A 113896-nucleotide genomic window follows, 5' to 3' on the forward strand; every position below is an offset into this window, starting at 1 on the left:
GCTTACTTTTGCGCTTTTCAAAAGTGAGTCGCTGTCAGAGCGGAACCCTAAGTGGCCGTTACCGCAGGAATGGATATGTACTCGGTATAACTGTGTTGATTGTCAGGCCGCCTTCGCGAGCAAGCCCGCTCCCACATTGGGACCGAGGGGCGCCAGGTAGATAGCCGCCGGCTGGCAGGCCGCTATCGCAGGCAAGCCAGCTCCCACAGTGTTTTGTGATGGGTGGTAGGTGTGGGTATTCAGCCCTTGCCCTTGGTCCGAGTCATATTCGGTCCGCCATTCTTCTCCAGATGCTGAATGATGATCCCCGCCACATCCTTACCGGTGGTGGTTTCGATCCCTTCCAGGCCTGGCGATGAGTTTACTTCCATCACCAACGGGCCATGGTTGGAGCGCAGGATGTCCACACCCGCCACGCTCAGCCCCATCACCTTGGCCGCCCGTAGCGCGGTCATGCGTTCTTCAGGGGTGATCTTGATCAGGCTGGCGCTGCCGCCACGGTGCAGGTTGGAGCGGAACTCACCGGGCTTGGCCTGGCGCTTCATGGCCGCAATCACCTTGTCGCCCACCACGAAGCAGCGAATGTCCGCGCCGCCAGCTTCCTTGATGTATTCCTGCACCATGATGTTCTGCTTGAGGCCCATGAACGCTTCAATCACCGACTCCGCTGCCGTTGCTGTTTCACACAGCACCACACCGATGCCCTGGGTGCCTTCCAGCACCTTGATCACCAACGGTGCGCCGTTGACCATCTCGATCAGGTCGGGAATATCATCCGGGGAGTGGGCAAAACCGGTGACCGGGAGGCCGATGCCCCGACGCGACAGCAGTTGCAGGGAGCGCAGCTTGTCCCGCGAGCGCGCAATGGCCACGGATTCATTCAGCGGAAACACGCCCATCATTTCAAACTGGCGCAATACCGCGCAGCCATAGAACGTCACCGAAGCGCCGATACGCGGGATCACCGCATCAAAGCCTTCCAGGGGCTTGCCCCGGTAGTGGATCTGCGGCTTGTGGCTGGCGATGTTCATGTAGGCACGCAACGTGTCGATCACCACCATTTCATGGCCACGTTCAGTGCCGGCCTCGACCAGGCGGCGGGTGGAATACAGACGCGGGTTTCGCGACAGCACAGCGATCTTCATGCAGCACCTGGGGCAGAAATAGTGGAGACCGGGAACACCGGCTTGTCTTGAACGTACTTGAGGCCCGGATTGACCACCAACTGGCCGTCAATCAACGCCTTGGAGCCCAGCAGCAGGCGGTAACGCATGGCTTTGCGACAGGCGAGGGTGAACTCTACCCGCCATACCCGATCACCCAGGGCCAGGGTGGTGCTGATCACGTAGCGCACCTGTGCATGGCCGTTGGAGCTCTTGATGGTTTTCATCGTCACCAGGGGCGCTTCACAGCGCCGGTGACGTAATTGCACCACGCTGCCCAGGTGCGCGGTAAATCGCACCCACTTTTCACCGTCGCGCTCAAAGGGTTCGATATCGGTGGCGTGCAGGCTTGAGGTGCTGGCGCCGGTGTCGATCTTCGCGCGCAGGCCCGCCACTCCCAGGTCGGGAAGTGCCACCCACTCACGCAGACCTACAACGGTCAAATGGTCAAATGTCTTCAATAGGGTTAACCGGTCAATTTGCCCAGGCTTGAGGAGATACCTCAGCCAACGCTTTGAATGCAGGCTTGGCGAACCAGAAACCCTGCATCAGAAATATTCCGCAGTCGGATAGGAAGTCGCGCTCGCCGGCACTTTCGATGCCTTCGGCGATGACAGTAACCCCCAACTGCTCACAGATTGTGACAATCCCCCGGACGATCACTTGACGGACACGATCCTGGTCGACATCGCGAATCAGCGCCATGTCGAGCTTGATCAAGTCAGGTTGGAAATCGGCCAGCAGGTTCAGCCCCGAATAGCCCGCACCGAAGTCGTCGATGGCGGTCTTGAAGCCGAATTCGCGGTATTCACGCAGAATATTCGTCAAATGGCGATAGTTATCTACGTGTTCGCTTTCCAGGGTCTCGAAAATCAGCCGGTCCAGTGGGAAATTGTGCGCCCGGGCGGCCTCCAGCGTGCTGCGGATACACAGCTCCGGGCGATATACGGCATTGGGCATGAAGTTGATGGAAAGATGAGTCTGCATACCCAGGGCGGCGGCACCCGCGATGGCCTTGGTCCGGCAGCGCTGGTCGAAGCGGTAGCGATTGGTTTCGTTGACCTGAGCCAGCACCGACAGAGCGCCTTCTCCCTGGGTACCGCGCACCAAGGCTTCGTGGGCGAATATCGAATGGTCACGCAGGTCTACGATAGGCTGATAGGCAAACGCAAAATCGAACCCCAGCGGCTCGCTTTGCTGGCAACCCACGCACCGCTGGTTGGGCGAGGTGAGTGAAACGGGAAAGTCGGTCACGGCGTATCCTCGCGAAAACAGGGTGCTACCTGGCGTATCTTAGGTGAGCCTTGGGGTTTATGCGTCGAAGGGTTTCAACGGTAAAGTTGCGACATTTTTCAGAGCGAGGAATTCAAGTGGCTCAAAAGCAGGAAGAGCAAGAGAAGGTCCGGTTGGACAAGTGGTTGTGGGCAGCCCGGTTCTACAAGACCCGCGCCCTGGCCAAGGCGGCTATAGAGAGCGGCAAGGTGCACCATCGCGGCGAGCGCTGCAAACCGGGCAAGGAGCCGCGCGTCGGCGACGAGTTTCAGATTCGTACAGGGTTTGATGAAAAAACCATTGTGGTGCAGGCGCTTTCCATTGTGCGCCGCGGCGCGCCTGAAGCGCAGGCACTGTATGTCGAGACCGAAGCCAGCATCGCCAAGCGCGAAAACGCTGCGGCCATGCGCAAGGCGGGCGCTTCAGGCTTGACCACCGATGGCAAGCCGAGCAAGAAGCAGCGCCGCGATCTGTTCAAATTCCGCGGCAGCGGCAATGACGATTGATTACACGAGTCGCCCATGCAAACTCGACCAAATGTGGGAGCAAGCAAGCCCTAATGCCAGCCAGTTAAGGCTTTTTTGTAGGAGCGAGCTTGCTCGCGAAAAACTTACAGGCGCCGCGTTCATTCAGCAACACGCGTTATCGTTGACGTTTTTCGCGAGCAAGCTCGCTCCTACAGAAGGCGATGACCGCTTAACTGACTGGCATTAGGGCAAGCCCACTTTTAGCCTTGGGGGGTTAAAGAGTTGTGCGCATGACACTCAACCGCCCAAGAACGGGCAACTTGCTCAGTAGCCCGAAAAGCGGCGCCGTCATGCGCAACAAAGCGCCCGATACCTTCGCCGCAAACGGCGTGTAATACCCCCACCCCAACGCCAACAGCGCCAGCAGTACGCCACCGATGTAATCGTCCTGGCCCCAGTGCGCGCCGGCCACCAGCCGCGGCATCATGAACAGCAGCGCCAGGCCCCAGATCACCAGCACCTGGCCGATGCGCCGGGCGAAGACGCTCATGAACATCGCCCAGATCAACAGCACCGAAGCATGGTCGCCGGGGAAGCTCTGGCTCGAGCGGTCCTTCAGCTCCCAGGTTTTCTCCAGCCCTGGGAAAAAGTCGCTCATTTGAATCGCGCCGCTGATGACCATCGACGGGCTACTGTGCTGCCAGCCCATGTGCGCCGCGAGTTTGGAGAACAGCATGCGGATAAATAGCAACAACAGCAGAATGCCGAGAAAGCCAAAAAACGCCTGGCGCACCTGCACGGCCTTGAACACCCAGTCGCCGCGAATCAGCAGCGCCAGCAAAATCACGCCGACCACTGCATCAAACGGCCGCAGGCTCGCCACGGCCCATACATGCAACCAGGTCGAGTTCGTGGCCAGTGGGCCATTGAGCAGATGAAACAGCCATTCGTCGAAAATTACACAGAGCATCTGGCCCGTGGGCCACAGCCAAAAACACAGCAGCCCGATAGCGAGTAGATTGCAAAGAGCCCATCGCCGGAGGTTCCAGTTGGCTTGGAACAAACCCGGATTGTTCATAAACTGTCCCTCATCGCTCTATTGTGCTCCTTGAATTCAGGAGAAGTCGCACCAAGATGGTGCTAAAGCGTTTAATTTTATAAACCTTGTAATCATTTTGTCATCACTTCAGATACCCAGACCTATGACTGATCTACCGGATACCGACTTCACCCAACGCTTCATCTTCGATGAGAGCGATGCCCGCGGCGAGATGGTTTCGTTGGAGCTCAGCTATGCCGAAGTCCTTGCCAAACACGCCTATCCGGAGCCGGTCGCGCAATTGCTCGGCGAGTTGATGGCCGCCGCGGCGCTGTTGGTGGGCACCATGAAGTTCGACGGTTTGCTGATCTTGCAGGCTCGCTCCGAAGGGCCGGTGCCCATGTTGATGATCGAGTGCTCCAGCGAGCGCGAGATCCGTGGCCTGGCCCGTTACGACGCTGAGCAGATTGCTGCAGACGCTACCCTGGCCGACCTGATGCCCAACGGCGTCCTGGCACTGACTGTCGACCCGACCGAAGGCCAGCGCTACCAGGGTATTGTCGACCTCGACGGCCAGACCCTGTCGGAATGCTTCACCAACTACTTCGTCATGTCCCAGCAAGTGGGCACCAAGTTCTGGCTTAACGCCGACGGCAAGCGCGCTCGCGGTTTGCTGGTGCAACAACTGCCGGCCGATCGCATCAAGGATGAGGATGACCGTGCCGAAAGCTGGCGGCATATCATCGCCCTGGCCGACACCTTGAAGGCCGAAGAACTGCTGGGCCTGGACAACGAAACCATCCTGCACCGCCTCTACCACGAAGAAGCCGTGCGCCTGTTCGACGCACAAGGCCTGCGCTTCAATTGCAGCTGCTCGCGCGAGCGTTCCGGCAACGCGCTGGTCAGTCTGGGCCTGGAAGATGCGCAAAATCTGGTGGTGGAACATGGCGGCCATATCGAGATCGACTGCCAGTTCTGCAACCAGCGCTACCTGTTCGATGCGGCTGATGTAGCGCAATTGTTCGCTGGCGCAGGCAGCGACACCCCTTCCGACACCCGCCACTAAAACGTTTAAGCACAGGTAAATCACCTGACAAACGCCGGATTAGAGGTGTTCTGACGGGAGGGCCCTACTCTTTTTGGGCTTTTCTGGCATAATCCGGCCCACTTTTTTCGCGGTAGTAGTGCGCAACTTTCTACTACAAAACGTTTGGAGCACTCGGCCATAGGCCGACGGGGAACCTCATGACGCAAGCCAATAACGCCGTATACACCGATCTGAGTGTTGACGATCTGGTCAAAGAAGCCCTGCAGCGCGGTGAAGGCGTGCTTGCCGATACTGGCGCGCTGGTCGTAGAAACCGGTCACCGCACCGGTCGTTCGCCGGTTGACCGTTTCATCGTTGAAGAGCCTTCCACCCAGGACGCCATTGCCTGGGGCCCGATCAACCGCAAGTTCCCAGCCGACAAGTTCGATGCTCTGTGGGCTCGCGTCGAGGCCTTCAACAACGCGCAAGAGCATTTCGTTTCCCATGTTCACGTAGGGGCTGCAGAAGACCACTACCTGGCCGTGAAAATGACCACCCAGACTGCCTGGCAGAACCTGTTCGGTCGTTGCCTGTTCATCAACCCGGCCCAGTACAACCCGGCCGGTCGTGAAGAGTGGCAAGTGCTCAACGTGGCCAACTTCGAGTGCGTGCCAGAGCGTGACGGCACTAACTCCGACGGTTGCGTGATCCTCAACTTCGCCCAGAAAAAAGTACTGATTGCCGGCATGCGTTACGCCGGTGAAATGAAAAAAGCCATGTTCTCGGTGCAGAACTTCCTGCTGCCGGCTGCCGACGTGCTGCCAATGCACTGCGCCGCCAACATCGGCGAAGCAGGCGACGTGACCCTGTTCTTCGGCCTGTCCGGCACTGGCAAGACCACCCTGTCGGCCGACGAAAGCCGTTACCTGATCGGTGACGACGAGCACGGCTGGGGCGAAGGCGTGGTGTTCAACATCGAAGGCGGTTGCTATGCCAAGTGCATCGACCTGTCCGAGAAGAACGAGCCGGTGATCTGGAAAGCCATCAAGCATGGCGCGGTGCTGGAAAACGTCGTGATCGACGAGGCCAAGCACGCCGACTACGCCGACGTCAGCCTGACCCAGAACAGCCGTGCCGCCTACCCGCTGGAGCACGTTGCCAAGCGTTCCGAAAAGAACCTGGGCGGCGAGCCAAACGCGGTGATCTTCCTGACCTGCGACCTGACCGGCGTACTGCCGCCTGTGTCGATCCTCAGCGAAGAACAAGCGGCCTACCACTTCCTGTCCGGCTACACCGCTCTGGTGGGTTCCACCGAAATGGGTTCGGGCAGCGGCATCAAGTCGACGTTCTCCACCTGCTTCGGCGCGCCGTTCTTCCCTCGTCCGGCTGGCGAATACGCAGAGCTTCTGATCAAGCGCATCCGTGGTTTCGGCTCCAAGGTCTACCTGGTCAACACCGGCTGGACCGGCGGCGGCTACGGCGTGGGTAAACGCTTCAACATCCCGACCACTCGCGGCGTGATTGCAGCCATCCAGAGCGGCGCGTTGATCGGTGCGCAAACCGAACACCTGGATACTATCAACCTCGACGTGCCATTGGCCGTACCCGGCGTTGAAACCGGCCTGTTGAACCCACGCAACACCTGGGCTGACAAGGCTGCCTACGACGAAGCGGCGAAGGCGCTGGCTGGCCTGTTCATCGAAAACTTCAAGAAGTTTGAAGTGAGTGATGCGATCAAGGCGGCGGGTCCTAAGTTGTAAGATTCTCTGGTTGTAAAAAAGCCGCCTCTTAAGTAGGCGGCTTTTTTATGCGCGAACGATTAGTCGGCGATGTGCAGTACCACTGCACCGACCAGCACCAGCACGACGCCTGCCACCTGCACCGCTGACAATCGTTCCTTGAAAAACACGAACCCCAGAATCGCCGCAATGCCTCCCGACAGCGTACTGATCACGGTCACCACCGACACCGAGCCGGCCATCGCGCCCCACGAAAACGCCGAGAACCCGCCGAGATTCATCAAGCTCGCCCCGGTCAACGTCGCGCAGTTTTTTAGCGGCGGGATCTTCAGGCCATCCTTGATCTTCAGCACCATCACCACCAGCACGCACAGGCCCACCAGGTAACCCAGCCACAACATGCTGATCGGCCCCAACGCCGGCAGTGTGTAGCGGCCTTGCAGCCAGAAACTGGTGCCGTACAAGGTTGCGGCGAACATGGCGTAGGTAATCGACAGGCGCGGGTTGTTGTGGGGCGTACCGTTGTCCTTGTGAATGCTGGACAGCACAACGCCGATCACGCATAAAGCGATGCAGCCCAGTTGTACCAGGCTGATGTGCTCACCGCTGGCCCAGGACAGCAGGGTGGTCACCACTCCATAGGACGTCACCAGCGGCGCGACGATGGCCGCTTTGCCCAAGGCAAAGGCTTTGGACAGTGCAAGGGCGCCGGACACCGTCAGCAGGGCGGCGGCGATACCCAAAAGCCAGACGCTGAATGGCGTATCAAGGGATTTGAAAAGGAAGGCCGGGAAAATGACCAGCAGGAGGGTCATGATCAAAAAGCCGAGGGCTTGGCCGAAATACACCGCGCGTTTAACGCCAACGGCGCGGGCGTTGAGGCCCACCAGAAAGTCCGTGCCACCCCAGAGCAGGGCGGCCAGCAGGCCCATTGTTACGTCCATGTAAGGTCCTTGTTTGTATACCGATCGCCAGCTTGGCGCAGTCTCAATGTGGGAGCGGGCTTGCTCGCGAATGCAATGTATCTGTAACGCAAATATTGGCTGACACGCCGCATTCGCGAGCAAGCCCGCTCCCACATTGTGTGCTCAGTGTTGCTCAGGTCAGCTCAGGTTTTCCAGCGTTTGCGTGTCCCACCTGTGGGTCTTGATCGCCAGGTAGAGCATGCCGATGGTCAACGGTATTTTGTCACCACGGCCCTTGGCGCGCCGTTTCAGAAACACGTCGAACACCGGCGGTTGGAAGTAACGATAAGCGTCGTAGTCGCTTAGGTCGACCCCAAAATCCTGTTCCAGCGCCTCCATGAATTGCTTGGCCTCAACGCCATCGCAAGCAAGGTCGAAGTTGAGCGAGGTTTGCAGGCTAATGGTCTTGTGTTTCGGCAGACCGATTTCTTCATGCAGCAATTGCAGGAGTTGCTGCATGACAGGGTCTTCGGGGAGGTTGGGGGCCAGGTTCATGGTGGGGGTGCGTAGGAGTGGGTGAGGGGGCCTTTTACGTTGCTGGCGGTATTTGTTTCGCGTGATGAAGAGAGCCAAGCCTATCAAAAACAAGGCCAGGGGAAGAAGTTGAATATTCAGGACAATGGCGATGTAGGGTAGCCAGAACAAAAGAAGCAGCCCCGTTACGATGAAGGTAACGGCGAAACGCGCTCTTAACGTGCAGTCAGTGATTTTGTAATACAGCAGCAGATGGAGAGCGAATAATAGCGCTGTTTGTAGGTAAAGCCATTGACTAAAATTCATCTGGAGTACACATGCATTGAGACGCTTGAGCGCTGCGGGCCTATGCCACCGCTGACCTGAGCATCCAGGCCAATGACGATGTCTGCGCTGTGAAAGTTGCAGATCCTGCGAGAAATCAAATCGCTGATAGCGTTCTCGACTATCGACTCTGCTTTGCTGGATATGATCCCGACAGGGGCTGCAACTGCGCCAGAAATGATTTCTTTTATGAGGTTGTTCCGATTGTTCAAGCTATTTGCCTGCTTCCTGGTCAGTGGCTTTGAGACGACCACTGTCATGACGCAGGGTAGATCTAGGGCGAGCATCTTTTCGTACAACTTCTAAAGCCGCAAGCGGACCTCTATCGCTGAAGCTTTTGCTTCCAGCAAGCAAAGTGTGGCTAGCTCTTTTCGATTGTTTGGCATCACGGTGAGTCGAATTACCGTGAAAGTGATGCCATAGTGGCCGATATATTGAGTCCTTTCGATGTTCACGGTTTTTTCCGAGACAGTTGATAGGAGGTTATTTTCAGTCGGCTACGCGTAACTGGTATAGAGGGTTGAACGGGTATTTAAAGCAGTTTGGGAAACGGACGACGCGCCGTTTTTTGGTTTCTTACACTGCCTTCCTGCATTTTTGACTGGATGCCGATTTTGCAGGCTGAACCGAGCAAATGTGGGAGCCGGGCAAGCCCTAAGGCTTTTTGTAGGAGCGAGCTTGCTCGCGAAAAACGTCAACGGTAACGCGTGCTTCCTGGATAAACGCGGTGCCTGTGAGTTTTTCGCGAGCAAGCTCGCTCCTACGGGTATTAGGGCTTGCCCGCGATGGCGGTGTGTCAGGTTTGGAAACGTAGTCCGATACGCCGCCATCGCAGGCAAGCCAGCTCCCACAGGTTTAGCTGTGTAGCGGATTGCTGTGTGGTGGCTGATCGGTCGCTGGTGGCAGTTGTACGTGTTGAGTAGCTTCCAGCAAATCACAGCCGTCCTGAACGAGCAGGTACAGCGCATTGATGATGTGGGATATGTCTTTGAGGTCGGCGTGTTCGAAGGTCAGGCAGGAGAAGGTTTCCAGTAAGTCGCTGGCGGCGCGGATGCGCTGGTGGGCGGCAGATTGGATGTCTTCGGCTGATGCTTGAGTGTCGATGAGAAGCGGGTGAGTGTCGGTGAAGTTGGTGCGTAGCTGACGATAGCGATTGGTGGGAAGGTTCGGCTTTGTCATCACAGTGTTCCAATACAGATTCAAAGAAATACGCCAGAAGAGCTGGCACGTTGTCTCTGCTGTTTTTCGGGTGACCAAGCCCGGTCGCTGAATTGGTAGCGACGAGCCCAACCTTAAAAGTGAGTTTGTTCTCGAGCAATAAACAGATGGTTTAGGCGTTCGAAGTTCGATCAGACACTGAGAGGCCTGCCGATACACCGCTCAAAAATCGCTTCCAATCCCCGATAGTCACACGCCACCGCATCAATATTCGCGGGTATCCAGGCCGCATGTTTTACCAGCCACCAATTCACCGAAAACCCCGCATTCACGATGATCTGTTCAAACAGGATCCGCTGCGCCCGGCCATTTCCCTCGCGGAAGGGATGAATGACATTCAGGTCGCCATAAGCTTCAGCGATTTGACGCACAAGGTCAGCCTGAGTCGCGCCAACATACCAATTGGCGTCTTGCATATGCCGGACGATTTTCGCCGCTTCTGGTGGAATTCGCTCCGGGGTGCAAAACAGCGTGTCGCCTTTCTGGATGTTGACGCTGCGCAGTTCGCCGGCCCAGTCATAAATGTCACCGAACAGGATGCGGTGAATGTGTTGCAGACGATCAAGGTCGTAGGGCGGCGGAAAGAGTGGAAGGTTGCCTACGGCGATTTCGGATAATTCCCGCTCGGCCTGGTGCAGGCGTGCTTCATCGAGCAAATCGAGGCGGTTGCGCAGGATGCTGCTACCGGGATAGCAGTACGGGTCCTGGCCCACCCCGTATTTGTCGAGCATCAGCGTGAGGTGTTGCGGTACTTGGCAAGGACGGCTTCGCGTGTCGGCAGGGGTTTGTCGACGTCGGTCGGTTGGGTATCGAACCCTTCCAGGCGCAGGCTGGCCAGGTAATTGGAACGGCGGATCTTGTGATAGTGATCCTGTTTTTGCTCAAACGTCAGTTCGCTCATCGCTGCGTCCTCTTGGAAAGCAAGGCTTGATTGTAGCGCAATGCGTAGCTAGGTAGGCGGGATAAAAACCCCGTCACAATCTGTATAAAAAATCTGCCAGCGAGCTCATTTCAGCGTATGTTTCACCGCAAAATCTTGTAGGGCGATTCCGCCCACTACTTAAAGGGAGTTAAGCATGGGTTTGCTTCGTGTCGCCTCGGCGATGTCTTTGTGTGCGGTGGCGTTTTCTGTCCAGGCCGAGCAGTTGCCGATTGAGGTGCTGAGTGCGGTGGTCAAGGACCAGAAAATCGCCGATGCCGAAGTGCTGCTGCAACGTAATGGCGCGCAGAACGTGGTGGGCCGTACCAACGCGCAAGGCCAGGTCACGCTGACCAGTGAGGCGGCTGACGATGCCAGCAACCTGCTGATCATCAAGAAGCCTGGCTATTCCAACCTGGTGGTGAAGTGCCCGTGCAAAGGCATGACCTATGCCATCAGCCCGGTGATGGAAAACCTCGACGGCCTGCGTGTGGTGTTGACCTGGGGCAAGGCTCCGCGTGACCTCGATTCCCATATGATCTTCCCCGGCAATAACATCTTCTTCAACAATAAAAAGGGCACCGACGCCGAACTGGACGTGGATGACACCGATAGCTATGGCCCGGAGACCATCACCCTGCAGAAAAAGCACTACGGCGAAAGCTACGTCTATGCCGTGCACGACTATTCCAACAGCGGCTCTCCCACCTCCAGCGAGTTGTCCAACAGTGAGGCCAAGGTGTTCGTGTACATGGGGCAATCCCTGGTACGCACCTACTATGTGCCGCAGAACCGCACCGGCAACCTGTGGACCGTGTTCCGCATGACCGGCAGTGGCGACTTCCAGGACATCAACACCTTCACCGGCGTGAGAGTCGGCGCCGAAGATGTGCTCAACGAGGTCAAGCCGTTGCTGGATGACAGCGTGGCCGTCACCGCCGTGACGGTGAGCTCGTCGGTACAGGCCGATGCGAAAAAGCTGAACCTCAAGGGCGAAGCGGCCTACCAGGCCGGTAACCTGGACCAGGCCATCGACTTTTTCCGCCAAGCCATCGAGCTGGATAACGGGTTCGGCAAGGCTTACGGCAACCTGGGCCTGGCGTATCAGAAAGCCGGTAATACCGCGGAGTCGATCTGGGCCAACCGCAAGGCTATCGCCCTGGCGACCGGTACCAATGCCGCGACCGTGCGTGCCGGTGCTTACTACAACATTGCACGCATCTATGAAGCCGCCGGCCAGTTCCCGGATGCGTTGCGTCATTACCAGTTGGCCAAAGAGCAAAAGGCCAACCCGGTGTACGACACGGCGATTGAGCGGGTGCAGAACCGCTGATTCAGCTGTAGCTCGGTTGTGAAATGTGGGGGAGGGCTCGCCAGCCCCCCACATTTTTAATCTGCTGCTTCCTGTTACGTTCTCAGAAAACTCCCACTTCGGCCCTGGGCCATCCCTCCCCCTGTGTATCATCCTGTCTCTTTTTTCTTTGCGACCTTTCTCGATTCGCCGAACTTACTGGGCTACGTTTTTAAGCCACGTTCAGCGGTCAATGGAGTGACAGCCTTATGCACGACACCCTCCAGCAGGTCTTTGGTTACCCTCACTTTCGCTTGGGCCAGGAAGAGACGGTCAGCGCCGTTCTGGCCGGGCGATCTGCCGCCGCCATTTTCCCTACGGGCTCGGGCAAATCCTTGTGCTATCAGCTGTCGGCCGTGTTGCTGCCGCACCTCACGCTGGTGGTATCGCCTTTGCTGGCGTTGATGCAGGACCAGTTGGGTTTTCTGCAGCGCCATGGCATTTCGGCGGGCAGTATCGATTCGGCCCAGAGCCGTGATGAGGCCAATGATGTCATGGCCCGTGCGCGATCGGGCGAACTCAAGATCCTGATGATTTCCGTGGAGCGTTTGAAGAACGAGCGTTTCCGTAATTTCCTGAACAGCGTGCAGATCTCGTTGCTGGTGGTGGACGAGGCGCACTGTATTTCCGAGTGGGGCCACAACTTCCGTCCGGATTATTTGAAGCTGCCGGACTACCAGCGCCAGTTCAACATCCCGCAGGCGCTGTTGCTGACGGCCACGGCCACACCCAAGGTGATCGCCGACATGCAGGCCAAGTTCGCCATTGCTGCCGGGGATGTAGTGACCACGGGCTTCTATCGGCCCAACCTCAACCTGCTGGTGGAACCGGTCAGCGGCCACGACAAACGCCGCAGGCTGGTGGAGTGGATGAAAGCGCGGGCCAACCAGCCGAGTATCGTCTACGTCACCTTGCAGAAAACCGCCGAACAGATTGCGGAGCATCTGAACCGCCAAGGCATTCAGGCCGAGGCTTATCACGCGGGGCTGCCCCATGAAAAGCGCGAGGGTATCCAGCAGCGTTTCATGGGCGGGCGCTCCAATTGTATTGTCGCAACCATCGCGTTTGGCATGGGCATCGACAAGAGTGATATCCGCAATGTCGTGCACTTCGACTTGCCCAAGTCCATCGAGAACTACAGCCAGGAGATCGGCCGCGCCGGGCGTGACGGGCAGCCATCGGATTGCCTGGTGTTGGCCAACCGCGACAGTCTCAATGTGCTGGAAAACTTCGTGTACGGTGACACGCCGGAGCAGGAAGGCATTCGTCGTGTGCTGGAGGAGTTGCAGGCGGCGCGCAGCGAAGGGCAGTGGGAGTTCTTGCTCAGGTCGCTGTCGGACCACAGCAATATTCGCGAGCTGCCGCTCAAGACGCTCTTGGTGCAGTTGGAGCTCAAGGGCGTGATTGCACCGCGCTATGCGTTTTATGCGGAATACCGTTTCAAATACGTGATCGAACCCGAGGCCTTGTTGGCGCGTTTTTCCGGCGAGCGGCAGCAGTTTGTCGCGGCGATCATCCAGGTATGCAAGCGCGCTAAAACCTGGGCGACGGTGGATTTCGACGCGCTTTATCAACAGCACAATGCCGAACGTAGCCGGGTGGTGAAGGCGCTGGATTATTTTCAGGAGCAGGGCCTGATCGAACTCGAAAGCAAGCAGATGACTGAGGTCTACAGTTTGCTCGACACCGATTTTGACCCGCAGGCGCTAAGCGCCGAGTTATACACAGGCTTCAAGCAGCATGAGGTGACGGAGGTCGCGCGGATCCACACTATGCTCGACCTGTTCGCCACTGAGCACTGCCTGGGGCAACGCCTGGCGCGCTACTTTGGTGATGAAAATGCGCCCCAGCGTTGCGGGCATTGTTCGGTGTGCCACGGCCAGGTTGCCCATCTGCCGGCACCGCCGAGCCTGCCGCCGCTTGTGGATAAAAACTTCATGGGGCTGTGCGGTGATTTTATCCACAGGCATCATGAGTACACGGGGCACTTGCCGAATGCGGAGCGTTTGACGCGTTTTCTTGGCGGTATCAGCGTACCGTTGTTTACCAAGTTGAAGGCGCGGGGCATTCCCGGTTTTGCTGCGCTGGAAGACTACCCCTACGCTGAGGTGCGCGACTGGGCCCATGCTCAATTGGATCAACTTTGACGAGACTTGCCGATGCCTGACTCAACGCCTGTGCGCGACGATTACCGCCACTTCCAGCCGATCACCACGCGTTGGCATGACAACGATGCCTACGGCCATGTGAATAACGTCACTTACTACAGCTTCTTCGACACCGCCGTTAATACCTACCTGATCGAACAGGGCGGGTTGGATATTCATGACGGTGAGGTGGTGGGGTTTGTGGTGAGTTCTGCCTGCGATTACTTTGCGTCGATTGCGTTTCCCGAGCGCATTGAAATCGGCCTGCGGGTGGGCAAGCTGGGCAATAGCTCGGTGCAGTATGAGCTGGCGGTTTTCAAGGTGGGTGAGCAGGAGGCGTGTGCGGCGGGGCGCTTTGTCCATGTGTTTGTGGACCGAACGTCGAACCAGCCAGTGCCGATTCCGGGGATGTTGCGCGAGGCGATGCAGCGCTTGGTGGTTTGAGGGCACCTGCAAGCGACCCATACCAAATGTGGGAGCCGGGCTTGCCCGCGATGGCGCAGTATCAGGCAATACGTCTAAACCTGATTCACTGCGATCGCGGGCAAGCCCGGCTCCCACACTGGATGTGCTCGTCAGAGCACGTATTTATCAGTCGCGATAACGATGCTTGTTCTTGCGATGCCCATAGGCATGGCCGCGGCCTGGGTGGCCATCGCGGTAGTAGCGACGATCGTCACGGTCACGATCGCGGTAATGGCGGCTGTCGCGATCACTTTCGTTACCCATGTAGTTGCCCAGCGCACCGCCCGCGCCACCGCCGGCTGCTGAGCCGACCAATGCACCGCTACTACCGCCGACGCTGCGCCCCAAGACGTTGCCGCCGGCTGCGCCGAGTGCGCCACCAATGGCTGCTTCGCCACGGCTACGCTTGTCTGCGCCGACCGCGCTACCGCCAGCGCCGCCCAGGGCCGCGCCGATGGTCGAACCGGTGTTGCCGCCCAGCTGCTGGCCGACAACGGAACCTAGAACCCCACCCAATGCGCCGCCGACACCGGCTTCGGTGGTGCCGCCTGCCATGGCTGCGCCACTGACCAGGCCAAGGGACAACAAGAGAATCGAGGAGAACTTCATTCAGGGAAACCTCAAGGGATGACGGCGCGATCCTGAGGTTGTATCGAGCCGCTGACAATCGAAATCCGACCGGCGGCAGAGGTTGTATACAATTTGCTAAGTTGCTGTTTTGTATAGGGAACTTAAGTCGTTTTTGCAGGTCTTTAGTTACTTCGGGAGGGCCGCTTTTATGCAAAAGCGGCCTTTTTTTGTGCCTGCAGAATGTGCGGTGCTTGTGCTGGCCTCTTCGCGGGCAAGCCCGCTCCCACACTTGGAATGCATTTCAAATGTGGGAGCGGGCTTGCTCGCGAAAGGGGTAGTTCAAACAACAAGATCCCGGGTCAGGCCGAGCGCGCCATGATTAACCCAGTATCACTCGCCGCCTCCAGACGAATCGCAACGAACTTCGATGTTGGCGTGTGGCTACCGTCGCCAGTGCTTTCCAATGGCACCAACGGGTTCACCTCCGGATAGTAAGCCGCCGCCTGCCCCGCCGGAATATCAAATGCCAGCAGCGTAAAGCCCTTCACGCGGCGCTCACGACCGTCTTCCCACAGCGACACGATGTCTGCCTTCTGCCCCGGCTTGAAGCCCAGGCGGATGATGTCGGCTTCGTTGACGAACAGCACATCCCGCTGGCCTTTGACCCCGCGATAACGGTCGTCCAGGCCATAGATGGTGGTGTTGTACTGATCATGGGAGCGCATCGACTGCATGATCAGGTCCGGCACCCGGCCCGTGGCGTGGGTGCGTTCGTGGATCAGGTCTTTGGGCAAGATGTTCGGGCGGAAGTTGGCGCGGCCCGACGGTGTGTTCCAGCGGCGTGCGCCGGCGGAGTTGCCCAGGTAGAAGCCACCTGGGTGTTTGATCTTCTCGTTGAAGTCCTTGAAGCCTGGGATGGTGTCGGCGATCAGGTCGCGGATGCGTCCGTAGTCGGCCACCAGCCAGTTCCAATCCACGGGCGTGCTGCCCAGGGTGGCGGCAGCAATGCCTGCCAGAATCGCCGGCTCGGACTTCATCAGTTTCGACAGCGGTTGCAGTTGGCCGTTGGAGCCGTGGACCATGCTGAACGAGTCTTCCACCGTCACCGCTTGCGGGCCGTCGGCCTGGATGTCGATGTCGGTGCGGCCCAGGCACGGCAGGATCAACGCATCTTTACCGTGCATCAGGTGGCTGCGGTTGAGCTTGGTGCTGATCTGCACGGTCAGGTCGCAATTGCGCAGTGCTTCAAAGGTGCGCGTGCTGTCTGGCGTGGCTTGGGCAAAGTTGCCGCCCAGGCCGATAAAGACTTTGGAGCGGCCTTCAAGCATGGCGTGAATCGCTTCCACCACGTTATGGCCATTGTCTCGCGGCACCTGGAACTGGAAACGACGCTCCAGTGCGTCCAGAAACGCCACCGGTGGGCGTTCGTTGATGCCCATGGTGCGGTCGCCCTGCACGTTACTGTGGCCGCGCACCGGGCACAGCCCGGCGCCTGGGCGGCCGATATTGCCGCGCAGCAGCATCAGGTTGGCGATTTCCTGGATGGTCGGCACCGAATGGCGGTGCTGGGTAATCCCCATCGCCCAGCACATGATCACATTCTTGCCTTTGGCGTACATGCGTGCCGCTTGTTCGATCTCCACCAGGGTCAGGCCGGACTGCTCGACGATCTCCTCCCACGAGGTGTCGTCGATCTGACCCAGGTATTCCAGGACGTTGGTGGTGTGTTCATTGAGGAAGTCGTGGTCGAACACCGCGTCCTTGCCTTCGGCCAGGGCTTGGCGTTCCCACAGCAACAGGAATTTGGCCATGCCGCGCAAGATAGCCATGTCGCCACCCAGCGCCGGGCGGAAGTAGGCGGTGTTGGTAGGCTTGTCACCGTTGGTGAGCATTTCCAGCGGATGTTGCGGGTGCTGGAAGCGCTCCAGGCCACGCTCTTTGAGTGGGTTGATACACACCACCTGCGCGCCGCGCTTCACTGCTTCGCGCAGCGGTTCAAGCATGCGTGGGTGGTTGGTGCCGGGGTTCTGGCCCCAGACGAAAATGGCATCGGCATGTTCGAAGTCATCGAAGGTCACGGTGCCTTTGCCCACGCCCACGCTCTGCGCCAGGGCTACGCCGCTGGCTTCGTGGCACATGTTCGAGCAGTCCGGGAAGTTGTTGGTGCCATAGGCGCGTACAAACAGCTGGTACAGGTAGGCGGCTTCGTTGCTGGCGCGGCCCGAGGTGTAGAACTCGGCCATGTTCGGGCTTGGCAATGCGTTGAGATGCTTGCCGACCAGGTCGAAGGCGGCTTCCCAACTGATGGGCGCGTAGCGATCGGTCTGGGCGTCATAGCGCATCGGCTCGGTCAGGCGGCCCTGGTATTCCAGCCAATAGTCGCTTTGCTCCAGCAACGCTGTGACGCTGTGCTTGGCGAAGAAGGCCGCATCGACGCGGCGCTTGGTGGCTTCCCAGTTGACTGCCTTGGCGCCGTTTTCGCAGAACTTGACCATGCCGCTTTCCGGCGAGTCGCCCCAGGCGCAGCCCGGGCAGTCGAAGCCGCCGTTCTGGTTGGTCTTGAGCATCATGCGCAGGTTTTTCAGGGCGTTGTCGCTGGTCAGCCAGGCTTGCGCCACGCTGATCAGGGCGCCCCAGCCACCGGCTGGGCCCTTGTAGGGCTTGTAGCGTGGGGTTGGGGTCTGGTCGGCTTGGTGGTGAAGGCTCATGGCTGGTGCTCCATCGCAGGGCTATAGACCCGTGGCGCGCTTTTTTGCGGCAGGTGGATGAGGTTGAGGTTGTGCCGGCGCGCCCATTGCAGGGCCAGGCCGGTGGGCGACGACAGGCTGACCAGGGTCTGGATGCCCGCGCGCAAAACTTTCTGAATCAATTCCAGGCTGCAGCGGCTGGTAACAATCGCCAGGCCGCCGTCGGTCGGAATCTTTTGGCGGATCAACGCGCCAATCAATTTATCCAGAGCGTTATGCCGACCGATGTCTTCGCGACCCATCAGCAATTCGCCCTGGCTATTCATAAACACTGCCGCATGCACGGCACCGCTGTGTTGGCCCAGGGGTTGGAATGCGCTGATACGTTGGCGCAGGCCATCGAGCCACTGCGCCGGCGGCAAGGGCGCGCCGGGCAGTATCTGGAGGTCGGGCAATGCTTGCTCCACCGCTTCCACGCCACAGAGGCCGCAGCCGCTGGTGCCCGCCAATTGGCGGCGTTGCTGCTTGAGGTTCCAGAACGCGCGGCTGGACACCTGTACCTGAGCATACTGGGCAGCCCCTGAACCGCTGATTTTCAGATCATAAATGTCGTTAACGTCGGTGATAATGCCGCTGCCGAGGCTGAAACCTACAATGAAGTCTTCCAGGTCCGTAGGCGTCACCAGCATCACCGCCTGGCTGATATCGTTATAGGCAATCGCCAACGCCACTTCTTCGGCCAGCGCAGTGCTGGCGACTTCTGTGTGTTCAAGATTGCAATAGTGATAGCTCTGGCTGGCGACGGGCGCGGTCGATTCAAGAGCGGGCGCCGCGCAGTGAGGGCGCTTGGCGTTCATGGGGCAGTACCACCGGCGGATTGATCAGTGTTTAGACTAGGCGCGACAAAGGGTCACGTCTAATCGCCAGTATTGATCTATTGATAGAGGGCGTCGATCAAGGTTCACCGGCGTTTTCGTCGGGCTTATTCCAGGCAGGGGTGATTGGGATACTTTTGAGTCTTTAGCCAGTCTGGAACCCAAGTCGGCAGGACTGGTCTAGTCTTGGGCATCTGGAAATTAAATCCCAAGGAGAGCGCACCATGAGTATTTTTAGCTTTATCAAAGAAGCCGGCGAAAAGATTGTCGACCTGTTGACGCCGGGTAATGCGAACGCCAGTGAGCAGTTGAAGGAGCATGTGAGCAAGGTGGGCCTGGGTAATCCAAACGTGCAGACCACGGTGGATGGCGACAAGGTCACAGTGACCGGTGAAGTGGCCACGCAGGAAGAGAAAGAAAAGATCCTTTTGGCGCTGGGCAACATTGCTGGCGTGGCAAGTGTGGATGACCAGATCACAGTATCCGGTCCAGTGGTTGTGGCTTCGCGCTTTGTTGTAGTGAAAAGCGGCGACACCCTGAGCGCAATCTCTAAAACGGTTTATGGCGACGCGAATAAGTACAACAAGATTTTCGAGGCTAACAAGCCACTGTTGTCGCACCCGGACAAGATCTACCCAGGCCAGACACTGCGTATCCCTGAGTAATACGCAGGATAAAATGAGCAAGCTCGCCCTTTTGTAGGAGCGAGCTTGCTCGCGAAAAACTCACAGGCACCGCGTTTATCCAGGAAGCACGCGTTATCGTTGACGTTTTTCGCGAGCAAGCTCGCTCCTACATAAGTCCGGCAATGAGTTCTCGATAGTCCCCGACCGCTAAAAATTCTGCAGTGTCCTTGGGTCCTTTCTTGCTATCAGGCTCTTTCACGGCCAGTAAATGCCCTACTCCGAAATCCCGGGCGCTGCGCAGGATCGGCAAGGTGTCGTCTATAAACAGGCTACGGGCCGGGTCAAAGTGGATATCCGCTTGCAGGGCTTGCCAGAATTGCGGGTTTTCCTTGGGAAAACCGTAGTCGTGAGAGCTGATCAATCGCTCGAAATACGGCGCCAGTTCAATGCGTTCCAACTTCAATGACAGCGAATCACGATGAGCGTTGGTGATCATGATCACGCGCTTGCAGGCCTGTTTGATCGCCGCCAGGAACGTATCGGCATCCGGGCGCAGGGCAATCAGGTGGGCGGTTTCCAGCTTGAGTTCGCGCACCGGGATCTTGAGTTCAGTGCTCCAGAAATCCAGGCAATACCATTGCAACTGTCCCGCGTTACGCTCAAACAGCGGTTGCAGCTCCATTTCGGCCATGGCCTGGCTCACACCGTGCAGTTCGGCGTAGCGCTGGGGCAGGTGCTCCATCCAGAAGTGGTTGTCGTAATGCAGGTCGAGCAGGGTGCCGTCCATGTCCAGCAGGACGGTGTCGATGGCGTGCCAGGGCAGAGAGGGCATGGTGGGGTCTCATGTAAGTAAAGATATCCGACACAGACAATCGGAAAAGCCACGGTATAGTAACCCGATCACGCCAAGGAGCCGTTTATGCGCCAGAAACCCACTGTCCTCGCCCGCGAAATAGTCGCCAGTAGCCGTTTGTTCCGCGTGGAGGAAGTGCAATTGCGCTTTTCCAATGGCGTTGAGCGCACCTACGAGCGTCTTGTCGGGCGTGGCACGGGCTACGGCGCCGTGATGATTGTAGCGATGATCGATGAAGATCATGCATTGCTGGTGGAAGAATACTGCGGCGGCACTGACGAATATGAATTGTCATTACCCAAAGGCTTGATCGAGCCCGGCGAAGACGTGCTGGCGGCGGCAGACCGCGAACTCAAGGAAGAGGCCGGCTATGGCGCACGGCAGTTGGAGCACATCACCGAGCTGTCATTGTCGCCTGGTTATATGAGCCAGAAAATCCAGGTGGTGCTGGCTACCGATCTTTATGAAGAGCGCCTTGAAGGTGATGAGCCCGAGCCGATGCGGGTAGACCGAGTCAACCTGCGTGAGCTATCGGCGTTGGCGCAAAACGAGCAATTCAGCGAAGGTCGCGCCCTGGCGGCGCTGTATCTGGTCAGAGACCTGTTGACCCAGCGTGGAGCGTTCAACGCATGAGCGAACTGTTTTTAGGCCACCCGTTTATCGCCCCGGTCATTGAGCTGGCGCGCCAGGCCGGTGAAGCCATCCTGCCGTACTGGCGTGCCGATGTAGCCGTGACCTCCAAAGCGGACGATTCCCCTGTGACGGCTGCCGACTTGGCTGCCCACCATCTGATTCTCGCAGGCCTCACCGCGCTGGACCCAAGCATTCCAGTGCTGTCTGAAGAGGACGCCGATATCGATCAGAGTGTGCGTGCCGGCTGGCAGCGCTGGTGGTTGGTGGACCCTTTGGATGGCACCAAGGAATTCATTTCCGGCAGTGAAGAATTCACAGTCAATATTGCCTTGATCGAACAGGGCCGCGTGGTGTTCGGCGTGGTGTCGATACCGACCACTGGCCGTTGCTACTTCGGCGGCGCGGGCCTGGGGGCTTGGCGGTCGGACGTCAATGCGGCGCCCAAGCAGATTCAGGTACGCCAGACCAGGGCGGCGGGCGAGGCCTTTACCGTGGTGGCCAGCCGCCGTCATACCAGCCCTGAGCAGGAGCGTCTGTTAGATGGTTTGAGCGAGGGCTTGGGCGAGTTGAAACTGGCCAATATCGGCAGTTCGTTGAAGTTTTGTTTGTTGGCCGAGGGCAGTGCCGATTGTTATCCGCGCCTGGCACCGACCTCGCAGTGGGATACCGCAGCGGCCCAGGGTGTATTGGAAGGGGCGGGGGGTGAAGTGCTGGAGTTGAATGGCAAGCCGTTCAGCTACCCGGCGCGGGAATCGCTGTTAAATCCGTTCTTTCTGGCGTTGCCAGCCAAGGCCGCGTGGCGTGAGCGGCTGTTGACCCTGGCCAGATCTTAAGGCCACTGCGGATTAAAACTGTGGGAGCGGGCTTGCTCGCGAATGCGCAGTGTCAGTCACCGAAGATATCGACTGATATACCGCATTCGCGAGCAAGCCCGCTCCCACATTTGTCTTGTGTAACGACTGCTAGCGATGCAGGACGTACTGGCCGGTAAAGACGACAGCACGCTCCTCACTGCCTTCATTCACAATCCACGTCTGTAGCGCCAATCGCGCCCGCCCATAGCGCTGATAGGTCGCCACAAAGCGTTTCCACACCTTCTCCTGCGGCGCCGCGCAAATGGCTGTCGCGTCTTGCGTCACCGGCAGTGGGTAGCTGATCTGCCCTTCCTGAATCACGATATGCCCGTCTTCAATCCCGGCTTCACGCAGCTTCAGGTGCAGCCAACCCCAACCCGCCAGCACCGCGCCGCAGTAGAGGCTGCCGCCAAACATAGTGCTCTTGTGGTTGATATTGGCCTGCAAGGGCAGGTGCAGTTGCAGTTGGTCGTGTTGCCAGTCGAGCACCTTGAGGCCCATTTCCCGGGTGAGTGGGATGTCATGGTGAAGGATGGATTCCAGGTAACGGCTATCGCGGCTCATGGCGGCCTCTTCGTGGGTAGACGATGTCATTCGTCGTCGGCGCTCTGGCTGGCACTGTCGGCGAAGTTCAGGCCGTGTTTGCGCAGTTTGTCATGCAAGGTTTTGCGCGGCACGCCCAGGGCTTCGGCGAGGCTGCGCACGGAGCTGTGGGGGCGGGTCAGTTCGGCGGCGATCAGGCTTTTTTCGAACTGTTCGACTTGCTCGCTCAGGCCTCCTGGCGTGGAGGTCAGCACGCCGGCGGCGGGATGGTCCTGGGTGTTGTCCAGGGCCAGCTCCAGGCCGAGGGCGAAACGCTCCGCGGCGTTTTGCAGTTCCCGCACATTGCCCGGCCAGCTGTGGCGCAGCAACAGCGCGCGCTGGCCCGGTTGCAGTTCGTGCAAGGGCAGGCCGTGACGGCTGCTGGCCTCATCGGCGAAGTGCTGGAACAGCATCAGCGCATCTTCACCCCGTTCACGTAGCGGTGGTATGCGCAGCGGCGCAACATTGAGGCGGTAATACAAGTCGGCACGGAAACGGCCCTGGTCAGCGGCCTGGCGCAGGTCTTCCTTGGTGGCGGCAATAATGCGGATGTCCAGCGGGATCAGCTGATTGCCACCCAGGCGTTCCACTACGCGCTCCTGTAAAAGGCGCAGCAACTTGACCTGTACATCCAGGCTCATGCTTTCAATTTCATCCAGAAACAGCGTGCCGCCATTGGCAAACTCGAACTTGCCGATGCGGCGCTTTTGCGCCCCGGTAAACGCGCCGGGTTCATGACCGAACAGTTCGCTTTCCACCACCGATTCCGCCAGGGCCCCGGCGTTGATCGCGACAAACGGGCCGCTGCGTCGGCTTGAGAGGTCGTGCAGGGCGCGGGCGACGACCTCCTTGCCCGCCCCGGTTTCGCCGAGGATCAGCACATCGGCCTTGGTCGCGGCCAGTGCACCGATTTGCTCGCGCAGGCGCAACATCTGTGGCGAGTGCCCTACCAGGCGCGTGCTCAGTTGCTGGCGGTCGCTGAGGGCCAGGCGCAGGCTGCGGTTGTCCAGCACCAGCCGGCGCAGGGCCAGGGCACGGCGCACGCTGTCGAGCAGCGCTTCACTGGCGAAGGGTTTTTCCAGGAAGTCATAGGCACCGGCACGCATGGCCTGCACCGCCAACGGTACATCGCCGTGGCCGGTGATCAGCAGCACCGGCAGGTCTGGGTCCTGGCCGTGCAATTCAGCTAGCAGTTCCAGGCCGTCCATGCCGGGCATGCGGATGTCGCTGACCACCACGCCCGGCCAGTCGCGGGACAGGCGTGCGGTGAGCCCGGTGGCTTCGCCCAGGGGCAGGACTTTCAGGCCGGCCAGGTCCAGGGTCTGGCACAGGGCCTGACGCAGGTGTGGATCGTCGTCGATCAAGACCACCTGAATCGAGTTGTCGATACTCATACACTGCGGTCCTCGGACGGTTGCAGACTGACGCCCGGCGAGCCGGCACGCAATTTCAAGGTTAACAGCGCGCCGCCTTCCTTGTGGTTGGCGAACAACAGTTCGCCGCCAAAGGCGCGCATCAGGGTGTCGCATATCGCCAGCCCTAGCCCCAGGCCTTGGGTGCGCGTCTTGGTGGTGTAGAACGGCTCGCTGGCACGGCCCAGGGCTTCCATGCAAAAGCCCGGGCCGTTGTCGCGAATATACAAGTTGACGCCTTGGGGCGTGGTTTCGGCACTCAGCCACAGTTTGCGTGGCGGGCCTTTTTCGGTGAGGGCGTCCAGAGCATTGGCCAGCAAGTTACCCAGCACCTGGCGCAGGCGGGTTTCACCGGCCTGCACCCACAGGGTCGCCTCGGGCAGGTCGCGGATCAATTCCACCTCCATCGAACGCCGACGCTTGGCCAGCAATGCCAGGGCGTCGTCGAGTGCCGGTTGCAGGGCCACGCTCTCCGGCGCATGCCGGTCGCGGCGGGCGAATGCGCGCAGGTGGGCGATGATCGAGGCCATGCGCCCGGTCAATTCGCTGATCAGCTTGAGGTTGCCGCGGGCATCGTTGGTGCGCTCATGGTCGAGCAGGATTTCGGCGTTTTCGGCATAGCTGCGAATCGCCGCCAGTGGCTGATTCAATTCATGGCTGATACTCGCCGACATGGTGCCCAGCGCCGAGAGTTTACCGGCCTGGACCAAGTCGTCCTGGGCGCGCACCAGTTCTTGCTGGGCATGCTCGCGCTCCAGCACTTCCTGTTTCAGGCGCCGGTTCAGGCCCTCCAGGTCGCTGGTACGCTCGGCCACGCGCATCTCCAACTCGCGGCGGGCCTTGGCTTCGAAGGCGATGCGTTCCAGGTAGTGCCGGCGGCGCTGCATCAGCAACCCCAGCAACAGCATCAGCACCAACAACGTGGCGCCGCCTACGGCGACGACCGTGCGCACCGGACGGTTGATCAGCGAGCGCGGCGCGAGGATTTCCACGTTCCAGCCGGTTTCGGCGATGGCCGTGGATTGGCGCAGCCAAGCGCTGCTGCTGAGGCTCAGTGGCTGCGGGTCGCGGGTGGGGTAGGGCTGGATAGCAATGATGGCCTGGCGTTCTTCGGCGGTCAGTGGCCGCGTGGCGCGGAATCGCCATTGCGGGCGCGAAGTGAGGATCACCACGCCGTTGTGGTCGGTGACCAACAGTTGTTCGGGGGTATTGCCCCACAGGCTTTCAGTGTGGTCCAGGTCGACCTTCACCACCAGCACCCCGATGATAGTATCGCCGTCACGTACCGCTGCTGCGAAGAAGTAGCCGCGCTTGGCCGAGGTGGTGCCCAGGCCGAAGAACCGGCCGAGGCGCCCGGCCATGGCTTCGCTGAAATACGGACGGAAGGAAAAGTTGCGCCCGACAAAGCTGTCTTGTTTGTCCCAGTTGGACGCGGCGAGGGTCTTGCCGGTGGTGTCCATCAAATACATCACCTCTACCCCGGCCTGGGCGGCGACGTCCTTGAGCAACTGGTTGGCACTGACCAGGTGGGTGCTGACGTGGGGCGCGTCCAATGCAGTGCGCAGGGCCGGCAAGTCACCGAGGATCTGCGGCAGTATTTCGTAGCGGTGCAGGGTACCCAACAAGTTGGCGACGTAGAGGTCGAGGGTCTGGCGGTTTTGCCCGGCCAGCTCGCTGCGGTAATAGCGCTCGGCCAAATGCTCCAGCGGCCACAACAGCGGCGCCAGGCACAGAGCCAGCAGAGCTAGGCTGCGCCAGCGGGGTCTTCGCGCAAGGGGTGGGGTCATGGAAGTCGCGCCTGTGGGTACAGGCGCATTATGCCTAGTGCTGCTGCGCAAGACACTCGTGCAATGCGTCCTGCCATTGTGGCTGGCTGACGTGCCATTGCTGTTGCAGGCGTGTGCAGTCCAGGCGCGAGTTCAGCGGGCGCTGGGCGGGGGTCGGGTAGGCGCTGGAAGGGATCGGTTCCAGCTCGGCGCAGGCCTTGCCTTCGGCGCGCAGTTGCTCGCCAATCGCCTCGGCAAAACCGAACCACGAGGTTTCACCCTGGGCAGTGAGGTGGTAAACACCCCAATCCCCAGCCTTACCGGCCTGCCACTGCTCGATCAGCACGCGGGTGCTGTTGGCGATGGTACCGGCCCAGGTCGGCGCACCGATCTGGTCGGCCACGATGCGCATCTGCGGTTTTTCCTGCAGCAGGCGCTGCATGGTCAGCAGGAAATTCTTGCCATGGCTCGAATAGACCCAGCTGGTGCGCAAGATCAGGTACTGGCCACCTACAGCCGCAATCGCCTGCTCACCCGCCAACTTGCTCTGGCCGTAGACGCCCAAGGGGTTTGGGGTGTCGTTTTCGGTGTACGGGCCAGGTTTGCTGCCGTCGAACACGTAGTCGGTCGAGTAATGGATCAGCGGGATACCCAGCGCCTTGGCTTCCTCGGCGAGGATGCCGGGGGCGATGGCATTGATGGCGAACGCAGCGTCCGGTTCGCTCTCGGCCAGATCGACGGCGGTGTGGGCCGCCGCGTTGATGATCAGGCCAGGGCGATGGGCGCGCACTTGCTGGCGGATGAGGTCTGCATCTGCCAGGTCAAGTTGCTTGCTGCCCAGGACGATAAGTTCGCCCAGGCCCTGGAGTCGCTGCTGCAGCTCCTGGGAGACTTGGCCGTGTTGGCCGGTGATGAGGATTTTCAGAGGCGCCATCACAGGAATAGATCCGCGTCTTTCAGGGTTTTACCGCTCTGGTCCTTGGCGGACAGCGTCGGGGTGCCATTGAGCTGCCAGTCGATGTTGAGATCCGGGTCATCCCAACGGATACAACGCTCCGCAGACGGCGTGTAGTAATCCGTGGTCTTGTAAAGGAATTCGGCGTAGTCGCTCAGCACGACGAATCCATGGGCAAAGCCTGGTGGAATCCATAACTGGCGGTTATTTTCTGCCGATAGGCGTACGCTGGCCCACTTGCCAAAATGCGGCGAGCTGCGGCGGATATCCACCGCCACGTCCAATACTTCGCCGACAGTCACACGCACGAGTTTTCCCTGAGCGTGTTCTACCTGGTAGTGAAGACCTCTCAGCACGCCTTTTTGCGAGCGCGAGTGATTATCCTGCACAAACTGCAGTTGTAACCCGCTGGCTTTTTCAAACGCGCGGGCATTGAAGCTCTCATAAAAAAAACCGCGCTCATCGCCAAAAACCTTCGGCTCGATGATCAATACACCGGGCAGCTCAGTGGCAATCACGTTCATTTAGTGTTTCCAGCGAGCATATACAGGTACTGACCATAGCCGGTCTTGCCAAAGTACTTGGCACGCTCCAGCAGATAATCACGATTGATCCAGCCATTTTCGTAGGCGATTTCTTCCAAGCAGGCCACTTTCAAGCCCTGGCGGTGCTCGATGGTCTGAACGTAAGTCGAGGCTTCCAGCAGGCTGTCATGAGTGCCGGTGTCGAGCCAGGCGAACCCACGGCCGAAGCGTTCAACGTGCAGATCGCCACGTTGGAGGTAGGCATTGTTGACATCAGTGATCTCCAGCTCGCCACGTGGCGAAGGCTTGACCGCCTTGGCGATCTTGATCACGTCGTTGTCGTAGAAGTACAGGCCGGTTACCGCGTAGTGGGACTTGGGTTTAGCCGGTTTTTCTTCGATGGACAGGGCGCGGCCTTCGCTATCGAAGTCAATCACACCGAAACGCTCAGGGTCTTTGACCCAGTAGCCGAACACCGTGGCGCCCGAAGGACGTTCGGCGGCGGTGCGCAGTTGCTCGCCGAAATGCTGGCCGTGGAAGATGTTGTCCCCCAGGATCAAGCACACAGGGTCATCGCCAATGAACTCTTCGCCGATGATAAATGCCTGGGCCAGGCCGTCCGGCGAAGGCTGCTCCGCGTAGGTGAAGCGCACGCCGAACTGGCTGCCATCGCCCAGCAGATTCTGGTATTGCGGCAAGTCCACTGGCGTGGAGATCACCAGAATATCCTTGATCCCGGCCAGCATCAGTACCGAGATCGGGTAGTAAATCATTGGCTTGTCATACACCGGCAACAACTGTTTGGACACGCCCAGGGTAATGGGGTGCAAACGCGTGCCGGAACCGCCGGCCAATACAATTCCCTTCATCATGCGATCAAATCCTTCACGTCAGTATTGCCCAGTCGTTCACCTTGATAACTGCCGTCCTGGACTCTGCGGCACCATTCCAGGTTATCGAGGTACCACTGCACGGTTTTGCGCAGGCCGGTCTCGAAGGTTTCTTCCGGGACCCAGCCCAGTTCGCGTTCGATTTTGCTGGCGTCGATGGCGTAGCGTTGGTCGTGGCCTGGGCGATCCTTGACGAAGGTGATCAGGTCAGTGAATTTCTCCACGCCGGCTGGGCGTTGTGGCGCCAATTCTTCCAACAGGGCGCAGATGCCACGTACCACGTCGATGTTCTTCTGCTCGTTGTGGCCGCCGATGTTGTAGGTTTCGCCCACAACCCCAGTCGTGACCACTGTGAGCAGCGCACGGGCGTGATCCTCAACGAACAGCCAGTCACGCACCTGCAGACCATCGCCATATACCGGCAGTGGCTTGCCCGCCAGGGCGTTGAGAATCACCAGCGGGATCAATTTTTCGGGGAAGTGGAACGGCCCGTAGTTGTTCGAGCAGTTGGTCAGCAGCACAGGCAGGCCATAGGTGCGCTGCCAGGCGCGTACCAGGTGGTCAGACGCTGCCTTGCTCGCGGAATAGGGCGAGCTCGGTGCGTAAGGCGTGGTCTCGGTGAAGAGATCGTCCACGCCGTGCAGGTCGCCATACACCTCGTCAGTAGAGATGTGGTGGAAACGGAATGCGCTTTTTGCCGGCTCCGCCAGCTTCTGCCAATAGGCGCGCGTGGCTTCTAGCAGGCTGTAGGTGCCGACGATATTGGTCTGGATAAAATCCGACGGACCGTCAATGGAGCGGTCGACGTGGGACTCGGCCGCCAGGTGCATGATCGCATCGGGTTCGAAGCGTGCGAGCACGGCGCTGACGGTGGCCTGGTCGATGATATCGGCCTGGACAAACTCATAGCGGCTGTTGGACGCGATGCTGGCCAGCGACTCGAGGTTGCCGGCGTAAGTCAGCTTGTCCAGGTTGAGCACTTCATGCTCAGTGTGTTGAATCAAGTGCCGGATCAGGGCCGAGCCAATAAATCCGGCACCGCCGGTGATGAGAATACGCATGTCGAGGGCCTTTTCCTTAGACGGACACTGGGCGAAAGTAGCATAGCTTGAGTTGTGAATCGGGCCGGCGCAAGTGCCGTGAGCAGAAGGGGTTGATTAACGCCACAGAACAATGGCGATATAGACGCCTGAAAAATCAAAGGTCGTCACAATGTCGTTAGCCACGTTGACCCACCGTGCCAGCTTGCCTTGCCCACAAGTAACCCCCGAGCAGGCCGCATGCCTGCTCGATCGACACTATGGACTGACGGGCAAATTACGCTCATTGGGCAGCCAACAAGACCTCAACTACAGAATTGACAGCACGCGGGGCCGTTTCGTTCTGAAAATCTGCCGGGGTGACTACGCCGCGGTTGAACTCCAGGCCCAGCATGCGGCCCTCAACAACCTGGGTACGCATGCCGGCTTGCGCGTGCCCAAGGTCATCCAGACCGTGAAAGGCGAGGAGTTGCTGACGGTCAACGTCGATGGCCAAACCCTGCATCTGCGGCTGTTGGACTACATCGACGGCCAGCCCCTGACGCATTTGCCCCACCTGAGCCGCACCGTGATCGAAGGCTTTGGTGAGCTGTGCGGGCAAATGAGTCACGCGCTGGCAGGTTTCGAGCACCCTGGCCTGGAGCGCACCCTGCAATGGGACCCGCGCCACGCACAGGCGTTGATCACCCACCTGCTGGCAACCTTGCCCGACCTGCCGCAACGTGCTGCTTTGGAGCAGGTGGCCAGGCAGGTCGAGGCGCATGTGCAGCCGTTGGCGGCACGCCTGCCCTGGCAAGCGGTGCACATGGACATCACCGATGACAACGTGGTGTGGCAGCGTGATGCCCAGCGGCACTGGCGTATTCAAGGCGTGATCGATTTTGGCGATCTGGTGCGCACCTGGCGGATTACCGACCTGTCGGTGACCTGCGCGTCGCTGTTGCACCATGCCGACGGTGATCCATTTGCCCTGTTGCCGGCGATCCAGGCCTGTCACGCGGTCACGCCGTTGCAGCGCGAAGAGTTACAGGTGCTGTGGCCGTTGATCGTCGCTCGCGCGGCGGTGTTGGTGCTCAGCAGTGAGCAGCAGCAACGCCTGGACCCGGATAACGCTTATCTAAAGAAAAACGCCGAACACGAGTGGGAAATCTTCCATATCGCCACGTCGGTGTCCTTTGAACTCATGCAAACGGCGATTCTTAGCAGCGTCGGCGAAACATTACCGCCCGTCGCCATCCAAGACTTCGCGCCTTTATTGCCAAGCTTGGTGGGGCGCGAGTTCGCCCTGATCGACCTGGGCGTACTCAGCCCGCATTTCGAGGCTGGCAATTGGGAGACTCCCGGCATAGATCGGCGCTTGCTGGATGAAGCGGCGACGGCGCATGGGCAGGCGGCCAGTCGTTATGGGCAATACCGCTTGTCGCGCACCCGTCCCGACAGTGCGGTGGAGCCCGAGACCTTCCCTCTGCATGTCGAGCTGCATCTGCCCCACGGCACGGTTTTGGAGGCGCCCTTTGCGGGAACGCTGCGCGAGGGCACCGACGGCTTACTGTGTTTGCATAGCAGTGGGCTGAGCCTGCGCCTGTGGGGCGTGCGCACATCACTCAAACCGGGCGCAACGCTGGTCAAAGGGCAGGTGCTGGGCGAGGTTCATGCGCCGTTGACCGTGCAGTTGTGCCGCGCCGACCTTGAGCCACCGCTGTTCTGCACACCTTCCCGGGCGTTGGCATGGCAGGCGTTGTGCCCGTCACCCTCGGCGCTGTTGGGTCTGGCCTGTGATGCGGAGCCGGAACTGGACCCAGAGGCCCTGCTGGCCCGGCGGGATGCCAGCTTTGCGCGCTCCCAGAAGCACTACTACGCCGACCCGCCGCGTATCGAGCGTGGCTGGCGTAACCACCTGATCGATATGCAGGGCCGATCCTACCTGGACATGCTCAACAACGTGGCCGTGCTGGGTCATGGCCACCCGCGCATGGCTGAAGTGGCAGCGCGGCAGTGGTCGTTGCTCAACACCAACTCGCGGTTTCACTATGCGGCAATTGCCGAGTTCTCCGAGCGCCTGCTGGCGTTGGCGCCGGAGGGCATGGACCGGGTGTTCCTGGTCAACAGCGGCACCGAGGCCAATGACCTGGCGATTCGCCTGGCCTGGGCCTACAGCGGCGGGCGCGACATGCTCAGCGTGCTGGAGGCCTATCACGGCTGGTCGGTGGCGGCGGATGCCGTGTCCACGTCGATTGCCGATAACCCCCAGGCGTTGAGCAGCCGCCCGGATTGGGTGCACCCGGTGACCGCGCCCAATACTTACCGTGGTGAGTTCCGCGGGCCGGACAGCGCGCCGGACTACGTACGAAGCGTGGAGCATAACCTGGCGAAAATCGCCGCGAGCCGGCGTCAATTGGCCGGGTTCATCTGTGAGCCGGTGTACGGCAATGCCGGCGGCATCTCCCTGCCAGCGGGTTACCTGCAACAGGTATATGGCTTGGTCCGTGCCCAGGGTGGCGTGTGCATCGCCGACGAAGTGCAGGTGGGTTACGGCCGCATGGGGCATTTCTTCTGGGGGTTTGAACAGCAGGGAGTGGTGCCCGACATCATCACGATGGCCAAAGGCATGGGCAACGGCCAGCCGTTGGGCGCAGTGATCACCCGACGAGAAATTGCCGAGGCGCTGGAGGCTGAGGGTTACTTCTTTTCCTCATCAGGAGGCAGCCCGGTCAGTTGCCGGATCGGCATGGCGGTGCTGGATGTGATGGAAGAGGAAAAGCTGTGGGAACACGCCCAAGTGGTAGGTGGGCATTTTAAGGCACGACTAGAGGAATTGATCGACCGCCATCCACTCGTCGGTGCTGTGCACGGTTCGGGATTCTATCTGGGCCTTGAACTGGTGCGTGATCGCCATACCCTCGAACCTGCGACGGCGGAAACCGCCTTGTTGTGTGATCGCCTGCGGGAGCTGGGGATTTTCATGCAGCCTACCGGGGATTACCTGAATATCCTCAAGATCAAGCCGCCGATGGTCACTTCCCGGCGCAGCGTGGATTTCTTTGTGGACATGCTGTCGAAAGTGCTGGATGAGCAACTGTGATTTATCGATGGTTATCGGCTATTTTTTGCAATAGAAAGCACCTATCCTTTTTTCAGGCTGTTAAAGCCGATTTTTATCCATTATAAAGTTGCCCTTCACCCCATTCGGAGCCCTGATCGCCATGACCACCTTGCACAGCACACCTCGCGCCGATGGCTTTCACATGCCTGCCGAATGGGCGCCCCAGACCCAGACCTGGATGATCTGGCCCGAGCGCCCAGACAACTGGCGCCTGGGCGGCAAGCCTGCGCAGGCGGCCCATGTGGCGGTGGCCAAGGCCATCGCGCGTTTTGAGCCGGTGACTGTCGCGGTTTCCGCCGGCCAGTATGAAAACGCCCGTGCCCGCCTGGATGTACCCAATATCCGCCTGGTGGAAATGTCCAATGACGACGCCTGGGTTCGCGACACCGGCCCCACTTTCGTGATCAACGGCAGTGGTGAAGTACGGGGTGTGAACTGGGACTTCAACGCCTGGGGTGGTTTTGACGGCGGCTTGTATTCGCCGTGGAACCGCGATTCCCAGGTGGGAGGCAAGATCCTCGAGATGGAGCGCGCGCCGCGTTACCGCACTGAAGGCTTCGTGCTTGAAGGTGGTTCGATCCATGTCGACGGCGAAGGCACCCTGATCACTACCGAAGAGTGCCTGTTGAACCGCAACCGCAACCCGCACCTTGATCGTGCGGCCATTGAGGCGGTGCTCAGCGATAACCTGGCTGTGGATAAGATCATCTGGTTGCCGGACGGCCTGTTCAACGACGAAACCGACGGCCATGTGGATAACTTCTGCTGCTACGTGCGCCCGGGCGAGGTGCTGTTGGCCTGGACCGATGACCCGCAAGACCCGAACTACACACGCTGCCACGCAGCCTTGGACGTGCTGCAAAGCAGCACCGATGCCCAGGGCCGCTCGTTCATCGTGCATAAAATGCCGATCCCGGGTCCGCTGTATGCCACCGAAGAGGAATGCGCCGGGGTAGACCTGGTTGACGGCAGCCAGGAGCGTAATCCGACCGTGCGGTTGGCCGGTTCCTACGTCAACTTCCTGATCGTCAACGGCGGCATCATCGCGCCGAGTTTCGATGACCCGTTGGACGGCCAGGCCAAGCAGATTCTGCAGAACCTCTTCCCACAGCATGAAGTGGTGATGGTGCCGGGCCGCGAACTGTTACTGGGTGGGGGCAATATCCATTGCCTGACCCAACAGCAGCCAGCCCCGCAGCGAAAGTGAGTGCAGTTGTAACAGCGCCTTGATGGCGTACGAGCACTGCGCCATTGCAGTGCTCCCCGCAAGCCCGCGACCCAGCCCGGTCGCGGGCTTTTTCATGCCTGTTTGCCAATGAACAGGGCACATTGGCATAGCTCTTGTATCGCTGTGGTTACAGTGGCCCAAGGGGGATGACCGCGCAGTTCTGTCACAAACCTTGAGTAAGTTAGCCGCTCACGCAGTAGGAGAGAGCGCTGAAATGAATGCCGATGTCCACCTGATGAACACGCGTACCTTCCACCCTTTGCGGGTCGACGGTGATGCGATCCATGCGTTGGCGCTTTGGTTGAAGGCAAACGGCTCGCGACAGGTCAGGCAAGCGCCTGACTTGCGTAGCGTGATGAGTGAGCGCTACCCGGTGGGGTTGTTCACGGAGGATGAGGTGCAGGCTTTGTGTGATCTGATGTGTAGTTAAGCCGCTCTTTGTAGGAGCGAGCTTGCTCGCGAAAAACTTCTAGGCGCCGCGTTGAGTCAGGAAACACGCGTTATCGTTGACGTTTTTCGCGAGCAAGCTCGCTCCTACACAGTGATTTACGCCTAACGGGCGTTAGAAGCTGTAGGTGCCAGTAACCACCAGACTTCGCGGCTCACCCGGTTGAATCTGCGCCGCACTGGTCGCCGAGGCGTAGTAGTTTTTGTCGGCGATATTGTTCAGTGCTGCCCGCACGTCCCATTCTTTCTGACGGAACCCGGCCAGCGCGTCCCAGCGGCCATAACCCGGCAACACCACAGTGTTGAGGTTGTCGGCATAACGATCACCCACCAGGGTCAAACCGGTTTCTGCGTACCAGCCCATCTCTGGTTTCCAGGTGATAAACAGGCTGGCGTTGCGCTTGGCCACATCGCTGATCCGTTTGCCTTCAAAGCCATTGTTGTCTTTCTCGACCTTGGCGTCCTGCAGGCCCACGCCGCCGCGCACATACCAGTTATCGACGATCTTGCCGGTGGCGGTCAGCTCCACGCCGCGTGAGCGTTGTTCGCCAGTAAGCAGGGTAACGGTACGGTCCAGCGGGTCGCTGGTGCGGCGGTTGTAGAGTTCCAACTCGTACACGGCCAGGGTGGTGCTCAGGCGCTCGTCGAACCAGTCGCTCTTCACGCCGATTTCCTTTTGCTTGGTCAGCTCCGGGCTCAGGTCGTTGACGCTCCCGGCGGCGTTCGGCGTGATGCCGATCAGGCCGCCGCCGGCTGGCGAGAAGGTCTTGCTCCACGAGGCATAGAACGAATGATGCGCCAGCGGCGTCCACACCACGCCGACGCGCGGGCTGGTGCTGTGGCTCTTCACGTTCTCCTGGGTGTTGAGTACCTTGCTGGTGGTGTCCACTTCAAAGCGGTCATAACGCAGCCCGCCCAAAAGTTGCCATTGTTCGTTCAGGCGCAGTTGATCCTGCACGTACAGCGCGCTGCTTTCGACTTCAGTGTGGTTGTAGCTCGACAGTCGCATGCTCCCGGTGTGGCTCAGGCGGCGATTGGGTTGGTTGAGGTCCAGGCTCGGCACTGTCTTGCCATCCCGAGCGGAGTACAGCTTCGGATCGCGGCGCTGGCTGCCCAGCTCGATACCAGTGAGCAGGCGGTGTTCCAGGCCAAAGGTGTCGAAACCGCCTTCCAGCTCCAGGTTGTTGAACACGTTGCGGGTGGTCAGGTCCTGCTGCCAGTGTTGGCGGGTGACGGTGTTGGTTTTCGGCTCATAGCCGGTCTGGTAGGTATTGTCGAAATCACTGTCGAGCTTGAACACGCCGAGGGTGTGGCGCAGTTGCCAGTCGGCGTTGAGCTCGTAGGCGAGTTTGGAGCGCAGGGACTGAGACTTATCGTCAATGTAATCGCCGTGATCAAAGTAAGTGGTGCTGCGGCTCACATCCGCCGGGCGCCCGTTGACGCCCGGAATGCCACGGTCTGGGGTGCGGTTGTAGCGGCTGTATTCGTATTGCACCAGCCAGTTCAGCGCTGGAGTGAGCTGCCAGCTCATCGACGGCGCGAACAACTGGCGGTTGCCGCTGACGCCATCGCGAAAGCTGTTGTTGTCCTGGTTGCCCATGTTCAGGCGCAGGCTGATGTTGTCGGTGGGGTCGGTGCTCAGGTCGGCATACAGGCTGCGCAAATCGTTGCTGCCGCCTTGGGCTTCGATACTGGACTTTTGCCCTGGGGTGGGCATTTTGCTCACCCGGTTGACGATCCCGCCCTGGCCGCCTCGCCCGTAAAGCACGGCGGCCGGCCCCTTGAGCACTTCGATACGCTCGATGTTATGCAGGTCGCGCACGTACTGGCTGTCGTCGCGAATACCGTCCAGATAGAAGTCATTGCTGGCGTCGAAGCCGCGTATGCGCAGGCTGTCGAAGCGTGTATCGGCGCCGCTGCTGACGTTGGGGATACCGCTCAAGGCCTGGCCCAGGTCGTTGGTGCCATAGGAACGCAGGCTTTCGGTTTTGACTGAGTCGATCGCCTGGGGCACATAGCGAACGGCCGTCGCGGTGCGTGTGGCGGTGCTGGTTTCCTTGACCCGGGGGTCGTCTTCGTCTGCTTCCACACTGATCGAGGTTTCGGGCAAGACCGTGGCCGCACCGGCAAAACCGGCAGACAGCAGAACAGAGAGCCCAAGGGAGAGGGGCGTCAGGCGAGGGGCAGGCATGGGAGTGTATCCAAATGATGTGGCAGGAAAATTGTGCGCGAATGGTAATGCTTTGCATTTGCGCGCGTTATCTATTCCCTGATGCCTACCCTGTCGGATTTGTTACTTAATGTGTTTCGAGGGGGATTCAAGGCGCTTTTCAGGCTTTCATCCCCGGGCTTCATCGCGCCGCTTAGACGAATATCGCCTAAATACAGACGATTCACGAAATTGACACATAGTTCAACGCCCGCATAGGATTGCGCCCAACGCCTGTGGCTCACCACCATGACTAATCCAATAAAAAAAGGCCCGCGGCAGTTCAGTCGTCCGCGGGCCTTCTTTTTGCCGGCAAAGTCGACACCAGAAAAAGCAATAGGAGCCTGGTGTCACAGCGCGTACTCAACCCGTAATAAGGAATATAAGAAAATGTTGAAGCAACGGATGAGTCTGATCGCTCTGGGGATTTTGAGCGCATCGACAGCAATGGCAAACGACCAGGAGCAATCCAAGGGTTTCGTTGAAGACAGCCACCTGAACATCGCAGCACGTAACGCCTACATCAGCCGTGACTACAAAAACGGCAAGCAGGACAAAGCTGAATGGGGCCAAGGCTTCATCGGCAAGTTCGAGTCCGGCTTCACCCAAGGCACTGTAGGTGTGGGTGTGGATGTGATTGGCCAATACGCTATCCGCCTGGACGGTGGTAAAGGTCGCGCTGGCGCCGGCGGTATCGACTTCTTCAAGCAGGGCAACGGCACTGTTGATGACAACGGCAAGCCAAACCCAGGCTCGGCACCACACGACCTGGCCAAAGGCGGCGCTGCCGTGAAGTTCCGCGTTTCCAACACTGTACTCAAGTACGGTGATCAGTTCCCGGCTGTGCCTGTGCTGCAGTACGACAACTCTCGCCTGTTGTCGGAAACCTACACCGGTACTTCGATCGTCTCTAAAGAGATCGCCGGTCTGCAACTGGACGCGGGTCATTTCACCAAAGAAGCGCGCAAGAGCATGGAAGGCACCGACAGCGGCCGCCTGAAAAGCATCGATTATATCGGTGGTAGCTACAAATTCACCGAAAGCCTATCGGCCGCGCTGTATGCCTCCGACATGCAGGACGTGTTGAAGAAGCAATACGTCAACGTCAACTACGTGCTGGCCTTGCCGCAGCAGCAGTCGCTGACGTTTGACTTCAATGGCTACAAGACCAAGCTGGATCGCAGCTTCGCCTTGGAAAACCAAAAAGACGCGGACGCTCGCGACAACAAAATCTGGAGCCTGGGCGCTACCTGGGCCGTTGGCCCGCACAGCTTCACCATCGCTCACCAGCGTAGCACCGGTGACACCGGCTACCTGTACGGCGGCTACCGCAACGCTGGCGGCATCGGCGACGGCGGCAATACCATCTTGCTGGCCAACTCCTACTGGTCCGACTTCAACGGCAAGGACGAGCGCTCCTGGCAAGCAGGTTACGGCATCGACTTCGCCACCTTCGGCGTACCGGGCCTGACCTACAACATTGCCTACGTGCGCGGTACCAACATCGACGACGGCACCAACCGTGGCGATGGCACCGAGCGTGAAATCTGGAACCAGTTCAAGTACGTGGTACAGAGCGGCCCAGCCAAAGACCTGAGCCTGCGTGCGCGCGCCTCGTGGTTGCGCGTTTCCAACAACGCCAGCGAGTACAACGTAGGCGGTAACGAAATCCGTCTGTTCGCCGACTACCCGATCAACGTTTTCTAATTGATCGAATGTCGTGCCTGATGCCAGGCAATAAAAAACCCCGACTGGTTCGGGGTTTTTTATTGCTCGCCGGCTAAGCGGGCGACCTGGAGGTGCACATACGCCACCCGCTTATTATTCGTTCACGGCGCTGTTAAATAGCTGACTGTGCATAAAGTCTATGAAGACTCGCAGCCTCAGTGAAAGGTGTTTGCTGGAAGGCCATACAAGCCGAAAGACTCCGGTATGAACCGTATAGTCCGTCAGCACTTGCACCAATTCGCCGTTCTTGATGGATTGGGTCGTCATGAAATCAGGCAGGCAGGCAACGCCCAAACCTGAACGAGCCACATCGACAATCACTTCAGTCGTGTTGCACACCATTGTTTGAGGCAGCTCGAAATCCGGCTCTCCAGCCGCAACGCGTAAAGGCCAAGGTTCCACTTTTCCCGTCGAAGGAAACTTGTGCAGCAGGCATGAATGCATGGCCAGATCCGCTGGGCGTTTGGGTACCCCATACGCTGCGAGATAGGCTGCAGACGCCACAATCTGCAGCTGGAAGCCCCCCAGCCGTTTAGAGATCAGCCGCGAGTCAGTGGGCTCGCCTGTGCGTAACACGGCGTCAAAACCTTCCTCGATAACGTCGACCATGCGATCAGAAAAGTCGATGTCGAGTTCTATTTCCGGGTAGGTGCGCATGAACTGAATGATTGCCGGCATGACGAGGCCGCTGACGAGAGGCAGGCTGATTCGCAATTTGCCCCTCGGTTTTTCACGCGCGTTGCTCAGCTCCATTTCTGCAGCTTCAAGCTCTGAAAGTATTCGTCGACAGCGTTCAAGAAACAGTGAGCCTTCCAGCGTCAGGGCGATGCTTCGCGTGTTGCGCTGGAAAAGACGTACCCCGAGCCTGTCTTCCAGCCGACCAATACTTTTACCGACACCCGACGAAGAGATGCCCAATCGTTTCCCTGCCTCGGTAAAGCTTCGAGTTTCAGCCACCAATACAAATAATGAAATGCTGCCAAGCGACTCCAACGGATGGCCCTCACTGCGGACACCAGAGTCCGATATGTTCGGATTATAGGCCTGTTTTTGTTTGGAGACGCAAGCCCTAACCTTTGGATGGGCCGATCACCGCAGACAACTGTGCGCGAAGGACCGACACCTGCGCATATCAATGAAGGAACCATTCAGATGAACTCAACACACAGCGCTCAGACGGCTCCCCCGTTATTGAAGTGGCTGCAGCTTTTCGCAGCTTGCCTCACAGGCGTACTCATTCCGCTTTGCTTTACCGGGCCAGCCGTAGTGCTTTCTTCCATCAGTGCTGCCATGGGTGGATCTGCTGTAGAGCTCAGTTGGGTGGTCAACGCTTATATCCTCACTTATGGCAGCGCCATGATGGCGGCGGGGAGCCTGACGGATATCTATGGACGCAAGCGGGTATGGCTGGTTGGCCTGGTCATCTTCGTGTTGTCTACCGTCGCTATTCCCTTTTCTTCGACTGTTTTGCAGATCGACATCCTGCGCCTTGTGCAGGGGTTGGGCGGAGCAGCGGCGTTCGCTGGCGCCATGTCGTCATTGGCCCAGGTGTTCCACGGCGCAGAGCGCACCAAAGTATTCAGTCTGCTCGGTACGACGTTCGGCATTGGGCTAGCCTTCGGCCCGCTGGCCGCGGGAGTATTAGTCGACTCGGCTGGTTGGAAGTGGACGTTCCATGCGACTGCATTGATAGGCATCGCGGGCTTCGTGCTCGTGTGCGTGAGTGCGACGGACTCTAAAGATCCGGCTAACAACGGTATGGATTGGCCGGGAGCTCTGAGCTTTACGGCCGCATTGACGTTGTTTACCTATGGCGTCCTTCTCGCGCCAGAGGATGGTTGGGCCAGCCCCATCGTGTTGGGCTGTGTCGCTGGCGCGATCATTCTGTTCATGATTTTCGTGGCGATTGAGCGTCGTGTCAGTAGCCCGATGCTCGACCTTTCATTGTTCAAACAAGCCAAATTCGTAGGCGTGCAGATTCTTGCAGCCAGCCCGGCGTTCTTTTTTGTCGTGCTTATTATCATGCTGCCGGCGCGATTTATCGGGGTCGATGGACTCAGTGCCCTGCAAACCGGAAAAATGATGATTGCGTTGGCTGCACCGTTGTTGTTTGTACCGTTTCTAGCGGCCCAGCTCGCGCGTCACTACACCTCAGGGATGCTCTCGGCAGTCGGGCTGGTGTTGGTGGCTGCCGGGCTATTCTGGCTGGGTGTTGTGCTCGATAGTGGTGCCAGCAATGCAGTGATGCCCATGGCGCTGATCGGTATCGGCATTGGCCTGCCTTGGGGGTTGATGGATGGGATGGCCGTCAGCGTGGTGGAGAAAGAACGTGCGGGAATGGCGACTGGCATTTTCAACGCAGTTCGTGTGTCCGCCGACGGAATAGCGATCGCCATCGCCGGTGCGTTGCTGGCGACGTTCATTCAATGGGGGCTGTTCGACGCCGCTACCCATTTTGCTGTGGATCAGATTATGGGAGCCTCCAGCCGGGCAGCGCTCGGCGATCTGCACAGCGCAGGTAATCAGCTGCCAGGGCAGTCGGAGCTGTTGCGCCTCGAGTATGCGAAAGGGTTTCGGCACCTGCTGTTCATCCTTGGGGCTGGTAGCGTACTGACGGCCATTGCTGTGTACGCAACACTGGGTCGAGTCAGCGCGCATGATCATCAACCGGCGGAAGCCGTCCGCCCGGTGATCGTGGGTGACGGCGAATGATTGGCCAGATGCAAACGAGCGACGATTCCAATCGAACTCACCCTGCGTTTTCACGTGTGTTTGCGCCTGGCCATCTTACGTTTGGGCTGATCGCGCCGCTGGAAGGGTATCCCGATCGCATGGCACCGACCATGCAGGATCATGTTGATCTGGCGCGCCAAGCCGACATCGCGGGTTTCTCCGCGATATGGCTGCGCGACGTGCCCTTGCTGGACCCGGAGTTCGGGGACGCGGGGCAGATGTTCGATCCGCTGGTGTACGCCGCTCACTTAGGCGTGGTTACTCAACGTATCTGCATCGGCACTGCCGGCGTGGTGTTGACGTTGCGCGATCCCTTGATGGTTGCCAAGCAAGCCGCGACCCTTGATGTGTTACTGCAGGGGCGCTTTCTGCTTGGGCTCTCAACGGGTGATCGGCCCAGCGAATACCCAGCGTTCAGCCGGGAGTTCGACAATCGTGCGCAGCGTTTCAGGGAGGGTTGCGAAGTCCTGCGTATAGCGACCCAACAGGCGTTTCCCACGTACGAGTTTTGCCACTATGGCAGGCTCGACGGCACCCTGGATTTGCTTCCAAAGCCCTGGTCTACGGCAATGCCGATGCTTGCCGTTGGCCGTTGTGGTCAAGACATGAAGTGGTTGGCGTCGAATATGGATGGATGGCTCTGGCACCAGAGTGACTTTGGCAGCCTGCCCAATTTGATTGAGCAGTGGCGGTCTTGTTCTGCGCCAGGAACGTTCAAGCCATATGGTTATGCGACATTCTTCAATCTGGAAGAAAATCCCGACGCTCCGTTGAAGGTGGGGCGAGGCATAAGCACCGGACGCAATGCGCTTATTGATTTGTGGGAGCGACAACAAGCGCAAGGTGTTTCACATGTCGCATTGAACCTGAAGCCGTTACGTCGTCCTGCCAAAGATGTCTTACAGGAGCTAGCAGAATATGTGCTGCCGCATTTTCCAGCCCAGGGAGCAAACCTTGTCTGAACAAAACGCGCCGTCAGCTCAGGACTTGTTGAATCAAAGCATGGTTGTCCCACGCAGTCCGCTACGTATGTGGCTGGCGGGTTGGATGGTGGTGTCGGTGTTTATTCTGTCCAATACCGCGACCCCGCTCTATGTCGTGTGGCAGGGGCAACTCGGGTTTGCATCTTCGACCCTCACGTTAATATTCGCGGCCTATATCCTGGGGCTATTGCTCAGTTTGCTGGTTGCCGGGCAAGTCTCTGACCGCTACGGGCGCAGGGTGGTACTCCTGCCGGGCCTGGTCTGCGCGATGTCGGCTGCATGGTTATTCAAGTCCGCCGAATCGGTGGAGAGTTTGCTGTTCGCAAGGCTGCTTACAGGTATTGCCGTAGGGATCATTGTCTCGGCGGGGATGGCAAGTGTGGTGGATCAAGGAGGTCTACCGCGGCGAAGGTTATCTTCGCTAGTGGCCTCGATGTCAATGGTGCTGGGAGCAGGTCTCGGGCCCTTGCTGGCTGGCAGCTTTGCCACGTTTGCAAGTCAGCCGATCGAAAAGGTGTTTACCTTGGAGCTAGGGATACTTGCACTCGCTTTCCTGATCGCCTGGACGATGCCAGACGAAGCCAATAAGGCCCAGCCAATAGGCCATGCAAAATGGAGGTTCCCTTCGGTCGAGCGACATCATCGCCTTCACATACTGTTAGGAATCGCGCTGTTCGGTCCTGGTATTACAGCGACCTCATTTGTCTTGTCGTTAGGGCCATCGCTATTGGCAAGTCTGCTTAACATCAAGACGCCGCTGATGGCAGGAGCCACTGCGTTTCTAATGTTCATCTCGGCTTTCGTCGTCCAGATGGCGCTGCGCCGACGCACTGTGGAACATATCTTCTATTTCAGTGCCACTGCGACCTTCTTCTCGATGCTGGGTATCTGCACTGCGATAGCAATTTCCTCTCCCGTCGTCCTGATTATCGCCGCCTTGTTAGCGGGTGCGGGTCAAGGGCTGGGGCAGTTGGGAGGATTGACGTTAATCGCGTTAAGGATATCGGACAGCAAGCGAGCGCAGGCTAACGCATTGCTCAATATGGGGGGCTATGTCCCTGCAGGTCTGCTGCCTGTAGCAACAGGTTTCCTGATCGATCGAACTGACTTGGCCTTCGGCGCTTATACGCTGGCGGGTCTGCTCGCTAGCTGTGCCCTGCTCGCCGCCTGGTTTGTTGCGAGAAATAAGCAAGAAGTTCACCACTACTGACGACCTGGGAGGTCATCATGCGCACGACAAAGTCCACCCCTGTAAAACCTAATCCAATGCGTGTCAGTCGTAACAAGATGCAACTAGGGGTATTTTCTACGAACACCGAGGGCGGCTGTACGGTGACGAATGCGCCCGAGCGGATTCGCGGGGATGACTGGGCGGGCAATCTGGAAATTGCAAAAGACGCGGACCGGGCAGGGTTTGAAGCGTTCATTCCGGTAGGCCGCTGGAAAGGCTTTGGTGGTGCCAACAACACCGGTGGCGTGTGTTACGAAACTTACACTTGGGCGGCGGGCATCGCCGCATTGACCGATCAGATCGCAGTGTTCACCACCTCGCACTTACCCACTGTGCACCCTCTGTTTGCCGCCAAACAGGCGGTTACGATTGACCACATCAGCGGCGGACGCTTTGGCCTGAATATTTTGTGTGGCTGGTACGGCGCTGAGATGAGGATGTTCAGCGGTCACATGATGGAACACGACAAGCGATATGACTACGCTGAGGAATGGTTGCACATCGCGCAGAACGCCTGGCAGCAGCAGACGCCTTTTGATTTCAAAGGTGAGTACTTCACGATCTGCGACGCGATCTCCCAGCCACAGCCACTCAACAAGCCTTACCTTATCAACGCTGGCGGCTCCCCACGTGGAAAAAGGTTTTGTGCAGAACATTGTGATGCGGCGTTCTTGATCATCAAGCATTTGGATGGCGAAGCGGCGGTGCGTGAACAGATCGCGTCCTACAAGGATCTGGCCAAAAATGAGTTCGGCAGAGACCTCAAGATCTGGTGCTATGGCTACGTTGTTCAAAAAGACACTCAGGAAGAGGCCGAGGCGTACCTGGATTATTACGCCAACCAAATGGGCGACGATGAAGGATGCGACATCATCACGACCGAGTTGGGCATTCAGACCGGGATTTTCACTCCCGAGGATGCGGTTCGGTTCCGTTTCCACTTCAAGGCCGGTTTTGCCGGCGTACCGTTAGTGGGCACGCCAGAACAGATTGTAGAGCTCTTCAAGAAATATTCAGACTGGGGCATTGATGGCATTGCGCTCACCTGGTTGGACTACCACCAAGGCATCAAGGACTTCGTAGCGGGCGTTCAACCGCTCATGGAAGCGGCAGGTTTGCGCGAGCCGTTCCTCAGTGATGCATCGCCCGTGCTCAACGAGGCGCGCGAAGCTGTGGAAATGGTGTGATCGCTGGCCCCCAGGCGAATGCACCTGGGGGCCCAACTCCCATTCAGAGCTCCAACATTTTCTGCGGATTGGCAAGGGTCACTTGCACGCGGCGAGCGTTATCCAGCTCAAACGTATCAAACCACCTCTGGCTTTGTTCGAGCCAGTCGTTGACGTCCATCTGGCTCGTTTGGCCCAAATCTGAGCTGTAGACAACATTGGGGACGGTCGATAGCACCTCGCGAAAGTCGTCTTCTTGTTGATAGCCTAAAAGATAGGTGAGGGCGGTCTGCTCAATGAATACGTTAGGAGCCGTGGCGATCTCCAAAAGCTCGGCAGCCTTCAAATCAGTCAATGGATTGGCCGGCTGGTTGAGCATCAGGCGTGGCACGCCCAATCGAACAGATTCATCTACCAGGGCACGTACCTCGCGAGCGTCAGCGTGGCCGGTAGAAATGACCAGGGGGTAATCACACGCCATCTTGAGTATGTCCAGGGCCTGGGGCGTCAAGCGCCCGGCGTCTGTTGTGACGCGCAGAGGCTTGATGGGTTTACTTACCAGCAATGGATGGCTGACATTTCGCGCGAGGGTGCTGGTGTGCTTTCGTCCTGTCACCGTCGGGAAGTGCACAATGAAGCGTCCCGGTTCGTCGCCGCGCATACATAGGCTTCGCTCCACCACCCTGAAGTCCACACCGCCTGCAATCTCATTCAAAACCAAGGAACCACTGACAGGGAAACCCTGTGAGCGCGCTTCCCAGGCCTGTGCGGCAGTGCAGCCCAAGTGGTTTTTCAATACCACCCGGCCGTTGGCCGCTGCGTACAGTTTTCCGGCATCTATTGCGCCGTGGCGGCGAACGAACGCGTCCGGGTTCGCGTGGTAGTGCAGGTCGATAAAGTTCGGGGAATGGCTGGTGTCTTTGAGCGCGTTCATGCCGCGTGTTCCGAGCGAGGTATAAGAAAAGTGTCGATAGCGTTCACAACCGAATCGAGATCGTCAGCCAACGGCCGCATGCCTCCCGCTCTTATGCACAGTGTGCGTTGGTGGGTTCCAGAGGTGCGTACCACGTGCGGTTGGTTGACAAGTTGGGAGCGCTCGCCAAAAACGCTCAGAACCCTTCCTTGGTATGCCAGCAGACTGTGACTGAGATCGATACCGGCTAACAACCCAAACCCACCTGAGAGGCGCTGCCCCTGTATTTCAAGATGAACACTGTTTTGGGTTTCTGGACTTTGCTGGGGGTGTTTGCCTTCGGGTAGGACGAGTGCATCCAGCAGACGCTTGGCCTCTTCAACGTGGCCAAGCTGTGCAAGTTCCGCCATTCTTCCAAGCCTGGCATCCAATATAGCGTCGGCTTTGGCTGGGGAAGAGAGCAGCAACAAAGCTGCCGTTGACGCAAGCGAGGAGGTACGCACCAGTTCCAGCGCCAGCGCGCCGCCCAACGCGACACCGACAAGCACGTCGGGTACGCCCCAGGGTTGCAGCAACTCAGCCCAACGCTCACTGAAAGTGTTCAGCGTCTCACCGCAGGCAACGGGTATCGAGAGCGAATCAAACACCACCACCCGATAGCCTGCGCTGAGAAAATGACCTGTCAGCGGCGCGATAAAGGCGCCCTCGTCCCATGTGGGCATGACGGGTGAAAGTACAAAAACGCACTGTTTTCCTTGCCCATACACTTTGAATTGCACGTCCTGGTTCATTGTTTCGCTCCTGCAGAAATAACAAAGCCTACTTTTACAAGCAGGCTGATTGTGCCCCGTGAGTCCGTTTAGAGGGTGCGTCCCAGCTTGGCGACCGTATCGGCATAGCCCTTGAGAGTGGCCTCGACTATCGAGCGTGCCGGCTGTACGTCCTTGATCAGATCGGCCACCTCGCCTGCCCAGATCGCTTTAGTTCCTACGTCGTCTGCTGCCAGTGCCCGTTCGTACTGTGGCCGCAACTCATCAAGGGCCAGCGAGAACGCCTGCTCGTTACCAACCCACGACTCGGAAAACTGGTTCGCGATCGCCCGACCGCTGTACTCTGCGGGCCAAGATATTCCGCGCACATCATCAAAGATGCGAGTTCTGACGGTGTCGCTTGCGACGGCGTGGAGCAGCCTGTTTTTCACACGCTCAGAGGGAAGCGCTTCGTCGCAGGCCAGGAATCGCGTTCCCATCATTACCTCATCCATTCCGAGTGCCATGGCGGCGGCCATTCCTCGGCCATCAGCTATCCCACCTGTTCCGATCAGGATTACGCTCTCGCCCACGGCATCGCGAACTGCCGGGAACAAAGGCATGGAGGATCTGCGCAAGCTGTGCCCCCCAGCTTCTGCACCCTGCACGATCAATGCATCGGCACCGGCGTCGAGTGCGTATAACGCCTGGTCAACGTCATGTACTTGCACGATGACTTTGGCGTTCGCTTGATGAATGGGCTCGATAAATGGACGAGCGTCACCAAAGGACAGCGCTACAACCTGCGGGCCGAACTCAAGTGCCAAATGCAGTAGCTCGAAACGTTTCGCCACCGTGAACATGACCAGCCCGACGCCCCAGGGCTTGTCCAAATCCTGCATGAGCGACAACTGTTGAACCATCCAGTCAGGATCTCCGTAGCTTGCTCCCACCAGGCCTAGCCCCCCTGCGTTTGAAACGGCGGCTGCCAGGTGTCCTCCTGATGCACCTCCCATCGGTGCGAGGACCAGTGGGTGCTGGATGCCCAAGAAGGTTGTCAATGCTGAACGGATTGCGGCCATAACTTCTTCCTTGATCGAATATTGAATAGGCTTGGGTATTGCGCAGCGCCAAGCGCTGCGCATGCGATTGCAGTTAGCCGACAGTTTCGCGGGCGGTGGCAGGGGTGATGTAGGTGGCGACGGTGTACAAGTGATATTCCCAGGTACCGGTTTCTTTCAAGCGCGAATAACGTGATAAAAACTCTTCGTCGATGAAAAGCGATTCGAACTGCCCACGATCGCTCCACTGAGCCTGGTTGATGACCGTCTTGCCGTCTGTGCTCTTCATCAAACGGCTCCACTGAAAGGCACTGTACGTTCGCGCAACATAGTTGACCGTGTCCTCCAGTATTTCCACTGCACGGTCCTGCGCGCCTTCTTCAACATGCACCACATTCACGAGATAAATCGCCGTGTCATCCGAAACAGATTGAGGATCAAACAATTCCATTTTCATGATTATCTTCCAATAGTGAAAAACGAGTGTTCAAGGCATTACAGGTATGGAGCCTGTGGGTTTCCCGTCCTGCCAGAGCAGTGGAGTGATGTCTTGCGCCACGACAAGGTCGTCGACGTGACCGATGATTATTTCGTGGGTTCCATGGCTCATGCGTTGGGCAACGGTGCAGAAAAGAGAAGCCTGGGCACTGGGCAGATACGGTAGGCCGTTGGAGTGTTGCCAGTCGGCTGTCTCGAACCGGGCAGGGCCGGTGACTGCGCCACCAAAAACCTTCACCAAGTCCTCTTGGCCAACCCGAAGCAAGTTCACCGAAAACCTTCCATGACCAATCAGAGGCCTGTACATGCTTGCCCCGTGATTAATGCAGACAAGGATGGAGGAAGGGTCTGTACACACCGACGTTACGGCGGTTGCAGCCATCCCAAAAGGTGCACCCTCATGTTCAGTCGCAATAAGAGTGACCGTGGAGGTCAGGCGACGCATCGCTTTCTTGAACTCTTGAGTGACTGAACCCTTGTCTGTGAAGCAGTGCGGTTTCAACGGCGCGCTCAAGACCCTGGCGCTGGCGGATAGCTCATGCGAAAGGCTCATTGGGCTAACTCCGCTTCTACCTTCTGAGCAGCATCCAACCAAGGCTGGTCGTAGCGGTAGGTCTTGCGAGCCTCCTCTAATGAGGCCCCCGCGGTTATCGCTCCGATAATCTGGCGTTCGGTGTGTTCTACGGCACGCGCACGGCGAATAACTTCGGCCGCTATATGCTGCGCAATGACAAGGCAGCCGCTGCCATCGCAGACCAGCAGGTCTCCAGGATTGACGGTGACGCCACCGATCTCAAGCGAGACCTGCACCGCTTTGAGCTGAGTCCGGTTTTTTGCGGACTGCATGAACCGTCCGCGGCTGAACAGGGGATACCCCAGCTTGACGACGGTATCGATGTCCCTGGCCACTCCATCAATTACAGTGCCTTTTATGCCTCTGGCCACGGCGAAGTGCGTCATGATATCGCCCCATACCGTGCAGTCTTGGCGCCCCGCATTGGAGCTGACGATCACGGCTCCAGGCGGGACCTGATCAATATAATTGGCCGCATTTTTGAACCCATGAGAATCTCCGACCGGCTCATACTGCACGGTAAAAGCGATGCCCACGCAGCGACTACCAGGAACTTGGGTGGTGATGCCCAGAAGGCCGCCAGAAACGCCAAGGCTGTCCAGGGCATCGGACAGTGACGCGGTATCCAATTGTTCGCATTCGTCCAGCAATGCTTGAGAGAGTTGGACCGATTCAAAGAGCTTGGGCATGTGTTGCTCCCTGGGGTGAGTTTGAAACGCAAGGTTGTGCCCAGTTCAGCGCGGCCATGGAAACGCATTCTCCAATAATGGCTTCGCCAACCTGCGCGGTGGAGTGCGAACCCCCCATGTCATAGGTGCGCACGCTTGAACGCGCCACCCGGCTGACCGCCGCCGTCACGTATTGTGCTTCCTGCGGATAACCCAGATGCTCGAGCATCAGAGCGATGGTCATGAACATCGCGCTGGGATTGGCTTTGTTGAGCCCTGCATGGGCCGGAGCGCTGCCGTGAACCGGCTCGAAATATGCGCCCAGCTTTCCGAAGTTCCCACTCGGGGCGAAACCCAGGCCACCCATGACGCCTGCGCCGAGATCAGAAAGGATATCGCCGAACATATTCTCAGCCACTACAACGGAGAAACGCTCCGGGCGTTGCACCATCCAAAGCGCTACTGCGTCCACGTTCTCGATTACGCCTTCAATGCCGGGGTATCGCTGGGCGACACTTTCAAATACACCTCGAGTGAAAGCGCTGCTGTGACGAAGTACCATGGGTTTGTCTACGAAGGTGACCCGGTCGAATCCATGCCGGGACGCATAGTCAAATGCGTATTCGAAGATGCGCTCAAGCCCGCTGCGCGTTTGTAGGCGCACGGAAATGGTCGCGTCCTCCTGCCCTTCACGACGCCATGGCGCGCCCAATGCTTCCCGCTCTTGCAGCAAGGGCAGGAATTGATCAGGTATCCGTCCATAATCCAGACCGGCGTACAGCCCTTCAGTGTTTTCCCGGATGACGACAAAACGGAATCGATTTTCGCCCGTGATGTCAGTGACCGGCCGCACGTTTGCGTAAAGATCCAGGTTTTGCCTTAGCTGGATCACCGGGCTTACATAGCGGCGGTTCTGCCCCTGAAGATGAGGGGGCAGCTCTGCTTCTGTTTCGGCAAGGGGTTTGCTAGTGATGGCGCCTAACAAGGTGGCGTCGCACTGATTGATCTTTTCCCAGGTTTCATCCGGAACGGTATTGCCCTCCCGCTTCCAGCATTCCCAACCGATGTCCCCGAACTCGAGATCGAACGGCAGGTTCAAGGCCTTAAGGACTGGCAGTGCGGCCTCCATGACTTCGATGCCAATACCGTCACCGGGAAGCACACAAATACGCTTGCGTGTCAGGTAGTCGCTCATCCAGCTATCTCCTGTGCGGTCATGGTGTCGCGACCGTAAACATTCGCGATGGCTCTGGGTGCAAGGCGTGCGACCTGATCCTGTTGATGCATGATTTCAAGAGCACGATACTCGGACGTCAGTTGAAAGCGCTCGACGGTTTCTCGCATGCGTTTTGTACTGTCGAACGGGAAGTTGTACGCCCCCATAATGATGTCCAGCAGAGGGCTTGGGATGTTGTTGAATGGGATAGACGCTGCGGTCAGGTTCGAAAGTTCAAGAACCTTGACGAGGTCAAATCCATGATTAGTGCCAATGCGCTCGAGATAGGCGACGAGCATGCTCAAGTGCAAGTTGCCGGCCCCTTTCCCCATCCCACAGATGGACGTGTCGATGTACTCGGCGCCCGATTCGATGGCAGCGGCTGCGTTAGCCAGAGCCATTGAAAGATTGTTATGGGCGTGGAAACCCAATGGCACTGCCAGTCGGTTGGAGAGGCGACTGATCAGTCGATCGACATCGCTTGGGAGCATGTGCCCATTAGAGTCTGCGAAACAGATGATGTCTGCACCAGCGCCCTCAGCGCGCACCGAGGTGTCAATGACGGCACTGAGCGTTTGTGCCGTCACATGGGTGACATTTGCACTAACGCTGAAACCGTAATCGCGAGCGAGTGAAAGAGTGGCAAGCCCTTCGGTCAACTGCTCTCGGCGTAAGCAGACTCGGATCATCGAGACGCCCTGCTCCTTGAGCATGGCGAAATCCTCGTTACCCACGTTTTTAGGGTGGACCATCACCGCCAGCTCGATTCGGCCACCGCCAGCTCGGCGAACGCGCTCGATAAATTCAGCATTTATATTGCTTGTCAGTCCATGCTCAACGTTGGGCGCGAACGACCCCCTGCAATAACCAACTTCACATACATTAATCCCGGCCTCTGCCAAGCTTGATGTTATTACCAGGGCCTGTTCGTCCGTGAAGTTGAAATTATTGCGATATCCTCCGTCACGCAGCGTGACGTCCACAACTTTTACTTTCCCCATGATAATTTCTCCTGCGGTTGATGGCAGTTAAGAGGTGGGCACACATTTGACCGAAGGTAGTTAATCCCCCCTTTATTTTTTTTGTAGGGGGTGACCTTCGTTGGGTATATAGAGCCAGCCGAAACTCATTGCAGTTCGGTCTTGCAAACACCTGTTGAGGTGTTCGGTATTGATCCTCGTCAATACGTATAGTTTTGTAAACGTGCGTTAATCACCGGTGCCTGTGAATTTTTTCCCATACTGGATCAATGCCGACTGACACAGGGCGCTTGATCAGTTTGTTGCCTTTAATCATTGTCGTGGAAGCAGGCCTCAACGTAATTCATGGCGGCCTGGATGGAGGGGATCGCACGGAAGTCCTCGTGCACCCCTAGCCAGACGTCCACCATCAACGGGTCTGCAAGCTCAAGCCGGCAAAGCTGTGAGCTATGTTGCACTGCGAAGCTGGGCAGCAGCGCAATGCCCACGCCGGCCTCGGCTGCCCGGACCTGCAGCTCGACCGTTTTCGCTTTGAGGACGCATGGACGATCCCCGACAATTTTTTTTAGCCAGTCATTTTGAGGAAGTGTCATGGCTTCGGCTTCGTAGCCGATGAACTCATATTGCTCGGGAGAACGGTCTTGCAGATAGGTCTTGGCGCCATAGAATGAAAAGGAGGCCGAACCTATCCGGCGCGCGACAATTCCAATTTGGCGAGGCTTGGCGAAGCGAATGCACAGATGTGTCTGGCACTTGGACAGAGACGAATATTGGCTATCGCCTAGAAGACGCAAAACTATGTTCGGATGCGTTGACCGGAAACGTCCCAGGCTGGGTATCAGTTTCTCGGAGGTAACGGAAGGCGGGGCGCTGACCGTCACCTCGACAACTTGCTGGGTTTGCGCGGCCGCGACAGCCAGGCGTTCAATCGCCTCCGTTTGAGTCTCGATCTGTTTTCCCAGGTCTGCGAGTTTGCGCCCGACCGTTGTAAGTTCGTACAGGCGCTTTCTACGATCAACTAATTTTACGCTGAGTGATTTTTCTAGCGCCGCGATACGTCGAGACACGGTAGCATGCTCGACGCCCAAGACACGCGCCGCTCCACTCAAGGAGTTCACTTGGGAGAACGCCACGAAGTAACGAAGGTCTTCCCAGTTTAAATGTGCTGTTTGACAGGATATAGCTGGCTCTGCATTCGACGCGATTCTATTCCTGGATGCTATATTCATTTAATATTTCCTTATATCAATAGCAACGGTAAAAAATGTCGGGCACAACCGACGGCGTAGTAATTATCCAGTCAGGCTCAATGCTGGATAAGTCCTATTGGATCCAATGTGGAAACTGAATCGCATCGATGTTATGTGTTTGCGCAGGGTCTATGTGCGTCGAAAATGTCAGATCACAAAGGACAAAACTGTCCGATATTTTGGTGACTCGCGTTGTGTTTTTCTGGTAGGGGGGGGCGATGCAATTGGCAGCTGTCGAGCGGCGATAGGAGGTTACCGCGTCATCGGAGTGCGCTGAAGTGTAGTGCTTAATTTCCAAACCGCAGAAACCACAAAGCCCCGCATTGCGGGGCTTCGAGATATGGTGCGGCACCAGGAGTCGAAAACCTTATTAGCCATATGATTTATAAATACTTTTATTGATGATATACAACCAACTACCTCTAAAAATATCCTTTGACGTGCCCGTTCTTTCATCGACGCAAGAAAAGCCAAACTAGGAGCGATTAGTCGGTGAGATTGATCGAACAACGGGTCGGTTTCAACGAGGCGTTGGTGTATTTCTCGGACTCGATGATCCAGTTCATTTCGCTACGCCCGAAGAACTCGCCAGATGAGCTGGGAACCATCGTTCACTATCGAACGCCGGGCTCAGGCCAGATCGCGTTGTACAAGCATACTTGCGATATCAGTTTGGAGCTTGTGAGCGCTAGCTGCTCACCCTCTGTTAGATGCCGGGGTAGCGGTTAGTAGCGGGGCTTCGACCACCCAGGATAGCCATCGAGCTCCTCCAGCAAACCACCGTTGTCATCGGCGGCACGATAGCCTGCTGAAGCCGGGCGCTGTTCAAGCTCATCGAAAATGATGATGGACTGGGTCTGTTTGGTCGGTGCGTAATAAGTTGCTTGCTCATAGCAGGCGAACCGCCTAGCGTCATCACTATTACTCCAATCCAGACCTTCCGTATCTGCTTCATGAAGCCCGCTGACACCCGACTTCAATGCCTTGGCGGCAGCGGAGCTTTTAGGAAGGACGACGTTTTTGCTGATCCATACTCTTGATGCCTTGAGTGCCTTAGAAACGATGGAGTATTTGATGATGCCGTCTTCGGTCACCACGAATGCCAAGTGATCATTGGAAGCTTGGGCAAACCTGGAGGCAATGCAGGAGCGGGAAGCCTGGAACTGCTCAGCCAGTTCGGTCAGGTGCTCCAGCGTAAAGTCCTTCTGTTCCGCGAGCGGTTGGATCAATTGCCATGGCACCAAGCATTCTGCAGCAAAGATGTCGCACAGAATTTCCTCGGGAGGGCGCCCGGTGAAGCGCTCTAGTTCGTCAGAAGGCACCTTCTCATGTTTGGACGGTTGGTCGAGCACATGGTGTGCAATCTCATGGAGAATTGTGAAGCGTTGCCTCACTACGCTGTCCTGCTGGTTTACGCAAATGTACTTCTTCTCGCGCCGTATGAGCGTGAAGCCTGCCTCACCCTCATCGAGCTCTTTCCGGGAGATTTGGAAGCCCAATGACTGCGCCAATGCCTCAACATCAACTGGCGCCGTTGTGACGTTGGCGTCTTTTAGCAGCTTGCGGGCCAATAAAACCGCAGTGGTTTCGTCCATGAAAATCTCCGTTCCTACATCTGTTGAATGAGCTCGATCCGCTTTATCCAGGCTTCTTTGGTATCTGGGCGTTCGCCCCGGAAGCTCATGGTGGCGACATCCTCGAAGTCTTCCCAAGGGATGTCCTTGCGCTCGAGCATTAGGAGATACAGCGCGTTCTCTATCGTCACGGACTTGGCCAGTAACCGAAACACGTCACTCTCTCGGTCGTCGAGCTCGAGTGCATGGCTCAGGCGGACGACGACATCCTCTGACGGAGCCGCCCGATCTCCCTTCTCCAGCCTCCAGATGTAGGCGTGATCAAGATCACCTGCGCGCTTCTCCAAGTCACGGAAACTCAGCTCTTTTCGTTCACGCATGCTCGCGATGAACCCGGCCAAATCCATTATTTTCTCCAACCTATTGCAATGCCCATTGGGGCGGGAGTAGGCTGTTGTCTAGCTAGGCAACAGCTCGCGATTCATGATCCATGATAAGCGGGTTTTTTTTGAAGTCTACTGTTGTCTGGCTAGGCAACGACCATCGGGGTCGTTTTTTAGAGCCATAGTGTTGTCTGGACAGGCAACGGCTCATCTGGTTCAAATGCGAGGATTTATCCATGACACAGTTGAACGACTTAGAGATTGAAGACGTTGCCGCCGCCCTCGCCGCAGGTCGCCAGGTGCGTGACCATGGCCCCTACAAAATCCAGATTGGGAACGAAAATCTGGAGTACCGGCCTCTCGTAATTACTGACCCCGTTCCAACCGGGCGGCAGGTGCTGGAGGAGGCCGGCTTCCGTCCGGTCGACGAATACCTGCTGTATCAACTTCTCACTAACGGCCATCTAGATCTACTCAGCCCGGGAGACACGACAGATCTGCGTCTGGCTGGTATTGAGAAATTTTTAGCTTTCAAAAGCGACCGCTCCTATCGCTTCTACATCGATGGCCAAGCTCAGGACTGGGGGGCTCAGCGGATCTCTGGGCGTACTCTCAAGCAACTCGCCGGCGTTGACGCGCAGAAGTACGACATCTTCCTGGTGGTACCGGGCGATGACGATCAGCTGATCGAAGACCGTGACTTGTTCGACCTGGCACGTCCGGGTGTGGAGCACTTTGCTGCGGTTGAAATCAACATCAAGGTCTTCGTCAATACGCAGCCAGTGTTCGTGCACTCCCACACTCTGTCGTACTGGGAGGTAGTGCACTTGGCCTACCCGGATGCGCAGCCAGGCCCCAATTCCCACTTCACCGTGACCTATGCCAAAGGCCACGAAGGCAACTCGCTCACGAACCTAGTTGATGGCCAACACGTCCGTATCAAGAAGGGGATGCACTTCAATGTCACACCAACTGATAAGTCGTAGTCCTCATCTCCTGAGTCTGCGCAACGAAGGGTACAACCTAGACACCAAGGAAGGTTATCTCCTGGTTCGGGACATCCCCTACGTGAACGCTGAGCGTCAGGTGTGCAAAGGCGTGTTGGTAATGGCGCTCAACCTGGTTGCCGATGTTGCGGGCAAGCCGAGCGACCACACGGCACATTTCATTGGTGACCGCCCTTGCAGTTCGCAAGGGCGTCCCCTCGAAGAGATCATCAACAACAGCAACCCGAATACGCTACTGCCGGGTTTGGTTGTGAACCACTACTTCTCGGCCAAGCTGCGAGGTAGTGACTACGCCGATTATTACCAGAAGGTCTCGATCTACGTCTCGATGCTGGCCGGCCAAGCCCAGGCAATAGACCCAAGCGTAACTGCTAAAACTTTCGCTCCCATCCGGTCGGAGACGGAAGACACTGTGTTCGCCTATACGGATACGGCGTCACCACGCGCAGGTATCGCGATGCCCACACAGAATTTCAAAGGGCTGAAAATTGCGATTGTAGGGTTGGGGGGCACCGGTGCTTACATTCTGGATCAAGTCGCGAAAACGCCAGTGGCAGAGATTCACCTTTACGATGGCGATCTGCTCCAGCAGCACAACGCGTTTCGCTACCCAGGCGCTGTCCCGTTCGCCACATTGGAGCGGGGCCTGAAAAAGGTGGAGTATCTCTACGAGGTATACAGCCAGATGCATCGTGGGATCACTCAACACCCGTTGATGATCACCGCAGAGAACGTGGGTGAGCTCCGGCAATTTGATTACGTGTTTCTTTGTGTGGACAACACCCCCGCGCGAGCTCTAGTCGTCCGGGAACTCAATGGAACCTGTACGTCACTGCTTGATGTGGGCATGGGAGTACATCTGGTCAATGATACTCATCAAGTCTGGGGCACCTGTCGGGTGACGGCTCTAACGCTGACTCACCATGACCATGCTGCCCGTACGATGCCGTTGACCGAGAATGATGCAGAGGATGCTTATCGCTCGAACATTCAGATCGCTGATCTGAATGCGCTCAATGCGGTTCTCGCAGTGGGCATGTGGAAGCGGCTTTGTGGTTTCTATGTCGATCAATGTAAAGCAGGCCACGTCACTTACTCGACCAACCTCAACGAGATGGGCAACAGCGAGGGTGAGTCATGAAGGTAAAGCATTTGGCACCGCAGTTTGTGGAAAGCTTCCCAGGTAAGCTGGAGCCAGGAGAGCTCTATCTCGCTATGGAGTTCGCTACCGCTGCTCACCTGTGCGCCTGTGGTTGCGGAACCAAGGTGATCACACCTTTTTCCCCAACCGATTGGCAAATGTCATTCGACGGGGAAAACGTTTCTCTCAAGCCCTCTGTGGGCAATTGGACGTTTCCTTGCCGCTCGCACTACTGGGTGCGCTCGGGTCGTATCGAGTGGGCAGGGGACATGTCTCAGGAAGCGATCAACGCCGGGCGTAAGAGAGACGCGGAAGCTAAGGTACGCCTTCAGGTTGCCAGGCCAGGCGGCGAGATTCATCAACCTGTGCCGACATTACAGTCAGAACGCCCAGAGCTCTCCCTGTTCGGGAAACTGAGGAAATGGCTGGGGTTGTAATAGCCAGCTTGGCTTCTCACGTTCCACTGTACTGTGGAGAAAGAGGAAGGGCCCGTGCTAGGGAGGGCCCTAATTCTTCGATTGAAGAGACCTCCCCCTCGACTGAATCCCCCTCTCCTTGCACCGTTAGGGTGCTCAGATTTGTCGAAAATTACACTTTAAGTGTACGACAGCCATATGCCATACTGGATCCATCCAATGCCTCCTGCTCAGGTTAGATCGCCTCCGTGTGTGGAGGTTTCGGCGTTTCTGTGCCGGTAAGGTAAGGCGGGCCAAGCAAGATCTGCGTGAGCAGATCGCCCTTGTGGGCACTGCTCGTTACCACCTCTGGAACTGTTTTTTCATGAACCTTGGAGATTTCGCTCGGTCTGAACTACAGTCCTATTGCCGCTTGTCGGCTGGTGAGATGGTTGCTTGTAGTGAGAGATGGCGAGGATTGATAATCCGCGCCTCCTTGGTGAGCGTCTCGAGTACCACGCGAGCTTCGATTGTTCGAAGTCTGTGGTCGCGCATTGGGTACTACTTGTTTTAGGTGGAACCTGTATTTTAGAGGATAGAGCGATGACTCTTGAGCGTCTGATTGAAGAAGCACGCACTCGCAATGGCACGCATGCAGAGAGCCTACGGGCTGCGCGTGAGCGTATGGTTAACACCAACAAGCGTCTGGCTCCTCATTTCACGGCTCAAGAAGTGACTCCGGCTCTGCTGGCCAAGACCTGTAGCCTCTGATAAATCTCTTCATATAAAAGCAGCCTGATGGGCTGCTTTTTTTTGCGCGATCACAATGACCCCATACCTCATTACCAGCTTCGAGGAAGCGACGCTGGCAGCGTTGATCCATGAGCCGTTTGCCTACGACCACGCTGACATCTTCGAAAAGCGCCAGATCAAGTACATCTACAACTACCTCAAGTCGTTCATGCCGGAGCTCCCGGAAGACAAGAAGACTGTCGGTAGCATTTTGCTTGAGCATCAGTACATAGACCGAGACTTCCTAGAAGATTACTCGCGTTTCTACTTGGGGCGTTTCGGCAACGATGGTTATAAGTGCGCTAGGTTGCATTTCTTCAACTGCGACCTGACGCACAAGCAGCTCGACGCGCTGCTGGTAGGGGACTCGGATGTGGTTTTTGCAGACGAGCCAGAATTGAAGCTGACTCTGGAGTCCCTGCAGAAACATTACCTCGGTTTCATGGTGATCAAGCCACTAACGCGAACATTCGTGGGTAAAACCTGCCTGCGGGTAAGTGGTGACAGAGGGCCGGGCAAGAAGAAAATTGACAAGCGCTACGAGGTTAACCTCTTCGGCCTGAAGCTCACCGTCGACTCAATCGCCTTCCAAGAGCAGGACAAGGTTGTTGCTGCATGCGCTACCACTGCGATTTGGATGGCCCTTCATGGCCTGCCAAGCCGAGGGGGCAAAGACATCAAGTCGTGCAGTGAGATCACCACCGCTGCTTTGAATTTTGTGGACGGATCAACCAACGGTTTCCCAAACAAAGAGCTTAGCAATAAGCAGATTCAGCGAACGTTGGATGTCGAAGGTCTGCGTTACCACAACAGTAACCTGCAGAAATCCAGCCAAGAATTTTTCCAGGAATACTTGGCCGCGCACATCGACAGCGACTTGCCAGTAATTTTGACGGGTACCGTGTTTGGCCTGAAACCCGACGAATCCGGAGAGTTTGTCAAAGCTGGGCATGCCATCACCGCCCTCGGTTACGATTTCCGAGATGGCAATAAATGGGTCTATGTCCATGATGACCGCCTTGGGCCATACGCTCGTGCTCAAATGGTTATGCTTAAAGACATCCTTAAAGAGAACACGCCTGAGGGGATGGAGGAGCGCTGGGGCTTGGCGATGTCGATTCGAGAGCCTGATGCCTCGACATGGGTCGAACCGCACGAAGTGATCGTGCCTGACATCTCCATCATTCCAGCCGATAGAAAGACTCGGTTGCCTTTCATCTACGCTCATGGCACGGCAATTCGGATCGCCGAGCAGATCGACGGCTTCCTGGTATCAGAGGTATGCCCTCTGATTAAGGTCAAGGCGCCCAAGGTTAGCTTTCACATAAAACTGGCCTCGATTGCCGAAGCCCGTGATGATGTGCGAACGCATGTGACTCATCGCAAGCCGGGCGACCGCTTGGGCGAATGGGAGTTAGATGAGTCCTTGATCGTTCGCTGGAGAGAAGACAAGCTCGCGTTCTTAAACGGCCATCTTGCCCGCCTGCAATGGCAGATCGACTTTTTCTGGGATGGCGAGCCTGCGTTTCGTGTATTGCTCGACGCTACGGATATTCCATTGGGCAACGCCGTTTCGGGCATTTATATACATGATCCGATCTACGCTGATGCCATGCTTGGAGGATTCAAGGGCCTGGAGCTAAAGGTTGGGGGGCTCGACGATCAACACTTTTTCTCTGCCTTCACTCGAGCGCTCAAGCGCCGCCGGGATGACTATGAAAGCCACCTCAACAGCATGTATGGAACGTTGAGAGCGCCTAACCATATTAAAAATAACGAAGTTTCACGGGACGGCAAGGGTACCAATCCGACCGCGAAGCGATTTTGGGATCCCCAACAGATACCCCTCAGTGAAATTCATGAGGCGTACAAAGATGTGGCTGAAGACCCAAGCTTCACGCGAAAGCTTATTTGGGCGATTGGCAAGGATGGTGTGCTATTTCTCGCCGAAGACATTCCTAAGCCGGCTGAGCTAGGGCACCCGAGCATGACGGGGATGCAGGCTGCACGAATTGCAGGAGAGATACGTCGCATCAAAGACGGCTGGGTTGTCAATTTCTTCTCTGGCCGATACAGCAGTGACTACTCTGCGGCTGAGAAGACTCAGTATCTTGCGAATGCTCTGCTGAAGATCCGATCACTGTTTCCTCGCGATACGTTTGAAGCGTTTTACCCAGACGCTCCCGCTCCCAAGGTGGAGTGATGGTTTCATTAGGGGAGGGCTATGTCCTTCCCCCTAATGACACGGGGGCGACATGCTTCCGTAGTCTAGGCTGGCAAGGCACCCCACTCGCGGGAAGCCACAGTCACTTTGCGATTAGCACCGACACATCCTTCTGGACGACTCCTACGGAGCCGCACGCTGGTTCCAGGATTTTGTACTCCGCCAGCAAGACAGCGATCAGTACCCGTTCGACATTGGTCAGCATTGGTGTAGCTTCGACAGCTACCATCGCCAAATCTATTCGGAGCTCAGAGCGTGGGTGTGGGAGCACGGCCTGGATTCAACGTTCAATGAGGTAGCCGAGATCATAATCGCCAGGCGGCGAGAGGCTGCCCAAGTGGCGGCGGTGTCATGCGAGAGCACCTTCGCCGCTCTGATCAAGCCCGGGCACTACTGGACGCACTGGTCTTATGATGCATAAGACATGCATGGTATGTCCCAAGATGAGCTGCATCGAGATGGTGTAGCCCCGCACGTCTTGGTGTGCGCACGATAGCCGCTTATGGCCGATTGCTGTCGGCCGTGACTATCAAGACCAGGTCCGATTCAGAGATTGAAAATCCATGATGTTTCTAAGCGTCGAGCGAGCAGCCGGATCGTCAGCAGGTAGTAATACCGCGCCGCCTCACTGCGCTGGCTCATGCGATGTTCGAGAAACCAAGCCACATGCTTTCTCTGCCAAGCCCAAGGCGTCTCTCGCTGCCAACGCTTTGCAATTTCCGTTTGGATTAGCTTCGCCTGACGTAAATGACGTTGCCGGGTCGCATGCGATCCGGTCAGCACGCCAGCCAAGAACAGTTCCATATCGAATGACTTACTCATGTGTGTCTCCCAATGTAGGCGCCGACCACATCGATCCGACCGTGCCCGAGCTCATAGCTGATTTGCCTCCGTGCCTCACGATCAAGGCACCGATCTACCAGGCTACATTTACCTCCGTTGATTGGTGCGCGATGCTGGGTGATCTGCTCATAGCGTTCGCACGCGTACGCCGCCCGGAGCTCATGAAAGCCTTTGAGGTTGGATGCATGAAGAATGTCACGTGCAGGTCGGACGACTTCCTGCAGAACATTCAAATAATTTTCGCTTGGCGCAATCAGGTTGCGACTACCTGCGGGCGATACCTGCTGTGCAAACTCAAGCGCGCCTCGAATGCGCTCGTCCACCGTAATCCAACGGGGTGCTGATGCTCCGGTGCGGCCGCCTTTGGTGCCGTCCTGAATGTTGATCTTGTCTAAGTCTTTAGCTTGACGACTTAGTCGTGGCAGGTCAGCCAAGATGGCCTCACGCAAGCGCATGCCGGTGGATCGTGCCAATAGAATGATCGCTGCTGACCGTACTTGATGATGTCTGCAAAGCGCATCGACAATCTGCTTAACCTGTTCGCGATCTTGGCCCTGCGGCACCGAGTGACGAATCCCAGTGCGCTGCATACCTAATGTCTTGCTCGGACTCGGCACTTTCACGTACTGATCACCGCGAAGCGCTGCCATGGTCCGGTTGACGCTGGACAATCGATTTTGTGCGGTGGCGATCACGAGGTCGCCGCGCTCGACCAAGTGACGCAGATGCGCCGCGTAATCCGACAAGATCTGCCGATCTATCTGCCGCGCATCGTTGAGTCCTGGTCCGTCGTCTGAGCGACACCAGCGCACAAAAGCCTGCCAGCGATCACTGTGCGCTTTAACGGTCACGTAGTGCCCGCCGCCGAACATGTCTTTCAGCGCTTGCGGCCCGGCATAGCTCAGTTGCCGACCATACCCAAAATTGCGGCCATCTCGCCTGCCCACCAGTGCCATGATCGAACTCCTCTTGAAGCCAAAACTTTTAAAACCTTCCCCACGTCATCCCGCCAAGAATGTTGAGTGTTATCAGGGATCAAGGCCCCTGCGACCTGTGAGGGTTGTCCACTAACGCGGGACTGGCGGCTCTTTACGACCGGGAGCTTGGGCATCTCATGACCTGGCCTCCTGAACACCTCTGAAGAAGTGGGCGGGTGGAGGCTGCACTGGCTGACGAGACCAATGCCGCGAGATCCTGAGTCGGATGAAGGCAGTGAAGCGATGACCGGGGCGTGCCTGACTGTCAGTCAGGTGCAGTCCATTCCGTGGGCTGCGGCACCATCATCTGCATCGCTGTTGCTGGTGATTTCGGTGTTTGTCACGCCGATTGTCACGAGGGGGAATGCCGCAAAGCCTTGTACGAGTTGGGCTGCAGCAGCGGTAGGAGCGCCCGTCTCTTTCCGGAAGAAAGAGACGGGCGCAGGTTGGCGCAGTGAAATGGCCAAGCGGATAGGTTGCTGCAGAGCAGCTGGGTAGGGTGATGTATTTGCCGCAATGGCAATGATATGAAGTTGGCATCCATCACTCGGTGAGTGACCGTGCGAGCCGCCGGACGCTAATCGCACTTTGGGAGAACCACCACGGTGTGGCGTAGCCTTAAAGGTTCTGGCTACCTGGGTTGCTGTCAACGACAGCGCTTTGCCCGATCTTTTCTACGCCTGTGGATAATTCGGGTCAAGACTCCAATTTTCGGGAGGTCTGCGGCTGTGGATGAAATTATCCACCGGTGGAAATCTGTGGTTTTCTACAGACAGTTGCGTGGGCTTTAGATTTTTTAAGTGAGGTCCATCCAAACAGGGCGGCTTTGCAGCCCTGTTTGGATGGACCCGCGTGGACAAGCGGATCACTGAGATATGAAGACCGAACGCTTACTTGCTTGCGCCACGTTTTACTTTTAGGCGAGTGACGTTAGCTCCGGTCTGGTTCGCGAATTCGTGTGGAGTGACATGCTTCTGTCGATTTGCGGGAGAAATGCGCCTGCTTCGGGTGGAAACGGTCAAGGAGAGTTCTTAATCTGTGACTGGATGACATGGTGATCGGCACTGTGATCTCAAAAGGAGCATATCAATGAGACCGAATTTCTTTCTGGACGATGAAGATGAAGCCATCGCCAAGAGCTATTTCAAGAAAGTGAATAGCATTGGTTTTGTTTGTGTTGGTTTGGCGTTGACCATAATCACGATGCCTCATCCTGAGCGCGCTGCATGGTTTGTCTTCGCGGTAGCGATCGCCTATGCGTTTAGCCACGGTGATGCTTACCGGAAGATTGTTGCCAGTTACTTGTTGCGTCATAAAGGGTTCGGCGGTGGTATTCGCTTGGTGTTGAAAGTAGCTCTCTTCTTGCTGGGTACAAGTCTGTTGTCGGGAATTGGGCTTCAGATCTTGACCCCTGAGGTCTTAGGCATCTTCCCATAGCGGGATTGCCTCAGGGATCTAAGGGCGGACGGACTCAATCAATGATCCGCTTCACCTTCATCCGAGTTACATTCGCCCCAATCTGGTTGGCGAACTCATGCGGAGTGACATGCTCTTCACGGTTCGCCTCTAGGTACCGGCTCCACCAGTTCATGATCAGCCTGCGCTCCTCGATGAACTCGGCCTTGTGGATGTAAGCGGCGCGGACGTTGTTGCGTTCCTTGTGGCTCATCTGCCTTTCAATGGCGGTCTCTGACCACAGTCCTGACTCGATCAATGCGCTGCAGGCCATCGAACGAAATCCATGCCCGCAGATATCGGTTTTGGTGTCATATCCCATCGTCCGTAACGCATTGTTCACGGTATTTTCGGACATGGGTTTCCAGGGCTTGGCATCGCCTGCAAACACCAGGTCGAATTTACCGGTGAGAGCGTGGATCTGTTCAAGCAAGGCCACAGCTTGCGGCGATAAGGGTACTAAATGGATATCCCCTGCCATCTTCGTACCCCTTGTGGAAAAGGGTACTCCCTCCAACGCGGGTCGAGTGTCCGGTATCTCCCAGGTGCCGCGCTTGAGGTCGAACTCGCTCCAGCGGGCGAAACGCAGTTCGCTGGATCGTACAAACACATGCAGCGATAGCATCACCGTCAGGCGGGTAAGTGCGCGGCCTTTATAGGTGTCGATCCGCTCCTGTAGTTCAGGCAGTCGCGATAAGGGTAGAGCGGGGCGATGTACCACCCGCGGGGCTTTGATCGAGCCTTCGAGGTCGTAAGCAGGGTTTGCGGTGATAAGCCGGAGGCGTTTTGCCTCGCGCATGATGCTCTGCAGGTAGTTTTGTACCCTTAAAGCTACGTCTATCGTTCCGCGCTTCTTGATCGCTTCCAAGGGCTGCATGAGGTCATGGGTGTCGAGGTCGACAATGGCGCGGGCGCCGATCAGCGGGAACACGTGGGTTTTGAGGCGGCTCATCACAGTCTTGGAATGGCCTGGTGCCCACTTGGCCGACATTTCCGTATGCCAGTCGAGCGCAACGCTTTCAAAGGTTCTGCCTTTGATTACGGCTTCGGCCTTGGCTTGGTGCTTGGTCTCTATGGGATCAACGCCATCCGCCAGCATTCGCTTAACTTCCAAGCGCTTGCGGCGCGCATCGGCGAGGCCAATGACGGGGTAGTTGCCGAACGAGGTCAGTCCTTCGCGTCCGTCAGGTTTGACGTAACGGAGCCGCCAGCCTTTGCGGCCATTGGGTTGGACTAAGAGGTAGAGGCCATCGCCGTCGAAAAGCTTGTAGGCGCGGTCTGTAGGTTTTGCCAAGCGGCAAGCTGCGTCGGAGAGCGGAGCTGTGGTGCGCGACATAAGGGTACTCCCTTTTATCGAAGTGACCTGTATCCCAAACTCTACCCTTAAAACGGTTGGAATCCAGCAGTTTCTGACGGAAACCGATGGAACGCCAAAACGAAAAAACCCGCCAGAAGGCGGGTTTTTCGGGGGTTCCAGAGATTTTGAAAGCCTTCTCTGGAACCTTGGATGGTGCCGGCACCAGGAGTCGAACCCGGGACCTACTGATTACAAGTCAGTTGCTCTACCAACTGAGCTATACCGGCGTGTTAGGGCGACGATTATAGCGATTGGAAAGGTTCTGTAAACCCCTGAATTCTGACTATTTTTGCAAAATCGGAAGTTTCTCTCGATTAGGGCGTTTTCCCTGTGTTTTCACAGGTTGAAAAGGACTTGCATAGTTCGGGTCCAGCTCCAGGCAGCAGACGAACGCCGATAGGTTCAAGCATCGCTTGGGCAGACCTCCCTCCTAACCTGATACTCGTTGCCGAACACGCCAAAACAGCGCGCATAAGGCGCCCGTTATGCGCGTGGCGCCAGATGCTTATGCACAATCGGTTGGTAATAGCTGTCACGAAACAGCCATTTTGTGCAGCAGTTTTCAACACGCTGCAACTGCCTGTTTTGTGTGCACTTTATTTTGTGAACAAAAAATGACCAGATTGGCTTTTGGTGTGAAGGGCCGGTATCTACGGCCTCTGTAAAGAATTCATCAACAGAGTTATCCACAGGTCGCGTGTAGGATTTTTTGCCCTTTATTGGCGCTCGGCCAGTACCATCAAGTTGCGAGGAGTCAACGACGGTTCGCAGAAGCTGCCTACCTCGACGTTGTAGCCCTGGTCCACCATAAACAGCGCCCGATCCAGCACCAACCACAGTTCCAATGGACGTCGAAACAAGCCTCTCACGAGTTCCAGGTTGCGCACCTCGGCCAGGCGCTGCCAGCCGTGGGCTTCCAGGGCCTGCCAGTCCTGTTCGCCTGTGGATAAGCCCTTGAGGCTTGCCAGTTCCTGGCAATAGTCGGCAAAGGGTTTATCTAGCCAACTGGCGGGCAGGGAGGGTGTTGGCAGGTAGTCGTCGCAGCCACGCAGTTGACGTTGCAGTTGGTCAAAGCCCAAGCGTCGGGCCATGGAGGTGTCTCGTTGTTGGCGTACGCGGTTGCCGGCGGTGACGGTTTCGCTCAGGGGCAGGCCGAGGTCGTCAATCGACAGTTGTAGCAGGGAGGCGCGCCCGGCGGCGGAGAGGGCCTGATAACTGTCGGCGGTGATGCGGTTGTAGCAGCAGGGCGCCAGGGCCAGTTGTTTGCAACCGACGGCGCTGGCCAGTTGCAGCAGGCGCACGTGCAAGTCGCCGCAGGCATGCAGGGCGACGGGGGTGTGTTCAGGCTGGATCGCTACATCCGCCATCACGTCTTGGAGATGATGGGTTGCGGGCAGGCCGTGGCGATCACTCAAGGCTTGGCCGGAGGCGATCAGGGCGGGGTCGTATTCCAGGCAGGTCAGATGTTGGCCGGGTTGCAGCAGGCGGCGGCCTAGGTGGCCTTTGCCGGCGCACCAGTCCAGCCAGTGGGCAGGCGTTTGGGTAAAGGTCAGCGCGGCGCCGAAGGCTTCGATCTGTTGCCATTTGCGCCCGGGCACGTCGACATTCAGGCGATGGCGAGCGGGTTCAAGGGTGTGTGTGGGCAACTTATCCACAGTGCCGAGGCGCAGCGCGTGAGCGGCCAGCTGTGGAAAAGGGGCGGGCGCGGGCAGGTGGTGAGGTTGGTTGTGACTGGCTTCGGCCTCGGCCAATGAACGCTGGCGCAGCCATTGGGATAACGCAGGGTGCTCGGTTTCCCAGGGCAACTGTAACTGGGTAAAGGGCCGTGGTCGCCACAGCCCTTGGTGTTCAGTCAGGAATGCATCCAGCTCCTGGAAGCGTGCCTCAACGTCCTTGGCACGCATCGACGCGCAGCCATTTTTCCAGCAGTTTGAAGCCGCGCACCAGCACGTAGGCCATCAGCAGGTAGAACAGCCCGGCGGCGAAGAAGATCTCGACCGGCAGGTAGGTGCGGGCAATGATGGTGCGCGCCATGCCGGTCAGTTCCAGCAGGGTCACGGTGCTGGCCAGGGCGCTGGCCTTGAGCATCAGGATCACTTCGTTGCTGTAGGCCGGCAGGCCGATGCGCGAGGCGCGGGGCAGGATGATGTAGAACAGCGTCTTGGGCTTGGACATGCCCAGGGCGCGCGCCGCTTCGATTTCGCCAGGCGGTATGGCCTGGATCGCGCCGCGCAGGATCTCGGCAATGTAGGCGGCGGTGTGCAGGGTCATGGTGGCTGTGGCGCACCAGAACGGGTCTCGCAGGTACGGCCACATGAAGCTGTTGCGCACGGCATCGAACTGCGCCAGGCCGTAATACACCAAAAACAACTGCACCAGCAGCGGTGTGCCACGGAAGAAGAAAATATAGCCATAGGGCAGGGCGCTCACGTACCAGCGGCGCGAAGAGCGGGCGATGCCCAGTGGGATCGCCAGCAGCAGGCCGGCGATCACGGCGATTGCCACCAGCTCCAGGGTCAGTGTGGCGCCCTGGGCCAACTTCGGCAGCCACTTGATGATCACGGCCCAGTTCAGGCCCAGGTCAAAGTGCGATAACCAACTGTAGTCGCCGCTCATTGGGTGCTCCTTGCAAAGCCGCGGGCGGCGCGTTTTTCCAGAAAGTGCATGCTGGTCATCGCCAGTACGGTCAGGCCCAGGTACATGAATGCGGCGACCATGAAGAAGGTGAACGGTTGCTTGGTCACGGTCACGCCGATCTGCGCGTGGCGCATGATTTCTTCCAGGCCGATCACCGACACCAGCGCGGTGTCTTTCATCAGGATCATGAACAGGTTGCCCAGGCCCGGTAGGGCGATACGCCACATCTGCGGCATGATCAGCCGGGTGAAAATCCGAAACTTCGACAGCCCCAACGCCACGCCGGCTTCGCGGTGGCCCTTGGGAATGGCGAGGATCGCGCCGCGGAACACTTCGGTGGCGTAGGCGCCGAAGCACAGGCCCAGGGCGATGACGCCGGCGGCAAAGGCACTCAGCGACAGGTCGGGGTTGCCGAAGAACTCACCGAGCGCACGCATCAGGTTGACGGTGCCGAAGTAAATCAGCAGCACCCACAGCAGCTCGGGAATACCGCGAACGATGGTCGAATACGCGCCGCCCAGCCATTGCAGTGGCTTGTACGGGGAAGTCTTGGCCAAGGCGCCGGCAAGGCCGAGCAGCAGCCCCAGGCACAGGGCCGTGAGCGCCAGTTTGACGGTCATCAGCGCGCCGGCGGCGAGGGCCGGGCCGAATCCGTAGAGATCGAAATTCATGGTGTTTTCATATCGCGGCAGGCATTGCTAAAAGCCGACGCGCTCACAAAAGCGCGTCGGGCAGGCCGTTCAGATCATTCGATGCTGAACGGGAAGTACTTGTCGTTGATCTTTTTGTAGGTGCCGTCTGCCTTGATCTCTGCCAGGGCTTTGTTCAGGCGCTCGCGCAGCGGGTCGCCCTTGCGTACGGCGATACCGATCTTGTCGCTTTCTACAACAGGTTCACCTTTGAATTCATATTTGGAGCCGGCTTCGCTTTTGAGCCACTCATACTGCACGTACTTATCCGCCAGGATGCCATCGACACGGCCGGAGGTCAGGTCGAGGTAGGCGTTTTCCTGGGTGTCGTACAGGGTGATCTTGACGTTGTAGTCGTCTTCCATATTGCGGTCGTCCAGCCAGGTACCGGCCAGGGTTGCGCGTTGGGCACCGATGGTCTTGCCGCCGAGATAAGCTTTATCGGTCTTGAAGTCGGTGGTCTTGGGCGCAATGAACTGCAGCTTGTTGGAGTAGTACGGGTCGGTGAAGTCCACTGCCTGCTTGCGTTCGTCGGTGATCGACAGCGAGGACACCAGGAAGTCGAACTTCTTGGCGTTCAGGGCCGGGATGATGCCGTCCCAGTCGGACACATACACTTCGCACTTCTCGACTTTCATCTTGGCGCACAGGGCGTCGCCGATGTCTTTGTCGAAGCCGACAACGTTGCCGCTGGCGTCTTTATTGTTGAATGGCGGGTAGGCCGCTTCGATCCCCATCTTCAAGGTTTCTGCCATGGCTGTGGCGCTGAACGCCATCGAGACGGCCGCGGCCAGAAGGAATTTTTTATAGTTCTGCATGCATGTTGCTCCGTTAGCGGTTGCTGGACATGAATTGTTTGCAGCGCGCCGAAAGCGGGTTTTCAAATACCTGCTGTGGCGATCCTTGCTCCTCGACCAGGCCCTGGTGCAAAAACACCACTTCGCTGGATACCTGACGGGCGAAGCCCATTTCGTGGGTGACCAGCAACATGGTGCGGCCTTCTTCGGCCAGTGCGCGGATCACATTAAGTACTTCCTGGACCATTTCCGGGTCAAGCGCAGAAGTCGGCTCGTCGAACAGAATGACCTTGGGCTGCATCGCCAGGGTACGCGCAATCGCCGCGCGTTGTTGTTGGCCGCCAGAGAGCTGGGCAGGGTAGGCGTGGCGCTTGTCGGCGATCCCAACCTTGGCCAGCAGGGCCTCGGCCACTTCTATTGCTTCGGCCTTGCTCTGGCCGAGCACGCGGCGAGGGGCCTCGATGATGTTGTCGAGGATGGTCATGTGCGGCCATAGGTTAAAGTTTTGAAACACAAATCCGATTTCGCTGCGCAGGCGGTTGATCTGCTTGCCGTCGGCTGCCATCAGTTCGCCGTTTTTCGCGGCCTTGAGCTTGAGTTCTTCGCCGGCCACCAGGATCTGGCCCTGATGCGGGTTTTCCAGCAGGTTGATGCAGCGCAGGAAGGTGGACTTGCCGGAACCGGAGGAACCCAGGATCGAGATCACATCGCCGTCGCGAGCGGTCAGCGAGATACCTTTGAGTACCTCAAGCTCACCATAGCGTTTATGCAAGTTGCGGATTTCAAGCGCGGGCGTGGCCTGGGCCATGTGCGGTCCTCATTGTGTTCGTTGCGATCTTCGCTGTTGGGCCGCCTTCCTGGCGAGGCGCCAAGCTAGCATAGCGTTTGGACGACAGCCAACAGCGCTGCGGACGGTTAACCGGTGGCCTGCGGCAGGGTGTCGCATCGGCGCAGCAGTGTGTCGCGCCATCAACAACCTACAGACGTTTGACCCGGAAAGATCCACAGGCTTCGCGTAAAAAAGGGCGCGATGGTGCCAGCTTTGGCCGGGTGTTGGAAGGGTTAACCCGGCAAACGGTCCATATCAGCCCGCTTATGGGGCGTCACGTACTTTTTGTGTGTGTTTTTGGTGCGTCGGTGCGCCGTGAATGTGAGTCGCACGGTAACGCTATAGCGGAATGCCATTGTTCTCAATGACTTGCGATGGGTGGTGAATTGTCCTACAGCCCCCGTCAACTGTGGCTCTGAAATATTTTGGCGCAAATCTTGCGTAAAAAATAAAGAACGCCCTGTTGGATTCTTTTCACGAGAAAGGCTACAAGCCGGGCGAACCGTTTTCGCAATTCCTCGCAAAGGTGTGTCAATGAGTAGTACGCAAAGCTCCAATGACCTCGAACAGGGGCTCAAACCGCGTCACGTCACCATGCTGTCGATTGCCGGTGTCATCGGCGCCGGTTTGTTTGTCGGCTCCGGCCATGCGATCGCTGCTGCCGGCCCGGCTGTACTGTTGGCTTATGCAGCCGCCGGCACGCTGGTGGTCTTGGTGATGCGCATGCTGGCCGAGATGGCCGTTGCGTCACCGGATACCGGTTCGTTCTCTACCTATGCCGACCGGGCCATCGGCCACTGGGCCGGTTTCACCATCGGCTGGCTGTACTGGTGGTTCTGGGTGCTGGTGATTCCGCTGGAAGCCAACGCGGCGGCGACCATCCTGCACGCCTGGTTCCCCGACGTGGCGATCTGGGTGTTCACCCTGGTGATTACCTTGTTGCTCACCGCAACCAACCTGTTCAGCGTGAAAAACTACGGTGAATTCGAGTTCTGGTTTGCATTGATCAAGGTCGTTGCGATCGTCGGCTTTGTGATCCTCGGCCTCGCCGCGATCTTCGGCTTCTTGCCTACCAGCCAGGTCAGCGGTGTTTCGCACCTGTTCGATACCCAAGGGTTCATGCCCAACGGCATGGGCGCGGTATTGGCAGCGATCCTGACCACTATGTTCTCGTTCATGGGCACCGAAATTGTCACCATCGCCGCCGCCGAATCGAAGAACCCAGGCCAGCAAATCACCAAGGCCACCAATTCGGTGATCTGGCGGATTGGTTTGTTCTACCTGTTGTCGATCTTCATCGTGGTATCCCTGGTGCCTTGGAACGATCCGACCCTGGCGGCCGTAGGTTCCTACCAGACTGTGCTGGAACGCATGGGCATTCCGAACGCCAAGCTGATTGTCGACCTGGTGGTGCTGGTTGCCGTGACCAGCTGCCTCAACTCGGCGCTGTACACCGCGTCGCGCATGCTGTTCTCCCTGGGCCGTCGCGGTGACGCACCGGCCGTGGCCAAGCGTACCAACAAGAGCGGCACGCCTTACTGGGCGGTGTTGCTGTCTACCGGTGCTGCGTTCCTGGCGGTATTCGCTAACTACGTCGCCCCGGCGGCGGTGTTCGAATTCCTGCTGGCCAGCTCTGGCGCCATCGCGTTGTTGGTGTACCTGGTGATTGCCGTGTCGCAGCTGCGCATGCGCCAGAAGCGTACGGCGGCGGGCGAGAAGATCGTCTTCAAGATGTGGCTGTTCCCAGGCCTGACGTACGCGGTAATGGTGTTTATCGTCGGTACGTTGACCATCATGCTGTTCCAGGAAGCGCACCGGGTCGAGATCATCGCCACCGGGGTTCTGAGCTTGCTGGTGGTCTTGGCGGGGTTGGTGGTGGCGAGCCGTCGCAAGGCCCAAAGAGTGGGGGCTGCGGCGCTTAACTGATACGCCGCTATTCAAACTGTGGGAGCGGGCTTGCTCGCGAATGCGCTAGACCAGTCAATAAATTGAGTGACTGTCAGAATGCATTCGCGAGCAAGCCCGCTCCCACATTTTTGTTTGGTGTTAGTCGGGGGCGTTGGCCAGCGCCTGGGACGCCGCCACGTAATCGGCTTGGAACTGCGGCGACTCAATCCACGCCAGCGCGGCGGCTTCGTCATCGCTGTCCGTCGCCCACTGCCGATACTCGATCAGCGCCGCCAGGATAAAGTCGGTCGCTTCCTCTTCGCCTTCCTGCTCCAGCACCAACGCCAGCAACGGGTGGGCCAGGAACACCGCACACAGGGCCTGCTGGCTGATCTCGCCGGCGGTACGCATTTCGACGAACAGTTCAGTCAAATCCACCGACTCAAGGTCGATGCGGCTGTCGTCGCCCGCGAACGCATCTGGCTTGGGCGCCACGGCGCGCTGGGTGCGGTTTTGCTTGGCCTTGGCTTTTGCCCGATGGGCGCGTTTTTGCTGCTTGTTTGGCGAGGCCATGGGCTCGACGTCCTTGGGGTTTGGGTCTAGAGGGTGTATTGAAGCGCAGGTTGGGGCAAATCCCAAGGGTTTCTCGGGCGGCACCGATTGCTGTAATGCTCGACCTTCTCTGCGCGAGTACTTAGGCTGACAGTCTATTGACCCACCAGAGCCCGCCCATGACCCGCGACACCCTGGAACACCATCAGGTCCCGATCTACTTCGTTGCCGTCTTTTTGGCCGTCACGTTTGGCCTGCTCTGGCCCTTGTCGGCGCAGGGCCTCAGCCTTTGGGTGACACCTGCCATCGCCGTGCTGATGTATGCGATGTTTTTGCAAATTCCCTTTCTTGAGCTGCGCCAAGCCGTGGGCAATAAGCGTTTCATGGCGGCCTTGCTGTTGGCCAATTTCATCCTGGTGCCCTTGCTGGTTTGGGGGTTGACCCGTGGCCTGGTGGAGCGCCCGGCGTTGCTGGTGGGCGCTCTGCTGGTGTTGCTGACGCCCTGTATCGACTATGTGGTGGTGTTTACCCATATCGGCAAGGGCGATTCGCGGTCGATGCTGGCGGCAACACCGCTGCTGCTGTTGCTGCAACTGCTGTTGTTGCCGGTCTACCTGGGGCTGATGTTGGGCGAGCAATCCAGCGGGGTGGTGGCGGCGGGGCCGTTTGTCGAAGCGTTCGTGGGGCTGATTGTGGTGCCGATGCTTCTGGCGGTTGTGACCAGCGCTTTCGCGCGGCGGTCGAGCGCCATTAGCCTTTGGAACAGCGCCTGGGCCTGGTTGCCGGTGCCAGCGATGGCCTTGGTGTTGTTTGTAGTGCTGGCTTCGCACATCACGGCAGTGGTGCGGGATATCAATGTGTTACTGCCAGTCATTCCGGTCTACGTGGCCTTTGTGTTGCTGGCGCCGTTGATGGGCATTGTGGCTGCGCGGCTTTTCGCACTGCCAGCGTTGACGGCGCGGGCGGTGACCTTCAGTGCGTCGACCCGTAACTCGCTGGTGGTTTTGCCATTGGCGCTGGCCCTGCCGGAGGATGTGCGCGGCTTGGCCGCAACGGTGGTGATCCTGCAGACCCTGATCGAACTGGTTGCCGAATTGCTCTACGTTCGCCTGATCCCGGCAGTGGTGTGGCCCACCAGCCGGTAACTGCGTGAATGTTCAGGTCTGTTCAGGCGCCATTCAGGGGCGCGTTCGGCACCATACGCCAGCGCTTCCCACCTGACAGGTCACCCGATGGATCACCGCAACCGTTTTCGCCTGGAGTCACTGGGTCTTTTCCTGGTCGCTCTCTTGTTATTCACAGTGGGCATCTGGGATCAGCAGCCCCAGGGTTTTGACGGGCGTTGGGCGCTGTTCATGCAGGAAATGTATCGCCATGGCGCGAGTCTTTTCCCCACCACCTACGGCCAGCCCTATGCGGATTACCCCGGCACCGCGACCTTCTTCAGTTATCTATTCGCCCGCTTGTTTGACGCGCCGAACCACTTGGCGAATGTGCTGCCCACGGCGCTCGCGTCGGCGGGGGTGATCGCGCTGATGTACCGCCTGCTGGCGCCCTACAGCCGTGCCTGGGCGCTGCTGACGGTGTTACTGACTCTGCTCACCGCCCAGTTGCTCGAAAAGTCGCGCTCGGTGTGCCTGGATCAGATGGTTGCATTGTTATGCGTGGGCAGTTTCTACCTGCTGCACACCGGCGAGCGCCTCGGGTCGCGGCTGAGGCAACTGGCGGTGTTCCCGCTGTTCGTCCTGGGTTTCGCCATACGTGGGCCGCTGGGGTTGATTGAAGTCTGCGCGGTGGTGTGTGTGTATTGGGCGTTGGGCAAGCCGGGGGAGCGTGTCCGGCAGGTGCTGAGCCACGGCGTTGTCGGCCTGGTGCTGCTCGCAGCGTGCTGGTGGCTTCTGATGAAGCTTGCGCGGTTCAGTGGTGGCGCTGCGTTTGCCTATGAGGTCTTCAGGATGCAAGTCGGTGGGCGTCTGGATGAGTCGGGTGAGCCGTTTTACTTTTACTTCCAACTGAGCTTGTACCGCTACTTCCCGGTGGTACCCCTGGCATTTGCGAGCCTGTTTGCGTTGCGCCATCGCTGGCCCGAGCGTTGGGCCAATGAGCACCTGCAATTGCTGGTGCGGTTCGGGGGCTGCGGCTTGATGATTCTGCTCGGCCTGTCGGTACCGCATTTCAAGCGCGCTTATTACATCCTGCCGATGGTGCCGATGTTTGCGGCTGTCGCTGCCTATGGGCTGCTTCACGCGCAAGGCTGGCTGGTGGGCGTGCGCCGTTGCTATGAATGGCTGGTCGCGGCGCTGCCGACGTTGTGCGTGGTGGTGTTGTTTGTGTGCCGACACGCCTGGCACAAGCAGGGCTACTGGCCGCAGATTTCCTTGCCGTTGATGATCGGCGTGCTGGTGGTGCTGCAAGCCGCAGCGTTGATTGCCTGGCAGCGAGCATGGCGGTTGGTGTGGCTCAGTCTGATCGCGCTGTTGGCGCAATGGCTGTTGCTGGTGACGGTGATAGAACCGGCCAAGGACCTGCAATTCGACACCCGGCGGTTTGTCAGCCAGGTGGAGGCGTTGCGCGAGGCTCAGCCGGGCCCTTTGGTGTTTGTCGACCTGGCGCGGGACACCTGGGCTGTGCGCTACATGATGAACCTGGATCACGATGAACAGCCGCTGTTTGTCGGGCGTCACGAGCTTGAGAAGCTGGCGGCGCTGCCCCGGCCTTCCTGGGTGATTGTGTCGCGCAAGGAGACTGCGCTGTTGAAGGGGTCGCCGGTGGAGCACCTGGCGCCGAGCTATCAAGGGCGCTTGAATGACAACCCGTTGATGGTGTTTTTGCTCAAGTAAGGAGGCCCTTGAGCCAAGGGCCTGCCGAGCAGCTGATTACTTGCAACGAAAGCTTTCAGGCATCGTGACCGTGTAATTGCGCTGCACACGGTCCTGGAAATTCAGGTTCTGCAAACCCTGCTGTACCAGAAAGGCTTCGACCTTGGCGGCTTGGCAATCGTCGTTATAGGACGACGCCCGTAGCAGGTAGACCGCGCGCCTGCTCGCTTCATCGCGAGCGGTGACCCGGAAGGTGGTAAGCGTGGTGTAGCCGGTGCGCTCCGAAGTTCCTACCGGGCCGTAGGAGGTGTTTGGGGTGCTAGTGCAGGTCAGTTGGTCGGTCTTTTTCTTGTTCTTCTTGCATTGGGTGGTGGTGCTGTTTGCCACTTGCCCGTATTCGGTGGCGGTGTAGCGATAAGTCACCTGCTTGCTATCGACATCCAGGGTGACGGTCATTTTGATCGGCGCGTGGTTCTTGGGCAGCGTGGTATCGGTAAAGACATTGCCAAAGCCCTGGTCCTGCATGGCGCGGACCATGTCGCGCAGGTAGTAGCGGGCATTGAGCGAGTTTTCATCGCTGCCGCCCGTGGAGGTCACCAACACGGTTGCCTGTCGGTCAAATTGATAATCGGGATCAGGCGTCGCGTTGATTGCTACGTCCAACTGCGTGGCACACCCACTGAGCAGGGCGGTCAGTATGAATAGGGTGCAAAGCAAGAAGCGGGTCATGAAAAAACCTTACAACTGAGAATTGGGTAAAGGCTGAACGATTGAACCCAGTGAAAAATAACCAGCACGGAGGATAAAAGCCTGATGGCTTTCCTCTGCCAATCGCAGGCACTAGGCCACTAAGGATACAGGGCAGCGGTCCTGGTGGTCATGGCGCCCGTGGTTATTCCGCCTTCTGGGGGGCTGGCAACCATCCACCACCGTCTTCGAATTTCTCGATCAGGAAGTCCACAAAGACCCGCAACTTGGGCACGGCAAACTTGCTCGGCAAGAAAATCGCATGAATGCTGTCGCCGAACGTACCCTCTGCAATGTACTTGGGCAAAATCACGCTAAGGCTGCCCTTGCGCAAATCGTCGGCGATGGAGAACGTGGGCAGCAAGCCTATGCCCACACCTTCCATCACGGCCTGCCTCACCGACTCACTGCTGTTGACACAGAAACGCCCTGATACGCGCACTTCGGTCACTTCGCCGTCGCGAAGAAAACGCCAGGATGCTTCCCGCGCCAGGCCATTGATCAAGCAGTTATGTGCGGCCAAATCACCGAGAGTGGCGATGGGGGAGTGGCTGCTTAAATAACCGGGTGTTGCACATAACACGTAATCGAGTTTGGCCAAGCGTCGCGCTATAAAACTGTCCACGGGCGTACTGGTCAGGCGTATCGCAATATCGAACCCCTCTTCGACAATATCCACATAGCGGTCGCTCAAGGAGAGCGTGACGCTGATATCGGGGTAGGCGTTGAGGAATTGCCCAACCAGGTTGCTCAAGTGGAGATTGCCAAAGGCAACCGATGTGGTGACCCGCAGGTGGCCTCGGGGCGCTGATTGCAAGCTCTCGACCGAGTTGAGTAAGGCGCCGGTTTCCTCGGTAATCCGAACACCGTGCTGATAGGCAAGTTCTCCCGCTTCTGTGAGCGCCAGGCTTCGCGTGGTGCGGTTTAACAACTTGGCCCCGAGCGTTTCCTCAAGCCTGCGCATTTGTTTGCTGACGGTTGAGGTGGTCGAACCGAAGAAACGGGCCGCTTTGGAGAAACTTTTCAGTTCGACAACTTTAACGAAAACAAAGACATCCGAAATATTATCTGAGAAAGATTCCATTGTTTCTCCAGAGGACACAGGCTTGTTCTTTTTGGCCGTATTGTGCGCAGCGGGTGGGTTAAATACTTTGAATTCTCTAGCGGTTAAACCTTGGAGGATTCATGAAAGCCCTGACCAGAAGTTTCAATATTGCCCTGCCCGCCACTCTACTGCCTTTGCTCTTCATCGTCATGTGGAGTTCCGGTTATGTCGTTGGCAAAGTGGCACTCCCCTTTGTGGGGCCCTACACCCTGATCTTCATTCGCTTTGCCAGTGCCGCGCTGATCCTGCTGGGCGTGGCGCTTGCGACTAAAGCCCCGTGGCCGAAAACCCGCGCTCAGTTCGGCCATCTGGTGGTGGTGGGCATCTTGATCCAGGCGCTTCAGTTTGCTGGCCTGTACATGGGGCTGGATCTGGGCGTGTCGGCTGCTGTGGCCGCGCTGATTGTTGGCACGATGCCGGTGTTTACCGCGTTGGGCGCCACTCGGTTTCTTAACGAAAAAGTCAGTCGTGTCGAGTGGCTCGGCTTGGTGGGCGGATTGTTCGGTGTCGCCCTGGTGGTCTATGAACAGCTCGGTGTAAGTGCAACGGCGAGCCTGACAGGTTACTTGTGCGTAGTGCTGGCACTGGTTGGCATCACGGCCGGCAGCCTGTATCAGAAGAAATACTGCACCGGCATGGACTTACGCACGGGTGGTTTTATCCAGTTGGCCACGGCCTCTTTCGTGATGTTCTTTCTCGCCGACCACTTTGAAAATCTAGCGGTTCAGTGGACCCCAACAATGATCTTCGCGTCCGGTTGGTTGTCACTGGTCAACTCTATTGGCGCTATCAGCATCCTCTACATCCTCATGCGCAAAGGTGAGGCGAGCAAAGTAGCAGGCCTGTTCCATCTTATTCCCGCAGTAACAGCCTTAATGGGCTTTGTATTCCTCGGTGAATCGTTCAGTGCAATTAACGCTGTAGGTTTTGCGATTACCGCACTGGCTGTTTATGCGTGCACCCATGTCAAGAAGTGAGCTCAACGTTTAACCACCCCTATCTAACGCCTCTTTATCCAGCGAACAAGGAAGTATCATGCATACCGGACAAATCCTTAAAGATGTACTCAACGCAGTACGCAGCAAAGAAGCCTTGCCGTGGGTGCCCTATACCGCCAATGGCCGAACCAAGACCGATATCGTGCATTTGTACCAAGGCCCGGAAGTGGATGGGCCATCAGCGGCCCTGGTACGTTATCAGCCGGGTGCCCGTACCCAGCGCCACCTTCATCCTGGCTACGAACTGATTTTCGTGCTCGATGGCGTGCTGCATAACGATGCCGGTGCACACCCAGCAGGCACGCTTGAAGTCTGCCCGCCTGACAGTGAGCATGCGCTGTGGAGCGATGAAGGCTGCACCTTCCTGGTAGTGTGGGAAAAGCCCGTGCAGACCGTTTCCCTGGCGCAGGCGCAGGCATGATGGGCGCCCTCAATAGCGGCTTCAACGTCCAGGCTCCCCCGGCGACGCTCGCAGCGGCCTCGTTCGGCAGTGATTATGTGATGGAGCCTAAGCGCGTCATTACCGCCAGCCAGGCGGCGGCCCTGGTACCCGATAATTGCACGATCACCACTGGGGGGTTCGGCAGTTGCGGGCACCCAGACTTGCTCACCGAAGCACTGGCGGCGCGTTTTGCCGCTACCGCACAGCCATCGGACCTGACCCTGGTTTTTGCGGCCGGCCAGGGTGACAAGGCCAGCCGTGGGCTTAATCAACTGGCTGTCAAAGGCCTGCTGAAAAAGGTGATCGGAGGCTACTGGGCGCTTGCACCGTCGATAGGCCAGATGGCACTGCGTGGTGAAATCCAAGCGCACAACTGGCCTCAGGGCGTGATAAGCCACCTGTTCCGCTCAATCGCCGGGGGCAAAAGTGGGGTGCTCTCAGGGATTGGCTTGCACACCTTTATCGACCCCAGGCAGGAGGGGGGCAAAGTCGGCCCGGCTACGACTGAAGAGCTGATCTCAGTGGTAAACGTTGGGGGGCGTGAAGAACTTTTCTATCCGTCGATGCCCATCAATGTCGCCTTTTTGCGCGGAAGCCGAGCAGATGTCGACGGCAATATCAGTATGGAGGACGAAGCCAACTTTCAGGACAGCCTCGCCCAGGCGCAGGCCGTTCACAATTGCGGCGGTATCGTCATCGTGCAAGTGATGGAATTGGTCGACCGTAACTCGCTCGATCCTCAGGCGATCCGTATTCCGGGGATCTTTGTTGATTATCTGGTTTTATCCACACCAGACACACATTGGCAAACCTACGGTGAGGTCAGAAACAACACCTATACCGGGCGGTCGCGCTCCGATACCGCAGTCACGCCGTTACCCCTGTGCGCCAAAAAAATCGTCGCGCGCCGAGCCTTGTATGAAATAGCCCGGTACAACGCGCCGATCGTTAACCTGGGTATTGGCACCCCAGAGTTCATTGCAAGGGTGGCGAGCGAGGAGCGCTGCTCCGCCCATGTGCTTACTGTCGAGTCAGGGGTTATCGGTGGGACGCCTGCGCGCGGGCTGTCATTCGGCGCTTCGAGCAACCCTCAAGCGATCCTTGATCAAGCCAGCCAGTTCGACTTCTATGACGGTGGCGGAATCGATCTGGCCTTCCTCGGGTTTGGTCAGGCCGACAGCCGTGGCAATGTCAACATCAGTCGATTCGGCGGGCGGCTCAACGGTGTCGGTGGTTTTATCAACATTTCGCAAAGCGCCAAGCGCGTGGTGTTTTGTGGAACCTTCACGGCCGGTGGTCTGGAGCTGGGGTTTGAATCCGGGCAGTTAAGCATTGAGCGTGAAGGGGGTATCACCAAGTTTATCCAGGCCGTTGAGCACATGAGCTTCAATGCCGCCCATGCGCAATCACGCAACTGCCCGATTCTGTTCATCACTGAACGGGCTGTGCTCGTATTGAAGGACGGCCGCTTGATACTCAAGGAAGTTGCGCCGGGTATCGACATCGAGCGCGATATTCTCGCTCGCAGTACGGCCGATATCATCGTGGCTGACCACGTGGAGTTGATGCCTGCGTCGATTTTTCTCCATCAGCCGCTCTCTGTCACAGACAAGTACTGGCGTTCGCGTGACTAACTCATCATTTCATTGATGGCTCTTCATTCTTCGCACTACGCGTTTTGGAAAACACCATGAAAAAAATAACAATTGCCATAGTGGGCGGTGGTTCTGTCGGCGTCGCATATTTTACGCAACTCATTGATGAAGCTGTTCGTCAGGGGCTGAGTCATCATTTGGATGTGCTGATCTTTGAGTCACAGAAAACACCTGGGCCGGGTTATGCGTACCAGGCCGACTTCGAGTGCAACTTGCTCAACACGCGAGCCGACGCCATGTCTGCGGTGGCAGGCGACAAGCGGCATTTTATTCGCTGGCTGGAACAGCATGGCGCAGATCAGGCGGTCGATTTTCCACAAACAGTCATCGACGATCACGCCTTCCTGCCGCGCAGCCTGTTCGGCAGATACCTGGCACATCAGTATGAGCAGACGATGGCCGTGGCCCGCGCCCATGGCATTAAGGTCACCGCAGTGACCTCAACCGTCACAGACTTGATCTCACTGTCTGACCAGCGCCCTTGCATTGATACCGAGAGCGGCGTGGCCTACGTGGCGGATCGGGTTGTCCTCAGCATGGGAAACCTGCCATCCACGCGGTTTACTCAGCTCAATGACGTGGCTGGCTTCGTGCGCACCCCATACCCAACCCGGGACATGGTGCGCAACATACCGGCCAACGCGTCGGTGTGTGTGCTAGGGACCGGACTGTCGGCCATTGACACTGTGCTCTCACTGACAGAAGCCGGGCACCAGGGAAAAATTGTCATGGCATCGCGCACCGGCCGTCTGCCCAGCGTGCGCGGTACCTTTAATCGGCCTCATACATTGACTCATCTGACCCGGGCCCACATCGATAACTTCTGTGATGCAAATGGTGGTCAGCTCAAGCTGCATGACGTCTTTACGATGTTGCTGCGTGAGATCGAGGAGGTTACCGGTGACGCCTTGGACTTGACGCGCATCTTGAATTCGGGCGCCGGTGTGTTGGACTACATAACGTCCGAAATCATCCAGGCAGACAATGCCGAGCGTCTGTGGCAGTCGGTCATTTACTCGACCAACTCCATTATCGATTATGTCTGGCATCGCCTGTCTCGCGACGACAAGCAGGTATTCCAGACGACATTCGGCAGTCTCTGGTCTTCTTACCGAGTCTCGGTGCCGGTCAAAAATGCCCATAAGTTGCAGGCGTTGCTGAAGGCTGATCGCCTACTGGTACTCGGCGGCGTCAGCCAGGTCACTTACAACCAGGCTTCAAAGGTCTTTGAGACGCGCATTGACGACCGTCGCAGCGCATTCCGTACCGTCATCGAAAGTGAATATGTCATTAACGCCACCGGGTACTCCGTTCAGGTGGAGCAGTCTGACGTGCCGCTCGTGGTGAATTTGCTCCGTCGCAAGTTGGCCAAGCCCAATGAGTTCGGCGGCTTTGAGTTGGACTTCGAGACAGGAAGGTTGGTGGGTGCAGCCGGTGAGGCCTGGCCGCATGTCTCGGTGCTTGGCAGCCTGGCCGCTGGCACGTATTTCTGGACGAATGCGATGGACGTCAATGTCAGGTTGGCCCGGCGTCAGGTTGAAGATGCGCTCAGCGTATTGTCAGGCAGCATTTCTCACGCGGCGTTGCCTTCGGCGCGAGCGCCTCGTCGTCGCTCTGTCACTCGAAGAGGTCGTACGGCCTCCGCTTCGGCGAGCACCAGGCAGAGTAGACGCTACGGCCTGAAGGCTGCTCAGGGGAACGCAAGCGTGCTTGGGTCACCCGTGCGAGGGGAACTGGCGTCGCCGACGACTCAGCTGGTCTGAGGGCGCTTTGAGCCTGGCCATTTAAATCAAGCCCGCGCAGATCGTTTCGGCTCCGGGACCTGAAGCCGGTTGAATCGCAAGCAATAAAAAACCCCAAGGAACATTGTTCCTTGGGGTTTTTCGGTATTTTGGTGCCCAGAGACGGAATCGAACCGCCGACACGGGGATTTTCAATCCCCTGCTCTACCGACTGAGCTATCTGGGCAACGGGGCGCATTAAACGGGTTTTTCAGGGGGTCGTCAAGCAAGTTTTCAAAAAATATTTAATTATTACCGTCGCTTACGTGCAGACCCCGGTTTTTGATCAATTATTGAGCAGGTGGGACGTAGCCTTCGGCCTGGGCGTATTCCTCGCCGGAAAAGAACTTGTCCATTTCGCCGGCCAGGTATTTGCGGTCTTCGGCGTTCATCATGTTCAGGCGTTTTTCGTTGATCAGCAGAGTCTGGTGTTTCAACCAGTCGCCCCAGGCTTTGGCCGAGACGTGGTCGTAAATGTCCTGGCCCTTGGCACCTGGGTAAGGAGGGCGTTCCAGGGCTGGCAGTTCTTCTTTGTACTTGCGGCACATAACGGTGCGGGTCATGACGAAACTCCTGCGTTCAATACGTCGGCCGCGCGCTTCAGCAGTTTTTTCACCGGGGCGGCAAGGCCCAGGCGCGGCGGGGTGGCGAGGTTATACCAGAGCCAGTCGGCCTCGGCCACGTGATGGGCGTTTTCCTCGACCTGGACCAGCCAGGGTTCGATGGCCAGCTGGAAGTGGCTGAAGGTGTGGATCAGCCCCGGCAGTTCCTGATGCTTGCCCAGCGCCAGCGCGTGCTGGTTGGCGAGGTGATCCAGGTCTTGCAGGTCGTCCAGCTCCGGCAAGCTCCACAAACCGCCCCACAAGCCCGTGGACGGGCGACGGTAAAGCAGAATCGCGCCCTCGGCGTTGGCCAGCATGGGCATCAGCGTGCGCTTTTGCGGGATGGTCTTGCGCGGCTTGGGGATCGGGTAGCGCGTCTCCAGGCCGAGCATGTGGGCTTCGCAGCCTTTTTCCAGCGGGCACAGCAAGCAACTGGGTTTGCTGCGGGTGCACAGGGTGGCGCCCATGTCCATCATGGCCTGGGTGTAGGCGTTGACGCGGGCATGGGGTGTAAAGCGCTCTGCGGTGGCCCACAGCTGCTTGGCCACCTTGGGCTCGCCAGGGTAACCCTCTTGCGCGGTAAAGCGCGCCAGCACGCGTTTGACGTTGCCGTCGAGGATCGGCGCGCGCAGGCCCATGCTCAGACTGGCTATCGCACCAGCGGTGGACAGGCCGATGCCCGGCAGCTCGGTGAGCTTTTCGACGTCGCGGGGGAATTCGCCGCCGTATTCGGCCACCACGATCTTCGCGGTCTTTTGCAGGTTGCGTGCCCGGGTGTAGTAGCCAAGGCCCGTCCACAGGTGCAGCACTTCATCTTCCGGCGCAGCGGCCAGGGCTTCGACGGTTGGCAGGGAGGCCATGAAGCGATCGAAGTAGTTGAGCACGGTGCTGACCTGGGTCTGTTGCAGCATGATCTCAGACACCCACACCCGATACGGCGTGATGCCCTGTTGCCAGGGCAGGTCGTGGCGGCCGTGGCGGTCGTACCAGTCCAGCACCGCCTGTGAAAACTGCTCGTTTTTCATCGGTTGAACAGGCCTTTCAATGCGTCTTTGAGCTTGGGATTAACCTTGTCGAGCTTCTCTTCCAGCTTCTCGTTCAGGCGATTGCCGGCCGCCTTGAGGGCGACCTGGCCCAGGCCGTCCTTGTCCAGGCGGCAGGCCTTGGCGCCCAACTCCAGCGGGCCACGGCAACGCAGCGGCACTTCAATGCCCTGGAAATTGGCGCCGACCTGGCAGGCCGGGTCCGGCACCTCGCGCTTGTCGCCTTCGACGATAATGCCGACGCGGTAGTCCATGCCCAGCACGCGCAAATCCACATCACCGTTGCCGTTGAGCGTCAGGCCGGGGATACGCACTTTCAGGTCGGGGTTGCTGGCCACGCCGTTACGGAACGTGAGGTTGCCGCGCAGCTCCTGGAAGGGCGTGTCCTTGCCGCCTGGCGTGGTGCTCAGGGTCTTGCGGTTGAGCAGGGCGATGCCGGTACACAGTTGCTGCTCGATGTTGGCATTGAGCAACACGCCGTTGTTGATCACGAGGCTGGCGGTGCCGTTGAGGCTGTCGATCAGCGCTTTCTGGCTGTTGCCACGGCCGTTGAGGTTACTGTCGAGGGTGAGCTGGCCTTTGACCGGCGGTGTTTTCCCTTGGGCCTGCAGGATGCGTTCGACAGGCACCTGCTTGATGTGGCTTTGCAGGGCCAACACTGGCGTGTCCTGGCGCACGTCGAGTGTGCCGTTGGCCTGGAACGTGCCGTTGTAGAGACCGCCGCTAAGGGTGTCGAGATTGAGTTGCCCGTCAATGCCGGAGGCTTTGAGCACCGCGTTCTGAATGGGTAACTGGCTCAGGGTCAGCTCGCCAAAGGCCAGGTCTGCATTCACGTCCAGGCTGCGCAGGCGGGTCAGCGGCAGCAGTTTGTCATTGCTCCAGGCACCTTTGGTCGGCGCCTCCGGCAATGGCGTGTTGCCGCCTGCCGCCATGGCGCCAGCTTCGCTGCTTTGCACTTCGGCCTGGCGTGCGGCGGTTGCACCTTTGGCGGCTTCGGATTTGGCCGGCAGGTAATTGTCGGCATTGAAAGTATCGCCCTTGAGCTGCACACGCAGGGACTGCTTGGCGAAATCATCCACGGCGACGCGGCCGGTGAAGGTGCTGCCATCGAGCTTCAGGTTCAGGTCTTCCAGGGCGACGCTGGTGGGCGTGCCCTTGAGGCGGCTCACCAGCTCGACCTTGCTCAGGCTACCGGGGGCCATGGCAGGCAACGGATGACCGACGCTTTCAAGAAACTTGGCCAGGTCAAACTGGGCGACCGACAGGGCGCCGCTGATCTGCGGGGTCTTGTCCAGGTCATTGGCCTTCAGTTCGCCCAAGGCGCGCAGTTGGTTGGCCGCCAGTTTCAGGTTGGTCCATTCGGCGACATTGGCCGCCAGGTCCACCAGCAATTGGCCTTGGGTGGAGAAGCTCACCGTTTTGCCCTGCAACGGCTCACCAGTGGCCTCGCCACTCAAGCGCATGTCTTCGAACTGATAACGCTTGAGCGCACGCTGGATGCGCAGGTTGCCGTTCAGCTCAGTCTTGACCCGCATCAGCGGCTGGTTGCTGCCCAGGAAGGCCGTGAGTTTCAGCGGGATGCTGGCGCCTTCGTGGATGGCACCGGCACTCAGCTGGATGCTTTCGGCACTCAGGTGCTTGCCGGTCTGTTCATCGGTGTATTCGACGCGGGCGTTGTTGATGGTCAGGCTGTCGATGTCCAGGCGGATCGGCTGCGGTGGCTTTTCCGGCTTGGTTTCAGCCACGGGTTCGACCGGCGCGGGAGCGGGGGTGCCTGTGTTTTCGTCGGGCAGGTTCTTGCCGATGTCTTCCCAGTTGCCGTGGCCTTGCTTGTCGCGGTTCAGGCGCAGGTTCAGGCCCTCGACACGCACATCGCTCATCTGCACTTCGCGGCGCAGCAGCGGCAGTACGCGTACCGACAGGCCGAGCATCTGCAAGTCGGCAAAGGGTTGAGTGGGCGCGGTCAGGGTCGCGACGCTGGCTTCGTGAAGCTCCAGGCCCAGCCAGGGGAACAGGCTCCAGCCGATATCGCCATTGAGCGTCAGCTCGATGTGGGCCTTGTCGCGGGCTATCTGGCGAATTTCTTCTTTGTAGTCGTTGGGATCGAAAAGGTGGGTCAGGGCAAAGCCGAGCGCCACAATGATCAGCAACAGCCCGAGAAGTACCAGACCCAGGATTTTGCCGAACGCTTTCATGGGCGAGTCCTTGTATGTCGATTTCAAAATTTAGCCGCAGAGTATAACGCCCGACGGCCCGCGTCAGTTCACGGATCGTTACATTGTATCCATGGGCGCGGAAATAGGATTTTGACGTCAGAAAAGTACAGATAATCCAAAAAAGGTAGTGGCAGTTTGATTTTTCTGTCATCCACTGGTGCTAATCTCTGCACGTTCGTCCGCCTTCTGCGACTTAACGTCGCGCCTAAAAGGGAGCTTCACTCAACGAAACGGCCACGCTTTGCGTGCAAGGCCGAGGGAGAGAGCGCCTGACGGACGCATACCAATAACTGGGGGAAACACCAATGAGCACTAGCACTGTGGCCGGCACTGCCGCCGCACAGCCTGCGTTCCTGTCCAAGGAGCGCATCATCGCCAAGCCGGGCTTCAACCGCTGGCTGGTTCCACCGGCCGCCCTGGCCATCCACCTGTGCATCGGCATGGCCTACGGCTTCTCGGTGTTCTGGCTGCCGTTGTCCAAGGCGCTGGGTATCACCGCGCCGGTGGCTTGCGCGCCGGACATGGGCTTTATCGCTCAAGTCTTCTCGTCTCAATGCGACTGGCCCATTTCCATGCTGGGCTGGATCTACACCCTGTTCTTCATCTTCCTGGGCTGCTCCGCAGCGATCTGGGGCGGCTGGCTGGAACACGCCGGGCCGCGCAAGGCCGGGGTTGTCTCGGCGCTGTGCTGGTGTGGTGGCCTGCTGATCTCGGCCCTGGGTATCTATACCCACCAGATCTGGCTGATGTGGATCGGCTCCGGGGTCATTGGCGGTATTGGCCTGGGCCTGGGCTATATCTCGCCCGTTTCGACCTTGATCAAGTGGTTCCCGGACAAGCGCGGCATGGCGACCGGCATGGCGATCATGGGCTTTGGCGGCGGCGCGATGGTGGGTGCACCTTTGGCCGCGGCGCTGATGGGCCATTTCTCTTCGCCGACCAGCGTCGGTGTATGGCAGAGTTTCGTGGTCATGGCGGCGATCTACTTCGTGTTCATGATCGGTGGCGCCCTGCTGTATCGCGTACCCCCGACCGGCTGGAAGCCTGAGGGCTGGACCGCGCCAGCGAAGAAAGCCAGCAATGCGATGATCACTCACCGCCATGTGCATGTGAATGTTGCGTGGAAAACCCCGCAGTTCCGCCTGGTCTGGCTGGTGCTGTGCCTGAACGTGTCGGCCGGTATCGGCATCCTGGGCATGGCTTCGCCGCTGCTGCAGGAAGTGTTTGGCGGCAAACTCCTGGGTGTCGATGTGCCATTTGGTCAATTGGATGCGGGCCAGTTGGCCTCCATTGCAGCCATTGCCGCTGGTTTTACCGGCCTGTTGAGCCTGTTCAACATCGGTGGCCGGTTCTTCTGGGCCTCGTTCTCTGACTACCTGGGGCGTAAAAACACCTACTTCGTGTTCTTCGCCCTGGGCTTTGCCCTGTATGCGCTGATCCCGAACCTGGGGCACCTGGGTAATGTGGCGCTGTTCGTGGCCGCGTTCTGCATCATCCTGTCGATGTACGGCGGTGGTTTTGCCACGGTCCCGGCCTACCTGGCCGACCTGTTCGGCACCCAGATGGTTGGCGCGATCCACGGTCGCCTGTTGACCGCCTGGGCCGCTGCGGGCGTGTTGGGCCCGGTGCTGGTGAACTACCTGCGTGAATACCAGTTGAGCATCGGCGTTGAACGGGCCGCGGCCTACGACATCACCTTGTACATCCTCGCCGGACTGTTGGTGCTGGGCTTCATCTGCAACCTGCTGGTGCGCCCGGTGGCCGATAAGTACTTCATGACTGATGCCGAACTGGCAGCCGAACAGGCGCTGGGCCATGACAAAGGTGCCGATGCCAGCACCGTGCTGGAGTGGAAAGCCTCCGCCGCCAGCAAGCCGCTGGCGATTGCCGCGTGGCTGGTGGTAGGTATTCCGTTGGCGTGGGGTGTGTGGGTGACCCTGCAGAAGACCGCAGTACTGTTCCACTGATACCGCAATAAGGGTGGGCCCGGCTCCTGTGGGGGCCGGGCTTGTGTGGGAGCTGGCTTGCCTGCGATAGCATCACTGCGGTGTAACTGATACACCGAGGTGTCTGCATCGCAGGCAAGCCAGCTCCCACACAAGCCAGCTCCCACATAAACCCATGCTCACATGTATGCACATGTCTATCCCCGACATTCCTCGCTCCAACTCGTCAGTCTTATCCCCTTCGTTGTTTCTGTTTAGCGCCCGCGCCCCTATAATGGCTGCCTTTTTCGCCCAATGATTTTGCGGAGCTGGTGATGGCCGAACGTAAGGCATCTGTCGAGCGCGACACTCTGGAAACCCAGATCAAAGCCTCGATCAACCTGGATGGCACCGGAAAGGCCCGATTTGATATCGGTGTCCCTTTTCTTGAGCACATGCTGGACCAGATCGCCCGTCACGGGCTGATCGACCTGGATATCGTCGGCAAAGGCGACCTGCACATCGACGACCACCACATGGTGGAAGACGTGGGTATCACCCTCGGCCAGGCGTTTGCCAAGGCCATCGGCGACAAAAAAGGCATCCGTCGCTACGGCCATGCCTATGTCCCGCTGGATGAAGCGCTGTCCCGTGTGGTCATCGACTTCTCCGGTCGCCCGGGTTTGCAGATGCACGTGCCTTACACCCGCGCGAACGTGGGCCGTGGCTTTGACGTCGACCTGTTCCAGGAATTCTTCCAGGGTTTCGTTAACCACGCACTGGTCAGCCTGCACATCGACAACCTGCGCGGCACCAACACTCACCACCAGATCGAAACCGTGTTCAAGGCTTTCGGCCGCGCGTTGCGCATGGCTGTGGAAGTCGATGAGCGCATGGGCGGGCAAATGCCGTCGACCAAGGGCGTCCTGTAATGCAGACGGTCGCGGTTATCGACTACGGCATGGGTAACCTGCACTCGGTGGCCAAGGCCCTTGAGCACGTAGGCGCTGGCAAGGTGCTGATCACCAGCGATGCCAACGTGATTCGCGAAGCCGACCGCGTGGTGTTCCCCGGTGTAGGCGCGATTCGCGATTGCATGGCCGAAATCCGCCGCCTGGGCTTTGACAGCCTGGTGCGCGAGGTCAGCCAGGACCGCCCCTTCCTCGGTATTTGCGTGGGCATGCAAGCCTTGCTCGACAGCAGTGAAGAGAACGGTGGTGTCGACTGCATCGGCCTGTTTCCGGGCCAGGTGAAGTTCTTCGGCAAAGACCTGCATGAAGAGGGCGAGCACCTCAAAGTCCCGCACATGGGCTGGAACGAAGTGCGCCGCACCGTCGACCACCCGCTGTGGCACGACATCCCGGACATGGCGCGTTTCTACTTCGTGCACAGCTACTACATCGCCGCCGGTAACCCGCGCCAGGTGGTGGGTGGCGGGCATTACGGCGTCGACTTCGCCGCCGCGCTGGCCGATGGTTCGCGTTTTGCCGTGCAGTTCCACCCGGAGAAGAGCCATACCCATGGCCTGCAATTGCTGCAGAACTTCGCCGCGTGGGATGGTCGCTGGTAAATGGCCAGGAAACCGAAGCAGCCGATCTTGAACCTCACGCCCGAGCAGGAGCGTGCGGCCACCGACAAGATCAAACGTTTCATGGAGGACCGCTTCGAGCTCAAGTTGGGCTCGTTCGAGGTCGCCGAGATTCTTGAGCTGTTCACCACCGAAGTGGCGCCGCATTATTACAACAGGGCGGTTTTCGACACGCAGACGCTCCTTAAGGAAAGGTTCGAAAGCATCGAAAGCGACTTGTGGTCGCTTGAGAAACCCTGATTTCCCAAGCATTGCTGAATATCGAATAAGGTTTGCCAGATGCTGATTATCCCCGCTATCGATCTCAAGGACGGCGCTTGTGTACGCCTGCGCCAAGGCCGCATGGAAGATTCCACCGTGTTCTCCGATGACCCGGTGAGCATGGCTGCCAAATGGGTAGAAGGGGGCTGCCGTCGTCTGCATCTGGTGGACCTGAACGGCGCCTTCGAAGGCCAGCCGGTCAACGGCGAGGTGGTTACTGCCATCGCCAAGCGCTACCCGAACCTGCCGATCCAGATCGGCGGCGGTATCCGTTCCCTGGAAACCATCGAGCACTACGTCAAAGCGGGCGTGAGCTACGTGATCATCGGCACCAAGGCCGTGAAAGACCCAGCCTTCGTCGCCGAAGCCTGCCGCGCTTTCCCGGGCAAAGTGATCGTAGGCCTGGATGCCAAAGATGGCTTCGTCGCTACCGACGGCTGGGCTGAAATCAGCACCGTGCAGGTGATCGACCTGGCCAAGCAGTTCGAAGCCGACGGCGTGTCTGCCATCGTTTATACCGACATCGCCAAAGACGGCATGATGCAGGGCTGCAACGTACCCTTCACCGCAGCCCTGGCAGCGGCCACCAAGATTCCGGTGATCGCTTCCGGCGGCATTCACAACCTGGGTGACATCAAGTCGCTGCTGGACGCCAAGGCTCCCGGCATTATCGGCGCCATCACCGGCCGTGCGATCTATGAAGGCACCCTGGACGTTGCCGAAGCTCAGGCTTACTGCGACGCCTACAACGGCTGAGGACTGACCATGGCGCTGGCCAAACGCATCATCCCTTGCCTGGACGTCGACAACGGTCGCGTGGTCAAGGGCGTCAAGTTCGAGAACATCCGTGATGCCGGCGACCCGGTGGAAATTGCCCGTCGCTACGATGAGCAAGGTGCCGACGAGATTACCTTTCTCGACATCACCGCCAGCGTCGATGGCCGCGACACCACGCTGCATACCGTCGAGCGCATGGCCAGCCAGGTGTTTATCCCGCTGACCGTGGGCGGTGGCGTGCGCACCGTGCAAGACATCCGCAACCTGCTCAATGCCGGTGCCGACAAGGTCTCGATCAACACCGCAGCGGTGTTCAACCCCGAGTTTGTCGGCGAAGCCGCGCAGCACTTCGGCTCGCAATGCATTGTGGTGGCTATCGACGCCAAGAAGGTGTCCGGCCCGGGCGAAACCCCACGCTGGGAGATCTTCACCCACGGCGGGCGCAAGCCTACCGGGCTGGACGCGGTGGAGTGGGCGATGAAGATGGAAGGCCTGGGCGCCGGTGAGATCCTGCTGACCAGCATGGACCAGGACGGCATGAAAAACGGCTTCGACCTGGGCGTCACCCGCGCCATCAGCGATGCCCTGGGCATTCCGGTGATCGCATCGGGTGGGGTGGGCAACCTGCAGCACTTGGCCGATGGCGTGCTTGAAGGCCACGCCAGCGCAGTGCTGGCGGCGAGTATTTTCCACTTTGGCGAATACACAGTACCCGAGGCCAAGGCCTACATGGCCGCACGCGGTATCGTCGTGCGCTAAACGCTGCTGGACACCATGGCAGGCTCGCGGCACTCTCTGCGCTTGCCATGGATTCCGGTAGCCTTCATGTTCAAACACCTGCTGCTCGCCCTCGCCAGTTCCTCCATGCTCATGGTGGCTACGGCACGCGCCGAACAACCGTCTGACGCCTCCCTGGTGTTGCTGACAGAAAATTTCCCGCCCTACAACATGGCGAAAAACGGCAAGAACTTCGCCAAGGACGAGAACATCGAAGGCATCGCCGTAGACATCATGCGCGAAACCTTCAAGCGCGCCGGCATTTCCTACAACCTGACCCTGCGTTTCCCTTGGGAGCGAATCTACAAGCTCGCCCTGGAAAAGCCCGGTTACGGTGTGTTTGTGATGGCGCGTCTGCCAGACCGTGAAGCCTTGTTCAAATGGGTCGGCCCCATCGGCCCGGACGATTGGGTGCTATTGGCCAAGGCCGACAGCAAGGTCCAGCTGGAAAACCTTGAGCAGGCGCGCCGCTACAAGATCGGCGCCTACAAAGGCGACGCCATTGCCGAAAGCCTGGACAAGCAGGGGCTCAAGCCGATTGTTGCCTTGCGTGACCAGGACAATGCGCAAAAGCTCATGGAGGGCCAGATCGATCTGTGGGCCACTGGCGATCCTGCTGGGCGCTACCTGGCGCGGCAGGTGGGGGTGAACGGGCTCAAGACGGTATTGCGCTTCAACAGTGCGCAGCTTTACCTGGCGTTGAACAAGGACGTGCCGGATGAGGTGGTGGCCAGGCTCCAGGCCGCGCTGGAGCAGTTGCGTGAAGAAGGCCGTATCGACCAGATCATGGCCAACTACTTGTAGGAGCGAGCTTGCTCGCGAAGGACGTCAACGATGACGCGGGTATCCAGGGGGTACGCGGCGGTCTCAAGTTTTTCGCGAGCGAGCTCGCTCCTACAGGGGGGGGCGTCAGCGATAGATGCCGTTCTTGCCATGCCCGGCCATCGCCCGGTTACTGCGCACGCTGATCATCAACTTGATATCGATCCACTCCACGCCCTGTGCCTTGAGCTTGGGCAATTCGCGTTCCAGCACCGCCAGCGTCTGTGGGTAAGGATGCCCGATCATCACCGCCGAGCCCTGCTTGTGCGCCAGCTTGATTGCGGTTTGCAGTTGCGTGGTAATCGCCGCTTCGGTGCGTTCGTCATCGAGAAAAACATCCCGCGACACATGGGCCAAACCGATCTTCTGCGCCTCGGCGGCGGCGACGGTTTGCGCGCTGGTGCGGCTGTCGACGAAGAACTTGTGGCGACGTTGCAACTCACCCATCAGCCAGGCCATCGCGGCCGGTTGTGCGGTCATGCGGCTGCCCATGTGGTTGTTAATGCCTGCGGTGTAGGGCACGGCATCGAACGCGGCGTCCAGGCGCTTGCCCAGTTCTTCGATGGGCAGCTCCGGGTGCCAGGCGAAGGGGCCGGTGGCCGGGTCCATGGGCATGTGCAGGATCACGATCTTGCCGGCCTTGTGGGCCTCACGGGCGAATTCGGCGGCGTGGGGCGTGTCCGGCATGATGGCGGCGGTCACCGGGCCGGGTAGCGCGAGCACACGACGATCCCGAGGCAGGTTTTGCCCCAGGTCGTCGATGATCAGTGTCAGGTAGGCTTTGTGCGGTTCGCTGGCAGGGGCCGCTTGAGCGACCCCTGCCAGGCTGCACAGCACAGCGATGATCAGGGCAAGACGCATGATCAACGGCTGCGGGTGATGCTCAAGCCCTTGAGCAGGCTGAGTGCCTGGGCCAGTTGGTAGTCATCGTCCTGCGGCATCGGCTTGGCCTTGGCGCGGCTGCCGGTTGGCTGGTCGGCACCGCCGTTGCCATTGCCCAAGTGACCTTGCAGGTCGGCCTCTTTGTAGTATTCGCTATCGATCTCGTTGGTGATCTTGGCGCGGCGTACTTCGATGTCCGGCACGATGCCCTGGGCCTGGATCGAGCGGCCGTTGGGCGTGTAATACAGAGCGGTGGTGATCTTCAGCGCACGCTCGTTGTTCAGCGGCAATACGGTCTGCACCGAGCCTTTGCCGAAGCTGGTGGTGCCCATCAGCACGCCGCGCTTGAGGTCTTGCAGGGCACCGGCGACGATTTCCGAGGCCGAGGCGCTGCCACCGTTGATCAAGACCGCCAGTGGCACGTTCTCGCTGAGGTCGTTACCGGTAGCCGAGAAGCGCAACTCGGAGTTGGCGATACGGCCCTTGGTGTAGACGATCAGGCCCTTGGTGACGAAGTGGTCGACCACCTCGACCGCCGACTGCAACACGCCGCCTGGGTTGTTGCGCAGGTCAAGCACGATGCCGTTGAGCTTCTTACCGTTGTCTTTGCGCAGCTTGGCCAGGGCCTTGGCCACTTCGTCGCCGGTCTTGACCTGGAACTGGGTGATACGGATATAACCGTAGCCCGACTCCAGCAGCTGGCTTTTCACGCTCTTGACCGTGATGGTCGCACGGGCCAGGGTCACGTCAAACGGGTTGCCGCCGTCGCGCACCAGGGTCAGGGTGATTTTCTGGCCGAGCTTGCCGCGCATCTTGTCGACGGCTTCGGTCATGGTCTGGCCGCGGGTCGGCTGGCCGTTGATCTTCACGATCAGGTCGCCGGCCTGGATACCGGCCTTGGACGCCGGGGTGTCGTCGATAGGCGAGACCACTTTGATCTGGCCGTCTTCGGAGCCCACTTCGATGCCCAGGCCGCCGAACTCACCGCTGGTGCTTTCCTGCAGCTCGGCGAAATCTTCCGGGCCCAGGTAGGCGGAGTGCGGGTCGAGGTTGCTGAGCATGCCCTTGATGGCATTTTCCAGCAGGGCCTTGTCGTCTACGGGTTCGACATACGCTGCCTTGATCCGGTCCATGACCTCGGCAAAGGTGCGCAGCTCGTCCAGCGGCAATGGCGCCTTGGTCGTCGCAGCCGTGGCGGGTGCAGCCGGTGCGGCCTGGTCGGCAAAAGCCAGAGGCGCGCCGATCACCAGGGCGATCGTCAGGGCCAACGAAGTGAGGCGGGACAAATGCAGCATGTCGAACGAACTCCTAATGTAGATGCGACCCTATCCTTGGGACCGGCACCATTGTGCAGGGTCGCTCGGGCGGCCCTGCTGACGAATAGCGAAGTACAGCGCCGGGGTGTCCTGGCCACCACTGTTACCGACAGTGGAGATGGATTCACCGGCTTTTACAACATCACCTGCCGACTTGAGTAATGTCTGATTGTGGCCGTAAAGGCTCAAATAGCCATTACCGTGGTCAAGAATCACCAGCAAGCCGGCGCCCCGCAACCAATCGGCGAACACTACGCGCCCACCATGCACGGCGTGGACCTGGCTGCCGGCAGAGGCGCTGATCATCACGCCATCCCACTTGGCACGGGTGTCATCGCCACGGGTTTCCCCAAAGCGTGCCAGTAATCGACCATCAACCGGCCATGGAAGTTTGCCGCGCGCTGAAGCAAAAGGGCCGCCGAACGACTCGCCACTGCTGGAAACCAGCGGGCCAGGCGCTGCACGCGCCGGTTTGCGCGGGGCTGGAGCGTCGGTGGTGGCAGCCAGTTCGGCCTCACGCTGACGCTTTTTTTCGGCTTCCTGCTGGGCGATCAGCGCTTTTTGCCGCGCTTCTTCGGCCTCGCGTGCCTGGCGGGCCAGGGTTTCTTCAATGGTCTTGAGCACTTTGGCCAGGTCGGCCTGGTCTTGCTCGCGGGCCTGCAACTTGGCGTCGCGGGCTTTGACGTCGCTGTTGAGCTTGGCCAGGGCCTGTTGGCGTTCCTTGCGTACTTTATCGAGCTGGTCGCGCTGGATATCCAGGGCGGTTTTCTGGTCGAGCAGCTGTGATTGCTGGTCGGCGATTTCCTGTTCGACATTGGCCAATTGGCGCAGGGTTTCGTTAAACCCCTTCAATTGCGCCAGGCGGGCCTGGCTCAGGTAGTCGTAATAGGTGAGGGTGCGGGCGAATTTTTCCGGGTTCTGCTGGTTGAGCAGCAGCTTGAGGTACTCCTGGCGGCCGCTCTGGTACGCGGCACGGGCCTGGATCGCGATCAGGCGTTGCTGTTCAACGCGTGCGCTCTGGAGTTTTTTTTTCTCAGCGTCGAGTCGCTCCAGTTCCGACTCGCTCTTCTTTAGTTCTTTTTGCAGCTCCTGGACCTGCTTCTCCAGCTTGCCCATCTCGGTTTCCGTGCCGCGCAGGTCTTTCTGCACCCCGGATTTTTCTTCCTGGAGCTTGCCGAGCAGCTTTTTCAGCTCGGTAATGTCCTGACGCGTAGCGTCCAACTGTTGTTGGGTTTGTGCACGCTCATCGGCAAACGCCGGTTGGAGCAGGCAGACAAGAGCAAGGGTTATCAAGGCGCGAAGCATAGAGGCGGGCGACACCAGGGGAAAAGGACGGCCTAGTATGCCCGCCAAGCGCTGCAAAAAAAACGCCCAATTGGGGCTGGCGGTCAAGATAGGCGCCGAGTGGCGATGGTATGGCGAAAAGACATCTACCAAACACCACAAAACCAATGTGGGAGCGGGCTTGCTCGCGAATACGGTGTGTCAGTCGCAGAAGATATTGACTGAACTACCGCATTCGCGAACAAGCCCGCTCCCACAGGGTTTTGCAGTGATGCGGGGGTCAGACCAGGATCGAGGTGCCGGTCATCTCCTTCGGCTGTTCCAGCCCCATCAGTTTCAGCATGGTCGGCGCCACATCCGCCAGCACGCCACCTTCACGCACTTTCAGGTCACGTTTGCCGACATAGATGAACGGCACCGGCTCGGTGGTGTGCGCGGTGTGCGCCTGGCCGGTGGATTCGTCGGACATCTGCTCGCAGTTGCCGTGGTCGGCGGTGATCAGCGCTTCGCCGCCGACTTTATCCAGCGCGTCGACGATGCGGCCAACGCACAGGTCCAGGCATTCAACCGCCTTGACCGCCGCTTCCAGGTTGCCGCTGTGGCCAACCATGTCGCCGTTGGCGTAGTTGACCACGATTACGTCATAACGCTGGTTTTCAATGGCGTCGACGATCTTGTCGGTGACTTCCGGTGCGCTCATTTCCGGCTGCAGGTCGTAGGTCGCGACTTTTGGCGACGGGATCAGGATGCGCTCTTCGCCAGGGAACGGCTCTTCGCGGCCACCGGAGAAGAAGAACGTCACGTGGGCGTATTTCTCGGTCTCGGCGATGCGCAGCTGGGTCTTGCCGTTCTTGGCCAGGTAGTCGCCCAGCACGTTCTCCAGGCTGCCCGGGGCAAAAGCCGACGGGGCCGGGATGTTGGCGGCATATTGGGTGAGCATGACGAACTCGACCTTCGGCTGGCGCGCGCGTTCGAAGTCCTTGAAGCCTTCATCGACGAACACATGGCTCAGCTCACGGGCACGGTCGGCGCGGAAGTTCATGAACACCACGGCGTCGCCGTCTTCGACCTTCACCGGTTCGCCGATGGTGGTGGCCTTGACGAATTCATCGCTCTCGCCACGGGCATAGGCCGCTTCCAGGCCTTCCTGGGCGGTGGCCGCGTTGAATTCGGCCTGGCCGTCGACGATCAGGTTGTAGGCCTGGGAGACACGGTCCCAACGGTTGTCGCGGTCCATGGCGAAGTAGCGGCCCACCAGGCTGGCGATGCGGCCTTTGCCCAGGGCAGCGAAGGTGGTGTCCAGCAGTTCGATGGAGGATTGCGCGCTTTTGGGCGGCGTGTCGCGGCCGTCGAGGAAGGCGTGCAGGTAGATTTTGTCAGCGCCGCGCTTGAATGCCAGTTCAGCCATAGCGACCAGGTGATCCTGATGGCTGTGTACACCGCCGTCCGACAACAGGCCCATGAAGTGCACGGCCTTGCCGGCGGCAACGGCTTTATCGACCGCCGCGCAGATGGTCGGGTTCTCGAAGAACTCGCCATCGCGGATCGCTTTGGTGACACGGGTGAAGTCCTGGTACACCACTCGTCCGGCGCCGAGGTTCATGTGGCCGACTTCCGAGTTGCCCATCTGGCCGTCCGGCAGGCCCACGTCCATGCCGGAACCTGAGATCAAGCCGTTGGGAACGGTGGCGGTCAGACGGTCCAGTACCGGCTTGTTGGCCGAGTAAACGGCGTTGTCGTGGTGGCTTTCACTGTGTCCGAAGCCATCGAGAATTATCAGGACCAAAGGTTTAGGCGTGGTAGTCATAGATCCTCTCGCGGCGTTAATAAAGGAAGACAATTGAAAAGGGAGTGGCAGTTTAAAGCGAAGTTCCAACCACGTCACCGCTTTACGGGGGTTGGCCCCCCCTGGCGGCTGTGTATACTTACCGCCATTTTAACGCCCTGGAACCTCCTTGATGGTTGATCACCTGATTGCATTTGCCACTGCCCACTACCTGCTTGTGGGCGCCTTCGTCATCCTGCTGGCGCTGCTGATCGCTCATGAACTGAGCCGCGGTGGTCGCAGCCTGAGCACGTCGGAGCTGACCGCGCTGGTCAACAAGGATGAGGCCGTCGTCGTCGATATTCGCCCGGCCAAGGATTATGCCGCCGGCCATATCGTGGGCGCCCTGAACATTCCCCAGGACAAGCTGATGGCGCGCCTGGGCGAACTGGAAAAGCACAAGGCCAAGACCATCATCCTGGTCGATGCCCAGGGCCAGCACTCCGGCACCCACGCCCGCGAGATGCTCAAGACCGGCTTCACCGCCGCCAAGCTTTCCGGTGGTATCAGCAGCTGGCGTGGCGATAACCTGCCGTTGGTGAAGTGATATGAGCCAGGTTGTCGTGTATTCCAGCGATTGGTGCCCTTACTGCATGCGGGCCAAGGCCTTGCTTGAGAAAAAGGGCGTTGCCTTCGAAGAGATCAAGGTCGATGGCAAGCCCCAGGTGCGCGCCGAAATGGCCCAGAAGGCTGGCCGCACGTCGGTCCCGCAGATCTGGATCGGCACCCGGCACATCGGTGGTTGCGACGACCTGTTTGCCCTGGAGCGCGCCGGTAAACTTGATGCGCTGCTGTCCGTCTGACTCCTAAACCCTTAAGAACCCAAGATAAAGAAGGATCTGCGATGACTGATCAACAGAACACCGAAGCAGCAGAAGCTCAAGGCCCACAGTTCTCGCTGCAGCGGATCTATGTGCGTGACCTGTCGTTCGAAGCGCCAAAAAGCCCGGCCATCTTCCGTCAGGAGTGGACCCCAAGCGTTGCGCTGGACCTGAACACCCGTCAGAAATCCCTGGAAGGTGACTTCCACGAAGTGGTGCTGACCCTGTCGGTCACCGTCAAGAATGGTGAAGAAGTTGCTTTCATCGCTGAAGTGCAACAGGCCGGTATCTTCCTGATCCAGGGCCTGGACGAAGCGTCCATGAGCCACACCCTGGGCGCGTTCTGCCCGAACATCCTGTTCCCGTATGCCCGTGAGACCCTGGACAGCCTGGTCACCCGTGGCTCGTTCCCGGCACTGATGCTGGCGCCGGTGAACTTCGATGCCCTGTACGCCCAAGAGCTGCAGCGCATGCAACAAGAAGGCGCGCCGACCGTTCAATGATTTTTTGAACGGCGCCGATCAAAAATGTGGGAGCGGGCTTGCTCGCGAATGCGGTTCTTCAGTCGATATTTCAACGACTGACACACCGCTTTCGCGAGCAAGCCCGCTCCCACATTTGTTATGTGGTGTTACTTGAAGCCCAGTTGGCGCCAGCCTTCATAGACGGCGACGGCCACGGTGTTGGACAGATTCAGGCTGCGGCAGCCTTCACGCATCGGCAAGCGCAGGCGATGGCCATCGGGCAATGCGTCAAGCACCTCGGCCGGCAGGCCGCGGCTCTCGGGGCCGAACAGGAACGCGTCGCCCTCGGCAAAGCTGGCATCATGAAACGGCCGCGAGCCCTTGGTGGTGAATGCGAACAGCCGTGGGTGGCCCAGGCTCTCCAGGCAGCTGGCGAGGTCGGCATGGCGCTTGAGGGTGGCGTACTCGTGGTAGTCCAGCCCAGCCCGGCGCAGGCGCTTGTCGTCCATGTCAAAGCCTAGAGGCTCGATCAAATGCAGGTGGCAGCCACTGTTGGCGCACAGCCTGATAACGTTGCCGGTATTCGGCGGAATTTCTGGTTGAAAAAGGATGACGTGAAACATGCACGGCTCCGAAGGCAAAGATGCGCTGCATTCTACCCCCGAAGACGACCCGAGACCGAAGCTATTGCCGAGGGTGTTGGGCTCATTGGCAATTGTCGGCTTGATGATTGGCTTGATGATCGGCCGCTTGACTACCCCCGAGCCGCTTGAGCTGCAACAGGTAGAACCTGCGGCGGATGGTTTGGTGGTGTGGTTCAACAACGAACCCAAGCTGCACGGCGAGCATATCGACGGCACCGTGGCGTTGCTGTTTGACGCCCAGGGCAAGGCTGCCAGCGGGCAGCTCAAGGTCAATGACAAGGATGTGAATTGGCGCATACGCAAGACCGATGCTGGCTTGCTGCTGAACCTGGTAGCGGCCCGGCCGTTGCGTGGGGCGTGGAGCGATGCAGAGGTCGATGGCCGCTGGCGGCTGGAGATCCATCTCCAAGAGCAATAAAAGAGGGAGTTCCCGGCCTGCCTGTACCAGGGCTCCCAAAACGGGGTGAAGCCTGAGGCTTCGGTGTTAAAGAGGGGATTCTCGGCCTGCCTGTACCAAGGTCCCCGAAACTGGGTAGTACTGGGGTTATTGCAGGGGGCGTGCCAAAACTTGCAATTGCTGCTTGAAAAAAATGCCAAAAAGCGCAAAGCCCCGGAATACGGGGCTTTGGTTGTTTCTACGGTTATGAACTTCGCAGCGAAAGCGCTCTGTGAGGTTTCGGGTCTGTGCTCAATGGCGGTTCATCGTGCATTGAAGCGGTGCACAACCCCGAGCTTTATGAAGATCCAAATGTGGGAGCGGGCTTGCTCGCGAAGGCGGTGGGCCAGCCAACACATCCGGTGACTGACACTCTGCATTCGCGAGCAAGCCCGCACACATTGGATCTTCAGTGGGTTTGGGAAAATGTGATCAGGCCTCATCACCCTCATCATCATCCCCACCATCCACCTTCATCCCCAATTCCTTGATCTTGCGCGTCAGGGTATTGCGACCCCACCCCAGCAGCACGGCGGCATCGCGGCGGCGGCCGGCGGTGTGCTTCAACGCAGTCTCGATCATGATCCGCTCGAACGCCGGCACGGCGCTGTCCAGCAGGTTCGACTGGCCGCGTGCCAGGGCCTGGTCGGCCCATTGGCGCAGCGCCTGTTCCCAGTTGGTCACGGGGGCCGAGTCTTGCGGCAGGCTCAGCAGCTCCGGCGGCAGGTCGCTGATGTGCACCTCGCGCCCGGACGCCATTACGGTGATCCAGCGGCAGGTGTTCTCCAGCTGGCGCACGTTGCCGGGCCACGGCAGGTTCTTGAGGTATTCCTCGGTCTCGCTCTTGAGCAGCTTGGGCTCCACGGCCAGCTCCAGGGCGGCGCGGCTGAGGAAGTGGCGGGCGAGGGTGGGGATGTCTTCGCGACGGTCCGACATGCGCGGGATGTGGATGCGGATCACGTTGAGGCGGTGGAACAAGTCCTCACGGAATTTACCCGCATGCACCAGTGTTTCCAGGTTCTGGTGGGTGGCCGCGATAATGCGCACATCCACCTTGACCGGTGTATGCCCGCCCACACGGTAGAACTCGCCGTCAGCCAGCACGCGCAGCAAGCGAGTCTGGGTATCGGCCGGCATGTCGCCGATTTCATCGAGGAACAGCGTGCCGCCGTCCGCCTGTTCAAAGCGTCCGCGACGCAGGTTGGCTGCCCCAGTGAACGCGCCTTTTTCATGGCCGAACAGCTCGGACTCCATTAAATCCTTGGGAATCGCCGCCATGTTCAGCGCGATAAACGGCGAGGCCGCCCGTGGGCTGTGGCGGTGCAGCGCATGGGCCACCAGCTCTTTACCGGTCCCCGATTCGCCGTTGATCAGTACGGTGATGTTGGAGTGGCTCAAGCGCCCGATGGCGCGAAACACTTCCTGCATCGCCGGCGCTTCCCCGATGATTTCCGGGGTGCGGGTCAGGGTCGGCGGCGCTTCCTGGTTCTGTTGTTCCTGGGCGTGCTGGTTGGCGCGCTTGACCAGCGCCACCGCCTCATCCACGTCGAATGGCTTGGGCAGGTATTCAAAGGCGCCGCCCTGGTAGGACGCGACAGCGCTGTCCAGGTCCGAGTGGGCGGTCATGATGATCACCGGCAAACGCGGATGCTGCTCGCGAATGCGCGCCAGCAAGTCCAGGCCACTGGCCCCAGGCATGCGAATGTCGGAAATGATCACGTCCGGCTGCTGGCGTGCCAGGCGACTCATCACCCCATCGGCGCTGTCGAAGCTCTGGGTGGTCATGCCTTCTTGTTGCAAGGCTTTTTCGAGGACCCAGCGGATAGAACGGTCGTCGTCGACGATCCAGACAGTTTCACTACGGCTCATGTCGTGGGGGCTCCTTGTTCCAATGGCAGGAAGATCGAGAACGTGGTGTGGCCAGGGTGGCTCTCACATTCGATCAGGCCCTGGTGCTGGCTGATGATGTTCTGGGTAATGGCCAGGCCCAGCCCGGTACCGTCCGGGCGGCCGCTGACCATGGGAAAGAAGATGGTTTCCTGCAGCTCCGCAGGAATGCCGGGGCCGTTGTCGATGATCTCGACCTTGGTCACCAGGCGATGGCGCACATGGCCGATAGTGAACTGGCGCAGGGCGCGGGTGCGCAGGCTGATGCGGCCCAGGCGCAGCTCGTTCTGGCTGCTGATAGCCTGCATGGCGTTGCGCACGATATTGAGTACCGCCTGGATCATCTGCTCGCGGTCGATCAACACGTCGGGAATGCTTGGGTCATAGTCGCGCACCAAGGTGATGCAGCCCTGGCTTTCGGCCTCGACCAGTTGGCAGACGCGCTCCAGCACCTCATGCACGTTGGTCATCGCCAGGGACGGCAGCTTGTTGGAGCCCAGCATGCGGTCCACCAGGTTACGCAGGCGGTCGGCTTCTTCGATGATGACGTTGGTGTAGTCCTTGAGGTGCTCGTCCGGCAGCTCGCGGGACAACAACTGTGCCGCGCCGCGAATACCGCCCAGCGGGTTCTTGATCTCATGGGCGAGGCCGCGCACCAGCATCTTGCTGGTTTCCTGCTTGGATAGCTGCGCTTCCTCCTTGGTGATGCGCAGCAGGCGGTCGCGGGGGTGGACTTCGAGCAGCAGCAGGGTCGCGCCATTGCTCAAGATCGGGGTCACGGCGTAGTCGACGGTCAGTGTCTGCCCGGTGAGCGCGGTGAGCATCGCTTCGCGCTTGGTGAACGGGTGTGCCTGCTCCACGGCCTGGCGCAACGAGCTCAAGGCTTCGGCCGACTCGGTGAACAATTCGCTGATGAACTGCCCATGGCTGCGCTGGCCGCTGATGGCCAGGAGCATCTCCGCCGCCGGGTTCATGTACTCAAGGCGCAGGTCGGCATTGAGCAGGATGGTCGCGGTGGTCAGGTTGTCGAGTAACAAACGGTGCAGTGCATCGCTGATGGTCATCGGGACCTCTTTTGGAGCAAGGCGCGGGCTTGAGGCGCACGCTGATACAAGGAAAATGCAAAAACCAAACCAAGGCTCCGAAAAGAAGCGCTAATCCCCTGAAATAAGGGGTTCAGGCGCGAAACTGTGGCGTTCTGCCAGCCTCAACGGGAAGTTTCGAACCAAAATGGGCTGGGCAATTGAGAAGGGGGCAGGCTATCGCACCAATATAGTGCGATTTTGTGAGGGTTGTTCAGCAACTGAAGATTTAAGGCAAATCGCAGTCAGTGTGGGAGCTGGCTTGCCTGCGATAGCTGTGGTGCATTCAACATCGTTATCGCAGGCAAGCCAGCTCCCACATTTTTAATTGGATTTGCAGTCCTTTTAACCTTTGTAGATGCAAAGCTCGGCGGTGGCGCGGATCATCGCCAGTTGGCGCAGCGGATCGTTCAACGGTTCATGCACGGCCTCGGCGAGCCATTGCGGGCACTGCGGGTCGGTGCGCTGTGGAGTGAAGTCGGCCAACTGCAGCAGCAGCCTTTTTTGCAGCTCGTCCAATCGCGGGCGGATCTGCTGGACCAAGTCCGGGCGTGGGTCGTCGGGCGCCTTGCCCTGGAACTGCCAATCGGACAGGTGGGTGTATTGCACCAGTTTGTTGGCTTCGATCTGCGCGGCGAAGAACTGCTCGGCAGCGGCCGGGTCCAGCTTGTAGCTCGGCGCCTGGGCAGTAACGCTGGCGATCACCTCTTGTTCGCGCTTCTTGTCCTCCACGGGCTTGTGGCTGTCCCATTTGCTCAGTGCTACCTGGTCGGCAATCTCCAGGCGTTCGGCGATGCTGTTGAGCAAGGGGTCGAGCGTAGGCGGCGCGGCGCTCGCACTGGCACTGATGAACAGCAGGGCAAATACAAGTCGATATTTCAAAGGTGATCTCCTGTGGGAGCGGGCTTGCCCGCGATGGCGGTGTGTCAGTGATACAGCAGGTGGCCGGCAGTGCGCTATCGCAGGCAAGCCAGCTCCCACACGTTGATTGGGTTTGCAGAGCTGGCGTAGCGTAACGCCCAGGCAAAAAAAAGACCTCCCGAAGGAGGCCTTTTTCATCACGCTGCCTCAAGCAGCGCTGCCGGATCAGCAGCTGTAGTACAGCTCGTATTCCAGTGGGTGTACGAAGGTGCGTACTTTGATTTCTTCTTCGCTTTTCAGGGCGATGTAAGCGTCGATGAAGTCGTCGCTGAAAACGCCGCCTTTGGTCAGGAACGCACGGCCCTTGTCCAGCTCTTCCAGGGCTTCTTTCAGGCTGCCGCACACTTGTGGGATCTCTTTGGCCTCTTCAGGCGGCAGGTCGTACAAGTTTTTGTCGGCGGCGTCGCCAGGGTGGATCTTGTTCTGGATACCGTCCAGGCCGGCCATCATCAGGGCGGCGAAGGCCAGGTAAGGGTTGGCAGCCGGGTCCGGGAAACGCGCTTCGATACGACGGCCTTTAGGGCTGTTGACGTAAGGAATACGGATCGAAGCGGAGCGGTTGCGTGCCGAGTAGGCCAGCATCACCGGCGCTTCAAAACCTGGGACCAGACGCTTGTAGGAGTTGGTCGACGGGTTGGTGAAGCCGTTCAGGGCCTTACCGTGCTTGATGATGCCGCCGATGAAGTACAGGGCGGTATCGGACAGGCCGGCATAGCCTTCGCCAGCGAAGGTGTTCTTGCCGTCTTTGGAAATCGATACGTGAACGTGCATGCCCGAGCCGTTATCGCCGTACAGCGGCTTAGGCATGAAGGTAGCGGTGCGGCCGTAGGCATCGGCAACGTTGTGCACGCAGTATTTCAGAGTTTGAACTTCGTCAGCCTTCTTCACCAGCGTGTTGAATTTCACGCCGATTTCGTTCTGGCCGGCAGTCGCCACTTCGTGGTGGTGAACTTCAACGGTCTGGCCCATTTCTTCCAGTGCGTTGCACATGGAGGTACGGATTTCGTGGTCGAAGTCGAACGGTGGTACTGGGAAGTAGCCGCCTTTCACGCCTGGACGGTGGCCTTTGTTGCCGCCTTCCACGTCCTGGTCGGACATCCACGAGCCTTGCTCGGAGAAAATCTTGAACATGGAGCCGGAGATGTCGGATTTGAACTTCACCGAGTCGAAGATGAAGAACTCTGGCTCAGGGCCGAAGAAAGCGGTGTCGCCGATACCGGTGGACTTCAGGTATTCCTCGGCACGGTGGGCGATGGCGCGTGGGTCGCGGTCATAGCCTTGCATGGTCGAAGGCTCGATGATGTCGCACACCAGGATCAGGGTTGGCTCTTCGGTGAACGGGTCGAGTACGGCGGTGCTGTCGTCTGGCAGCAGGATCATGTCGGAGGCTTCGATGCCTTTCCAGCCGGCGATGGAGGAACCGTCGAACATCTTGCCGACTTCGAAGAAGTCATCTTCCAGCGCATCGCGAGCCGGCATGGTCACGTGGTGCTGAGTGCCTTTTGTGTCCGTGAAGCGCAGATCAATCCATTTAACGTCATGATCTTTGATGAGTTGAACCGACTTCGACATGGTGTCCTCCGGGTGGCTTCGGGCTTGGGGTAGTGGAGTTAGCCCTTAGAATTTGGGTGATGCCGGCGCGGATACTCCGCCAAGGCAACCTGCCTCACAAGAGAGCAAATTGCATGCCAGTGCGCCAACATGGCCGTTTTGCCTCAAAATGGCCCCTATAACGGTGCAATCGGCAAAAACGGCATAAATCGCGCACTGCAATGTAGCGTTTATTTGGGTAAATGACCCGTTTTGGTGCATTGCGTAGGCAATGCATATTAACTGGTTAAACCTTGAGCGATTTCCGCTATAATCCGCGCCCCCCTTTTTCAGCAGGCCCGGCGCGCGCTGTTTCCATGAAATTAATCGTTAAAGTCTTCCCCGAGATCACCATCAAAAGCCGACCGGTACGGACGCGTTTCATCCGTCAGTTGGCCAAGAACATCCGTGCCGTGCTCCGTGACCTGGACCCGGCTGTGGTGGTGAACGGCGTGTGGGACAACCTCGAGCTGGAAACCCGCATTACCGACGCCAAAGCCTTGAAGGACATGACCGAGCGCCTGAGCTGCATGCCGGGCATCGCGCATTTCCTGCAGGTGGATGAGTACCCACTGGGCGACTTCGACGACATCACCGAAAAGTGCAAGCAGCACTACGGCAGTGCGCTTGAAGGCAAGATTTTTTCGGTGCGTTGCAAGCGTGCCGGCAAGCACCCGTTCAGCTCCATGGACGTCGAAAAATACGTCGGCAGCAAGCTGCGTCGCGAGTGCGGTGCCGCTGGAATTTCCTTGAAAGCGCCACAAATTGAAGTGCGCATGGAAATTCGCGACCAACGGTTGTTTGTGATCCACAGCCAGCACAACAGCATCGGCGGCTACCCGCTGGGCGCCCTGGAACAGACCCTGGTATTGATGTCCGGCGGTTTCGATTCCACGGTGGCGGCCTACCAGATCATGCGTCGCGGCCTGATGAGCCACTTCTGCTTCTTCAACCTGGGCGGGCGTGCACATGAATTGGGCGTGATGGAAGTCGCGCACTTTATCTGGAAGAAATACGGCAGCTCCCAACGCGTGCTATTTGTAAGCGTACCGTTCGAGGAAGTGCTGGGCGAAATTCTCGGCAAAGTCGATAACAGTCATATGGGCGTAGTATTGAAGCGTATGATGTTGCGCGCTGCGTCCCGAATCGCCGATCAATTGCAGATTGACGCCCTGGTGACCGGCGAAGCGATTTCCCAGGTTTCCAGCCAGACGCTGCCTAACCTGTCGATCATTGACTGCGTGACCGAGAAGCTGGTGCTACGCCCGCTGATCGCCAGCCACAAGCAGGACATCATCGACCTGGCAGAGCAAATCGGCACCGCCGACTTTGCCAAGCATATGCCTGAATACTGCGGGGTCATTTCGGTGAACCCCAAGACCCACGCCAAGCGTCACCGCGTGGAGCATGAAGAAAAAGAATTCGACATGGCGATTCTGGAGCGTGCGCTCGAGAACGCCAAGCTGGTGCCAATCGATCGGGTAATCGACGAGTTGGGCCAGGATGTAAAAATCGAAGAAGTCAGCGAAGCCCTGGCCGGCCAGATCGTCATCGACATCCGTCACCCGGATGCCGCTGAAGACGAGCCGCTTGAAATCGCTGGCATCGACGTGCAAACGCTGCCGTTCTACGCACTGAACGCGCGTTTCAAGGAACTGGATAACAGCCGTCAGTACCTGTTGTATTGCGACAAAGGCGTGATGAGTCGCCTGCATGCCCACCATTTGCTCAGTGAGGGGCATGCCAATGTGCGCGTTTATCGACCGAGCTAAGAGCCCGGGGCTGTTTGCCTGTGGCCTGCGTCACCGGCCCCCCGACTCTGCCGTCAAGCTGTAACGGCAAGGCCTGACTCTACTGTTAATCGCTGCCACGACCTGTCAGCACACCGAATCCTCTGATCGAGATACACAAGTGATCGAAAATCTACGTAACATCGCCATCATTGCTCACGTTGACCATGGTAAAACCACCCTGGTAGACAAACTCCTGCGTCAATCCGGCACCCTGGAGCGCAACGAGCTCAACGACGAGCGCGTGATGGACTCCAACGACCAGGAAAAAGAGCGCGGTATTACCATCCTGGCAAAAAACACCGCTATCAACTGGAACGGCTACCACATCAACATCGTGGATACCCCGGGCCACGCCGACTTCGGCGGCGAAGTAGAACGCGTAATGTCGATGGTTGACTCCGTTCTGCTGCTGGTTGACGCTCAAGACGGCCCTATGCCGCAAACCCGTTTCGTGACCAAGAAGGCTTTCGAAGCCGGCCTGCGTCCGATCGTGTGCATCAACAAGGTTGACCGTCCAGGCGCGCGTCCGGACTGGGTTCTGGACCAGATCTTCGACCTGTTCGACAACCTGGGTGCTACCGAAGAACAGCTGGACTTCCAAGTCATCTACGCCTCCGCCCTGAACGGTATTGCTGGTCTTGACCACACCGACATGGCTGAAGACATGACTCCGCTGTACCAGTCGATCGTCGACAACGTACCAGCACCGAAAGTTGACCGTGAAGGCCCGTTCCAGATGCAAATCTCGGCACTGGACTACAACAGCTTCCTGGGTGTTATCGGCGTTGGCCGTATCGCTCGTGGTAGCGTCAAGCCGAACACCCCGGTTGTCGCTATCGGCGCTGACGGCAAGAAGCGTAACGGTCGTATCCTGAAGCTGATGGGTCACCACGGTCTGCACCGTGTAGACGTTGAAGAAGCTTTCGCTGGCGACATCGTATGCGTGAGCGGTATGGACTCGTTGTTCATCTCCGACACCCTGTGCCAGCCGGACAACGTCGAGGCGATGAAGCCTCTGACCGTTGACGAGCCAACCGTTTCCATGACCTTCCAGGTAAACGACTCGCCTTTCTGCGGTAAAGAAGGCAAGTTCGTGACCTCCCGTAACATCAAGGAACGTCTGGACAAAGAGCTGCTGTACAACGTTGCTCTGCGCGTTGAAGAAGGCGACTCGGCTGACAAGTTCAAGGTCTCCGGCCGTGGTGAGCTGCACCTCTCGGTACTGATCGAAACCATGCGTCGCGAAGGCTTCGAAATGGGTGTTGGTCGTCCGGAAGTGATCATCCGTCAGGTTGACGGCGTGAAGCAGGAACCGTTCGAAAACGTCACCATCGACACCCCTGAAGAATCCCAGGGCAAGGTCATGGAAGAGATGGGCCTGCGTAAGGGCGACCTGACCAACATGGTGCCGGATGGCAAAGGCCGTGTGCGTCTGGAATACAACATCCCTGCTCGTGGTCTGATCGGTTTCCGTAACCAGTTCCTGACCCTGACCAACGGTGCTGGCATCCTGACCTCGATCTTCGATCGCTACGACACCATGAAGTCCGGCGACATGTCCGGCCGTCAGAACGGTGTTCTGGTATCGGTAGAAACCGGCAAGGCGCTGACCTACTCCCTGGAAACTCTCCAGGCGCGTGGCAAGCTGTTCGTTGAACACGGTCAAGAGATCTACAACGGCCAGATCGTTGGTTTGAACAGCCGTGACAACGACATGGGCGTCAACCCAACCAAAGGCAAGAAGCTCGACAACATGCGTGCTTCGGGCAAAGACGAAACCATCGCTCTGGTTCCACCTGTTCGCTTCACCCTGGAACAGGCCCTGGAATTCATCCAGGACGACGAGCTGTGCGAAGTCACGCCTAAGTCGATCCGCCTGCGTAAGAAGATCCTGGACGAAGGCGAGCGTACCCGCGCTGCCAAGAAAGCCAAGAACTGAGTTAACTCAGGCTGAATGAAAAACGCCCCCGGTCGAAAGGCCGGGGGCGTTTTTTTATGCCTGCAGAATGTGTAGTGATTGTGCCGGCCTCTTCGCGAGCAAGCCCGCTCCCACATTCGACCGCGTTTTTTCAGGATGGATGCGGTCAAGTGTGGGAGCGGGCTTGCTCGCGAAAGCGATGGTCCGAACAATAAAAACTTAGAACTTGTCGAGGGTCTTGAAGTTGGTCTCGCGCACCACTTCCTTGGGCTTATACGCGCAATACCCCGGCCGCGGCCCGATTTTCGGGTGGTTGCGGCAGGTATCCGGGCGCTTGTCATAAATAGTGCAAAAGCGCGTCTTACGATCCAGGTACAGGCAGTCGTTGTTGCTCATGCGCTGCAGGGTAAAAATTTCGGACTTGTTGTTGTAGCGCTCGACGATGCCTTCTTTCTGCAAACGCTTGGCGATGTTCTTCGGCGGATCGCCGCGCTCGAACTCATCGACGATGCCAATGCGGATCAGGTCCTTGATCTTCACCTCCACCGGCAGCGTGCAGCAGCTGGACACGCAACCACCGCACATATGGGCGGAGTATTTCTGCCAGGTCTCTAGACGGTCGAGTTCCGCGGCGGCGATCAGTTGAGGCTTCATCAAGGTTCCAAGGTGGGGCGTTATCCGGGCGCGCGATCATACCGGGATTGGTGGTTTTTTGAACAATATTTTGCAGGTTTCAGCTCAAAGGTTTGGCCAGGGCCTGATCGGGCACGACCCCTGCATCAAATTCAGCCACAGGCCAATGAGTTAAAAAACTGCCGAACCAGCGCGTCTACCGTCTGTCAGACCGACTAGGCTCTAGCAACTCCTTCAATCTCGCCCGAGGTCGCACCGATGTCTCAGGAACCGCTTGCACGAGAAGCAGAGGTAGCCGCATTCCGCGATGCTGTCTTGACCAAACTCACCTACGCGGTGGGCAAGGACCCGGATCACGCCTTCGACCATGACTGGTTCGAAGCCATTGCCCTGGCCGCCCGCGACCAGATGGTCGACCACTGGATGGACCACACGCGGCGTATCTATCGCAAAGGCCAGAAGCGCGTTTATTACCTGTCCCTGGAATTTCTCATCGGCCGCTTGCTCTACGACAGCCTGAGCAATCTGGGTGTGCTGGAGATCGCTCGCGAAGCGCTGTCGGAGCTGGGCGTGGATCTGGAACGCATCCGCCTGCTGGAGCCCGACGCGGCGCTTGGCAACGGTGGCCTGGGCCGTCTGGCGGCGTGCTTTATGGAAAGCATGTCGACGCTAGGCGTTGCCGGCCACGGTTACGGCATTCGTTATGAACACGGCTTGTTCCGCCAAGCGATTGTCGACGGTTGGCAGCAGGAACAGACCGAGCGCTGGCTGGATTTCGGTAACCCTTGGGAATTCGAACGCGCCGAGGTGATTTACCCGATTGGCTTTGGCGGCAGCGTCGAAACCGTGGCGGACGCCTCCGGCAAGATGATCCAGGTGTGGTCGCCCAACGAAACCGTGCGCGCCGTGGCCTATGACACGCCGGTCGTCGGCTGGCGCGGCGCCAGCGTCAACACCCTGCGCCTTTGGCGTGCGCGTGCCGTAGAAGACCTGCACCTGGAGCGCTTTAACGCCGGTGACCATTTGGGCGCCGTCGCCGAAGTGGCCCGCGCCGAAAGCATCTCCCGAGTGCTTTACCCGGCCGACAGCACCGAAGCAGGGCAAGAACTGCGCCTGCGCCAAGAGTACTTCTTCGTCTCCGCCTCGCTGCAGGATTTGCTGCGCCGCCACAAGAACATGCACGGTTCGGTACTCAGCCTGGGCGAACACGCCGCCATCCAGCTCAACGACACCCACCCGTCCATCGCCGTGGCCGAGTTGATGCGCCAGTTGGTCGACCTGCATGACATTCCCTGGGAAGCCGCCTGGGATGTCACCGTCGAGACCCTTTCGTACACCAACCACACCCTGCTGCCCGAGGCGCTGGAAACCTGGCCGGTAGGTTTGATGGAGCGCATGCTGCCGCGGCACATGCAGATCATCTACCTGATCAACGCCCAGCACATTGACTCGCTGCGTGCCAAAGGCATCCATGACTTTGATGTGTTGCGCGCGGTGTCGCTGATCGAAGAAGACAACGGCCGCCGCGTGCGCATGGGCAACCTGGCGTTCCTGGGTTCCCATAGCGTCAACGGCGTGTCCGGTTTGCATACCCAGTTGATGCGCAGCACGGTGTTCTCCGAACTGCACAAGCTCTACCCCGAACGCATCAATAACAAAACCAACGGCATTACCTTCCGTCGCTGGCTGTACCAGGCCAATCCAAAGCTGACCGATATGTTGGTGGAAGCGCTGGGCCCGGACATTCTCGATCAGCCCGAACAGCGCCTGATCGAGTTGGAACCCTTTGCCGAGAAACCGGCCTTTCGCAAAGCATTTGCTGAGCAGCGCCTGCACAGCAAGCGCGCCCTGGCGCAGATCATCCATGAGCGCCTGGGCATTGCGATCAACCCGGCGGCGATGTTCGATGTGCAGGTCAAGCGCATCCACGAATACAAGCGCCAACTGCTCAACCTGTTGCACACCGTGGCGCTGTACCAGGCGATCCGTGCCGAGCCGGGCATCGACTGGGTGCCTCGGGTCAAGATCTTTGCCGGCAAGGCGGCGGCCAGCTACCACCAGGCCAAGCTGATCATCAAGCTGACCAACGACATCGCCCGCACCGTCAACAACGACCCGACCGTGCGCGGTTTGCTCAAGGTGGTGTTCCTGCCCAACTACAACGTCAGCCTGGCGGAAAGCATCATTCCGGCAGCGGATTTGTCGGAGCAGATTTCCACCGCCGGCTTCGAAGCGTCGGGCACCAGCAACATGAAGTTCGGCCTCAACGGTGCGCTGACCATCGGCACCATGGACGGCGCCAATGTGGAGATGCACGAGCGGGTCGGCGCCGAGCACATGTTTATCTTCGGTCTCAGTGCCCAGCAGGTGGAAGCCCGCAAACACGCCGGCGAGTTCAGCGCCGGGCCGGACATCGCCGCGTCCCATCGTTTGAACGACGTGCTGCAAGCCATCCGTGGCGGGGTGTTTTCGCCGGATGACCCGGGGCGTTATGTGGGCCTGATCGATGGGCTGATCGACTACGACCGCTTCCTGGTGTGTGCCGACTTTGACGCCTACTGGGACGCCCAGGCACGGGTCGAGGCGCATTGGCATGACTCCAAGGCGTGGTGGCGCTCGGCGGTGCTCAACACGGCGCGCATGGGTTGGTTCAGCTCTGACCGCACCATCCGCGAGTACGCCACCGAGATCTGGAAAGCCCTCGACTGACCCCTGATGCCACTGTAGGAGCGAGCTTGCTCGCGAAGAACGTCAACGATAACGCGTGCTTGCTGAATGAACGCGGCGCGTGTGAGTTTTTCGCGAGCAAGCTCGCTCCTACAGAGGGCTATTGCGTTGGGTCGTGAACTCTATTGGCGTTAAATCCTCTGATTAGAGGAAATCAGCCCCGACTCGCGCTAAACTGCGCGGGTTTTTAGCCCCCCATTCTCCGGAGCCGTCCATGTCCCGCGTTACCTTGAGTCGCTATTTGATCGAGCAGACCCGCAGCAACAACACGCCTGCCGATCTGCGCTTCCTTATCGAAGTGGTGGCGCGTGCTTGCAAGGAAATCAGCCACGCCGTTTCCAAAGGCGCACTGGGCGGTGTCCTGGGCAGCATGGGCACTGAAAACGTGCAGGGCGAAGTGCAGAAGAAGCTGGACGTGCTGTCCAACGAAATCCTGCTCGAAGCCAACGAATGGGGCGGCCACCTGGCTGGCATGGCGTCTGAAGAAATGGACAATGCCTACCAGATCCCAGGTAAATACCCGAAGGGCGCATACCTCTTGGTATTCGACCCACTGGACGGTTCGTCCAACATCGACATCAACGCACCGGTCGGCACCATCTTCTCGGTACTGCGTTGCCCCAACGAATACCTGAGCCAGAACGAAGCCCTGAACGAAAAGGCCTTCCTGCAGCCAGGCACTGAGCAAGTGGCTGCCGGCTACGCGATCTACGGCCCACAGACCATGCTGGTGCTGACCCTGGGTGATGGCGTCAAAGGCTTCACCCTGGACCGTGAAATGGGCAGCTTCGTACTCACCCACGAAGACATTTCGATTCCTGCTTCTACCCAGGAATTTGCCATCAACATGTCCAACCAGCGCCACTGGGAAGAACCGGTGAAGCGCTACGTCAACGAGCTGATGGAAGGCGAAGAAGGCCCGTTGAAGAAGAATTTCAACATGCGCTGGGTAGCCGCGATGGTTGCCGACGTGCACCGCATCCTGACCCGTGGTGGCCTGTTCATGTACCCACGCGACAGCCGCGAGCCGTCCAAGCCGGGCAAACTGCGCCTGATGTACGAAGCCAACCCGATGTCGTTTTTGGTTGAACAGGCAGGCGGTGCGTCTACCGACGGCCACCAGCGCATCCTCGACATCCAGCCTGAAGGCCTGCACCAGCGTGTGGCGGTATTCCTGGGTTCGAAGGAAGAAGTTGAGCGCGTGACGGCCTATCACAAGTAGGAGCGAGCTTGCTCGCGAAAAGCTGACAGGCAACGCGGGCATCCAGACAGCCCGCGTCATCATTAACGTTCTTCGCGAGCAAGCTCGCTCCTACCCTGGGCCCCGAAACGTTTCAGCGTTTTCGGGGCTTTTTTGTTTTCGCTCGTCGGGAACCAGACACCCCTTTTCCCTTCTAAGCTTCTGGCAGATACCCCAGCTGCTTTGTCTCTCCAGGAGCTTTTCCATGTCTATACGCCGTCTCGCCCTGCTGGCTTTTTGCGTGCTCTTAGCCGCTTGCAGCAAGGTCACCCAAGAAAACTACCAAAAGCTCTCAGCCGGCATGGCCAAGGCCGAGGTGGAGTCGTTGCTGGGTAAGCCAACCGATTGTTCCGGCGCACTGGGCATGTCCAGCTGCACCTGGGGCGATAAAAGCAGCTTTATCAGCGTGCAGTACGCCGGTGACAAAGTTCTGATGTTTTCCGGGCAAGGCCTGAAGTAAACCGGGGCGCGAGCCTGCGGGAGAAGAAGAATGATGCGTTTTGTTTTGTTCCTTTGCGCCAGCCTGTTTTTGGCGGGCTGTGCCAGCCATTCTGGCGATGATCTGCAACCCAAGACGGCGAGCAACGTCAACCTCAAGCGTTACCAGGGCACCTGGTATGAGTTGGCCCGGTTGCCGATGTACTTTCAGCGCAACTGTGCGCAATCCGAAGCCCGCTATACCTTGCTGCCTGATGGTGACATGTCGGTGTTCAACCGCTGCCTGACGCCTGAGTGGAAGTGGCAAGAGGCCAAAGGCACGGCGACGCCGCAGGTACCAGGCAAGACCGACAAGCTGTGGGTGGAATTCAATAACTGGTTTACGTCACTGTTGCCGGGCGTTGCCAAGGGCGACTACTGGGTGCTGTATGTCAGCGATGACTACAAGACCGCCATCGTCGGCAGCCCGAGCCGGCGCTATATGTGGATCCTGTCGCGCACGCCGACGGTGAGTGCCGAGACCCGCGAAGACTTGCTGAGCAGGGCGCGACAGCAAGGGTATGACACCACGCGGCTGATCTGGCGTACCTCGGACAAGCAGATGGCGAAGTCCTCTCAGTAATCCTGAGTATCCTCAATCCAATGTGGGAGCTGGCTTGCCTGCGATAGCATCAACCCGGTGTAACTGATGCACCGAGTTGTCTGTATCGCAGGCAAGCCAGCTCCCACAGTTGTTATGGGTTGGCCGTTAGTTCAGCAAGTCCTTCAGGACCTGGGTGAATGCCTGGCGGCTGTCTTCTTCGCCAGCATGATGCCCATCTCGCACCACCCACTTGCCATTGACCAGTACATCGCGCACTTGCCGATCACCGCCGGCAAATAGCCAGCGGTTGAGAATCCCATCCTCACTGGCCGTCGCCAGGTACGGATCGCTACCGTCCAGCACAATCCAATCCGCACGCTTACCCACTTGCAGTTGACCAATCGGCTGGCCCAGCGCTTGTGCGCCACCGTCCAGCGCAGCATCGAACAGCGTGCGACCCACCATCGGTTGATCACTGCGGTACAGCCGATTACGCCGCTGATCACGCAGGCGCTGGCCATATTCCAGCCAACGCAATTCTTCCACCACGCTCAGTGATACATGGCTGTCGGAGCCGATACCCATGCGCCCACCTTGGGCGAGGAAGTCCACCGCCGGGAAAACCCCATCGCCCAGGTTGGCTTCGGTGGTCAGGCACAAACCGGCAATCGCTCGGCTGTTGGCCATGCGGGTGACTTCATCGGCATCGGCGTGGGTGGCATGCACCAGGCACCAGCGCTC

The 113896-nt window shown here is 58.5% G+C and carries 105 protein-coding genes and 2 tRNA genes (1 of these 107 cut by a window edge); 46 read left to right on the forward strand and 61 right to left on the reverse strand.

Features of this window, described 5'->3' with window-relative positions; genetic code table 11:
- Positions 1-239: 239 nt before the first annotated feature.
- From rimK to A7K61_RS00015, 3 genes are read right to left on the reverse strand one after another with little or no spacing between them, the layout of a single operon-like run.
- Positions 240-1145: a 30S ribosomal protein S6--L-glutamate ligase gene (gene rimK / locus A7K61_RS00005; RefSeq protein WP_003187674.1), complete on the reverse strand. Its 906-nt coding sequence runs from the start codon at positions 1143-1145 to the stop codon at positions 240-242.
- Entirely contained in the window at positions 1142-1591 is a 450-nt protein-coding gene (locus A7K61_RS00010; RefSeq protein ID WP_169856571.1) for an ATP-dependent zinc protease, read from the reverse strand. Before A7K61_RS00010 ends, rimK begins: the two co-directional genes overlap by 4 nt.
- 46 nt (positions 1592-1637) lie before the next feature.
- Entirely contained in the window at positions 1638-2417 is a 780-nt protein-coding gene (locus A7K61_RS00015; RefSeq protein ID WP_044270528.1) for an EAL domain-containing protein, read from the reverse strand.
- Positions 2418-2533: 116 nt separating this feature from the next.
- Here A7K61_RS00015 and A7K61_RS00020 point away from each other — a divergent pair, with 116 nt between their 5' ends.
- Positions 2534-2941: an RNA-binding S4 domain-containing protein gene (locus A7K61_RS00020; RefSeq protein WP_032894118.1), complete on the forward strand. Its 408-nt coding sequence runs from the start codon at positions 2534-2536 to the stop codon at positions 2939-2941.
- Positions 2942-3176: 235 nt separating this feature from the next.
- On the opposite strand, the gene A7K61_RS00025 is transcribed toward A7K61_RS00020, so the two are convergent.
- Positions 3177-3980, reverse strand: coding sequence for a phosphatase PAP2 family protein (locus A7K61_RS00025; RefSeq protein WP_044270530.1), 804 nt, complete (start codon positions 3978-3980; stop codon positions 3177-3179).
- A gap of 124 nt (positions 3981-4104) precedes the next feature.
- Between A7K61_RS00025 and hslO the strand changes: the two genes are divergently transcribed.
- Together hslO and A7K61_RS00035 are read left to right on the forward strand one after the other, a co-directional pair.
- Entirely contained in the window at positions 4105-5007 is a 903-nt protein-coding gene (hslO, locus tag A7K61_RS00030; protein WP_003187686.1) for an Hsp33 family molecular chaperone HslO, read from the forward strand.
- 179 nt (positions 5008-5186) lie between these two features.
- Positions 5187-6728 carry a phosphoenolpyruvate carboxykinase gene (locus A7K61_RS00035; protein ID WP_005783824.1) on the forward strand — a complete coding sequence of 514 codons (1542 nt, stop codon included), beginning with the start codon at positions 5187-5189 and terminating at the stop codon, positions 6726-6728.
- Between the two features lie 59 nt (positions 6729-6787).
- Here A7K61_RS00035 and A7K61_RS00040 read toward each other — a convergent pair whose 3' ends face one another.
- The 5 genes from A7K61_RS00040 to A7K61_RS30640 form a co-directional block, all read right to left on the reverse strand.
- On the reverse strand, positions 6788-7651 hold the full coding sequence (locus A7K61_RS00040) for an EamA family transporter (protein WP_256557683.1): 864 nt from the start codon (positions 7649-7651) through the stop codon (positions 6788-6790).
- A 159-nt stretch (positions 7652-7810) separates the two neighbouring features.
- The gene (locus A7K61_RS34110) at positions 7811-8167 is read right to left on the reverse strand and encodes a DUF1493 family protein (RefSeq protein WP_069556663.1); all 357 of its coding nucleotides are present in this window, start codon (positions 8165-8167) and stop codon (positions 7811-7813) included.
- 1158 nt (positions 8168-9325) lie between these two features.
- On the reverse strand, positions 9326-9649 hold the full coding sequence (locus A7K61_RS00055; protein ID WP_044270537.1) for a hypothetical protein: 324 nt from the start codon (positions 9647-9649) through the stop codon (positions 9326-9328).
- A 170-nt stretch (positions 9650-9819) separates the two neighbouring features.
- On the reverse strand, positions 9820-10419 hold the full coding sequence (locus A7K61_RS00060; protein WP_069556664.1) for a putative adenosine monophosphate-protein transferase Fic: 600 nt from the start codon (positions 10417-10419) through the stop codon (positions 9820-9822).
- Entirely contained in the window at positions 10419-10589 is a 171-nt protein-coding gene (locus tag A7K61_RS30640) for a YhfG family protein (protein ID WP_003187692.1), read from the reverse strand. The genes A7K61_RS00060 and A7K61_RS30640 overlap by 1 nt, the downstream gene beginning before the upstream one ends.
- Before the next feature lie 175 nt (positions 10590-10764).
- Here A7K61_RS30640 and A7K61_RS00065 point away from each other — a divergent pair, with 175 nt between their 5' ends.
- The 3 genes from A7K61_RS00065 to A7K61_RS00075 all read left to right on the forward strand — a co-directional run bounded on the left by A7K61_RS00065 (position 10765) and on the right by A7K61_RS00075 (position 14549).
- The gene (locus A7K61_RS00065; protein WP_044270540.1) at positions 10765-11940 is read left to right on the forward strand and encodes a tetratricopeptide repeat protein; all 1176 of its coding nucleotides are present in this window, start codon (positions 10765-10767) and stop codon (positions 11938-11940) included.
- 227 nt (positions 11941-12167) lie between these two features.
- Positions 12168-14105, forward strand: coding sequence for an ATP-dependent DNA helicase RecQ (locus tag A7K61_RS00070; protein ID WP_069556665.1), 1938 nt, complete (start codon positions 12168-12170; stop codon positions 14103-14105).
- Positions 14106-14117: 12 nt separating this feature from the next.
- Positions 14118-14549, forward strand: coding sequence for a thioesterase family protein (locus A7K61_RS00075; protein ID WP_047712346.1), 432 nt, complete (start codon positions 14118-14120; stop codon positions 14547-14549).
- Between the two features lie 147 nt (positions 14550-14696).
- Here the strand turns inward: A7K61_RS00075 and A7K61_RS00080 are convergent, their stop codons facing one another.
- The 3 genes from A7K61_RS00080 to fdhD form a co-directional block, all read right to left on the reverse strand.
- Complete coding sequence (locus A7K61_RS00080) at positions 14697-15179, reverse strand: glycine zipper domain-containing protein (protein WP_069556666.1); 483 nt, start codon at positions 15177-15179, stop codon at positions 14697-14699.
- A gap of 320 nt (positions 15180-15499) precedes the next feature.
- The gene (locus A7K61_RS00085; protein WP_044270544.1) at positions 15500-17848 is read right to left on the reverse strand and encodes an FdhF/YdeP family oxidoreductase; all 2349 of its coding nucleotides are present in this window, start codon (positions 17846-17848) and stop codon (positions 15500-15502) included.
- The gene (gene fdhD / locus A7K61_RS00090; protein ID WP_047712348.1) at positions 17845-18684 is read right to left on the reverse strand and encodes a formate dehydrogenase accessory sulfurtransferase FdhD; all 840 of its coding nucleotides are present in this window, start codon (positions 18682-18684) and stop codon (positions 17845-17847) included. The genes A7K61_RS00085 and fdhD overlap by 4 nt, the downstream gene beginning before the upstream one ends.
- Before the next feature lie 242 nt (positions 18685-18926).
- Here fdhD and lysM point away from each other — a divergent pair, with 242 nt between their 5' ends.
- Positions 18927-19367, forward strand: a complete 441-nt coding sequence (gene lysM / locus A7K61_RS00095; RefSeq protein WP_032894105.1) for a peptidoglycan-binding protein LysM — start codon at positions 18927-18929, stop codon at positions 19365-19367.
- Positions 19368-19494: 127 nt separating this feature from the next.
- On the opposite strand, the gene yrfG is transcribed toward lysM, so the two are convergent.
- A complete protein-coding gene (yrfG, locus tag A7K61_RS00100; protein ID WP_069556667.1) occupies positions 19495-20160 on the reverse strand; it encodes a GMP/IMP nucleotidase in 666 nt (221 codons plus the stop codon).
- Positions 20161-20247: 87 nt separating this feature from the next.
- Between yrfG and nudE the strand changes: the two genes are divergently transcribed.
- Both nudE and cysQ read left to right on the forward strand, forming a co-directional pair.
- Positions 20248-20814: an ADP compounds hydrolase NudE gene (gene nudE, locus A7K61_RS00105; protein WP_032894100.1), complete on the forward strand. Its 567-nt coding sequence runs from the start codon at positions 20248-20250 to the stop codon at positions 20812-20814.
- Positions 20811-21647 carry a 3'(2'),5'-bisphosphate nucleotidase CysQ gene (gene cysQ / locus A7K61_RS00110; RefSeq protein WP_044270548.1) on the forward strand — a complete coding sequence of 279 codons (837 nt, stop codon included), beginning with the start codon at positions 20811-20813 and terminating at the stop codon, positions 21645-21647. Before nudE ends, cysQ begins: the two co-directional genes overlap by 4 nt.
- 129 nt (positions 21648-21776) lie before the next feature.
- On the opposite strand, the gene A7K61_RS00115 is transcribed toward cysQ, so the two are convergent.
- The 7 genes from A7K61_RS00115 to rfbB are packed head-to-tail and all read right to left on the reverse strand — an operon-like array spanning position 21777 to position 28858.
- The gene (locus A7K61_RS00115) at positions 21777-22232 is read right to left on the reverse strand and encodes a thioesterase domain-containing protein (protein WP_069556668.1); all 456 of its coding nucleotides are present in this window, start codon (positions 22230-22232) and stop codon (positions 21777-21779) included.
- Between the two features lie 26 nt (positions 22233-22258).
- Positions 22259-23644 carry a sigma-54 dependent transcriptional regulator gene (locus A7K61_RS00120; RefSeq protein WP_069556669.1) on the reverse strand — a complete coding sequence of 462 codons (1386 nt, stop codon included), beginning with the start codon at positions 23642-23644 and terminating at the stop codon, positions 22259-22261.
- Positions 23641-25449 carry an ATP-binding protein gene (locus tag A7K61_RS00125; RefSeq protein WP_069556670.1) on the reverse strand — a complete coding sequence of 603 codons (1809 nt, stop codon included), beginning with the start codon at positions 25447-25449 and terminating at the stop codon, positions 23641-23643. The genes A7K61_RS00120 and A7K61_RS00125 overlap by 4 nt, the downstream gene beginning before the upstream one ends.
- Before the next feature lie 34 nt (positions 25450-25483).
- On the reverse strand, positions 25484-26353 hold the full coding sequence (gene rfbD, locus A7K61_RS00130; protein ID WP_171905444.1) for a dTDP-4-dehydrorhamnose reductase: 870 nt from the start codon (positions 26351-26353) through the stop codon (positions 25484-25486).
- An 8-nt stretch (positions 26354-26361) separates the two neighbouring features.
- Positions 26362-26907 (reverse strand): dTDP-4-dehydrorhamnose 3,5-epimerase, encoded by a 546-nt coding sequence (rfbC, locus tag A7K61_RS00135; protein WP_069556672.1) that lies wholly within the window; start codon positions 26905-26907, stop codon positions 26362-26364.
- Positions 26904-27779, reverse strand: coding sequence for a glucose-1-phosphate thymidylyltransferase RfbA (gene rfbA, locus A7K61_RS00140; protein WP_044270562.1), 876 nt, complete (start codon positions 27777-27779; stop codon positions 26904-26906). The genes rfbC and rfbA overlap by 4 nt, the downstream gene beginning before the upstream one ends.
- On the reverse strand, positions 27776-28858 hold the full coding sequence (gene rfbB / locus A7K61_RS00145) for a dTDP-glucose 4,6-dehydratase (protein WP_069556673.1): 1083 nt from the start codon (positions 28856-28858) through the stop codon (positions 27776-27778). Before rfbB ends, rfbA begins: the two co-directional genes overlap by 4 nt.
- 151 nt (positions 28859-29009) lie before the next feature.
- Between rfbB and A7K61_RS00150 the strand changes: the two genes are divergently transcribed.
- The 3 genes from A7K61_RS00150 to A7K61_RS00160 all read left to right on the forward strand — a co-directional run bounded on the left by A7K61_RS00150 (position 29010) and on the right by A7K61_RS00160 (position 33598).
- Positions 29010-31919: an aminotransferase gene (locus tag A7K61_RS00150; protein ID WP_069556674.1), complete on the forward strand. Its 2910-nt coding sequence runs from the start codon at positions 29010-29012 to the stop codon at positions 31917-31919.
- Positions 31920-32040: 121 nt separating this feature from the next.
- Positions 32041-33147, forward strand: a complete 1107-nt coding sequence (gene aguA / locus A7K61_RS00155) for an agmatine deiminase (protein ID WP_069556675.1) — start codon at positions 32041-32043, stop codon at positions 33145-33147.
- A 235-nt stretch (positions 33148-33382) separates the two neighbouring features.
- Complete coding sequence (locus A7K61_RS00160; protein WP_069556676.1) at positions 33383-33598, forward strand: hypothetical protein; 216 nt, start codon at positions 33383-33385, stop codon at positions 33596-33598.
- Positions 33599-33730: 132 nt separating this feature from the next.
- On the opposite strand, the gene A7K61_RS00165 is transcribed toward A7K61_RS00160, so the two are convergent.
- Positions 33731-35806 (reverse strand): TonB-dependent siderophore receptor, encoded by a 2076-nt coding sequence (locus tag A7K61_RS00165; protein WP_069556677.1) that lies wholly within the window; start codon positions 35804-35806, stop codon positions 33731-33733.
- 408 nt (positions 35807-36214) lie between these two features.
- On the opposite strand from A7K61_RS00165, the gene A7K61_RS00170 reads away from it, so the two are divergent.
- Complete coding sequence (locus tag A7K61_RS00170) at positions 36215-37531, forward strand: OprD family porin (RefSeq protein ID WP_044270569.1); 1317 nt, start codon at positions 36215-36217, stop codon at positions 37529-37531.
- A 114-nt stretch (positions 37532-37645) separates the two neighbouring features.
- Here the strand turns inward: A7K61_RS00170 and A7K61_RS00175 are convergent, their stop codons facing one another.
- Entirely contained in the window at positions 37646-38545 is a 900-nt protein-coding gene (locus tag A7K61_RS00175; protein ID WP_047712358.1) for a LysR substrate-binding domain-containing protein, read from the reverse strand.
- Between the two features lie 159 nt (positions 38546-38704).
- On the opposite strand from A7K61_RS00175, the gene A7K61_RS00180 reads away from it, so the two are divergent.
- Genes A7K61_RS00180 through A7K61_RS00195 form a run of 4 tightly spaced genes read left to right on the forward strand, consistent with a single transcriptional unit; the run spans position 38705 to position 43686 of the window.
- A complete protein-coding gene (locus tag A7K61_RS00180; RefSeq protein WP_044270572.1) occupies positions 38705-40264 on the forward strand; it encodes an MFS transporter in 1560 nt (519 codons plus the stop codon).
- Positions 40261-41247: an LLM class oxidoreductase gene (locus tag A7K61_RS00185; protein WP_044270574.1), complete on the forward strand. Its 987-nt coding sequence runs from the start codon at positions 40261-40263 to the stop codon at positions 41245-41247. The genes A7K61_RS00180 and A7K61_RS00185 overlap by 4 nt, the downstream gene beginning before the upstream one ends.
- A complete protein-coding gene (locus A7K61_RS00190) occupies positions 41240-42478 on the forward strand; it encodes an MFS transporter (RefSeq protein WP_228391160.1) in 1239 nt (412 codons plus the stop codon). Before A7K61_RS00185 ends, A7K61_RS00190 begins: the two co-directional genes overlap by 8 nt.
- 17 nt (positions 42479-42495) lie before the next feature.
- Positions 42496-43686 (forward strand): LLM class flavin-dependent oxidoreductase, encoded by a 1191-nt coding sequence (locus A7K61_RS00195; protein ID WP_003187734.1) that lies wholly within the window; start codon positions 42496-42498, stop codon positions 43684-43686.
- 43 nt (positions 43687-43729) lie between these two features.
- Here A7K61_RS00195 and A7K61_RS00200 read toward each other — a convergent pair whose 3' ends face one another.
- From A7K61_RS00200 to A7K61_RS00250, 12 genes are all read right to left on the reverse strand, one after another.
- Positions 43730-44599, reverse strand: a complete 870-nt coding sequence (locus A7K61_RS00200; protein ID WP_044270579.1) for a DUF6282 family protein — start codon at positions 44597-44599, stop codon at positions 43730-43732.
- Entirely contained in the window at positions 44596-45369 is a 774-nt protein-coding gene (locus A7K61_RS00205; RefSeq protein ID WP_044270581.1) for a hypothetical protein, read from the reverse strand. The genes A7K61_RS00200 and A7K61_RS00205 overlap by 4 nt, the downstream gene beginning before the upstream one ends.
- A gap of 68 nt (positions 45370-45437) precedes the next feature.
- On the reverse strand, positions 45438-46409 hold the full coding sequence (locus A7K61_RS00210) for a nitronate monooxygenase family protein (RefSeq protein WP_069556678.1): 972 nt from the start codon (positions 46407-46409) through the stop codon (positions 45438-45440).
- A 73-nt stretch (positions 46410-46482) separates the two neighbouring features.
- Entirely contained in the window at positions 46483-46845 is a 363-nt protein-coding gene (locus A7K61_RS00215) for an antibiotic biosynthesis monooxygenase (protein WP_069556679.1), read from the reverse strand.
- 30 nt (positions 46846-46875) lie between these two features.
- Positions 46876-47439, reverse strand: a complete 564-nt coding sequence (locus tag A7K61_RS00220) for a flavin reductase family protein (protein WP_003187740.1) — start codon at positions 47437-47439, stop codon at positions 46876-46878.
- Entirely contained in the window at positions 47436-48149 is a 714-nt protein-coding gene (locus A7K61_RS00225; RefSeq protein WP_069556680.1) for an RraA family protein, read from the reverse strand. The genes A7K61_RS00220 and A7K61_RS00225 overlap by 4 nt, the downstream gene beginning before the upstream one ends.
- Positions 48133-49323, reverse strand: a complete 1191-nt coding sequence (locus tag A7K61_RS00230) for an isocitrate/isopropylmalate dehydrogenase family protein (protein ID WP_069556681.1) — start codon at positions 49321-49323, stop codon at positions 48133-48135. The genes A7K61_RS00225 and A7K61_RS00230 overlap by 17 nt, the downstream gene beginning before the upstream one ends.
- A complete protein-coding gene (locus tag A7K61_RS00235; RefSeq protein WP_044270588.1) occupies positions 49320-50345 on the reverse strand; it encodes a nucleoid-structuring protein H-NS in 1026 nt (341 codons plus the stop codon). The genes A7K61_RS00230 and A7K61_RS00235 overlap by 4 nt, the downstream gene beginning before the upstream one ends.
- 287 nt (positions 50346-50632) lie before the next feature.
- The gene (locus A7K61_RS00240) at positions 50633-51553 is read right to left on the reverse strand and encodes a LysR family transcriptional regulator (protein WP_102047764.1); all 921 of its coding nucleotides are present in this window, start codon (positions 51551-51553) and stop codon (positions 50633-50635) included.
- Positions 51554-52059: 506 nt separating this feature from the next.
- Positions 52060-52182, reverse strand: a complete 123-nt coding sequence (locus tag A7K61_RS33400) for a hypothetical protein (protein ID WP_256557685.1) — start codon at positions 52180-52182, stop codon at positions 52060-52062.
- 117 nt (positions 52183-52299) lie between these two features.
- Positions 52300-53169 (reverse strand): ImmA/IrrE family metallo-endopeptidase, encoded by an 870-nt coding sequence (locus A7K61_RS00245; RefSeq protein ID WP_069556682.1) that lies wholly within the window; start codon positions 53167-53169, stop codon positions 52300-52302.
- A gap of 14 nt (positions 53170-53183) precedes the next feature.
- Positions 53184-53555, reverse strand: a complete 372-nt coding sequence (locus A7K61_RS00250) for a helix-turn-helix transcriptional regulator (RefSeq protein ID WP_069556683.1) — start codon at positions 53553-53555, stop codon at positions 53184-53186.
- A gap of 212 nt (positions 53556-53767) precedes the next feature.
- Between A7K61_RS00250 and A7K61_RS00255 the strand changes: the two genes are divergently transcribed.
- The 4 genes from A7K61_RS00255 (at position 53768) to A7K61_RS00270 (ending at position 59069) form a co-directional block, all read left to right on the forward strand.
- The gene (locus tag A7K61_RS00255; protein WP_069556684.1) at positions 53768-54517 is read left to right on the forward strand and encodes a multiubiquitin domain-containing protein; all 750 of its coding nucleotides are present in this window, start codon (positions 53768-53770) and stop codon (positions 54515-54517) included.
- Positions 54492-55679, forward strand: coding sequence for a ThiF family adenylyltransferase (locus tag A7K61_RS00260; protein WP_069556685.1), 1188 nt, complete (start codon positions 54492-54494; stop codon positions 55677-55679). Before A7K61_RS00255 ends, A7K61_RS00260 begins: the two co-directional genes overlap by 26 nt.
- A complete protein-coding gene (locus tag A7K61_RS00265) occupies positions 55676-56116 on the forward strand; it encodes a DUF6527 family protein (RefSeq protein WP_069556686.1) in 441 nt (146 codons plus the stop codon). The genes A7K61_RS00260 and A7K61_RS00265 overlap by 4 nt, the downstream gene beginning before the upstream one ends.
- Before the next feature lie 784 nt (positions 56117-56900).
- Positions 56901-59069, forward strand: coding sequence for a hypothetical protein (locus tag A7K61_RS00270; protein ID WP_069556687.1), 2169 nt, complete (start codon positions 56901-56903; stop codon positions 59067-59069).
- A 567-nt stretch (positions 59070-59636) separates the two neighbouring features.
- Here A7K61_RS00270 and A7K61_RS00275 read toward each other — a convergent pair.
- Both A7K61_RS00275 and A7K61_RS00280 read right to left on the reverse strand, forming a co-directional pair.
- Positions 59637-59912 carry a hypothetical protein gene (locus A7K61_RS00275; protein ID WP_010567876.1) on the reverse strand — a complete coding sequence of 92 codons (276 nt, stop codon included), beginning with the start codon at positions 59910-59912 and terminating at the stop codon, positions 59637-59639.
- Positions 59909-60889 (reverse strand): integrase domain-containing protein, encoded by a 981-nt coding sequence (locus A7K61_RS00280; protein ID WP_069556688.1) that lies wholly within the window; start codon positions 60887-60889, stop codon positions 59909-59911. Before A7K61_RS00280 ends, A7K61_RS00275 begins: the two co-directional genes overlap by 4 nt.
- Before the next feature lie 1110 nt (positions 60890-61999).
- Between A7K61_RS00280 and A7K61_RS00285 the strand changes: the two genes are divergently transcribed.
- A complete protein-coding gene (locus A7K61_RS00285; protein ID WP_063427819.1) occupies positions 62000-62347 on the forward strand; it encodes a hypothetical protein in 348 nt (115 codons plus the stop codon).
- 34 nt (positions 62348-62381) lie between these two features.
- On the opposite strand, the gene A7K61_RS00290 is transcribed toward A7K61_RS00285, so the two are convergent.
- From A7K61_RS00290 to A7K61_RS00320, 7 genes are all read right to left on the reverse strand, one after another.
- On the reverse strand, positions 62382-63701 hold the full coding sequence (locus tag A7K61_RS00290; RefSeq protein WP_069556689.1) for an integrase arm-type DNA-binding domain-containing protein: 1320 nt from the start codon (positions 63699-63701) through the stop codon (positions 62382-62384).
- 172 nt (positions 63702-63873) lie between these two features.
- Positions 63874-63949: transfer RNA gene (locus A7K61_RS00295), tRNA-Thr, on the reverse strand.
- 489 nt (positions 63950-64438) lie between these two features.
- Positions 64439-65626, reverse strand: a complete 1188-nt coding sequence (locus A7K61_RS00300) for a methyltransferase (RefSeq protein ID WP_069556690.1) — start codon at positions 65624-65626, stop codon at positions 64439-64441.
- The gene (locus A7K61_RS00305) at positions 65607-66296 is read right to left on the reverse strand and encodes an ABC transporter permease (protein WP_032803763.1); all 690 of its coding nucleotides are present in this window, start codon (positions 66294-66296) and stop codon (positions 65607-65609) included. The genes A7K61_RS00300 and A7K61_RS00305 overlap by 20 nt, the downstream gene beginning before the upstream one ends.
- 38 nt (positions 66297-66334) lie before the next feature.
- Complete coding sequence (locus A7K61_RS00310; protein ID WP_044270592.1) at positions 66335-67030, reverse strand: ABC transporter permease; 696 nt, start codon at positions 67028-67030, stop codon at positions 66335-66337.
- 74 nt (positions 67031-67104) lie between these two features.
- Entirely contained in the window at positions 67105-67866 is a 762-nt protein-coding gene (locus A7K61_RS00315; protein ID WP_047712361.1) for a transporter substrate-binding domain-containing protein, read from the reverse strand.
- Between the two features lie 13 nt (positions 67867-67879).
- Entirely contained in the window at positions 67880-68653 is a 774-nt protein-coding gene (locus tag A7K61_RS00320) for an ABC transporter ATP-binding protein (protein ID WP_044270596.1), read from the reverse strand.
- A gap of 555 nt (positions 68654-69208) precedes the next feature.
- Between A7K61_RS00320 and gabP the strand changes: the two genes are divergently transcribed.
- Positions 69209-70600: a GABA permease gene (gene gabP, locus A7K61_RS00325; RefSeq protein WP_003187762.1), complete on the forward strand. Its 1392-nt coding sequence runs from the start codon at positions 69209-69211 to the stop codon at positions 70598-70600.
- A 120-nt stretch (positions 70601-70720) separates the two neighbouring features.
- On the opposite strand, the gene A7K61_RS00330 is transcribed toward gabP, so the two are convergent.
- Entirely contained in the window at positions 70721-71134 is a 414-nt protein-coding gene (locus A7K61_RS00330; protein WP_047712362.1) for a hypothetical protein, read from the reverse strand.
- A gap of 158 nt (positions 71135-71292) precedes the next feature.
- Between A7K61_RS00330 and A7K61_RS00335 the strand changes: the two genes are divergently transcribed.
- Both A7K61_RS00335 and A7K61_RS00340 read left to right on the forward strand, forming a co-directional pair.
- The gene (locus A7K61_RS00335; RefSeq protein ID WP_047712363.1) at positions 71293-72258 is read left to right on the forward strand and encodes an arsenic resistance protein; all 966 of its coding nucleotides are present in this window, start codon (positions 71293-71295) and stop codon (positions 72256-72258) included.
- Positions 72259-72345: 87 nt separating this feature from the next.
- Complete coding sequence (locus A7K61_RS00340) at positions 72346-73953, forward strand: glycosyltransferase family 39 protein (RefSeq protein ID WP_069556691.1); 1608 nt, start codon at positions 72346-72348, stop codon at positions 73951-73953.
- Positions 73954-73989: 36 nt separating this feature from the next.
- Here the strand turns inward: A7K61_RS00340 and A7K61_RS00345 are convergent, their stop codons facing one another.
- Positions 73990-74661, reverse strand: coding sequence for a hypothetical protein (locus tag A7K61_RS00345; protein ID WP_044270606.1), 672 nt, complete (start codon positions 74659-74661; stop codon positions 73990-73992).
- 163 nt (positions 74662-74824) lie between these two features.
- Positions 74825-75763: a LysR family transcriptional regulator gene (locus A7K61_RS00350; RefSeq protein WP_044270607.1), complete on the reverse strand. Its 939-nt coding sequence runs from the start codon at positions 75761-75763 to the stop codon at positions 74825-74827.
- Between the two features lie 101 nt (positions 75764-75864).
- Here A7K61_RS00350 and A7K61_RS00355 point away from each other — a divergent pair, with 101 nt between their 5' ends.
- Genes A7K61_RS00355 through A7K61_RS00370 form a run of 4 tightly spaced genes read left to right on the forward strand, consistent with a single transcriptional unit; the run spans position 75865 to position 80642 of the window.
- On the forward strand, positions 75865-76761 hold the full coding sequence (locus A7K61_RS00355) for a DMT family transporter (RefSeq protein WP_044270608.1): 897 nt from the start codon (positions 75865-75867) through the stop codon (positions 76759-76761).
- Between the two features lie 58 nt (positions 76762-76819).
- A complete protein-coding gene (locus A7K61_RS00360) occupies positions 76820-77203 on the forward strand; it encodes a cupin domain-containing protein (RefSeq protein ID WP_032894038.1) in 384 nt (127 codons plus the stop codon).
- On the forward strand, positions 77200-78858 hold the full coding sequence (locus tag A7K61_RS00365) for an acyl CoA:acetate/3-ketoacid CoA transferase (protein WP_080751188.1): 1659 nt from the start codon (positions 77200-77202) through the stop codon (positions 78856-78858). Before A7K61_RS00360 ends, A7K61_RS00365 begins: the two co-directional genes overlap by 4 nt.
- Positions 78859-78914: 56 nt before the next feature.
- A complete protein-coding gene (locus A7K61_RS00370) occupies positions 78915-80642 on the forward strand; it encodes an FAD/NAD(P)-binding protein (protein ID WP_069556692.1) in 1728 nt (575 codons plus the stop codon).
- A 129-nt stretch (positions 80643-80771) separates the two neighbouring features.
- Here A7K61_RS00370 and A7K61_RS00375 read toward each other — a convergent pair.
- The 4 genes from A7K61_RS00375 to A7K61_RS00390 all read right to left on the reverse strand — a co-directional run bounded on the left by A7K61_RS00375 (position 80772) and on the right by A7K61_RS00390 (position 84500).
- Positions 80772-80847 (reverse strand) — tRNA-Phe (locus A7K61_RS00375).
- Between the two features lie 103 nt (positions 80848-80950).
- Positions 80951-81223 (reverse strand): oxidative damage protection protein, encoded by a 273-nt coding sequence (locus A7K61_RS00380; RefSeq protein ID WP_017529562.1) that lies wholly within the window; start codon positions 81221-81223, stop codon positions 80951-80953.
- Positions 81220-82287, reverse strand: coding sequence for an A/G-specific adenine glycosylase (gene mutY / locus A7K61_RS00385; RefSeq protein WP_069556693.1), 1068 nt, complete (start codon positions 82285-82287; stop codon positions 81220-81222). Before mutY ends, A7K61_RS00380 begins: the two co-directional genes overlap by 4 nt.
- Positions 82284-84500 carry an AsmA family protein gene (locus A7K61_RS00390; RefSeq protein WP_069556694.1) on the reverse strand — a complete coding sequence of 739 codons (2217 nt, stop codon included), beginning with the start codon at positions 84498-84500 and terminating at the stop codon, positions 82284-82286. Before A7K61_RS00390 ends, mutY begins: the two co-directional genes overlap by 4 nt.
- Before the next feature lie 326 nt (positions 84501-84826).
- On the opposite strand from A7K61_RS00390, the gene A7K61_RS00395 reads away from it, so the two are divergent.
- The 7 genes from A7K61_RS00395 (at position 84827) to A7K61_RS00425 (ending at position 90653) form a co-directional block, all read left to right on the forward strand.
- On the forward strand, positions 84827-86488 hold the full coding sequence (locus A7K61_RS00395) for an OFA family MFS transporter (RefSeq protein ID WP_047712368.1): 1662 nt from the start codon (positions 84827-84829) through the stop codon (positions 86486-86488).
- Between the two features lie 293 nt (positions 86489-86781).
- On the forward strand, positions 86782-87378 hold the full coding sequence (gene hisB, locus A7K61_RS00400) for an imidazoleglycerol-phosphate dehydratase HisB (RefSeq protein WP_003187781.1): 597 nt from the start codon (positions 86782-86784) through the stop codon (positions 87376-87378).
- Entirely contained in the window at positions 87378-88016 is a 639-nt protein-coding gene (hisH, locus tag A7K61_RS00405) for an imidazole glycerol phosphate synthase subunit HisH (RefSeq protein WP_003187782.1), read from the forward strand. Before hisB ends, hisH begins: the two co-directional genes overlap by 1 nt.
- Entirely contained in the window at positions 88017-88274 is a 258-nt protein-coding gene (locus A7K61_RS00410) for a DUF2164 domain-containing protein (RefSeq protein WP_044270642.1), read from the forward strand. It abuts the gene before it with no gap.
- Positions 88275-88313: 39 nt separating this feature from the next.
- Positions 88314-89051: a 1-(5-phosphoribosyl)-5-[(5-phosphoribosylamino)methylideneamino]imidazole-4-carboxamide isomerase gene (hisA, locus tag A7K61_RS00415; RefSeq protein WP_003187784.1), complete on the forward strand. Its 738-nt coding sequence runs from the start codon at positions 88314-88316 to the stop codon at positions 89049-89051.
- Positions 89052-89060: 9 nt separating this feature from the next.
- Positions 89061-89831, forward strand: coding sequence for an imidazole glycerol phosphate synthase subunit HisF (hisF, locus tag A7K61_RS00420; RefSeq protein WP_003187786.1), 771 nt, complete (start codon positions 89061-89063; stop codon positions 89829-89831).
- A 66-nt stretch (positions 89832-89897) separates the two neighbouring features.
- Positions 89898-90653: an ABC transporter substrate-binding protein gene (locus A7K61_RS00425; RefSeq protein ID WP_069556695.1), complete on the forward strand. Its 756-nt coding sequence runs from the start codon at positions 89898-89900 to the stop codon at positions 90651-90653.
- Positions 90654-90758: 105 nt separating this feature from the next.
- Here the strand turns inward: A7K61_RS00425 and A7K61_RS00430 are convergent, their stop codons facing one another.
- From A7K61_RS00430 to gpmI, 4 genes are all read right to left on the reverse strand, one after another.
- Positions 90759-91532 carry a divergent polysaccharide deacetylase family protein gene (locus A7K61_RS00430; RefSeq protein ID WP_069556696.1) on the reverse strand — a complete coding sequence of 258 codons (774 nt, stop codon included), beginning with the start codon at positions 91530-91532 and terminating at the stop codon, positions 90759-90761.
- A gap of 2 nt (positions 91533-91534) precedes the next feature.
- Positions 91535-92848, reverse strand: a complete 1314-nt coding sequence (locus A7K61_RS00435; RefSeq protein ID WP_044270648.1) for a S41 family peptidase — start codon at positions 92846-92848, stop codon at positions 91535-91537.
- Between the two features lie 30 nt (positions 92849-92878).
- Positions 92879-94174 (reverse strand): murein hydrolase activator EnvC, encoded by a 1296-nt coding sequence (locus tag A7K61_RS00440; RefSeq protein ID WP_069556697.1) that lies wholly within the window; start codon positions 94172-94174, stop codon positions 92879-92881.
- Positions 94175-94433: 259 nt separating this feature from the next.
- On the reverse strand, positions 94434-95960 hold the full coding sequence (gene gpmI / locus A7K61_RS00445) for a 2,3-bisphosphoglycerate-independent phosphoglycerate mutase (protein ID WP_069556698.1): 1527 nt from the start codon (positions 95958-95960) through the stop codon (positions 94434-94436).
- A 151-nt stretch (positions 95961-96111) separates the two neighbouring features.
- Between gpmI and A7K61_RS00450 the strand changes: the two genes are divergently transcribed.
- From A7K61_RS00450 to secB, 3 genes are read left to right on the forward strand one after another with little or no spacing between them, the layout of a single operon-like run.
- Entirely contained in the window at positions 96112-96525 is a 414-nt protein-coding gene (locus A7K61_RS00450) for a rhodanese-like domain-containing protein (protein WP_032894019.1), read from the forward strand.
- A gap of 1 nt (position 96526) precedes the next feature.
- On the forward strand, positions 96527-96781 hold the full coding sequence (gene grxC / locus A7K61_RS00455) for a glutaredoxin 3 (RefSeq protein WP_003187797.1): 255 nt from the start codon (positions 96527-96529) through the stop codon (positions 96779-96781).
- A 41-nt stretch (positions 96782-96822) separates the two neighbouring features.
- A complete protein-coding gene (secB, locus tag A7K61_RS00460; protein WP_032894017.1) occupies positions 96823-97302 on the forward strand; it encodes a protein-export chaperone SecB in 480 nt (159 codons plus the stop codon).
- A gap of 128 nt (positions 97303-97430) precedes the next feature.
- Here the strand turns inward: secB and A7K61_RS00465 are convergent, their stop codons facing one another.
- Positions 97431-97886 (reverse strand): tRNA (cytidine(34)-2'-O)-methyltransferase, encoded by a 456-nt coding sequence (locus A7K61_RS00465; RefSeq protein ID WP_003171120.1) that lies wholly within the window; start codon positions 97884-97886, stop codon positions 97431-97433.
- Between A7K61_RS00465 and A7K61_RS00470 the strand changes: the two genes are divergently transcribed.
- Positions 97885-98325, forward strand: coding sequence for a hypothetical protein (locus tag A7K61_RS00470; protein ID WP_069556699.1), 441 nt, complete (start codon positions 97885-97887; stop codon positions 98323-98325). The genes A7K61_RS00465 and A7K61_RS00470 overlap by 2 nt on opposite strands.
- Positions 98326-98775: 450 nt before the next feature.
- Here the strand turns inward: A7K61_RS00470 and ntrC are convergent, their stop codons facing one another.
- The 4 genes from ntrC to glnA all read right to left on the reverse strand — a co-directional run bounded on the left by ntrC (position 98776) and on the right by glnA (position 103805).
- A complete protein-coding gene (ntrC, locus tag A7K61_RS00475; RefSeq protein WP_003187806.1) occupies positions 98776-100212 on the reverse strand; it encodes a nitrogen regulation protein NR(I) in 1437 nt (478 codons plus the stop codon).
- Positions 100209-101294 (reverse strand): nitrogen regulation protein NR(II), encoded by a 1086-nt coding sequence (gene glnL, locus A7K61_RS00480; protein WP_014716523.1) that lies wholly within the window; start codon positions 101292-101294, stop codon positions 100209-100211. Before glnL ends, ntrC begins: the two co-directional genes overlap by 4 nt.
- Positions 101295-101657: 363 nt before the next feature.
- On the reverse strand, positions 101658-102194 hold the full coding sequence (locus A7K61_RS00485; RefSeq protein WP_069556700.1) for a chorismate mutase: 537 nt from the start codon (positions 102192-102194) through the stop codon (positions 101658-101660).
- Between the two features lie 204 nt (positions 102195-102398).
- Positions 102399-103805, reverse strand: coding sequence for a type I glutamate--ammonia ligase (gene glnA / locus A7K61_RS00490; protein ID WP_003187811.1), 1407 nt, complete (start codon positions 103803-103805; stop codon positions 102399-102401).
- A gap of 335 nt (positions 103806-104140) precedes the next feature.
- Here glnA and thiI point away from each other — a divergent pair, with 335 nt between their 5' ends.
- Both thiI and typA read left to right on the forward strand, forming a co-directional pair.
- Positions 104141-105595, forward strand: a complete 1455-nt coding sequence (gene thiI, locus A7K61_RS00495; protein ID WP_032894010.1) for a tRNA uracil 4-sulfurtransferase ThiI — start codon at positions 104141-104143, stop codon at positions 105593-105595.
- 139 nt (positions 105596-105734) lie between these two features.
- Positions 105735-107555 (forward strand): translational GTPase TypA, encoded by a 1821-nt coding sequence (typA, locus tag A7K61_RS00500; protein ID WP_003187814.1) that lies wholly within the window; start codon positions 105735-105737, stop codon positions 107553-107555.
- Between the two features lie 198 nt (positions 107556-107753).
- On the opposite strand, the gene A7K61_RS00505 is transcribed toward typA, so the two are convergent.
- Entirely contained in the window at positions 107754-108188 is a 435-nt protein-coding gene (locus A7K61_RS00505) for a YkgJ family cysteine cluster protein (RefSeq protein ID WP_003187815.1), read from the reverse strand.
- 237 nt (positions 108189-108425) lie between these two features.
- Between A7K61_RS00505 and A7K61_RS00510 the strand changes: the two genes are divergently transcribed.
- From A7K61_RS00510 to A7K61_RS00525, 4 genes are all read left to right on the forward strand, one after another.
- Positions 108426-110876: a glycogen/starch/alpha-glucan phosphorylase gene (locus tag A7K61_RS00510; protein WP_044270658.1), complete on the forward strand. Its 2451-nt coding sequence runs from the start codon at positions 108426-108428 to the stop codon at positions 110874-110876.
- 232 nt (positions 110877-111108) lie between these two features.
- On the forward strand, positions 111109-112116 hold the full coding sequence (locus tag A7K61_RS00515; protein ID WP_032894007.1) for a class 1 fructose-bisphosphatase: 1008 nt from the start codon (positions 111109-111111) through the stop codon (positions 112114-112116).
- Between the two features lie 223 nt (positions 112117-112339).
- Complete coding sequence (locus A7K61_RS00520) at positions 112340-112594, forward strand: lipoprotein (RefSeq protein ID WP_044270662.1); 255 nt, start codon at positions 112340-112342, stop codon at positions 112592-112594.
- 30 nt (positions 112595-112624) lie between these two features.
- Positions 112625-113194, forward strand: a complete 570-nt coding sequence (locus A7K61_RS00525; RefSeq protein ID WP_003187825.1) for a lipocalin family protein — start codon at positions 112625-112627, stop codon at positions 113192-113194.
- A 126-nt stretch (positions 113195-113320) separates the two neighbouring features.
- Here the strand turns inward: A7K61_RS00525 and A7K61_RS00530 are convergent, their stop codons facing one another.
- Positions 113321-113896: the 3' portion of a formimidoylglutamate deiminase gene (locus A7K61_RS00530; RefSeq protein WP_069556701.1), read on the reverse strand. It continues 789 nt past the right edge of the window; the window shows 576 of its 1365 coding nt (coding positions 790-1365); its start codon lies beyond the right edge, outside the window; its stop codon occupies positions 113321-113323.

Source organism: Pseudomonas sp. AP42 (assembly GCF_001728935.1).
Lineage (GTDB): Bacteria > Pseudomonadota > Gammaproteobacteria > Pseudomonadales > Pseudomonadaceae > Aquipseudomonas > Aquipseudomonas lactis.

Coding starts and splice junctions, on each gene's coding strand:
- rimK (WP_003187674.1), bottom strand. CDS start 1,145: ATGAAGATCGCTGTGCTGTCGCGAAACCCGCGTCTGTATTCCACCCGC.
- A7K61_RS00025 (WP_044270530.1), bottom strand. CDS start 3,980: ATGAACAATCCGGGTTTGTTCCAAGCCAACTGGAACCTCCGGCGATGG.
- hslO (WP_003187686.1), top strand. CDS start 4,105: ATGACTGATCTACCGGATACCGACTTCACCCAACGCTTCATCTTCGAT.
- A7K61_RS00035 (WP_005783824.1), top strand. CDS start 5,187: ATGACGCAAGCCAATAACGCCGTATACACCGATCTGAGTGTTGACGAT.
- A7K61_RS00040 (WP_256557683.1), bottom strand. CDS start 7,651: ATGGACGTAACAATGGGCCTGCTGGCCGCCCTGCTCTGGGGTGGCACG.
- A7K61_RS34110 (WP_069556663.1), bottom strand. CDS start 8,167: ATGAACCTGGCCCCCAACCTCCCCGAAGACCCTGTCATGCAGCAACTC.
- A7K61_RS00055 (WP_044270537.1), bottom strand. CDS start 9,649: ATGACAAAGCCGAACCTTCCCACCAATCGCTATCGTCAGCTACGCACC.
- A7K61_RS00060 (WP_069556664.1), bottom strand. CDS start 10,419: ATGCTCGACAAATACGGGGTGGGCCAGGACCCGTACTGCTATCCCGGT.
- A7K61_RS30640 (WP_003187692.1), bottom strand. CDS start 10,589: ATGAGCGAACTGACGTTTGAGCAAAAACAGGATCACTATCACAAGATC.
- A7K61_RS00065 (WP_044270540.1), top strand. CDS start 10,765: ATGGGTTTGCTTCGTGTCGCCTCGGCGATGTCTTTGTGTGCGGTGGCG.
- A7K61_RS00070 (WP_069556665.1), top strand. CDS start 12,168: ATGCACGACACCCTCCAGCAGGTCTTTGGTTACCCTCACTTTCGCTTG.
- A7K61_RS00075 (WP_047712346.1), top strand. CDS start 14,118: ATGCCTGACTCAACGCCTGTGCGCGACGATTACCGCCACTTCCAGCCG.
- A7K61_RS00080 (WP_069556666.1), bottom strand. CDS start 15,179: ATGAAGTTCTCCTCGATTCTCTTGTTGTCCCTTGGCCTGGTCAGTGGC.
- A7K61_RS00085 (WP_044270544.1), bottom strand. CDS start 17,848: ATGAGCCTTCACCACCAAGCCGACCAGACCCCAACCCCACGCTACAAG.
- fdhD (WP_047712348.1), bottom strand. CDS start 18,684: ATGAACGCCAAGCGCCCTCACTGCGCGGCGCCCGCTCTTGAATCGACC.
- lysM (WP_032894105.1), top strand. CDS start 18,927: ATGAGTATTTTTAGCTTTATCAAAGAAGCCGGCGAAAAGATTGTCGAC.
- yrfG (WP_069556667.1), bottom strand. CDS start 20,160: ATGCCCTCTCTGCCCTGGCACGCCATCGACACCGTCCTGCTGGACATG.
- nudE (WP_032894100.1), top strand. CDS start 20,248: ATGCGCCAGAAACCCACTGTCCTCGCCCGCGAAATAGTCGCCAGTAGC.
- cysQ (WP_044270548.1), top strand. CDS start 20,811: ATGAGCGAACTGTTTTTAGGCCACCCGTTTATCGCCCCGGTCATTGAG.
- A7K61_RS00115 (WP_069556668.1), bottom strand. CDS start 22,232: ATGAGCCGCGATAGCCGTTACCTGGAATCCATCCTTCACCATGACATC.
- A7K61_RS00120 (WP_069556669.1), bottom strand. CDS start 23,644: ATGAGTATCGACAACTCGATTCAGGTGGTCTTGATCGACGACGATCCA.
- A7K61_RS00125 (WP_069556670.1), bottom strand. CDS start 25,449: ATGACCCCACCCCTTGCGCGAAGACCCCGCTGGCGCAGCCTAGCTCTG.
- rfbC (WP_069556672.1), bottom strand. CDS start 26,907: ATGAACGTGATTGCCACTGAGCTGCCCGGTGTATTGATCATCGAGCCG.
- rfbA (WP_044270562.1), bottom strand. CDS start 27,779: ATGATGAAGGGAATTGTATTGGCCGGCGGTTCCGGCACGCGTTTGCAC.
- rfbB (WP_069556673.1), bottom strand. CDS start 28,858: ATGCGTATTCTCATCACCGGCGGTGCCGGATTTATTGGCTCGGCCCTG.
- A7K61_RS00150 (WP_069556674.1), top strand. CDS start 29,010: ATGTCGTTAGCCACGTTGACCCACCGTGCCAGCTTGCCTTGCCCACAA.
- aguA (WP_069556675.1), top strand. CDS start 32,041: ATGACCACCTTGCACAGCACACCTCGCGCCGATGGCTTTCACATGCCT.
- A7K61_RS00160 (WP_069556676.1), top strand. CDS start 33,383: ATGAATGCCGATGTCCACCTGATGAACACGCGTACCTTCCACCCTTTG.
- A7K61_RS00165 (WP_069556677.1), bottom strand. CDS start 35,806: ATGCCTGCCCCTCGCCTGACGCCCCTCTCCCTTGGGCTCTCTGTTCTG.
- A7K61_RS00170 (WP_044270569.1), top strand. CDS start 36,215: ATGTTGAAGCAACGGATGAGTCTGATCGCTCTGGGGATTTTGAGCGCA.
- A7K61_RS00180 (WP_044270572.1), top strand. CDS start 38,705: ATGAACTCAACACACAGCGCTCAGACGGCTCCCCCGTTATTGAAGTGG.
- A7K61_RS00185 (WP_044270574.1), top strand. CDS start 40,261: ATGATTGGCCAGATGCAAACGAGCGACGATTCCAATCGAACTCACCCT.
- A7K61_RS00195 (WP_003187734.1), top strand. CDS start 42,496: ATGCGCACGACAAAGTCCACCCCTGTAAAACCTAATCCAATGCGTGTC.
- A7K61_RS00200 (WP_044270579.1), bottom strand. CDS start 44,599: ATGAACGCGCTCAAAGACACCAGCCATTCCCCGAACTTTATCGACCTG.
- A7K61_RS00205 (WP_044270581.1), bottom strand. CDS start 45,369: ATGAACCAGGACGTGCAATTCAAAGTGTATGGGCAAGGAAAACAGTGC.
- A7K61_RS00210 (WP_069556678.1), bottom strand. CDS start 46,409: ATGGCCGCAATCCGTTCAGCATTGACAACCTTCTTGGGCATCCAGCAC.
- A7K61_RS00215 (WP_069556679.1), bottom strand. CDS start 46,845: ATGAAAATGGAATTGTTTGATCCTCAATCTGTTTCGGATGACACGGCG.
- A7K61_RS00220 (WP_003187740.1), bottom strand. CDS start 47,439: ATGAGCCTTTCGCATGAGCTATCCGCCAGCGCCAGGGTCTTGAGCGCG.
- A7K61_RS00225 (WP_069556680.1), bottom strand. CDS start 48,149: ATGCCCAAGCTCTTTGAATCGGTCCAACTCTCTCAAGCATTGCTGGAC.
- A7K61_RS00230 (WP_069556681.1), bottom strand. CDS start 49,323: ATGAGCGACTACCTGACACGCAAGCGTATTTGTGTGCTTCCCGGTGAC.
- A7K61_RS00235 (WP_044270588.1), bottom strand. CDS start 50,345: ATGGGGAAAGTAAAAGTTGTGGACGTCACGCTGCGTGACGGAGGATAT.
- A7K61_RS00240 (WP_102047764.1), bottom strand. CDS start 51,553: ATGAATATAGCATCCAGGAATAGAATCGCGTCGAATGCAGAGCCAGCT.
- A7K61_RS33400 (WP_256557685.1), bottom strand. CDS start 52,182: ATGGTTCCCAGCTCATCTGGCGAGTTCTTCGGGCGTAGCGAAATGAAC.
- A7K61_RS00245 (WP_069556682.1), bottom strand. CDS start 53,169: ATGGACGAAACCACTGCGGTTTTATTGGCCCGCAAGCTGCTAAAAGAC.
- A7K61_RS00250 (WP_069556683.1), bottom strand. CDS start 53,555: ATGGATTTGGCCGGGTTCATCGCGAGCATGCGTGAACGAAAAGAGCTG.
- A7K61_RS00255 (WP_069556684.1), top strand. CDS start 53,768: ATGACACAGTTGAACGACTTAGAGATTGAAGACGTTGCCGCCGCCCTC.
- A7K61_RS00260 (WP_069556685.1), top strand. CDS start 54,492: ATGTCACACCAACTGATAAGTCGTAGTCCTCATCTCCTGAGTCTGCGC.
- A7K61_RS00265 (WP_069556686.1), top strand. CDS start 55,676: ATGAAGGTAAAGCATTTGGCACCGCAGTTTGTGGAAAGCTTCCCAGGT.
- A7K61_RS00270 (WP_069556687.1), top strand. CDS start 56,901: ATGACCCCATACCTCATTACCAGCTTCGAGGAAGCGACGCTGGCAGCG.
- A7K61_RS00275 (WP_010567876.1), bottom strand. CDS start 59,912: ATGAGTAAGTCATTCGATATGGAACTGTTCTTGGCTGGCGTGCTGACC.
- A7K61_RS00280 (WP_069556688.1), bottom strand. CDS start 60,889: ATGGCACTGGTGGGCAGGCGAGATGGCCGCAATTTTGGGTATGGTCGG.
- A7K61_RS00285 (WP_063427819.1), top strand. CDS start 62,000: ATGAGACCGAATTTCTTTCTGGACGATGAAGATGAAGCCATCGCCAAG.
- A7K61_RS00290 (WP_069556689.1), bottom strand. CDS start 63,701: ATGTCGCGCACCACAGCTCCGCTCTCCGACGCAGCTTGCCGCTTGGCA.
- A7K61_RS00300 (WP_069556690.1), bottom strand. CDS start 65,626: ATGCGTGCCAAGGACGTTGAGGCACGCTTCCAGGAGCTGGATGCATTC.
- A7K61_RS00310 (WP_044270592.1), bottom strand. CDS start 67,030: ATGAATTTCGATCTCTACGGATTCGGCCCGGCCCTCGCCGCCGGCGCG.
- A7K61_RS00315 (WP_047712361.1), bottom strand. CDS start 67,866: ATGCAGAACTATAAAAAATTCCTTCTGGCCGCGGCCGTCTCGATGGCG.
- A7K61_RS00320 (WP_044270596.1), bottom strand. CDS start 68,653: ATGGCCCAGGCCACGCCCGCGCTTGAAATCCGCAACTTGCATAAACGC.
- gabP (WP_003187762.1), top strand. CDS start 69,209: ATGAGTAGTACGCAAAGCTCCAATGACCTCGAACAGGGGCTCAAACCG.
- A7K61_RS00330 (WP_047712362.1), bottom strand. CDS start 71,134: ATGGCCTCGCCAAACAAGCAGCAAAAACGCGCCCATCGGGCAAAAGCC.
- A7K61_RS00335 (WP_047712363.1), top strand. CDS start 71,293: ATGACCCGCGACACCCTGGAACACCATCAGGTCCCGATCTACTTCGTT.
- A7K61_RS00340 (WP_069556691.1), top strand. CDS start 72,346: ATGGATCACCGCAACCGTTTTCGCCTGGAGTCACTGGGTCTTTTCCTG.
- A7K61_RS00345 (WP_044270606.1), bottom strand. CDS start 74,661: ATGACCCGCTTCTTGCTTTGCACCCTATTCATACTGACCGCCCTGCTC.
- A7K61_RS00350 (WP_044270607.1), bottom strand. CDS start 75,763: ATGGAATCTTTCTCAGATAATATTTCGGATGTCTTTGTTTTCGTTAAA.
- A7K61_RS00355 (WP_044270608.1), top strand. CDS start 75,865: ATGAAAGCCCTGACCAGAAGTTTCAATATTGCCCTGCCCGCCACTCTA.
- A7K61_RS00360 (WP_032894038.1), top strand. CDS start 76,820: ATGCATACCGGACAAATCCTTAAAGATGTACTCAACGCAGTACGCAGC.
- A7K61_RS00365 (WP_080751188.1), top strand. CDS start 77,200: ATGATGGGCGCCCTCAATAGCGGCTTCAACGTCCAGGCTCCCCCGGCG.
- A7K61_RS00370 (WP_069556692.1), top strand. CDS start 78,915: ATGAAAAAAATAACAATTGCCATAGTGGGCGGTGGTTCTGTCGGCGTC.
- A7K61_RS00380 (WP_017529562.1), bottom strand. CDS start 81,223: ATGACCCGCACCGTTATGTGCCGCAAGTACAAAGAAGAACTGCCAGCC.
- mutY (WP_069556693.1), bottom strand. CDS start 82,287: ATGAAAAACGAGCAGTTTTCACAGGCGGTGCTGGACTGGTACGACCGC.
- A7K61_RS00390 (WP_069556694.1), bottom strand. CDS start 84,500: ATGAAAGCGTTCGGCAAAATCCTGGGTCTGGTACTTCTCGGGCTGTTG.
- A7K61_RS00395 (WP_047712368.1), top strand. CDS start 84,827: ATGAGCACTAGCACTGTGGCCGGCACTGCCGCCGCACAGCCTGCGTTC.
- hisB (WP_003187781.1), top strand. CDS start 86,782: ATGGCCGAACGTAAGGCATCTGTCGAGCGCGACACTCTGGAAACCCAG.
- hisH (WP_003187782.1), top strand. CDS start 87,378: ATGCAGACGGTCGCGGTTATCGACTACGGCATGGGTAACCTGCACTCG.
- A7K61_RS00410 (WP_044270642.1), top strand. CDS start 88,017: ATGGCCAGGAAACCGAAGCAGCCGATCTTGAACCTCACGCCCGAGCAG.
- hisA (WP_003187784.1), top strand. CDS start 88,314: ATGCTGATTATCCCCGCTATCGATCTCAAGGACGGCGCTTGTGTACGC.
- hisF (WP_003187786.1), top strand. CDS start 89,061: ATGGCGCTGGCCAAACGCATCATCCCTTGCCTGGACGTCGACAACGGT.
- A7K61_RS00425 (WP_069556695.1), top strand. CDS start 89,898: ATGTTCAAACACCTGCTGCTCGCCCTCGCCAGTTCCTCCATGCTCATG.
- A7K61_RS00430 (WP_069556696.1), bottom strand. CDS start 91,532: ATGCGTCTTGCCCTGATCATCGCTGTGCTGTGCAGCCTGGCAGGGGTC.
- A7K61_RS00435 (WP_044270648.1), bottom strand. CDS start 92,848: ATGCTGCATTTGTCCCGCCTCACTTCGTTGGCCCTGACGATCGCCCTG.
- A7K61_RS00440 (WP_069556697.1), bottom strand. CDS start 94,174: ATGCTTCGCGCCTTGATAACCCTTGCTCTTGTCTGCCTGCTCCAACCG.
- gpmI (WP_069556698.1), bottom strand. CDS start 95,960: ATGACTACCACGCCTAAACCTTTGGTCCTGATAATTCTCGATGGCTTC.
- A7K61_RS00450 (WP_032894019.1), top strand. CDS start 96,112: ATGGTTGATCACCTGATTGCATTTGCCACTGCCCACTACCTGCTTGTG.
- grxC (WP_003187797.1), top strand. CDS start 96,527: ATGAGCCAGGTTGTCGTGTATTCCAGCGATTGGTGCCCTTACTGCATG.
- secB (WP_032894017.1), top strand. CDS start 96,823: ATGACTGATCAACAGAACACCGAAGCAGCAGAAGCTCAAGGCCCACAG.
- A7K61_RS00470 (WP_069556699.1), top strand. CDS start 97,885: ATGCACGGCTCCGAAGGCAAAGATGCGCTGCATTCTACCCCCGAAGAC.
- A7K61_RS00465 (WP_003171120.1), bottom strand. CDS start 97,886: ATGTTTCACGTCATCCTTTTTCAACCAGAAATTCCGCCGAATACCGGC.
- ntrC (WP_003187806.1), bottom strand. CDS start 100,212: ATGAGCCGTAGTGAAACTGTCTGGATCGTCGACGACGACCGTTCTATC.
- glnL (WP_014716523.1), bottom strand. CDS start 101,294: ATGACCATCAGCGATGCACTGCACCGTTTGTTACTCGACAACCTGACC.
- glnA (WP_003187811.1), bottom strand. CDS start 103,805: ATGTCGAAGTCGGTTCAACTCATCAAAGATCATGACGTTAAATGGATT.
- thiI (WP_032894010.1), top strand. CDS start 104,141: ATGAAATTAATCGTTAAAGTCTTCCCCGAGATCACCATCAAAAGCCGA.
- A7K61_RS00505 (WP_003187815.1), bottom strand. CDS start 108,188: ATGAAGCCTCAACTGATCGCCGCCGCGGAACTCGACCGTCTAGAGACC.
- A7K61_RS00510 (WP_044270658.1), top strand. CDS start 108,426: ATGTCTCAGGAACCGCTTGCACGAGAAGCAGAGGTAGCCGCATTCCGC.
- A7K61_RS00515 (WP_032894007.1), top strand. CDS start 111,109: ATGTCCCGCGTTACCTTGAGTCGCTATTTGATCGAGCAGACCCGCAGC.
- A7K61_RS00520 (WP_044270662.1), top strand. CDS start 112,340: ATGTCTATACGCCGTCTCGCCCTGCTGGCTTTTTGCGTGCTCTTAGCC.
- A7K61_RS00525 (WP_003187825.1), top strand. CDS start 112,625: ATGATGCGTTTTGTTTTGTTCCTTTGCGCCAGCCTGTTTTTGGCGGGC.